Below are 111,890 nucleotides of genomic sequence, written 5' to 3'. Positions count from 1 at the left end.
ACGGTCGGCAATGCCAATAACGGCACGGCCGACGCCAAGCGCCATGCCGTGCGGCTGGCGGCGATGTACTCCGTGGGTGCGTCCGAGTTCCACGCCAACTTCGGCCGCGCCGACAAGGTCAAGCTCGGCGGCAGCAAGCTGGGAGGGACGGCCGCCAACCAGTGGACGCTGGGCTACAACCACAACCTGAGCAAGCGCACCAAGCTCTATGGTTACTTCACCAGGATCGACCACGGCGCGAACATCAACTACCTGGGTGGAACGCCGGGGGCCGACTTCCGCTCGGTGGCGGTGGGGGTGCGGCATAACTTCTAGGCATGGAGCCTGGGCTGCGGCCAATCTTGACCTTCCCGTGCCTGGTGCGGGGAGGTTTTTTTATGGGCTGGGCTGGCAAGCAAAAGGTTTCACTGAATAAATACACAGTAATTGCCAGGCAATGTTTTGTCCGACAGCGTGCCCCTGAGGTCCAGTCCTAGAATGGTCCGCCATCATTCAGAAAGACTGCCTGTATGCCCCAGGGACTGATCCGCATCCGCGGCGCGCGCCAGCACAATCTCCAGAACGTCGACCTCGATATTCGCACCGGCGAGCTGACGGTGGTCACGGGTCCGAGCGGGTCGGGCAAGTCGAGCCTGGTTTTCGACACGCTGTATGCCGAGGGCCAGCGGCGCTATGTCGAGACCTTCAGCGCCTATGCGCGCCAGTTCCTCGACCGCATGGACAAACCGGCCGTGGACCGCATCGAAGGCGTGCCGCCGGCCATCGCCATCGACCAGACCAATCCGGTGCGCAACTCGCGCTCCACGGTCGGCACGATGACCGAGCTCAACGACCACCTCAAGCTGCTCTATGCGCGTGCGGCCCATTTGCACGACCAGGTCACGGCGCTGCCCGTGCGGCACGACACGCCCGAGTCGATCTACGAGGAGCTGGCGCAGCGCAGCGCCGCCGCGGGCGACCCGCGGCTGGCGATCACCTTTGCCGTCGAGCTGCCGGCCAGCACCACGGCCGAGGAGGTGGAGCAGTGGTTGTCCGCCAGCGGCTTCACCAAGGTCCAGGCCGAGCGCGAAGTGGAGCTGGCGGCGCCCGAGGCCGCCAAGGGCAAGGGCAAGAAGGCCGCAGCCGCACCCACGCGCGTCAAGATGCTGGACGTCATTGCCGACCGCTTTCGCTTCAGCCGCACCGAGCGCGCGCGCGTGATCGAAGCCATCGAGGTGGCGCTCAAGCGCGGCACCGGCCACATGACCGTCTACAGCCTGCCCGAGGAGGGCGAGCCCGCGCTGTGGCGTTTCTCGCTGGGCCTGCACTGCCCGGAAAGCGGCCTGTCCTATACCGCGCCCATGCCCTCGCTGTTCTCGTTCAACTCCGCGGTTGGCGCCTGCGAGGCCTGCCGTGGTTTCGGGCGCGTGATCGGCGTGGACTGGGGGCTGGTGATTCCCAACGAAAAGCTCACGCTGCGCACCGGCGCCGTCAAGGCCGTCCAGACGCCGGCATGGAAGGAGATCCAGGACGACCTGATGCGCCATGCCGAGGCCGAGGGCATTCCGCGCGACACCGCCTGGGCCAAGATGAGCCCCGAGCAGCAGGCCTGGGTACTCGACGGCTCGCCGAACTGGAACGGCAAGTGGAACCAGACGTGGTACGGCATCAAGCGCTTCTTCGAGTACCTGGAAAGCAAGGCCTACAAGATGCACATCCGCGTGCTCTTGTCGAAGTACCGCAGCTACACCGAATGCCCGACCTGCCGCGGCGCGCGCCTCAAGACCGAGAGCCTGCTGTGGCGCCTTGGCAGCAAGGAAGGTGCCGATGCCGTGCTGCCGCCGGCGCAGCGCTTCATGCCCGCGGGCGTGTCCTGGAGCCGCGAGCAGCTCGAGGCACTGCCCGGGCTGTGCCTGCACGACCTGATGCGCCTGTCCATCCACCGGCTGCAGGAGTTCTTCGCCACGCTCACGCCCAGCGACCAGCCCCAGGCCTCGGACGGCGAGGCCCAGGCGCTGAAGATGCTGCATGAGGAGATCCACACCCGGCTCAAGTACCTGGTCGACGTGGGCATCGGCTATCTGACGCTGGACCGGCAAAGCCGCACGCTCAGCGGGGGCGAGGTGCAGCGCATCAACCTGACCACGGCGCTGGGCACCTCGCTGGTCAACACGCTGTTCGTGCTGGACGAGCCCAGCATCGGCCTGCACCCGCGCGATATGCAGCGCATCACCGAAGCCATGCAGCGCCTGCGCGACGCGGGCAACACGCTGGTCGTGGTCGAGCACGACCCGGCCGTCATGTTTGCCGCCGACCGCATGATCGACATGGGCCCCGGCCCGGGCGCGCGCGGCGGCCAGATCGTGTTCGACGGCACGCCCGATGCGCTGCGCCAGGCCGACACGCTCACCGGCGCCTACCTGGGCGGGCGCAAGCAGGTGGGTTTCGGCTTCAAGCGCATGGTCACGGAATCCACGCCGCGGCTGATCCTCGAGGGCGCGCGCGAACACAACCTGCGCCATCTGGACATCGACTTCCCGCTGCAGCGCCTGGTCACCGTCACCGGCGTCAGCGGCTCGGGCAAGTCCACGCTGATCCAGGACGTGCTGGCGCCGGCGCTGCTGCGCCACTTCGGCAAGCCCACCGATGCCGCGGGCGCCTTCGAGCGCCTGATGGGTGCGGACCACCTGAGCGACGTGGTGTTCGTCGACCAGTCGCCGATCGGCAAGACCGCGCGCTCGAACCCGGCCAGCTATGTGGGCGCCTGGGACAGCATCCGCGAGCTGTTCGCGGTCGCGCCGCTGGCGCGCCAGCGCGGCTATACCGCCTCCAAGTTCAGCTTCAACAGTGGCGACGGGCGCTGCCCGACCTGCGGCGGCTCGGGCTTCGAGCATGTCGAGATGCAGTTCCTGTCCGACGTCTACCTGCGCTGCCCGGATTGCGACGGCCAGCGCTACCGCCCGGAAATCCTCGAGGTGCATATCGAGCGCCATGCCGTGGGCGAGCTGCAGCCGCGCCGCCTGAGCGTGGCCGACGTGCTCGAGCTCACGGTGAGCGAGGCCGCGACGCTCTTTGCACAGGACCGCGAGGTGCTGCGCGCGCTGCAGCCCATCGTCGAGGTCGGGTTGGAATACGTGAAGCTGGGCCAGCCCGTGCCCACGCTCAGCGGCGGCGAGGCCCAGCGCCTCAAACTTGCAGGCTTCCTGGCCGAGGCGGCGAAGACCGCGTCGAAGTCGCGCCAGGCCGTGGCGCGCAAGGGCACGCTGTTCCTGTTCGACGAGCCCACGACGGGCCTGCATTTCGACGACATCGCCAAGCTGATGCGCGCGCTGCGCAAGCTGCTGGAAGCCGGGCATTCGCTGATCGTCATCGAGCACAACCTCGATGTGATCCGTGCCAGCGACTGGCTCATCGACCTGGGTCCCGAAGGCGGCGAGGGCGGCGGGCTGATCGTCGCCCAGGGCACGCCCGAGGACGTGCGCCAGCATCCGAGCTCGCACACCGCGCAGGCGCTGCGCGAATACGACCTGGCGATGGGCGTGGGCGGCCAGCTGGTCACCGAGGTGGCGCCCATGCTCTACCCGCGGGGCGATCGCAAGGCGCCGCTGGCGTCCGACAAGGACGTGATCGAGATCGTCAACGCGCGCGAGCACAATCTCAAGCAGCTGTCGGTCGAGATTCCACGCGGCAAGTTCAATGTGGTCACCGGCGTCAGCGGCTCGGGCAAGTCGACGCTGGCCTTCGACATCCTGTTCAACGAGGGCCAGCGCCGCTACCTCGAATCGCTCAACGCCTATGCGCGTTCCATCGTCCAGCCCGCAGGCCGGCCCGAGGTGGACGCGGTCTACGGCATTCCGCCCACCGTGGCCATCGAGCAGCGGCTGTCGCGCGGCGGGCGCAAGTCCACCGTGGGCACGACCACCGAGGTCTGGCACTTCCTGCGCCTGCTCTACGTGAAGCTGGGCGTGCAGCACTGCATCCACGATGGCGCGGCCGTGCAGCCGCAGACCCCTGACAGCATTGCCGCGCAGCTGATGACGCAGTTCCGCGGGCAGCACATCGGCCTGCTTTCGCCGCTGGTGGTGAACCGCAAGGGCGTCTATACCGAGCTGGCCGACTGGGCGCGGCCGCGCGGCTATACCCATCTGCGCGTCGATGGCGAGTTCCTGCCGACCACGGGTTTCCCGCGGCTCGACCGCTTCAAGGAGCACAGCATCGACCTGCCGGTGGCCAGCGTCGAGGTCACGCCGCAGAACGAAGCCGAGCTGCGGCTGCATCTGGCGCAGGCGCTGGAGCTGGGCAAGGGCGTGGTGCATGTGCTCAGCGGCATCGACGACCTGGGCGCGGCCATGGCCGGCGGCCGGAGCACGGCCGGCCTGGGCAAGCTGCAGGCCTTTTCGACCCAGCGCGCCTGCCCGGTCTGCGCGGCCAGCTACGCCGAGCTCGATCCGCGGCTGTTCTCGTACAACAGCAAGCACGGCTGGTGCCCCGAGTGCGTGGGTACGGGCGTGCAATTGAGCAAGGAGCAGCGCCAGGTCTATGACGACACCCTGCTGGCCGAGGACAACCGCGGCCGCGAGGTCAAGTTCGAGGGCCAGGAGGTCGAGGACCTGGCCGAGGTCACCTGTCCCTGCTGCTCGGGCACGCGGCTCAATGCCACTGCGCGCGCCGTGCGCTTCCACGACGTGGGCATCACCGACATCGCGCGGCTCTCGGTCACCGATGTGCGCGTCTGGGCCCAGGCGCTCTCTTTGAGCGGCCGCGAGGCCGGCATTGCGCGCGACCTGCTGCCCGAGATCCAGGGCCGGCTCGAATTCCTCGAGGAGGTCGGGCTGGGCTATCTGACGCTGGACCGTGGCGCACCGACACTCAGCGGCGGCGAGGCCCAGCGCATCCGGCTGGCGGCGCAGCTCGGCAGCAACCTGCAGGGCGTGTGCTACGTGCTCGACGAGCCGACCATCGGCCTGCATGCGCGCGACAACCAGATCCTGCTCAACGCGCTGCACAAGCTCGGCGACAAGGGCAACACGCTGGTCGTGGTCGAGCACGACGAGGACACCATCCGCCGCGCCGACCATGTGATCGACATCGGCCCGAGCGCCGGCAAGCGCGGCGGCCGGCTGGTCGCCCAGGGCAGCCCCGAGGACGTTATGCAGGCCGAGGACTCGGTCACGGGCCGCTACCTGCTGCATGCGATGCGCCATCCGTTCCAGCCGCGCCGTCCCGTGGTCTGGCCGCCGGTGGCGCAGGCGGCGGTGGCAGAAGTGACCGAAGCGCCAAAGAAGCGCACCAAGAAGCAGATCGCTGCCGATGCGGCTGCCGCCCTGCAGGCCGACAGCGCCGCTGCCAATGCGGCGCTGACGCAGCCCGTGGTGCGCGGCGGCAGCGGACCGCAGCGCTGGCTCACGGTGCTGGGCGCCGACCTGCACAACCTGCAGCGCGTCGATGCGCATGTGCCGCTCAAGCGCCTGGTGGCGATCACCGGGGTCAGCGGCTCGGGCAAGTCGACGCTGGCGCGCGACGTGCTGTGGACCAATGTTGCGGCCTGGGTCGGCCAGCGCAGCACCCTGGCCGGGCGTGAAGCGATGGATGCGGGCAAGGCGCCGCCGCTGGTCGGCTGCGCGGGCCTGCGCGGCTTCGAGAGCATCGACCGGGTGCTCGAAGTCGACCAGACCCCGATCGGCAAGACGCCACGCTCCTGCCCCGCGACCTACATCGGTTTCTGGGACACGATCCGCAAGCTGTTTGCCGACACGCTCGAGGCGCGCGCGCGCGGCTATGGTCCGGGGCGCTTCTCGTTCAACACCGGCGAGGGCCGCTGCCCGACCTGCGAGGGCCAGGGCCTGCGCACCATCGAGATGAGCTTCCTGCCCGACGTCAAGGTGCCCTGCGACACCTGCCACGGCGCGCGTTTCAACCCCGAAACGCTGGCCGTGACCTGGCGCGGCAAGAGCATCGGCGACGTGCTGCAGATGGAGGTCGACGAGGCGGTCGATTTCTTCGCCAGCATGCCGGCCATCGGCCACCCGCTGCAGCTGCTCAAGGACGTGGGCCTGGGCTATCTGACGCTGGGCCAGCCCTCGCCCACGCTCAGCGGCGGCGAGGCGCAGCGCATCAAGCTGGTGACCGAGCTGACCAAGGTGCGCGATGACATCGCACGCCGCGGCAACAAGGCGCCGCACACGCTGTATGTGCTGGACGAGCCCACGGTGGGCCTGCACATGTCGGACGTGCAGAAGCTTATCGAGGTGCTGCACCGCCTGGTCGATGCCGGGCATTCGGTGGTGGTCATCGAGCACGATCTCGATGTCATCGCCGAGGCTGACTGGGTCATCGACCTGGGCCCCGAGGGCGGCAACGGCGGCGGCCGCATCGTGGCCGCGGGCACGCCCGAGACGCTGGTCGAGCAGGGAACGCATACCGGCAACGCCATCGCTCCCGTACTGGCAAGGCAGTGATGCGGGAATACGCCGTGCTGTGGCACCCCCGGGCGCCGGCCAAGCCGCCGCTGGGCGCGCCCTGCAATGGCTGCGGCCTGTGCTGCCTGGCCGAGCCCTGCCCGATGGGCATGCTGGTCTCGCGCCGGCGCACGGGTGCCTGCAGCGCGTTGCGTTGGGACGATCAGGGCGGGCATTACCGCTGCGGCGTGCTGGAAGATGCCAAGGCCTCGGGCGTGGCGCCCGGGCGCTGGCAGCGATGGCGCGCAAAGGTCTGGCTGCGCATGGCGCGGCGCTGGATCGCGGCAGGCGTGGGCTGCGATGCGGATCTGCGGGTGGATTAGGCATCGTCTGCAAAGGGCCGGCCCGTTGCAGGTCGGCCTTTTTTACTTGCAGCTGCAGCAGGAACCGCTTCACTGCACCGTGGTCACCAACTTGCCGTTGGCATCCTTGACGAGATTCACGGCCATCACCTCGATAGGGCTGCTGTTGCCCATGGGCCCACGTTCCGGGCCAACGTCCACCACCCGGGTCACGGGTTGGCCGCCCTGTGCAAGCGTGACCTGCATGGTGGCCTTTCTGCCGGTGGCATTGCGGTAGTTATTGATGCCGAAGCGGTATATGCCCTCCTTCAGTTGGGCTGGGTTGCACGAGGCGTAGTAATGCTCGGGACCGTTGGCGACAGTGTTGTCGACGTCCAATGCGCCGACCTCTCCGGTCCTGTTCGCGTAGTTGACATATGTCCCTTCAGGTTCGGTGGTGTGCAGATCGACATCGCCAACGCCATCCCAGGTCAGCATGGTGGTGAAGAAACCGCGGTTGCCCGAGGCCGGCGGCGTCACCAGCGAGGCCAGGCCCTGATCGGCCATCTGCCGCACATGCATGCGGCCCGGGCGACTGTCATCCAGATAGGTTCCATCCAAGGTATGGCCGCTCTTGTCAATGCCCGAGGACGGCAGCGCCAGATTGATTCCCGGCACGGCGCTCCAGCCAAAGGCGCGCAAGCCATTGATCACCAGGTCGATATCGGCCAGCAGGTGCGGGCCGCGCACGGTCATCGATGCCGGTGCGATATGCACGGTCGCGACGCTGTCGGTCGTCAATTTGGTCTTGGCGTAATCGTAGGCTGGGTTCATGAACAGATTGCCCTGCGAATGCGCGACCAGCAATATCTTCTGGCCTTCGGTGGTCAGCTTGTCGACGAGCAGGCGGTGCTCGGCATAGTCCATCTCCGTGGGCGGATTGCTCAGCATCCTGGCGAAGCCTGCAACCAGCTTGGTGGAAATGGCGGTGTAGATGGTTTCCGCCATTGCAATGGGCACCTTCAGCACATCGACCAGCCGTGCCCACAAGGGCCGGCGCGGATCGCTTGCTGCGTCCCACAGGTATTCAAAGCGCCGCGCCAGTTCGCCGCTGGAGTCGATCTCGTCGGCGCGCTGAATGAACACCTCGGCGATATCCTGGGCCATGGTGGCGCCATTTTCTTCGCCGGTGGTGTTGTAGAAGTTTTCGTATTCGATAGGTTCGCCGTCGTATTCGCTCCCCAGCATTTCCTCCAGAAAATTTCGCCTATTGATTGCCTGGCGCGTTGTGTTCCAGACACCGTTGAAGAAGCCCACGGTATAGCCACGGGCTTCACAGAGGCTGCTTTCGGCCGCCTGGACAGGCAATGTCACGGCCAGAAGCAGAGCAGCCGACAGGTAAGTGACGCACATCGGTGCGCAGATGCGTTTAATCACAGTTCAACCCCTTTGGTGCACTGATCACCGCGCCATTCATCGCGGAGTTGTATTTCATGTAGGCGTCGTAGCGGCGCCGGGTATTCACGGTCAGCTTTTCGATCTCGTCTCCCAAGGGGGAGGCGACTGCACCCGTGCGATAGGTCTTCCAGATACAGCCTGTCGAAATGTTGATGCTGTTGGTCACATCGCGCAGCGCGTTCTTGTCCTTGGTGTCGACGGTCATAGCCTGGGTCAACGCGCGGCTGAGGGCCTTGAGGCTGTTTTTCTGCGCCTGACTATCAGGTTTGCTGTCGATATGACGCTCGATGTCATCGCGCACCCCATTGGCGTTGACATCCGGGCCAGCAATGCTGTCGCTGCGGTCAAGCACCGGCAATTGCCCCGAAGCCTCGAGCTTGGCAAAAGCCTCTCTGAATGAGTACGGCGTCGGCATACCCCCGGCAGTGCCGCCTCCAGGGCCGTCGCTGCTGTTGCCGCCACAGCCCACGACCATGGCCGTCAACAGCAGGATCGGCACTCCATGTTTCCAAAGTTGTGTCATGTCCATCTCCTTGCGTGAAAAAGTGCCAGGCAATACATATGTACATATGCAAGGGTGGGGAAGTTGCATGCGCAAAAATGGATGCGTCCTCGCCCCGTAGCTGGGAGCTCTGCGCCTGCCAGTTGTCTGGATCTCCGAGGCGCGCGGAGTGTGCGCTTGTTATTCAGTTGCTAGACGCAACCGTTGATGCGCCCCTTCATGCGCTGGAAGAGGCGATGACTTTGCAGGACAACTTGCTGGAGTTCTCCTCGCCGGTCAGGTCTGGGCCGCACTGCTGTGCGCCGATGTCATCGTGAAACTGGCATTCAATATTCCCAAGTCTCTGCCGCGCTTGGCTTACTGCGCAGTGGCAACGAACTTGCCATTGGCGTCCTTGGTGACATTCACGGCCATCACCTCGATAGGGCTGCTGTTGCCCATAGGCCCACGTTCCGGGCCAACGTCCACCACCCGGGTTACGGGTTGGCCGCCCTGTGCAAGCGTGACCTGCATGGTGGCCTTTCTGCCGGTGGCATTGCGGTAGTTATTGATGCCGAAGCGGTATGTGCCCTCCTTCAGTTGGTCCAGGTTGCACGAGGCGTAGTAATGCTCGGGACCGTTGGCGACAGTGTTGTCGACGTCCAGCGCGCCGACCTGTCCGGTCCTGTTCGCGTAGTTGACATATGTCCCTTCAGGTTCGGTGGTGTGCAGATCGACATCGCCAACGCCATCCCAGGTCAGCATGGTGGTGAAGAAACCGCGGTTGCCCGAGGCCGGCGGCGTCACCAGCGAGGCTAGGCCCTGATCGGCCATCTGCCGCACATGCATGCGGCCCGGGCGACTGTCATCCAGATAGGTTCCATCCAAGGTATGGCCGCTCTTGTCAATGCCCGAGGACGGCAGCGCCAGATTGATTCCCGGCACGGCGCTCCAGCCAAAGGCGCGCAAGCCATTGATCACCAGGTCGATATCGGCCAGCAGGTGCGGGCCGCGCACGGTCATCGATGCCGGTGCGATATGCACGGTCGCGACGCTGTCGGTCGTCAATTTGGTCTTGGCGTAATCGTAGGCTGGGTTCATGAACAGATTGCCCTGCGAATGCGCGACCAGCAATATCTTCTGGCCTTCGGTGGTCAGCTTGTCGACGAGCAGGCGGTGCTCGGCATAGTCCATCTCCGTGGGCGGATTGCTCAGCATCCTGGCGAAGCCTGCAACCAGCTTGGTGGAAATGGCGGTGTAGATGGTTTCCGCCATTGCAATGGGCACCTTCAGCACATCGACCAGCCGTGCCCACAAGGGCCTGCGCGGGTCGCTGGCTGCGTCCCAAAGATATTCAAAGCGCCGCGCCAGTTCTCCGCTGGAGTCGATCTCATCGGCACGTTGAATGAATGTCTCGGCAATGTCCTGAGCCATGGTGGCGCCATTTTCTTCGCCGGTGGTGTTGTAGAAGTTTTCGTATTCAACGGACTCGCCGGTGTACTCGATGCCTAGCAAATTCTTCAAAAACACGCGTGCATCGTATGCCATGTACGGGGTGTTCCAGACACCGTTGAAGAAGCCTACCGTGTAGCCGCGGGTATTGCAGAGATTGCTTTCGGCAGCATAGACTGGCAGCGCCCCGGTCAGCAGCAAGACAGCAGTCAGACAAGTGGCGCGCAGCTGCGCGCAAGTGGGGTTAGTCACATTTCACCCCCTTTACGTCGCTCATTACCGTGCCATTCATGGCAGAGTTGAATTTCATATACGCGTCATAGCGTCCCCGGGTGTTTACGGTCAGCTTCTCTATTTCGCGCCCCGCGGGTGATGCCTTTTCCGAAGGGTAGGTCTGATGAATACAGATCACGGAAAGGTTGATGCTATTGGCCACGTCACGGAGCGCGTTGCGATCCTTAGTGTCGACGGTCATCGCTCTGTTGAATGCGCGGTGAAGAGACTTGAGGCTGTTTTTCTGCGGCTGAGTATCCGGTTTGCTATCGATGTATCGATCCATGTCATCGCGCACGCCATTGGCGTTGGCGTCGATGCCGGTAATGCTGTCGCTGCGGTCAAGAACCGGCAATTGCCCCGAAGCCTCGAGCTTTTCAAAAGCCTCCTTGAAAGAGAACGATGTCGGGATGCCCCCGGCAGTGCCGCCTCCAGGTCCGTCGCTGCTGCTACCGCCACAGCCTGCAACCATGGCTGTCAGCAACAGGGCCGGCACTCCAATTTTCCAAAGTTGTGTCATGTTCATCTCCCTGCGTGAAGAAGTGCCAACGCAATGCATCTGTGCATATGCAAGGGTGGGGCAGTGGCAAGGCGCAAAGATGGATGCAACTTCGCCCCGTAGTGGGAGCAGGGCGCCTGCCAGGTTCCTGGCTCTCCGAGGCGCGCGGAGCATGCGCTTGTTGTTCCGGCTGCAGGAAGCAACCGCTGATGCGCCCCTTCATGCGCTGGAAGGGGCGATGACTTTGCAGGACAACTCGATGGAGCTCTCCCCGCCGGTCAGGCCTGGGCCGCATTGCTGTGCCCTGATGGCATTGTGAAACTGATATTCAAAGTCTCCAAATCCATATGGCAGAGATGGAAGTAGCTTCAGTGGCGCATGCTGGAAACTGAAGATGCGGCAATGCCGCGCGCAATAAAAAAGGCCCCGACATGCGGGGCCTTGTATGACATGAGAGGCGAGCGGTCTACTGGAATCCCAGCGAATGCGGCAGCCAGGTCGACAGCTCGGGAATGAAGGTCAGCAGGATCAGGACCACCAGATGCGCAATCAGGAACAGCGGCATCTCGCGCGTCAGGTCGGTGATCGACACGCGGGTTGCCACCGCGGTCACGAACAGCAGGCCGCCGACCGGCGGCGTGATCATGCCCAGCGTCAGGTTGACGATCACCACCATCGCGAAGTGGGTCGGATCGATGCCCAGGCTGAAGGCGATGGGTGCCAGGATCGGCACCAGGATCATGACGCCGGGCAGCGGTTCCATGAAGATGCCGAACACCAGCAGCAGGATGTTGACCGCGATCAGGAACATGGTGGGCGACAGCTCCCAGCTCACGATCAGCTCCGACAGATACTGCGGAATGCCTTCCACCGTGAGCACCCAGGCAAAGGCCGCCGAGGTCGCCATGACCAGCAGCACCGAGGCGGTGAGCATGGCCGAGCGCGCGGTGATGCCGGGAATAGCCTTCCACTCGAGCGTGCGGTAGATCCACTTGCCGCAGACCAGCGCATAGAACACCGCGACCACCGAGGCCTCGGTCGGGGTGAAGATGCCGAAGCGGATGCCGACGACGATCAGCACGATCAGCATCAGCGCCGGAATGGCCTTGAAGCTCGTGACCCACATCTCGCGCGCCGTCGGGCGGGGTGCGCTCGTGAGGTAGTTGCGCTTCCTGCAGACCCACCAGTTGACGCCGGCCATGGCCAGCGCGATCAGGATGCCGGGAATGAAGCCGGCCATGAACAGGCCGCCGACCGAGACGTTCTCGTCCTGCATCGCATAGATGATCATGCTCACCGAGGGCGGAATGATCGGCCCGACGATGGCGGTGCTGGCGGTGAGCGCCGCGGCATAGGGGCGCGCGTAGCCGGCCTTGTCCATCATCTTGACCATCATCGAGCCCGGACCCGCGGCGTCGGCCAGCGCCGAGCCGGAGATGCCCGAGAACAGCGTCAGCGACAGCACGTTGGCATAGCCCAGGCCGCCGCGCAGGTGGCCGACGAACTGCGCCGCGAAGCGCAGCAGCACATGGGTGAGCGCGCCGCCCGACATCAGCTCGGCCGACAGGATGAAGAAGGGCACCGCCATCAGCGGGAAGCTGTCGATGCCGGTGAACATTTCCTTGAACACCACCAGCTGCGGGTAGCGGCCGCCGACGAGCACGGCGAGCGCCGCCGAGATGGCGAGCGCGAAGGCCACCGGAAAGCCCAGCACGAGCAGGACGACGATGGCGATGAAGAGGGTGATACCCATGGTGGACCTTTGGCTCAGATGGACGCTGCGGCGTCCGCATTCATCTCTTCGGACTGGGCGTAGCTGCCAGCCGTGATGTAGTTGCGCGCCACGAACATGAGGTGCACCAGCATCAGCACGAAGCCCACGGGCATCGCCAGATAGATATAGGAGATCGGGATGTCGGTGGCGGCCGTGGTCTGGAAGCGCGTGGCCCAGGCGTAGAGCACCGAGAAATAGGTCATGAAGACGCAGAAGCCGGCAATGCCCAGCACGACGACGGCGCGCAGGAAGCGCGCGGTGCGCGTGCTCACGGCGCGGTGCAGGTTGTCGATCGCGACATGGCCGCCGAAGCGCAGCACCAGGCCGGCGCCCAGGAAGGTGACCCAGATCATCATGTGGCGCGCGACTTCCTCGGCCCAGACGATGGAGTCGCCGGTGGTGTAGCGCAGCACCACGTTGGCAAAGACGATGCAGGCCATGGCCAGCAGCAGCACGATGAGCAGCCAGCGGTTGCAGGCGACCAGAGCGCGTTCGATTCGTTCAAGCATAGGCATGTCGGCTGCGGCAGGGCGCCGGGGAGGGCGCGGGCACAGTCGCTTTCTGAAAAGGAGTCACGGCGCGCGCCGGGGCCGGCCCGGCGCATGCGGTGCGCGGCCTAAAGGCCGCGCGGCAAATCACTTGGTAGCGGAAATGGTGTCGAGCGTCTTCTGGCCGAACTTGGTGGCGTATTGCTTGTACGCGGGCTCGAGCGCCTTGCGGAAGGCAGCCTGATCGACCTTCTCGACCACTTGCATGCCATGCGACTTGGCTTCCTCGACGCCCTTCTTCTCGACCGCGTCGACAAACGCGCGCGAGGCCAGCGCGCCGCTCTTGGCACCTTCGGTGAAGGCGGCCTTCTGCGTGGCGTTCAGGCTGGACCAGAAGCCAGGCGAGACGATCAGCGCCACCGGGGCGTAGACATGCGCACTCAGCGTCAGGTGCTTTTGCACCTGCCACAGCTTGGCTGAGGACAGCACGGAAATCGGATTTTCCTGGCCGTCGATGGTGCCCTGCTGCAGCGCGCCGATCACTTCGGGCCAGGACATGGGCGTGGGCGAGGCGCCCAGCGTGCGGAAGGCGGTGATGTGCACCGGGTTTTCCGTCACGCGGATCTTCAGGCCCTTGAGGTCGGCCACGTTCTGCACCGCGTGCTTGTTGTTGGTGAGGTGGCGAAAGCCCTGCTCGCCCCAGGCCAGCGCGATCAGGCCGCGCTTGTGGAACTTGCCCAGCAGCTCCTGGCCGAAGGCGCCGTCCAGCACCGCGCGCGCATGGGCGGTGTCGCGGAACAGGAAGGGGATGTCGACCACGCCGACGTCGGGCACGAAGTTGCTCAGCGCACCCGTGGAGACGATCACCGCCTCGACGGTGCCCAGCTGCAGGCCCTCGATCAGCTCGCGCTCGCCGCCCAGCGCGGAGGCGGGGAACTGCTTGAACTTGAAGGCGCCGCTGGTGCTCTTTTCCACGGAGTCGGCCCAGGCCTGGGCAGCCGCGCCGTAATGCGAGTTGATTGCCAGCGCGTAGCCGATCTTCACTTCCTTGGACTGGGACAGGGCAGGCATTGCGGCGGCAGCGGCAGCAGCGGCAACGCAGGTGGCAACGAAGGAGCGGCGAATCAGGCGCATGGCAATTGTCTCTTTTGGGTGAGGTATGAGAGGGGAAAACGCTGGCGCATTTTAGGTGCTGTTGCCCTGGAGGAAGAGCCCATTGCATGGGCGTTGTCGGACATTGCCGACATTCGCCCTGGCGGCGCGCGCGATTGGCGATGTGCGTCATCGCCGAATGCGCGCGCGGCCGCCTTCAGACCACCGTTTCGCCCAGGATCGCGCGCGACAGCTCGACAAAGCCGTCGCCGCGCTCGCTGGGCGTGACATAGCGCGGCAGGTGCGTGAGCTGCGGCACGAAGCGCGCGATATTGGCCACGCCGAAGCTGTGGCCGAAGCGCTCGAACATCAGCTGGTCGTTGGTCGAGTCGCCGATGTAGACCCAGCGGTCGAGCTCGGCCGCCAGGTCGCGGTCGAACAGCGTGCGCACGATCCATTGCGCGCCCTGCCACTTGTTGTGCGCGCCGAACCAGCCGTTGATGTGGATCGAGCTCACGGTGGCATTCATGCCGGCCGCACGCATGATCGCCACGCACTGGTCGATCTGTGCCTGGGGCATCTGCGTGAACTCGCTGTGGTCCACGGCAATGTCGCATTCGCGGCCGGCCGAGTCGGTGGCGCGCCGCGCGCCGGGCACGCTGGCCTCGATCTGCTCGAGCACCTGCTGCATGCGCGCATAGTTGGCGGCGCGCGTGGCCGCATCCTGCTGGTAGAGCTTGTCGAGGCCGCCGGCCGCATTGCGGCGCAGCGCCACGGCGCCGTTCTCGGCGACGATCGCGTCGACGGGCCAAACGCTCGCAAAGGGCTCGCTCCAGCCCACGGGCCGGCCGGTGATCGGCACGACCTTGAGGCCGGCGTCGCGCAGCGCGGCAATGGAGGCGACCACATGCTCGGGCACGTGGCCGTCGGTGGTCAGGGTGTCGTCGATGTCGGTGAGCACACCGAGCAGCTGGCCCGCGGCAGGACGGGGCCACTGCCCGAGGGGCAGCAAGTTTTCCAGGGACATTGTCAATTTGGTTCGATGGTGGGGACACCGTTCGGGCTGGGCCTGTCGAAGCCCTTCGACAGGTTCAGGGCTCAGGACTCCGGCCCGAACGCAAGCCGGTCAGCTATTGCTCAGCGACAGCCCCGCGTGCTCGCGCAGCGGGTGGAAGTGGATCTTCGGGAAGCGCTCCTGCGCCAGGCGCACGTCATAGGGCGAAGTGCACAGGAAGGCCAGGGTGCCCGCCGCGTCGTGCGCCATGCGCAGCACATAGGCATTCTCGAACTCGCGCAGCTCGGCCGGGCTGTCGGCCGTGATCCAGCGCGCGCCCGTGTACTGGCAGCCTTCAAGGCGGATGTCGGCGTCGTACTCGGCCTTCAGGCGGTGCTGCACGACCTCGAACTGCAGCTGGCCGATGGCGCCCAGCAGCATGTTGCCGCCGGCATCGGGCTTGAACACCTGGATCGCGCCTTCCTCGCCGAGCTGGGCCAGGCCCTGCTGCAGCTGCTTGGTGCGCAGCGGGTTCTTCAGCACCACGGTCATGAACATTTCCGGGGCAAAGAAGGGCAGGCCGGTGAACTGCAGCGCCGCGCCATCGGTGATGGTGTCGCCCAGCTGCACGCCGCCGTGGATGGTGAAGCCGATGATGTCGCCGGCGTAGGCCTCCTCGACGGCTTCTCGGCGCTGGCTCATGAAGGTCACGACCGAGGTCGGGCGCATGTCCTTGCCGGTGCGCTGCACGCGCAGCTTCATGCCCGGGGTGTAGCGGCCCGAGGCCACGCGCACGAAGGCAATGCGGTCGCGGTGGTTGGCGTCCATGTTCGCCTGGACCTTGAAGACCACGCCGGAGAAACCTTTGTCCTCGGGCTCGATGGTCTTCACCACCGGCTGCTTGTTCACCACCAGCGTGCTGGTGCGCGGGCCCGGCGGCGGCGACATGTCGACCAGCGCGTCGAGCACTTCCATCACGCCGAAGTTGTTCACGCCCGAGCCGAAGAACACCGGCGTGAGCTTGCCCGCCAGGAAGGCCTCGTGGTCCCATTCGGGCGAGGCGCCCACCGCCAGCTCCATGCTTTCCATAGCGGTGTCGAAGGTGTCGCCGAAACGCGCGCGCAGCTTGTCGGCGTCGGACAACGGGATGGTCTCGAAGTCCTGCGGGCGGCGCTCGCTGCCCGACTCGAACACCGTCATGGTGCGGGTGCGCAGGTTGATGATGCCGCCGAAGCTCTTGCCCTGGCCCACGGGCCAGGTCATCGGGCAGCAGGGCATGCCCAGCTCGCGCTCGACCTCGTCCATGATGTCGAGCGGATCGCGCACCTCGCGGTCCATCTTGTTGACGAAGGTGATGATCGGCGTGTCGCGCTGGCGGCAGACCTCGATCAGGCGGCGCGTCTGGGCCTCGACGCCGTTCGCCGCGTCGATCACCATCAGCGCCGAGTCCACGGCGGTGAGCACGCGGTAGGTGTCCTCGGAGAAGTCCTTGTGGCCCGGCGTGTCGAGCAGGTTGACCACATGGTCGCGGTAGGACATCTGCATGACCGACGAGGCCACCGAGATGCCGCGCTGCTTCTCGATTTCCATCCAGTCCGAGGTCGCGTGGCGGCTGGCCTTGCGGCCCTTGACGGCGCCGGCGATCTGGATCGCGCCCGAGAACAGCAGCAGCTTTTCGGTCAGCGTGGTCTTGCCCGCGTCCGGGTGGGAAATGATGGCGAACGTGCGGCGCCGCCGGGTTTCTGAAGCGTAGGACACTGTTTGTACGGGTGCGTGGCCGCTTGCGGTGAGGCGCGCGGCAGGAAGGCGGACGGGCGCGCGCGTGCCGGGCGCTGTGCAGCGCCGGCCGACGGGCCCGGGAAACCGGTGATTTTAGCGGCGCGGCGCTGCAATGGGTGCGGCAGGAATAATCAACCTGCGCCCGCGCTCTTGTGTTGCACCGCACAATCGGGGCTTCGTCCTCTCACCGCTTTGGCCATGTCTTCCCCTTCCAGCGGCGCCGTGCCGCAGCCTTCCTGGGTCGTGCGCGGATCGCCGGCCTACCGCCGCATCAGCCTGGCCCTGTTCCTCGCGGGATTCGCGACCTTCTCGCTGCTGTACTGCGTGCAGCCGCTGCTGCCGGCATTCGTCGCGCATTTCGGCGTGACGCCCGCGGCCAGCGCGCTGTCGCTGTCGCTGACCACGGGCTGCCTGGCGGTGGCGATCGTGCTGGCCGGTGCGCTGTCCGAAGGGCTGGGGCGGCGCGGCCTGATGTTCGTGTCGATGCTGCTGGCCGCGCTGTGCAATCTCGCGGCCAGCCTGGCGCCGGGTTGGGAGGCGCTGCTGGCGGCGCGCGCGCTCGAGGGCCTGCTGCTGGGCGGGGTGCCGGCCGTGGCCATGGCCTATCTGTCCGAGGAGATCGAACCGGCGGGGCTGGGCTTTGCCATGGGCCTGTATGTCGGCGGCTCGGCGCTCGGCGGCATGCTCGGACGCGTGGCGATGGGGGCGATGACCGAATACATCGACTGGCACTGGGCGCTGGCCGCGCTGAGCCTGGTCAACCTGCTGGCCGCCATCGGCTTTTACCTGCTGCTGCCGCCCTCGCGCAACTTCCAGCGCAAGACCGGCCTGGGCGCGGCCTACCACCTGCGCGCCTGGGGCGCGCACCTCGCGCAGCCGGGACTGCTGTGCCTGTTCCTGATCGCCTTCGGGCTGATGGGCGTGTTCGTCAGCATCTACAACTACCTGGGTTTCCTGCTGGCGGGCGAGCCCTACGCGCTGAGCCCGCTGCAGGTCAGCCATGTGTTCTATGCCTATCTGTTCGGCGTGGTGGCATCGCCGGTCGCAGGCGCGCTGGCCGACCGCTTCGGGCGCGCGCCGGTGCTGCTGGGCGGCGTGGCGTTCATGGCGCTGGGCCTGCTGCTGACGCTGGGCGCCGCGCTGGCCTCCATCGTCGCGGGCATCATGCTGATGACCATGGGCTTCTTCACGGCGCACTCGGTGGCCAGTGGCTGGGTGGGGCGGCTCGCGACCCAGTCCAAGGGGCATGCGTCGTCGCTGTACCTGCTGGGCTATTACCTGGGATCCAGCCTGCTGGGGGCGGGTGGGGGGTGGTTCATGCAGCACACGGGCTGGGCGGGACTGGTGGCGAGCATGCTGGTGTTGTTGGCGGGGGTGTTTCTATTGGGGGTGCGGGTGCGGGGGCTGGCGCGGCAGGGGAGGCCCGCTGTGTGACTGGATGGAGGACGTTCACCCTTCGACCAGCTCAGGGCGAACGGATGAAGGAGCAAGCGCTGAGGCTTTTAAGTACAATAGCCGTTTTCCGAGGAGCGTTGCAGCGCACCCCGCACCTTCCACAGGTGCCAGGCAGTGCGTGAGGCTCGGAACCCGCTGAGGCCTTCGGCCCGGCGTTCGCAACGACGCTCACCCACGTTGTCTGTGCGGTGAGTGCCTTCCCCCAGAGCGTGGTTTTGCCATCCGTAACGGAGAAAACCATGAACGCAGCTGTTCCCCTGACCCCCGCCGATTCGGTCATTGCCGACATTTCCCTCGCGCCCTGGGGCCGCAAGGAAATCAAGATCGCCGAGACCGAGATGCCCGGCCTGATGGCCATCCGCGAGGAATTCGCCGCGGCCCAGCCGCTCAAGGGCGCGCGCATCACCGGCTCGCTGCACATGACCATCCAGACGGCCGTGCTGATCGAGACGCTGCAGGCGCTGGGCGCGCAGGTGCGCTGGGCCTCGTGCAACATCTTCTCGACCCAGGACCATGCCGCCGCGGCCATTGCCGCCACCGGCACCCCGGTGTTCGCCATCAAGGGCGAGACCCTGGCCGACTACTGGGACTACACCCACCGCATCTTCGAATTCGGCCCCAAGGGCAGCGAAGGCGAAGGCCCGAACATGATCCTCGACGATGGCGGCGATGCCACCATGCTGATGCACCTGGGCCAGAAGGCCGAGAAGGATCTGTCGGTGCTGGCCAACCCCGGCAGCGAGGAGGAAACCATCCTGTTTGCCGCGATCAAGGCCAAGCTGGCCGAAGACGGCAGCTGGTACACGCGCAAGTCGGCGCAGATCATCGGCGTGACCGAGGAAACCACCACCGGCGTGCACCGCCTCAACGAGATGTCGGCCAAGGGCACGCTGCTGTTCCGCGCCATCAACGTCAACGACTCGGTCACCAAGAGCAAGTTCGACAACCTCTACGGCTGCCGCGAATCGCTGGTCGACGGCATCAAGCGCGCCACCGACGTGATGATCGCCGGCAAGGTCGCCGTGGTCGCTGGCTACGGCGACGTGGGCAAGGGCTGCGCCCAGGCGCTGCGCGCGCTCAGCGCCCAGGTCTGGGTCACGGAAATCGACCCGATCAACGCGCTGCAGGCGGCGATGGAAGGCTACAAGGTCGTGACCATGGAATGGGCGGCGGACAAGGCCGACATCTTCGTGACCACCACCGGCAACCGCGACATCATCCGCCATGAGCACATGCTCGCCATGAAGGACGAGTCCATCGTCTGCAACATCGGCCATTTCGACAACGAGATCGACGTGGCTTCGATCGAGCAGTACGAGTGGGAGGAGATCAAGCCCCAGGTGGACCACATCACCTTCCCCGACGGCAAGAAGATCATCCTGCTGGCCAAGGGCCGCCTGGTGAACCTGGGCTGCGCCACGGGCCACCCGAGCTTCGTGATGAGCGCCTCGTTCGCCAACCAGACGATCGCCCAGATCGAGCTGTTCACCAAGCAGGACGCCTACGAAGTCGGCAAGGTCTACGTGCTGCCCAAGCACCTCGACGAGAAGGTCGCACGCCTGCACCTGAAGAAGGTCGGCGCGATGCTGACCGAGCTGACGGATACCCAGGCGGCCTATATCGGCGTGTCGAAGCAGGGTCCCTACAAGCCCGACACCTACCGCTATTGATGGCGGTCGGGCCATGCCGCGTGACGGCATGGCTTCCAGATATTTCCGCCCCCGAGGCAATGCCAGACAGCCGAACCGTTCGTGGTGAGCCTGCCGAACCATGGACGGCCTGTCCTCGAAACTTGAGCACAGGCCCTTCATCCTTCGACAGGCTCAGGACGAACGGAATCTTCGATCGGCTGGAGTTGCCGCCTGAGGGCCCTTTGCCATCGGCCCACGTGCCGACGGTAGCGATTCCTTTTTTAGACAGATTCCATGCGAGCCGATCAATTGCTTGTAGACCAGGGACTCGCCGCTTCGCGCGCGCAGGCCCAGCGCCTGATTGCCTCGGGCGTCGAATGGCACACCGCGGCCACGGGCCAGTGGCAGGCCATCAAGAAGAACAGCGAAGACCTCGCCGCGGACGCCGAGCTGCGGCTGCTGGACGTGGCCGAGGCGCGCTATGTGTCGCGCGGCGGGCTCAAGCTCGAAGGCGCGCTGGCGGCATTCAAGGTGTCGGCCCAGGGCAAGTGGTGCCTCGACGTGGGGCAATCCACGGGCGGCTTCACCGACTGCCTGCTGCAGCATGGCGCCGCGCGCGTCGTGGGCGTGGACGTGGGCCATGACCAGCTGAACCTGGCGCTGCGCGGCCACGAGAGGATCGTCTGCCTGGAGCGCGTCAATGCGCGCACGCTGGATCTGGACACGCTGCTCGACGCGGGCGCGTTCGAGGGCGCGCCCGATGATTCCCAGCAGTTCGACCTGATCGTTGGCGACCTGTCCTTCATCTCGCAGACGCTGGTGCTGCCGGCCGTGGTGCCCTTTCTGGCGCCCGGAGGCGACCTGCTGATGCTGGTCAAGCCGCAGTTCGAGCTCCAGCCCGAGCATATCGGCAAGGGCGGCCTGGTGCGCGACCCGGCCTCGTACGCGGTGGTGGAAAAGCGCATCCGCGAATGCCTGGCCGAGCTGGGCCTGCAGGTGTGCGGCTGGATCGACAGCCCGATCACCGGCGGCGACGGCAACCGTGAATTCTTTGTGCACGCGCGGAGGAGCGCATGATCCAGGCCAACGCTTTCCCCGTCAGCTATGAATTCTTTCCGCCCAAGACGCCCGAAGGCGTGGAAAAGCTGCGCGCCGTGCGCCAGCAGCTGCGGGTGCGCCCGCCCGAGTTCTGCTCGGTGACCTATGGCGCGGGCGGCTCGACCCAGTCGGGCACCTTCAGCCTGGTGCAGGAGATCCAGCAGGAGGGCATGAGCGCGGCCTCGCATTTCTCCTGCGTGGGCGCGACGCGCGAAAGCGTGCGCACCGAACTGCGCGAGCTGCAGTCCATGGGCATTTCGCGCCTGGTGGCGCTGCGCGGCGACCTGCCCAGCGGCTACGGCCTGGGCGGCGAGTTCCAGTACGCCAGCGATCTGGTGGCCTTCATCCGCGCGGAATTCGGCGACGCCTTCCATATCGAGGTGGCCGCCTATCCCGAGATGCACCCCCAGGCGCGCTCGCCCCAGGCCGACCTGCAGGCTTTTGCGGCCAAGGTCCAGGCCGGCGCCGATTCGTCCATCACCCAGTACTTCTACAACGCCGACGCCTATTTCCGCTTCGTCGACAGCGTGCGCGCGCTGGGGTTGGACATTCCCGTGGTCCCTGGCATCATGCCGATCACGAATTCCACGCAGTTGCTGCGCTTTTCGGATGCCTGCGGTGCGGAGATCCCGCGCTGGATCCGGCTGCAGCTGCAGGGTTATGGCGATGACACCGCATCGATCAAGGCCTTCGGCCTCGATGTCGTGACCGAACTGTGCGAACGCCTGCGCTCCCAAGGGGCGCCGAGCCTGCACTTCTACACCATGAACCAGAGCGCTGCCGTGCTGGCCATCAGCGAGCGCCTGGGCTTGTAAGCATTGCGGACTGGCCGGGCCGGTCCGCAATTCCAGGAAGACCAATGGATGAAAGCAACAGCCGCAGCGCGCGGTGGATCCGCCGGTGCGGCTTGATCAGTCTGTCGTTGTGGCTCGCGGCCTGCGCGCCCCTGCCCGTGGCCCAGACGCCCGAAGACCTGCCGGCCTGCCGCCTGCCCGTCGGCGGCGGCGAGGGCGATATCTCGACCCAGCCCTGCCCCGAGCCGGCCAAGCCGTCCGTGCCGCTGCCGCCGCTGCAGCCGCTGGATCCCCTGGTGGAGCTCGATCCGCCCAAGCCGCGCATGCCGCGCACGCCGCCGCGGCCCGCGGTGGTGATTCCGCCCGTGGGCGAGCCCGCGCCCCCGGCTTCCCCCTATGAACTGTCGCCGCCGCGCGAAAGCGACCAGCAGGGGCTGGCCTCCTGGTATGGCGAGCGTTTCCACGGCCGGCGCACCGCCAGCGGGGAGCGCTTCGACAGCCAGGAGCTCACGGCCGCGCACCGCACGCTGGCCTTCGGCACGCGCGTGTGCGTGCGCAGCGCCGTCACCGGCAAGGTCGTGGTGGTGCGCATCAACGACCGCGGGCCGTTTTCCCATAACCGGGTGATCGACCTGAGCCAGGGCGCGGCCGAGGCGCTGGGCATGGTCGGCCTGGGCATCAAGCCGGTCGAGCTATGGCAGCTGGAGGAAGACGAGGACGAATGCCCGGAGATGCTGGAGGAGGGCGGCCGCAGCTATGCCGGGCGCAAGCTGAAGGCCCCGGCCGAGAAGGCGAACGCCGTGGCGCGCAAGAAGGCGCCGGTGAAGAAGCAGGCGCGCAACAGGCGCTAAAGGTGATTTGTAGGGCAGGCCATCCATGGTTCGACGGGGCCGCCCAGGCAGGCTCACCACGAACGGCGTAATAACCGTTCGTCCTGAGCCTGAGCTTGTCGAAGGATCGAAGGATGAAAGGCCTATGCTCAGGTCTTGAAGACAGGCCGTCCATGGTTCGATCCTTCGACGGGGCCGCCCAGGCAAGCTCAGGACGAACGGCACGGGACCTGCGTTCAACCGCCGGATTCCAATGTGAACGTCGCATTCCCATCCTGCCCCAGCAGCTTGACCAGCTGCGGCATCGCCGGCTTGAGCTGTTCCTTGAGCTGGAAGGGCGGGCTGACGAGGAACATGCCGCTGGCGGGCAGGCCGCCGCGCTCGGAAGTCTTGTTGCTCTTCACGGTGAGCGTGGCATGCAGCCAGCTCTTGCCGGCCTTGACGGCCATGGTCTTGAGGCGGCGCGGCAGGTCGTGGGCCTCGGGGCGCGGGATGATCGGGTACCAGACCGCATAGCAGCCCGTGGGGAAGCGCTTGAGGCTGTCGGCCACCATGTCCAGCACGCGACCATAGTCGGTCTTCAGCTCGTAGCTCGGGTCGCACAGCAGCAGCGCGCGGCGCGAGACCGGCGGCAGGAATTTCTTCACGCCCTCGAAGCCATCTTCATGCAGCACGGCCAGCTGGCGGCCGGCTTCGAGCTGGGCCACGTTGCCGGCCAGCGAGCGCATGTCGGTGGGATGCAGCTCGAACAGCTTGAGCTTGTCGTGCGAGCGCAGCAGCGCCTGGCTGATGAAGGGCGAGCCCGGATAGTTGCGGATACCGCTGCCCTGGTTGAAGGAGCGCACCATGGCCAGGTAGTCCTGAAGGATCGGCGCCAGCTCGGCAACCGGCGCCTGGGCCAGCTTGAGCACGCCCTCGCTGGCCTCGCCGCTCTTGCTGGCGTAGTCGCCGTCCAGGCGGTACAGGCCGGCGCCGGCATGCGTGTCCAGAACGGTCAGCGCCGCGTCTTTCTGCGTGAGGTATTGCAAGGTGGCAATCAGCACCGTGTGCTTGAGCACATCGGCGTGGTTGCCCGCATGGAAGGCGTGGCGGTAACTGAACATGGGGCAATGGTAGCCAGCCACAGCCAGGTGGCAAGCAGCGGGTCTTTGGAATCGGGCAGGTATTTTCACATGCCGGCAAAGGGCATGCAGCACAGGGGTTGCCGCATTTCGTATAATGGTGGGCTTCGCAGCGATTTTTAGGTTCCGCGGCGGAGTGTATGCGGCCACGCAACCGTGCGCCGGCTTCATGCATCGCCACCTAAGAGGCTTCCTTCAGAGAAGCGCCGACCGTGGAAAAGAACCGTCAAACCCTCTTATTGAAAAGAGCAATCTCATGTCTACATTCAGCGCAAAACCCGCTGAGGTGCAACACGAGTGGTTTGTGATTGACGCCACCGACAAGGTGCTCGGCCGGGTAGCCAGCGAAGTTGCCCTCCGTCTGCGCGGCAAACACAAAGCCATTTACACGCCTCACGTTGACACCGGCGACTTCATCGTCGTCATCAACGCAGCCCAGCTCAAAGTGACCGGCACCAAGTCCCTGGACAAGGTGTACTACCGTCATTCCGGTTTCCCCGGCGGCATCACTGCCACGAACTTCCGTGACATGCAGTCGAAGCACCCCGGTCGCGCCCTGGAAAAGGCCGTCAAGGGCATGCTGCCCAAGGGCCCCCTGGGTTACGCCATGATCAAGAAACTCAAGGTGTATGGCGGTGCCGAGCATCCCCACACCGCACAGCAGCCCAAAGCGCTGGAAATCTAAGGAGCCTTGAGATGATTGGTGATTGGAACAATGGCACCGGCCGTCGCAAGTCCAGCGTCGCCCGCGTGTTTCTGAAGAAGGGTTCCGGCAAGATCACTGTGAATGGCAAAGACATTCAGCAGTACTTCGGCCGCGAAACCTCCATCATGATTGCTAAGCAACCGCTGGCACTCACGGAAAACCTCGAAGCTTTCGACGTGCAGGTGAACGTGCACGGCGGCGGTGAATCCGGCCAGGCCGGTGCCACCCGCCACGGCATCACCCGTGCCCTGATCGACTATGACGCAGGCCTGAAGTCCGTCCTGAGCCAAGCCGGCTTCGTGACGCGCGATGCCCGTGAAGTCGAACGCAAGAAGGTCGGCCTGCGCTCCGCTCGCCGCGCCAAGCAGTTCTCCAAGCGTTAAGCCCAAAGCACTGCAGCCTGCCGGAATTCTCTGGCGGGCCTACGGAAAGCCACCTTCGGGTGGCTTTTTGCTTTTCGCAGGAACGCCGGTGAATGGCCCCACTCGCTTCGCCGTCAAGCCGGAGGCGGTCGGAATTCCCGAGCGATCTGCAGTACCATTCCCCTCAAACCTTGAATACCGGAGTACCCACATGAGCGCCGTTGCAGAAAACATCCAGAGCGAAATGCCTTCTCCCATCATCTTCACCGACAGCGCTGCGGCCAAGGTGGCGGACCTGATCGCCGAAGAAGGCAACCCGGAGCTGAAGCTGCGCGTGTTCGTGCAGGGCGGCGGCTGCTCGGGCTTCCAATATGGTTTCACCTTCGATGAAATCACCAACGAAGACGACACCACCATGACCAAGAATGGCGTGTCGCTGCTGATCGACGCCATGAGCTACCAGTACCTGGTCGGCGCCGAGATCGACTACAAGGAAGACCTGCAGGGTGCGCAGTTCGTGATCAAGAATCCGAATGCGACCACGACCTGCGGCTGTGGCTCCAGCTTCTCGGCTTGAACCCGCAGTATTTCCTCCCAACCGCCTGTTCCAGGCGGTTTTTTTACGTCCGCGCGCAGCGCTGATATCTCTCCATGACCTTCGTTCGCTCGAATTCTGTGCTGCTGTGGCTGGTGGCGCTGGGCTTTTTCATGCAGACGCTGGATGCCACCATCGTCAACACCGCCCTGCCCGCAATGGCGCAGGCGCTGGGCGAAAGCCCGCTGCGCATGCAGTCGGTGATCGTGGCGTACTCGCTGACCATGGCCCTGGTCATCCCGGCCTCGGGGTGGGTGGCCGACCGCTTCGGCACGCGCCGCGTGTATCTGACGGCGATTGCGCTGTTCGTGCTCGGTTCGCTGCTGTGCGCGATTGCCGCAAGCCTGAACCAGCTGGTGCTGGCGCGCATCGTCCAGGGCTGCGGCGGCGCGCTGCTGCTGCCCGTCGGGCGCCTGGCGGTGCTGCGCGCCTTTCCACGCGACCAGTTCCTCAAGGCCATGAGCTTCGTCACGCTGCCCGGTCTGCTGGGCCCGCTGATCGGCCCGACGCTGGGCGGCTGGATGGTCGAATATGCCTCCTGGCACTGGATCTTCCTGGTCAATGTGCCGGTGGGGCTGGTGGGGCTTGCCGCCACGCTGCGCTACATGCGCGATGCCGAGCCCATTCCCAGCCGGCGCTTCGATGCCGTCGGCTATGCACTGCTGGCTTTTGCCATGGTCGCGGTGTCGATGGCGCTCGAGGGCCTGGCGCTGCTGGGCGTGGCGGGAGCGATGGCGCTGCTGGGCGCGGGCGCGGGCAGCCTGCTGGTCTATTGGCGGCATGCGCGCCGCCGGCCCGACCCGCTGTTCGCGCCGGCGCTGTTTGCCGTGCGCAGCCTGCGCATCGGGCTGCTGGGCAACCTGTTCTCGCGCCTGGGCGGCTCGTGCATTCCGTTCCTGATTCCGCTGGTGCTGCAGGTGTGCCTGGGCTATTCGCCGATGGAGGCCGGCATGATGATGTTGCCCACGGTGCTGGCCAGCATGACCGTCAAGCGCGTGGCTTCGGCGCTGATCGGGCGCTGGGGCTACCGGCGCACGCTGGTGGGCAATACGCTGCTGCTGTCGCTGATGATCGCCAGCTTCGCCCTGGTCACGCCGGAGCAGCCGCAGTGGCTCAGGATCCTGCAGCTGCTGATCTTCGGCGCCACCAATTCCATGCAGTTCACTGCCATGAACACCGTCACGCTCAAGGACCTGGAGGCGCACCACGCCAGCAGCGGCACCAGCCTGCTGTCGATGGTGCAGATGCTGGCCATGGGGCTGGGCGTGGCCATCGCGGGCGCGGTGCTGGCGGGCTTCCATGCCCTGTGGGGCCAGGCCCGGCCCGAAGCCGTGCTGCATGCCTTCCAGGCGACCTTTGCCTGCATGGGCCTGCTGACGCTTTTTTCGGCGACTATCTTTTCCAGGCTCGAGCGGGGGAGTTGAGACCTACGCCGGGTAGATTGCGCCCAGCACGCGTGGCCCATGCGCGCCGGTCACGCGCGCGAGGTTGCCGGGCAGGCCCCGCAGCGTCTGGCGCGCGAGCCAGGCAAAGGCGGCGGCCTCGACCTGCAGCGGCGGCAGGCCGCTGGCGGTGGTGGACTGTACATGCACCTCCGGCAGCAGCGCGCCGATGCGCGCCATCAGATGCCCATTCAGCGCGCCGCCGCCGCACACCAGCAGCTGCTGCGCGTCGCGCCCCCAGCGCCGCGCGGCATCGGCGCAGGCGCGCGCGGTGAATTCGGTCAGCGTCGCCTGCACATCCTCGGCGCGGGTGCCGGGCGGCAGCGCGGCGAGCTGCTGTTGCAGCCAGCCCAGGCTGAAGAGATCGCGCCCCGTGCTCTTGGGCGGGGGCTGCTGCAGGAAGGGTTCGGCCAGCAGCTGTTCGAGCAGTGCCGGCAGCACGCTGCCGCTGGCCGCCCAGGCGCCGTTGTCGTCATAGGGCTGGCCGGTATGGCGCTGGCACCAGGCATCCATCAGCGCATTGCCCGGGCCGCAATCGAAGCCGCCAACCTCGCCATCGGCGGGCAGCACGCTGAGATTGGAGATGCCGCCGATATTGAGCACCAGCAGCGCCTGCCCGGGGCGGCCGAACACGCTCTGATGGAAGGCCGGTACCAGCGGCGCGCCCTGGCCGCCGGCGGCCACGTCGCGGCTGCGGAAGTCGGCGACGACGCTGATGCCGCAGCGCTCGGCCAGCAGGGCCGGGTTGTTCAGCTGCAGCGTATAGCCGGTGCCATCGAACATCTGCGGCCGATGGCGCACCGTCTGGCCATGGGCACCGATGGCGCGCACGCTGGAGGCGCGCAGCCCGGCCTGCCGCAGCAGCAGCTGCACCACTTCGGCATAGCTTTCAGCCAGCGCATTGGCCGCCAGCGCCGCGCGGTGCAGCTCGTTTTCGCCTGGGGTGTTGAGCTCCAGCAGCTCGGCGCGTAGTCCGACAGCGAAGCGTGTGCTCGCATGCTGCAATACCTTCATGCGGCCTTGGAAATCAACCAGCACCCCATCAATGCCATCGAGCGAGGTGCCCGACATCAGGCCTATGTACAGATCCGGGGTGGAGGTTGAAACGGTCATGGACGCAATGGTAGTGGTGCAGCAATCCGCCAGACGCAAAAAAAGCCGCTGGGCGGCGGCTTTTTCAAAGGCGGGAAGCGACGATTTACTCGGCGCTGGCCAGCGTCTGCTGGGCCGATTCCAGGGCCAGGCGCATCTGCGCGGCCTGGCGGTCGAAGCTCGCACGCACGGCGGCAGAGATCGGACGCGCGGCCTGGGCCTGGCCAATGACGGTCATCGGGTCCTGGGCCTTGCCGTTGACGCGCACTTCGAAGTGCAGGTGCGGACCGGTGGCCCAGCCGGTGGAGCCGACGGCGCCGATATTGCTGCCCTGGGCGACGCTGGCACCCTTGCGCACGTCGATGCGGCTCAGGTGGGCGTAGACCGTGACGTTGTTGTCGGGATGCTTGACGAAGACCACGTTGCCGTAACCGTTCTGCACACCGGCGAATTCCACCACGCCGTCGGCCACGGTGCGTACCGCGGTGCCCGTGGGGGCCGCGAAGTCGGTGCCGTTGTGCGCGCGCCAGGTCTTGTGCACCGGGTGGAAACGCATGGCAAAGCCGCTGCTCACGCGCGAGAAGGCCAGCGGAGCCGAAAGGTAGGAGCGCTCGAGGCTTGAGCCGTCGAGGGCGAAGTACGCGCCCTTGGTGCCGGGTTGCTGGAACCACATGGCCTGGTGCGTCGTGCCGTTGTTGTTGAACTCGGCGCTCAGCAGGCGGCCGCTGCGCAGGGGTTCGCCATCGGCTTCGAGCGTTTCATAGACCAGCGCGAAGCGGTCGTTCTTGCGCAGCGAGCGGCGGAAATCGATCTTGCCGTTGAACACTTCGGCCAATTGCGAAGCCACGGCATCGGGAATGTTGGAGGCGTCGGTCGCGGCAAACAGCGAGCTCTGGATGACACCGCCGGCCAGACGCTGGTTGGCCACCAGATCACCGGTTTCAAGGCGCGTCACGAAGCCCTTGCCCTGGCGCTCGACCACGAGGCGCTGGAACTTGGTGCTTTCGTCGTCGGGTGCCCAGCGTGCCGTCAGGCGCGTCAGCTGGTGGTCGTTCGTGGCTTCGGCGGAAATCAGGCGGCCGCCGCGTGCCAGCAGGTTCTGGCGCACCAGTTCGTTGCTGCGCAGATAGGCGGAAGCTTCGGGGTCGGCCATGCCCAGGCGCTGCAGCAGCGATTCGGCGCTGTCGTTGGCGCGCGACAGGTCGGAGCGGTAGAGGGCGAAGTCCTGCAGTTCGTTCAGCTCGACCAGGGGGGTGTCATCGGCCAGCGAGGCGACCTGCTGGGTCAGCGTGCGCACCGGAAGATCGGACGGGTCGGGACCCAGTGACGCGACGGCAAATGCTCCGCCACCGCCCGTGAGCAACAAGGCTGCCAGCACGCCGGTAACGCGCTTGGGATGACGTTGCAGAGTGTTGCGAACATGGGCCAGCACGGTGTTGCCAGCAATGATCAGACCAGATTTCAAAATGGAGTTCCTGTGTCGGTGCGCGTCTAAGCAAACAAGTCGGGCGAGAAGAGGTGTGGCAGGACGCGCGCTCCAGGGGGTGCAAGTCATTCGGCAGATGCCGTTTTGGGACCCTACTAGAATTCGCCACAGCGATAAGCCACGAATTATAGCGGGGTCGACTTCCCCGGGATCGAAAAAAACCCTTATGAATCAACCTGTTGTTACAACATATCCAATCACTGAGCGTGTAGGACAAGCGCTTGAAACCACGTTGCGCGGTGTCGAAGAGCTGCTTCCAAAGGACGAATGGACGCGCAAGCTGGCGCGTTCCGAAGCCACCGGAGTGCCGCTTCGCGTCAAGCTCGGTCTCGATCCTACAGCACCGGATATTCATATCGGTCACACGGTCGTGCTGAACAAGATGCGCCAGCTGCAGGACCTCGGCCACCAGGTGATTTTTCTCATCGGTGATTTCACGACGCTGATTGGCGACCCGTCGGGGCGCAACTCCACGCGCCCGCCGCTTACCGCCGAGCAGATCAAGGTCAACGCCGAGACCTACTACCGCCAGGCGGCGATGGTGCTCGACCCGGCGCGCACCGAGGTGCGCTACAACAGCGAATGGTGCGACAAGCTGGGCGCGCGCGGCATGATCGAGCTGTCGGCCAAATACACCGTGGCGCGCATGATGGAGCGCGACGATTTCCACAAGCGCTTCCATGGCGGCCAGTCGATCTCGCTGCATGAATTCCTCTACCCGCTGCTGCAGGGCTATGACTCGGTGGCGCTCAAGGCCGATCTCGAGCTCGGCGGCACCGACCAGAAGTTCAACCTGCTGATGGGCCGCCACCTGCAGCAGGAATACGGCCAGGAGCCGCAGTGCGTGCTCACCATGCCGCTGCTGGTGGGGCTCGACGGCGTCGAGAAGATGTCCAAGTCGAAGAACAACTACATCGGCATCACCGAAGACGCCAACACCATGTTCGCCAAGGTGCTGTCCATCTCCGACACGCTGATGTGGGACTGGTACACGCTGCTGTCGTTCAAGAGCCTGGCGCAGATCGCCGCGCTCAAGGCCGAGGTCGAAGGCGGGCGCAATCCCAAGGATGCCAAGGTCATGCTGGCCAAGGAAATCACCGCGCGCTTCCATTCGGCCGCCGCGGCCGATGCCGCCGAGCAGGACTTCATCAACCGCAGCAAGGGGGGCGTGCCCGACGAGATCCCCGAGGTGCAGCTGTCCGGCGCGCCGCTGGGCATTGGCGCGCTGCTCAAGCAGGCGAACCTGGCGCCGTCGAGCAGCGAGGCCAACCGCCTGATCGATGGCGGCGGCGTGCGCATCGATGGCGCGGTGATCAGCGACCGCGGGCTCAAGCTGGATGCGGGAACCTATGTGCTGCAGGTCGGCAAGCGCAAATTCGCCCGGGTGACCCTGGGCTGAATTCAGGGCGGGCCCATGGCCGCGCGTGTCAGCGCGGCCTGTTCTCTGAGCCAGTTGCAGAAGGCCTGCACCTCCGGCCGCGCCGCGCTGCGCGGCCCGGGCAAAAGCCAATAGGCCAGCGGCGAGTCGAGCCGGTGCGCGGGCAGCACCTCGACCAGATCGCCGCTGGCCAGCGCGTCGGCCACCAGCGGCAGGCGCGCAATGGCCAGGCCCTGGCCGGCCAGCGCGGCCTGCACGATCTGGTGGGCGTAATTGAAATACAGCCAGCGCGGCGGCTGCAGCGGCTCGCAGCCATGGGCGTGGAACCAGCGCTGCCACCCCAGCCAGGCCAGCTGCGGCAGGCGCTGGGCATCGCCGGTCTCGATCAGCGTGAAGCGCGCGGCGTCGGCGGGCGTGCGGATGGCCGGCTGGCTGCGCAGCAGCCAGGGGCTGGCGACCACCGCCAGCTGCTCGCCGAACAGATGCTCGGCGGAGGCACTCTCGGGCGTGCCGCTGTAGCGCAGCGCCAGGTCCACGTCGGTGGTCTCCATGTCCATCACCGTGTCCGAGGTATCGATGCGGATGTCGATGTCGGGGAACTCGCGCTGGAAGGCCTCGAGCCGGGGAATCAGCCACATCGCGGCAAAGCTGGCCCAGGTGGTGATGGCCACGCTCTTGCGCCCGGCCGCCCGGCGCAGCTGGCGCACGGCGGCGTCGATGCGCTCGAGGCCGGGCGCCACGGCGCGCAGCAGCTGCACGCCCGCGCCCGTGAGCTCGACGGCGCGCGTGTGGCGCAGGAACAGCGGCACGCCGACCTCGTCCTCCAGCGCCTGGATCTGCCGGCTCACGGCCGAGGGCGTGAGCGCCAGCGCATCGGCCGCGGCGCGGAAGTTCAGGTGCTCGGCCGCGGCCACGAAGGCGCGCAGATGGCCCGCCGCCACGGCGCGCGTGCGCAGCGCCGTGGGGCCGGGCGAAGGGGGAGGCGATGAGGGCATGGGCAGCTCCAGGGCGGGAATACGGCGTCGCGGACACCAGGGTGATGCGCAGGCCTGAAATGTAAAAGATCCCTGCTTGCCGTGGCCTGGCGCTGCGGGCGACAGGCAGGGCCGGATGGGGGCGCGATAATTCCAGCCACTTCCTGTGCCGCGAGGCACAGTCTTCGATCATGACAGGCAATCAAATGACAGCAGCAGTGGATCTCATCATCATGGCCGCGGGCAAGGGCACGCGCATGAAAAGCCGCCTTCCCAAGGTACTGCAGCGCCTGGCGGGGCGGCCGCTGCTGCAGCATGTGCTGGACCAGGCCGCGCATCTGGGCGCGCGCAGCGCGGTGGTCGTGACCGGCCATGGCGCGCAGCAGGTGGAGGATGCGATCACCTCCGCGGCGCAGGCCTCCCCCGCAGCTTTTGCGCTGAAATTCGCGCGCCAGGAGCCGCAGCTGGGCACGGGCCATGCGGTGCAGCAGGCGGTGCCGCTGCTGCCCGACGATGGCGTGGCCGTGGTGCTGTCGGGCGATGTGCCGCTGACCGAAGCCGCGACGCTGCGGGCGCTGGTCGCTGCCGCGGGCAGCGAGCGGCTGGCGCTGTTGACCGTGGCGCTGCCCGATCCCACGGGCTATGGCCGCATCGTGCGCACGCCCGAGGGCGCGGTGCAGGCCATCGTCGAGCACAAGGATGCGAGCGAAGCGCAGCGGCGCATCGGCGAGATCTACAGCGGCATCATGGCCGTGCCCGCGCGGCGGCTTGCCGGCTGGCTGGCGCGCCTGACGAACGACAACGCCCAGGGCGAGTACTACCTGACCGATATCGTGGCCATGGCGGTGGCCGATGGCGTGCCCGTGGTGGCGCATTGCATCGACGACGCGCTGCAGGTGGCGGGTGTCAACAGCCCGCTGCAGCTGGCGCAGCTCGAGCGCGCGCACCAGCTGCGCCAGGCGCAGCGGCTGATGGAGCAGGGCGTGCGGCTGGCCGATCCCGCGCGCTTCGACCTGCGCGACGATGCGCGCAGCGGCGCGCGCGCCGCGCTCGAATGCGGGCAGGACGTGGAGATCGATGCCGGCTGCATCTTCACCGGAGCGGTGGCCATCGGCGAAGGCGCATCGATAGGCGCGCACTGCTGCATTGCCAACGCGTCGATCGGCGCGGGCGCGGTGATCCACCCCTATACCCATATCGACGGCGACAGGCTGGGCGTGTCGGTGGGCGCAGGCGCGCTGATCGGGCCGTTTGCGCGGCTGCGGCCCGGCGCGCAGCTCGGGCGCGAGGTGCATATCGGCAATTTCGTCGAGGTCAAGAACAGCACCCTGGCGGATGGCGCCAAGGCCAACCACCTGGCCTACCTGGGCGATGCCACGGTGGGCGAGCGGGTGAACTACGGCGCCGGCAGCATCACCGCCAATTACGACGGCGCCAACAAGCACCGCACGGTCATCGAGGCCGATGCGCACATCGGCAGCAACTGCGTGCTGGTGGCGCCGGTCACGGTGGGCGCGGGCGCCACCGTCGGCGGCGGCTCGACCATTGCCAAGGACGTGCCCGCGGGCGCGCTGGGCGTGGCGCGCGGCCGCCAGTCCAACATCGGCCACTGGAAACGCCCGGCCAAGCTGCCCAAGCCATGATGCCCGACCCTGCCGGCGGCCTGCCGCCTCCCCGAGACCTGCCGCAGGCGCTGGCGCTGCTGGCCCGGCGCGAGCAGGAACTGGCGGCGCTGCGTGCCAGCCAGGAGGACTGGACACGCGCGCTCTCGCATGACCTGCGCGCGCCGCTGCGCCACATCACTTCCTATGCGCCGCTGCTGCGCGAGACCCTGCATGCGGCGGGCCTGCAGGGGCCGGATGCACAGGATGCCGAGCAGTTCCTCGGTGTGATGGAGCAGGGCGCGCGGCGCATGGGCTGCATGCTGGACGGCGTGCTGGAGCTGGCGCGGATGCAGCGCGCCAGGCCGCAGCTGCAGTCCGTGGACCTGGCGCAGCTGGCCGGCCAGGCGTGGGCGGCACTGATGGCCGCCGAACCCGCGGCGGCGCAGGCGCAGTGGCAGTTGCCGGCATCGCCCGTGCCGCTGCAGGCCGATCCGCAGCTGCTGCGCCCGCTGCTGGCGGCGCTGCTGGACAACGCCTTCAAGTTCTCGCGCGGCCGGCCATTGCCGCGCATCCGCCTGGAGGCCGAGGCCCTGCCCGGCGGCGGGCTGCGCTGGCAGGTCGAGGACAACGGCGTGGGCTGCGACGGCACGCGCGCCCATCAGGCTTTCGGGCTGTTCCAGCGCCTGCACCGCGAAAGCGAATTCGACGGCGTGGGCGTGGGCCTGGCGCTGGCGCAGACCGCGGCGCACCAGCAGGGCGCCGACATCGCGCTGCACAGCGCACCCGGGCAGGGCTGCCGGGTCGAGCTGCGCTGGCCCGCGCCCGCGCCGGCCTAGCGCGGGCGCGCCAGCGGGACCCGGGTCGCGAACTTGGCGCGCTTGGTGGCAAAGAAGGCGCGCACGTTGCGCACATTGCTGTCCTGCGTGAACAGCCGCTGGGTCAGCGCCAGGTACTCGGGCATGTCGCGCGTGTGGGTGGCCAGCATGAAGTCGGGGCCGGGTGAGACGCGCCAGCATTGCTGCACCGCCTCTTCGGCCACGGCGCGCGCCTCGAAGCGGTCGAGCGCCTGGGCGTCCTGGCGGTCCAGCGTGACTTCCACCCAGGCCGTGAGACCGTGCCCGACCAGTGCCGCCAGACGTTCGGGCTGCAGGAAGGCGACCTGGCGCTCGATGATGCCTTCCTCATGCAGCCGCCGCACGCGGCGCAGGCAGGTGGGCGGCGAGACATTCACGCGCTCGGCCAGCGCCTGATTACTCAGACTGGCGTCGTGCTGCAACAGATCCAGAAGTTGAAGGTCGATATCGTCAAGCATTTATTTCATATGGATTGCAAATATGGAACTGGATTTCTTTATTTGACACATAAGAAATAAAATTTCATATAAGCAAATATAACGATCAGTTATTTCCAGGCTGAAAGCATAGCATCGCCTGTCTTTCATCAGGAGCATCCCATGTGTGGCATCGTCGGCGCCGTTTCCCATCGCAATATCGTTCCCGTGCTGGTGCAGGGGCTGCAGCGGCTGGAGTACCGCGGCTATGACTCCTGCGGCGTGGCCGTGCACCGGCTCGATGCTTCGGGCACGCGCAGCACCGGGCTGGACCGCGCGCGCAGCACGGCGCGCGTGGCCGAGCTGCTGGAGCAGGTGCAGATCGAAGGCCTGCAGGGCTTCACCGGCATTGCCCACACCCGCTGGGCCACCCACGGCGAGCCGGCCGTGCGCAACGCCCATCCGCATTTCAGCTACGGTCCGGGCGAGACCCAGCCCGGGCAGCCGGCCCGCGTGGCGCTGGTGCACAACGGCATCATCGAGAACTACGAGGCACTGCGCCGCGCGCTGCAGGCCAAGGGCTATGTGTTCGTGAGCCAGACCGACACCGAGGTCATTGCCCATCTGGTCGACAGCCTCTACGGCGGCGACCTGTTCGAGGCTTTCCGTGCCGCGGTGGCGCAGCTGCATGGGGCCTATGCGCTGGCCGTCATGCACAAGGACGAACCCGGGCGGCTGGTCAGCGCGCGCGCGGGCTCGCCCCTGATCCTGGGCATCGGAGAGGACGGCGAGCATTTCGTGGCCAGCGATGCGATGGCGCTGGCCGGCGTGACCGACCAGATCGTCTATCTGGAGGAAGGCGACATGGTCGACCTGCAGCGCGGCCGCTACTGGCTGCTCGACAGAGCCGGCCAGGCGCTGGATGCCGCGCAGCGCCCGGTGCGCACCGTGCATGCGCACAGCGGCGCGGCCGAGCTCGGCCCCTACCGCCACTACATGCAAAAGGAAATCTTCGAGCAGCCACGCGCCATTGCCGACACCATCGAGGGCGTGCTGGGCATCGTGCCCGAGCTGTTCGACGGCGCGCCAGTGCATGGCAAGACCGGCGCCGCCGCCTGGCGCGTGTTCCAGGAAATCGACAACGTGCTGATCCTGGCCTGCGGCACCAGCTACTACAGCGGCTGCGCGGCCAAGTACTGGCTCGAGGGCATCGCCGGCATTCCCTGCCAGGTGGAAGTGGCCAGCGAATACCGCTACCGCACCAGCGTGCCCAACCCGCGTACGCTGGTCGTCACCATCAGCCAGTCCGGCGAGACCGCCGACACGCTGGCGGCGCTGCGCCACGCGCAGAGCCTGGGCATGCGGCACACGCTGACCATCTGCAATGTCGCCACCAGCGCCATGGTGCGCGAGTGCGAGCTGGCCTACATCACGCGCGCCGGCGTGGAGATCGGCGTGGCTTCGACCAAGGCCTTCACCACCCAACTGGCCGGACTGTTCCTGCTGACGCTGGCGCTGACGCAGGCCAAGGGCCGCCTGAGCGAGGAAATGGAGGCGCGCTGCCTCAAGGCCATGCGCCACCTGCCTGTGGCGCTGCAGGCGGTGCTGGCGCTCGAGCCCCAGCTGATCAGCTGGGCCGAGGAGTTCGCGCAGCGCGAGAACGCGCTGTTCCTGGGCCGCGGCATCCACTACCCGATCGCGCTGGAAGGCGCGCTCAAGCTCAAGGAGATCAGCTACATCCACGCGGAGGCCTACCCCGCGGGCGAGCTCAAGCACGGCCCGCTGGCGCTGGTGACCAGCGCCATGCCGGTGGTGACGGTGGCGCCGAACGACGAGCTGCTGGAAAAGCTCAAGAGCAACATGCAGGAAGTGCGCGCGCGCGGCGGCGTGCTGTACGTGCTGGCCGATGCCGACACGCAGATCGAGAGCGCCGAGGGCCTGCATGTGATCCGCATGCCCGAGAACTACGGCGCGCTGAGCCCGATCCTGCACGTGGTGCCGCTGCAGCTGCTGGCCTATCACACCGCCTGCGCGCGCGGCACCGATGTCGACAAGCCGCGCAACCTGGCGAAGTCGGTGACGGTGGAGTGAGGCTGCGGGGAGCCCGGCACAGTGGTGCTATAACAGCGGCTCCCGGTCCGGGCGCAGGCCAGCCGCCGCGCCGGGCCTGTCCTGTGCTCCCGGAGTTGCCGATGTTCCCACCCTCCCTGATTCCCGGTCTTGCCACGGTGCGCGCCCTGGCCCTGGCGGCCGGCGTCCTGGCCACAGCGCTGCCGGCCGCCGCCCATCCGCATGCCCACACCCATGGCCACATGGACCTGGCTGTGGCCATCGACGCGCAGACCGTCACGCTGGCGCTCGAGGGGCCACTCGATGGCTTCCTGGGCTTCGAGCGTGCGCCGCGCAACGACGCCGAGCGCAAGCGGGTGGCGGACATGGTGGCACGCCTCAAGGCTGCCGATGGCCTGTTCCAGCCCGACGCGGCGGCCGGCTGCAGGCTGCAGAAAGTCGAGCTCGATTCCGCCGTCCTGGGGCTGCGCGGCGCCCACGGCCATGGCCATGACCATGACGGGAAAGCCGAGCATGCCGATATCGCGGTGGACATCGTCTTCACCTGCACCAGGGCCGCGCAAGCGCGCTTCATCGACGCGAAGCCGCTGTTCGAGGCCTACCCACGGCTGCGCAGCATCGATGTCCAGGTCGCCGCGCCGCAAAAGCAGTTCAGGCGCACCCTGGGGCCCCGCGCCGCGCGGCTGGACCTGGCGGGGCGTTGAGCGGCACGATGGCGGGCAGCCTTCTGCAGCTCGAGGACCTGCGCTTCGCCTGGCCGGGTAGTACGCAGGATTGTCTGGACATCGCCGCGCTCGAGGTCGAGGCCGGCGAAAGCGTTTTCCTGCATGGACCGAGCGGCTGCGGCAAGAGCACGCTGCTGTCGCTGCTGGCCGGGGTGCTGCTGCCGCAGGCCGGGCGCGTGGCGCTCGATGGCATCGAATGGAAAGTGCTGCGGCCGAGCGCGCGCGACCGGCACCGCGTCGACCATGTGGGCTACATCTTCCAGCAGTTCAACCTGCTGCCCTATCTCAGCGCGTTGGAGAACGTGCTGCTGCCCTGCCGTTTCTCCGCCCGGCGGCGCGAGGCCGCGCAGCGCCTTGCCGGCTCGCCGCAGGCCGAAGCGCAGCGCTGGCTGGCCGGCATGGGGCTCGATGCCGCGGCCTGGAGCCGGCCCGCGCACGCGCTGTCGGTGGGCCAGCAGCAGCGCGTGGCCGCGGCGCGCGCGCTGGTGGGCCAGCCGGACCTGGTGATTGCCGACGAGCCGACCTCGGCGCTCGACGAGGACCGGCGCGATGTCTTTCTGGACCTGCTGCTGTCGGCCTGCGCTTCGGCCGGCAGCGCGCTGGTGTTCGTGAGCCATGACCGGCGCAGCGCGCAGCGCTTCGCGCGCCAGGTGTCGCTGCCGGGAATCAACCGCGCGGCGCGCGGCGCCGGGGAGGGGGCATGAGCCGGGCCTTCCTGCTGGGCCTGGCCTGGCGCAGTGCCTGGAACCGGCGCTTCACGCTGGCGCTGACGGTGTTCTCGATTGCGCTGTCGACCTTCATGCTGCTGGGCGTGGAGCGCGTGCGCACCGATCTGCGCAGCAGCTTCAGCTCGGCCGTGTCGGGCACCGACCTGATCGTCGGCGCGCGCACCGGCTCCGTGCAGCTGCTGCTGTATTCCGTGTTCCATGTGGGCGCGGCCACCAACAACATCCGCTGGAGCAGCGTCGAGGCGCTGGAGCAGCTGCGCGGCGTGGCGTGGGTGGTGCCGCTGTCGCTGGGCGACTCGCACCGCGGTTTTCCGGTGCTGGGCACCACGCCGGCCTATTTCGCGCATTTCCGCTATGGCGAGCAGCAGCCGCTGCAACTGCGCGAAGGCCAGCGCTTTCGCGATCTCTACGAGGTGGTGATCGGCGCCGAGCTCGCGGACCGGCTCGGCTACCGCATCGGGCAGCGCATCGCGCTGGCGCACGGCACGGGCGAGATCAGCCTGGGCGCGGGCCACGACGACAAGCCCTTCACCATCAGCGGCATCCTGGCGCGCACCGGCACGCCCGTGGACCGCACCGCGCATATCAGCCTCGAGGCCATGGAGGCCCTGCACGTGGACTGGATGGCGGGCGCGCCGCTGCCGGGCAAAAGCATCAGTGCCGAAGAGGCGCGCGCGCTGCAGCTGCAGCCGCGCAGCGTGACCGCGGCGCTGGTGGGCCTGCACAACCGCGCCGCGGTGTTCTCGGTGCAGCGCCAGGTGAACAATTTCGGCGCCGAGCCGCTGATGTCGGTGCTGCCCGGCGTGGCGCTCGACGAGCTCTGGGACGTGGTGGGCGCGGGCGAGCAGGCGCTGCTGCTGATGTCGGGGCTGGTGGCATTGGTCAGCATGGCGGGCCTGATGTCGGTGATCCTGGCGGGGCTGAACGAGCGCCGGCGCGAGCTTGCCGTGCTGCGCACCGTGGGCGCAAGCCCCTGGCAGGTGCTGGCGCTGCTGGCCCTCGAGGGCATCCTGCTGACGCTGGCCGGCATGGCGCTGGGCCTCCTGGCGCTGGTGATCTGCGTGCTGGCCTTCAACCCCTGGCTGCAGGCGCACTTCGGCCTGACGCTGGATCTGCGCCAGGTGACCTCCATGCAGTGGCTGCTGCTGGCAGGGTTGCTGCTCGCGGGCTGGCTCGCGAGCCTGCTGCCGGGCTGGCGCGCCTACCGCCTGTCGCTGGCCGACGGGCTGTCTCCAAGGATCTGACGATGTTTTCTTCCCTATCCCCCGACATGCCGCGGCGGCGCCTGCTGCAGGCGCTGGCCGCCTCCTGCCTGGGTGCGGCGCCCGCGCTGCAGGCCGCGCCCTTTGCCGAGATCGGCTGGGAGGCGCTGGTGCCGCCCGGATGGGACCCGACGAAGTCCTTCGAGGACCTGCAGAAGCTCACCGAGCTGCCGGATTCGGACCCCCGCGTGCAGGCGCTGTACGAGCGCATGCGCAAGGTCTGGGACGAGGCGCCCACGGTGGCCTCGCTCGATGGCCGGGCGGTGAGGATCCCGGGCTTCATCGTGCCGCTCGAAGGCAACGAGAAGGCGCTGCGCGAATTCCTGCTGGTGCCGTACTTCGGTGCCTGCATCCACACGCCGCCGCCGCCGGCCAACCAGATCATCCATGTGAAATCGGACCCGCCGGCGAAGGGTTTCAAGACCATGAGCGCGGTCTGGGTCAGCGGCAAGCTGGGGCGCGCGCGCACAAAATCCGAGCTTGGCGCGAGCGGCTACAGCTTGCAGGCCAGGCGCGTGGAGATGTTCAAGGAAAAGTAGGCGCGCCTCCTACCCGATGGATGGTGCTGCACCGACCCCGGGCAAGTGGCTGCGCGGTCAGGCTTGGCGCATGGGCTGGCCATGTGGGCCATGCCGCAACCGGAGATAGACATGCGTACACCCATCACCCCCGAAGAAGCCGGCAAGCCGCACCTCGACCGCAGCGAGGATGCCAATGCCGACCTGCCCGAAGGCAAGGACATCAACGACTACCTGAGCGCGGAAACCGACGTCGCCGACACGCTGGACGAGGTGTCGGCCCATCGTTTCGACGACCTGCCGCAGGACGGTCCGCTCAATTTCGACGACGGCACCGACATGGGCCATCCACGCGGCAACACGGCGCGCGACGGCGGCACCTGGGAGGCCGAAGGCGGCGACAGCGGCGATCTGAAGCCGCCTTCGGAAGTGCTTTCGGACAGCAACGGCCCGAGCGAGCGCAAGGACGCGCGCTGAAAGGCGCAGGGCGCCCCGAGGCGCCCTGCTTGCCGGCAAAGGAATGCGCCTCAGGGCGCATTTCTCGCGTTCAGGCCATCAGCCTGCGCCGCGGCCGTCGCGGCCGCCGCCGCCGGTGTTCTGGCGCGACTGGTTCTGGTTGCTGCTGCCGACCTGCGATTCGCGGTCGTGGCGGCTTTCGGGGGTGCGCTGGCCCTCGTTCTTCTGCGTGGGCGCCTGGTTGCCCTGGCGGTTGTGGTCGTTCTCGACCTTGCCCGTGCCGGGTTCCTGCTTGTCTGTGGACATTCCGTACTCCTTTTCTGAGGTTGCGGTCCCACTCTAGGCAGGGCGGCGCATGGACCGGGCAGGTCTGGGCGCCGTGCCCGCGTCAGGCCACGCTGACAGGCGCCACAGCCAGCGGGGCAGCCGCCGCCGCGCGCCGATCGCGCTCGTCGGCCTCGTAGAAGCGCAGCTTGTCGGCATACATCGCCTGGTCGGCACGGTGCACGATGCCTTCCATCGATGCGCCTTCCTGCCCCACGGCATGGCCCATGGCCAGATGGATGGTATGGCCCGGATAGAACTGGTTGTTCAGCTCGAGCAGCGACAGGATGCGCTCCTGCATGGCCTGCGCACCGCGCTCATCCGTGGCCGGCAGCAACACCATGAACTCGTCGCCGCCGATGCGCGCCACGCAGGCCGGGTCGTCGACCGCCTTGGCCAACACCTCGCCCAGGCGGCGCAGCATCGCATCGCCGGCGGCATGGCCATGCTCGTCGTTCACGGCCTTGAGGCCGTTCATGTCGATCGCGATGACGGCCAGCGGCCAGGGGCCCTTGCGCGACAGGCGGTTGAGCTCCTCCATGTAGAATGCGCGGTTGCGCAGCTGGGTCAGCACATCGTGCTTGCCCAGGTACTCGAGGTAGGCCTCGGCTTTCTTGCGCGCCGTGATGTCGACCAGCGACAGCAGCACCAGTTCCCAGTTCTGCGCGTGGACGTTGATCGAGAATTCCAGATGGATGTGCAGGATGTCGCCGTTGAGCGAATAGTTGACCACCTCGCGTTGCTGCACCAGCCTGCCGTCCCAGAGGTCCATCAGCTGCTCGGCGAAGGAGTCGTACATCTCCCCGCGAAAGACGCGCGACAGGTTCTGCAGCAGCTCGGGCTTGCTCGGAGCGCCAAACATCTCCAGCGTCTGCCGGTTGACGTCGATCACGCGGATCTCCTTCATGCAGCGCGTGACGAACTCCGGGTGCACCTTGAGGAAGGTGCGGAAGTCGCTGATGCCGCGCGCGCGCACCTCGTCGAGCAGGCGCTTGACCTCGCTGAAATCCTCGACCCACAGAGAGACCGGCGAATGCTCGAAGAGATCGCGCGCATACTGCTCGCTGCGCTTGAGCTTTTCCGTGCTTTGCACCTCGGCGGTCACATCCTCGAGCGAAACCAGCACCCGGCTCCAGTTGTCCTCATAGCCCGGCAGGACGCGGGCGCGCACCTGGACATCCAGCCGGCGGCCGTCGAGCGCGTAGTTCACCGAGCGGGTTTCAAAGCCCTGCTGCCCGTCCCACAGCGCGAGCAGTTCCACCAGGATGCTGTCGAGCATGTCGCCGCGGAACACCTCGTGCAGCCGGCTTTGCAGCGTCTGCTGGTCCGCCGCCTTGAACAGGTCGAGAGTGTATTGATTGACGCGCAGCACCTTGTAGGACTGGCTGCAGCGCCGAAGCCGTTCCGGATCTTCGCGCAGATGGGCCAGAAGATCCGTGACACCGTCGGCACGCCACCGGTCGAACAGTTGCTTGAGCCCGCTGTAATCCTCCATCCACAGGGATACAGGGGCAAGGTCGAACATGTCTTCAAAGTCCAGACCGGTTGCGAGAGAAATGGTCACCAATAACACCTCCGCTGCGGATTATTGCCGACCTCATGAGGATGCGCCATTGCTGCGGGCATGGGGTCGCGTCACAGCGACAGGACTGGTTGAATTCATACCAGATTCAGGACTATATTTTTCCCCTCATGCGGCGCAGGCGGTAGGATGCGCACACGCCCTTTGCACATTGGCTGTCTGCGCTGGAACCACGAGCCGGCGAATCGTTACTAAAAACTAGAAGCTCCTTTACGAGAAGGTCTCCATCGCCGTGACTACTACCGTCCTCGCCATCCCTGTGGATGCGGCCCAGCTGTCGCTTCAATCTTTCCGTGATCTTGCATGCACCGCAGAGGCATTGCAAGTAGGCTGGGACGTTTCCGAATGGAAAGTGACAGCCGCCGGCACGGCAGCCGATGCCGGCACCAGGCACATGGGCTCGGAGGCCGAGGTGGACAGCACCGCGGTGTTCATCGAGGTCCTGGGGCGGTCGTTTCCGCGCGGCATCCAGGAGGCGGTGGTGCGCGAGCTGGCGCTCGAACCACGGCCCGGCAAGCCGCTGCAGTCGCGCCTGGTGCTGCAGGCCATTGCCATGGCCGAGGCCAGCGAACAGGCCCTGCAGGGGGTGGATTTCATGACGCAGATGCAATTCAGCGCCGCGATCCACACGGCGGAGTTCGTCGACGCCTGCCATGCCGCAGGCCTGGCGCCAGAGGACGTGAGCGCGCCCCAGCGGGCGGCCATCGATGCGCGCATGCAGCAGCGCTTTGCCGCGGCAGCACGCCTCAAGCAGATGCCGGTGGCGCCTGAAACCGCACGCCAGTGGTTGCAGGCCGAGCTGCTGGAACGCGACCTGCCCACGCGCTGAAACGCATCTGATTGCTGCGGTATTTGTTACAAATACCCGATTCAAGCGCTTGGTTTCAGGCCGGGCTGGCACACCGGATGCGGTGCAAAAGCACTCTTTGAGCATCATGGATATATAGCCGGCAATCCATTGGTTCACTCCATTGGAGTACTGGTTTCCCCTCTGAAAACCCGTGCAGGCGACACTTTGGGCCAGCTGGCAAAACCGCTGCTGTGGTCGTGCAACGTTGGATTAATGCCAAGGTATACAAACCCAACGCAGCATGTAAGAATTGGTTACGTGGGTAAGCCCATTTTGCTTAATTCAGCCGCGGGTGGTGTCCGATATGAATGATGAATCCATAGGGCAATCGTGGGAAGGCAGTTCCCAGAGTCTCGAAGCGTATGCCGACAGCGAACCCATGCCAGCGATGGACGAACAGTCGTTGGCCCAGCGTGACGCGCTCTTCCAGTCTCTCGTGCAGGCCCATGGCGCACGCCTGCAGCGTTTCATCATCAAGAACATCGGCAATGCAGGCGATGCCCAGGACCTGGCCCAGCAGGCATTCCTGGAAGCCGTGCGTTCCTACAGTTCCTTCAAGGGGCAATCCGAACTGTCGACCTGGCTGTACGGCATTGCCATGAACCTGGTGCGCAACCACCTGTCCCGCGCTCCGCAGCGGCGCCACGAATTCACCGATGAATCGGCGCTGTCCGACATGCCCGCCGATGCGCTGGCACCGGACGAGAGGTTCGAGCAGACCCAGCGCATGCGGCACCTGCAGGCGGCGCTGGAAGACCTGCCCGAAAGCATGCGCTCGATCCTGCTGATGGTGGCCGTGGACGAGATGTCCTATGAGTCGGCCGCGGCGTTGCTGACCATCCCCGTGGGCACGGTGCGCAGCCGGCTCTCGCGCGCACGCGCCGCCCTGCGCGTCAAGTTGCTGGCACGCGGCATCGAACTCGATTTCTGACACCGTATCGTGAAGCCCCGGGGCGTCCCCCGCAGGGCACCCTGGCAGCTTTCAGGGCGCTGGCTCCACGATGGTCGCGGGCGGCCGGGCCTCGAGCGGCGCAGGCACGAGGGCCGACGCTGGCTCGCGCAGCGCCTGCAGGTCTGTCGCGACACCCACGGGCAGGCTCACCAGCCGGGGCTTGATCATGAACAGGCGCTCGCTGGACTGCTGGTTCTCGACCCGATTGGAGAACAGCAGGCCAATGACGGGCAAGGAACCTAGGCCTGGCACCTTGTTGACGTCGCGCGTCGATTGCGTGCTCTTGTAGCCCCCTATCAGCAGCGTCTGGCCCTCGCCGACGATGGCCTGGGTGCTGACCACGCTGCGGCGCACCCGGGGCAGGGTGTCGGTGCGGGTTTCCTGGATCTGGCCATCCTCGATGTCGACATCCAGCTGGATCACCGGCCCGCCGGTGCGCTGCACATAGTGCGGCGTGACGCGCAGCGTGGTGCCGGCGGTGATCGGCGTGACGGTGGCCACGCGCTCGCCGATGGTGCGCACATAGAAGGTTTCGGAGAGGTCGAGCAGCGCGCCGATGTTGTCGATGGTCAGGATCGAGGGACGCGACTGGATGCGCGCCTCGCCCGTGCCTTCGAGCGCCCGGATGCGGTTGATCAGGAAGTTGCCGGAGCTCACCACCAGACTGGTCGGATCGACCGTGGCACCGCGCGCCACCGACCCCAGCACCAGGTCGTTGCCGTCGCCGCTGCTGGTCATCGAGCCGAAGCCGGCCACGATGCCGCCGCGGCGCGCGTTCCAGGCGATGCCCAGCTCGTCCAGGCGCGAGGAGTTGATGTCGACGATCATGGCCTCGATCTCGATCAGCGGCGAAGGAATATCGAGCTGCTCGATCAGGCTGCGGTAGAGCGGCATGCGCTCGGCCGTGTCTTGCACGATGATGGCGTTGAGCCGCGAGTCGGCCTGGATCGAGGGGGTGGCACGCCGCATTCCCATGGCCGCGGCGGCCACCTTCGGGTCGGCGCCGGCGCCGGTCTGCGCGCCGGTGGCGTTCGCCGTGCCGTTGGCCGAGGCAAAGGGGCCGGTGGGCAGGCCGGAGCTGCCGGGGTCGAAATTCAGTCCCGCGACGTTGGCGGCGCCGGCCATGCCCGCCAGGCCGGGCAGGCCCTGGCCGGGGGCCAATGCGGCGGCCAGCGCATTGTTCACGCCCGAGCTGCCCGACTGGCCGCCGATCAGGTTGCGCAGCACCTGGGCCAGGCCCGGGGTGGTGATCTGGCGGTCGCGGTAGAGGATGGTTCGGTCGTCGACCGATGCATGCTTGAGGCGGAACACCGCGACCTGCTGGCCGCCCGCCATCTGCGGCAGCTGGGCCATGGTGCGCTCGATCAGTGCCACATAGGGCGCGGGGCCCGATACCAGCGCCATGCCTTGCTCGGGCAGCTCGCCCCAGCCGAAGCGCGCGTCCAGCACGCCCAGGCTGAGCAGCGCCTGGCGCACGGTGGCGATGCTGCCGCCGCCCGCGCTGATGCTGCGCGTGGCGGCTTCGGTGGTGCGGCCCACGTAGAGCGTCCCGGCATGGGTGAACCAGGTGAGCCCGTAGACGCTGGCCAGCCGGTCGATGAACTCGGTCGGGCTGGCGCTGTTGAACCTGCCCTGCACCTTGCCCGCGACCTGGGGCGAGAGCTCCAGCGACAGGCTGAAGCTGCTGGCGAAGTCGCGCAGCACCTGGGGCAGCGGGGTGTTGTCGGCGTAGTAGCTGTAGGGCGCCTCGGTCCATGGCGGGGGAGCGGCCTGGGCAACGGTCCAGCAGGCGCTGAAGCAGCTGGCGCAGGCCAGTGCCAGCAGCGCCCGGCGGGCCTTGCCGGCAGCGGTGCGCGCAGCGTGGAGGGAGCGCCGGAAAGCGGGCGGAAGCGGGAGCAGGTTCATGGAAGGAAAGCGCCGGCAAGGGCCGCATTCAAAGGGTGGCGCTGGCTTTGGACCAAAAGGCAAGTGAATTGACGAAGGTGCCCACGGCATCGTCGATGTCTTGCAGGCTCTGGGCACGGGCGGGCAACTGCAGCCATACGGCCCGCTCGCGTGCGTCCACGCTGCAGGTCGTGGGCTGCTCTTTCATGGTGCCGCAGGCCATCCGGGCGAAGGCCAGCAGCAGATCGTCGCGCGCCCGGCCGGCCTCGGGCAGGGGCTTGAGGTAGGCACTGACCATGACGCCCTCGCCGGCAAGCGCCTGCAGCCGCAGCTGATAGCGGCGGTCGATGACGAGCTGCAAGGTGGAGGCGCCCGGCGCCATTGGAATGCCGTGGTGCGCTGCATAGCGGCCGAGCAGGGAGGCCGTGGCCTGCGTGGAAATGTGCATGGGCTGCATGGGCGTGGACCTTCAGGTCGGCGGTTGCTGGTCGAGCTGCTGCAGCAGCCGAAGGATTTCGGCCACCGGCTCGATCAGTTCGGTGGGAATGTATTGACCAGCCTCTCCCTGCGCGGTCAATGCGCGTGCCAGCGGGATGTTCTGCATCACCGGAACACCGGCTTCGCGCGCGGCTTGCATCATCCGCTGGGCCAGCGCCCCTTCGCCCTTGGCGAGGATCATCGGCAGCGGCGTTTCCTCCTCGTCATAGCGCAGCGCCACCGCCAGGTGGGTCGGGTTGGTCACCACCACGGTGGCTTCGCGCGCGCTTTGCACCGCGCTTTCGTGCTGCATCTCCTGGTGCAGCTGCTTGCGCTGGTGCTTGATGTGAGGGTCGCCCTCCATCTGCTTGTATTCCTGCTTGATTTCGTCTTTGGACATCATCAGACCCTTGCGGTAGTTCAGGCGCTGCCAGACGAAGTCGGCCAGCGCGATGGCGGAATAGGCCAGGCCGATGTGCACCAGCATGGTCTTGAGCAGGCTGGCCATGATCTGGCCCAGGCCCGCAAGCCCGGCGTCCGGGATGCTGGTCAATATCGGCAGGGCGTCGCGGATCAGGAGGGTCAGCAGGGTGGACAGGAAGCCGATCTTGATGCAGGACTTGAGGAACTCCACCAGGTTCTTCTTCGACACCACGTTCTTGGCGTTCTCCAGCACGTTGAGCTTCTTGCCCGAGGGCTTGATCTTGTCGAAAGCGAACAGGACGCCGACCTGCAAGGCATCCGCCAGGATGCCTATGCCCAGCACGATGCCGACGAAGGGCAGCACCAGCCAGGCGGCGGCGCTCAGCAGTTCGATGAGCAGGGTGTTGGCCGCCTCCTCGAAGTTCAGGCGCAGCAGGGCACTGGGCATCAGGATCATCTGGCCCAGGCGTTCGACGATGTGGCCGCTGTTGCCCAGCAGGTAGCCGAAGATGGCCAGGATCAGCAGCGTCTGGGTGAAGTCCTTGCTGTAGGAGACATCGCCCTTCTTGCGCGAATCGCGCAGGCGCTTGGCCGTGGGTTGCTCGGTTTTCTCGCTCATGGACGTTGCCGGCGTTCAGCCGCCAGGCCCCCACTGGTCGCGCAGCCAGGGAAGGATCCGGCCCACGTCCAGCACCTCGTCGGCGCCGTAGTCGAACAGGAAGGGGGCATACAGCATCAGCACCAGCATGGCCAGGGCGCTCTTGATCGGCATGGCCATGAAGAACACCTGCAGCTGGGGGGCGAAGCGGCTCACCAGGGCCAGGCCGAACTCGGCCAGGAACATGGCCACCAGGGCAGGAGCGGACAGGAGCAGCGCCATGCGTACCAGCCGGTCGAGCTGTCCCAGCAGCAGGGGCACCGACTCGGCGCGCAGCTCGGGTGTCCACTGCAACACGCTCCACAGCGTGAAGCTGTCATAGAGCGTTCCCAGCAGCAGTGCGAAGCCGCCGCTGATCAGGAAAAAGACGATGAAGGCCTGGTTGAACAGGATGCCCAGCGGTGAGGAATCATTGCCGGTGAGCGGGTTGAGCGTGGAGGCAATGCTGGCGCCGCGCTGGTTGTCGACCAGGAAGCCCACGGCCTCGAAGATCCAGAAGGGAATGGCTGCCAGGTAGCCGATCACGAAGCCGAGGAACGCCTCCTTGAGCATGAGCAGCACCAGCGCCATCGGCTTGATCTCGACCGGCATCACCGCGGGATACAGTGCCGGCACCAGCACCAGGCCCAGGGCACCGGCCACGGCAAAACGCAGCATTCCGGGAATGAGCTGGGTGTTGAACAGCGGCAGGACGAGGAACATGGCGAGGATGCGCGGCTGGGTGAGAGCCAGCGTCTTGACGTACGACTGGGCCTGCTCGTAAGTAACCGGAAAATCCATTGGGTTCCTTGGCCGCGCCTGGGCGCTCAGCGCCCGAGCGCAGGCATGGCGTCGAAGATCTGCACGGTGAAATTGAACATTTCCCCGCCGACCCAGCGCGCGGTCAGCAGGATGGTCACGGACACGGCGATCAGCTTGATGCCGAACGACAGGGTCTGCTCCTGGATCTGCGTCAGCGCCTGGAGCAGCGAGAACAGCGTGCCGACAATGGAGCCGACGACGATCGGCGGCAGCGAGAGCCAGAGCACCAGATACAGCGCCTGGGTGAAGTACGAGACGACATCGACGGATTGCATGGCGGGTCCTCGGGTGCGGTTCAGACGTAGGTAAGCACCAGTCCCTGGATCAGGCGCGACCAGCCGTCGACCATCACGAACAGGAACAGCTTGAGCGGCAGCGAGATCGTGACGGGCGAGACCATCATCATCCCCATGGCCAGCAGGATGTTGGAGACGATCAGGTCGATCACCACGAACGGCAGATAGATGAGAAAACCGATCTGGAAGGCGGCCGTCAGCTCCGACACCACGAAGGCCGGCATCAGCACGATGAAATCCCGCTCCGTCATGCCTTCCGACAGCAGCGGCCCCCACAGGCGCCGGGCGGTGCGCACGAAGAAATCACGCTGCTCGACCCGGCTGTTCCCGAGCATGAATTCGCGCAGCGGTTCAGCGCCGTCGCGCACGCCGCTGATCAGCGCGGGAACGCTCTTGAGCGTGTCGGGCTGGGCCGTGAGACGGTCGAACATGTGCATGCCCACGGGCGCCATGACATACACGGACAGGATCAGCGCCATGCCGTACAGGGCCAGGTTCGGGGGCATCTGCTGCACCCCCAGCGCATTGCGCAGCAGCGACATGACCACGGCGATCTTGAGGAACGAGGTGCTCACGACGACCAGGACCGGCATCAGCGCCATCAGCGCCAGCAGAACCGCAAGGGTGATCGGGTCGAAGGTGTTCATGGCGCGGGCTTCGGGGCAAACAGCCGGCTGATGGACACGCCCAGCTGCCCATCGATCTCGACCAGCTCGCCCTCGCCGATCAGCGCGCCGTTGGCGCGGATGCGCACGGCGCTGGCCACCGGGTGCTCCAGGCGTATGGCCTGGCCGGGCTGGAGCGCGCGCACTTCGGCAAGTGCCAGGGAGATCTCGCCGAGGTCGAAGGACAGGCGCACCGGGATGGCATCGAAACCGGCAGCGTCGGCCGGGGGATTCTCAGGAGTGGGCATGGCGGGGGTCCAGGGCTGTACGACGGTGAGAAAGGGGGCTGCGGCGCGCGCTTCCCGCGCGGGCTCCAGGGACTGCGCATCGTCTGGAAACACTTCAGTGGCGGCGGTTTCGGCGGGCATGGCGGGAAGGTGCACGTGCAGGCCGCCGGCGCCAGGCGCCTGCAGCCACAGCACCCGCTCGGCCGACACCAGGCTGCGCTCCATCGGCAGCACATCGCCCAGGCCCAGCTGCTGCAGCTCCTGCACCGAGACGGTGGCGTAGCCGATGTCCAGGCGCAGCGTCAGGGGCAGGGAGTCATTCGCCAATGGGCCCGCATGCGGCGGCAGGGCCGAGGCCAGTCCGGCGATCAGCAGCAAGCCCAGGCTGTCGGTGCGCAGCAGCCCGGCGATGGATTGCGTGCCGTTCACGGCATCGAGCCGCAGGGCAAACGCATGGGGCAGCGCGGCGGCCATCGGTTCGCGCACGATGCCGCGTATCTGCGGCGTGCCGCGGCCCAGCTGCTCCAGGCGGTCCATCAGCTCGCTCAGGGCCGCGCTCAGCGCCGCGGCCTGCATTTCCCCGGGCAGCTGCGCCAGCGCTGCGCCCTCCAGCAAGGCCGACAGCATTTGATCGGCGGCCGCTTCGGGCAGCTGCAGTTGCAGCTGCGCGCCCGCCCATTCGATGTCGGCAACGGTGTCGCCGGCCACCGCTGGCCAGGGGGACTGGATGACGGGACGCAGGCTGGCCAGCCACTGCGTTCCACCACAGCGCACGGGCATCTCCCTGGCGCGCTGGGCAATGGTCGTTCTTGCCTGCGCCTCGTTGCGCGACAGCTGCGGCAATGCCGACAGGAACGGGGCGGAGAGGGAGCTTGACATCGGGAATGGGGGAAAGAGGGAAATCAGCAGTTGGCATCGATCTGCAGCAGGCGGGGATCCCCGGGATCGTTGGTCTGCACCTGCACGCGGCTGTCGCGCTGCAGGCGCTCCACCAGGCTGTCCGCCAGCCAGGGCGCGCCCGAGCACAGGCGTTCGCGCGAGGCTTCATCGCTGCAGGTGAAGCGGGTGACCACACGCCCCTCGTCCTCGAACACATCCACGACCACGCCGGGCAGCTGTTCCTCCGCGATTTCGATCTGCACCCGGCGCTGGCCGTCGCTGCCGTCACTGACCAGCAGACGCGTTGCCATCTGCATCAGGGTGCTTTCCAGCGCAGCCGATACCGCCGTCGGGTCCGCTGTTTCCGCCGGGCGGGCGAGCGGCAGGGAGTGGAACAGATCGAAGGGCTTGACCAGGGCGCTGCTTTCGGAGGAATCGGCGGGCGCCGGTTCCGCGGGCGCCCCGGCATTGCCAGGCTGCGCCGTTTCCTGGGAGCGATCCATGCCCTGCGGCGGGGTGCCGGCCATTGGCGCCGAGGAAAGCATTTCCCAGGGCTTGGGTAGGGCCTTGGCAGCCAGCTCGGCCTGCGCCGTTTCGGACGGGCTGCCTTGAGGCAGGCCGCCATGAAGCAGATCCTGCGGCAGAGCGCCCTGAGCCAGGCTGTTCAGAGACGGCCCTCCCTGGGGCAGGCCATCACCAGGCAGGCCGTCCTGGGGCAGGCCGCCCTGGGACAATGCAATCTGAGGCGTGCCCATTGGAGGCGGGGCCATTCGAGGCAGCACGCCCTCGGCCGGTACGCCCTCGACCGGCATGCCCTCGGCCGGCATGTCTTGGGGCTGTCCAGTCCCGGGCAGCGCACCCTGGAGCGGGGCCAGGTGGGGCAGCGTGCCCTGGGCCAGGCCAGGCCGGGGCTGGGGCCGGCCATCCTCGGCCAGGCGATCCTGGGGCAGGCGATCCTGGGACAGGCGATCCTGGGACAGGCGATCCTGGGGCAGGCGATCCTGGGACAGGCCATCCTGGGACAGGCCATCCTGGAGCAGGCCATCCTGGGGCAGGCCATCCTGGGGCAGGCCATCCTGGACCTGGGCCCCCGGAGACAGGCCGGGTTGCGGCTGCAGTGCAGCAGCGCCAATGGCCTGGGCTTGACCTTCTGCCGGCTTCGGGGTGGGGGATGCGGACGTGTTTTGAAACAGGTCGAACGGACCGGTCATGGCAAGGGTCTCCGCTTCGGGCGCTTCGCCGGGATCGCGCTGCCGGGCACGGGCCTCGCGCCAGGATTTGACCTGAGCCGCGGCCGCTGGAGCGGGCGCAGCATGGCTGGTGGCGCCGCAGGGCGTATCGGGCGCCATGCCGGAGGGCGTGGCGCGGTCCAGGGAAAGAGGGCGTTCACAGGGCATAGGTGCTCTCGGGGCGGGCAGCCAGGGCAAGACGGTGCGGATGGAGGGACTGCGCGGAGCTCATGGGTTGTCTCCATCGCTTGCGCCCCAGTTCTCGCGTTCGCGGCGCACGCTGGCCGCCTCTTCCATCTCGAGGTCTTCGCGGCGCTCGGACGCCAGCGCCCGGGTGGCCGAGAAGCTGCTGGACAGTTCGATGTACTTGGAGGTCTGCCGCGCCGCTTCCTGGTGCCGTGCGCGCGCCTGGTCGAAATACTGTTGCGCTTCTTCCTGTCCGCGCTGTGCCCGGTCCCGTGCATCCTGCTGGCGTTGTTCGCCCTGGCGCAGCGCGGCCACGGCCAGGCGCACGTCTTCGATGTCGCCCAGGTGCACCAGCCGGGTGTACAGGCCGGCGTAGAGCCGCTGTTCGGCCAGCACGCCGTCGGCCAGCAGCCGGGTCAGCAGTTCCTCGGCGGCAACGCGTTCCTGCCGGGCTTGCTCCAGGGCCTGGCGCTGCTGGCGCATGGCGGTTTCCGCCTGCCCCTGCCTGAAGCGCTTGATCGCCAGCAGACTGTCGAGCATGTTCATCGCGCACGGCCTGTCAGTTGTTCCAGCGCCGCCAGCGTTTGCGGCAGGCTGGAGTTTTCATCGGTGCGCTGCCTCAGGAAGCGGCGGATGGCCTCGATCTTGTCGATGGCCTCGTCGGTGGCCGGATCGCCGCCGCGCTTGTACTCGCCGATCTTGACCAGCAGATCGACCTCCTCGTACTTGGCCATGAGCTCGCGCAGGCGGCCGGCCATGTGCCTGTGCTCCGGCGTGACCACGGCGTTCATCACGCGCGAGGTCGAAGCCAGCACGTCGATGGCCGGATAGTGGTTGGACGAAGCCAGCTTGCGCGACAGCACGATGTGGCCGTCCAGGATCGAGCGGGTTTCGTCGGCGATCGGCTCGGTCATGTCGTCGCCCTCGACCAGCACCGTGTAGAGCGCGGTGATCGAGCCCTTGTCGTTCATGCCCACGCGCTCCATCAGCTTGGGCAGCGTGGCGAACACCGAGGGCGGGTAGCCGCGGCGCGTCGGCGGCTCGCCCGCAGCCAGGCCGATTTCGCGCTGGGCGCGCGCGAAGCGGGTCACCGAATCCATCAGGAACAGCACCTTCTTGCCCTGGTCGCGGAAATACTCGGCGATGGCCGTGGCCACGTAGGCCGCCTTGGCGCGTTCCATCGACGACTTGTCGCTGGTGGCGCAGACGATGACGCTTTTCCTGCGGCCTTCCTCGCCCAGCTCGTGCTCCAGGAACTCGCGCACCTCGCGGCCGCGCTCGCCGATCAGCGCCACGACGGTCACATCCACGTCGGCGCCCTTGACCAGCATGCCCATCAGCGTCGACTTGCCGCCGCCGGCGGCCGCGAAAATACCCATGCGCTGGCCTTCGCCGCAGGTCAGCACGGAGTCGAGCGCGCGCACGCCAAGCTCCAGCGGCTGGCTGATGATGCGGCGCCCGAGCGGATCGGGGGCCTCGGCAAACACGGGGTAGAACTTGCTCGCCTCCAGCGGGCCGCGCTCGGCCACGTCCAGCGGCCGGCCCAGGCCGTCGAGCACGCGGCCCAGCAGGCCGAAGCCCACCGGCACCAGGTGCGCGCGGCCCGTGGGAATCACCTCGGTGGCGGCGGAGATGCCGTACATGTCGCCGATGGGCGTGAGCAGGGCCGCGTCGCGCGCGAAGCCCACGACCTCGGCCTTCATCTCGAAATCCTCGCCCGGGTTGCGCAGCAGGCAGACCTCGCCGACCTTCACCGTCGGCACCACGGCCTTGATGATGGTGCCGATCACCTGGGTCACGCGGCCCTTGATCTGCAGCATGGGCGCGTCGTCCAGCGCCAGCTGCATCATCTCGGTGATGTAGTCGAACTGGCGCAACGCGCGCGCGCCGGGCGGGCCGGAGGGGTTCATATGCGGCTGCCCAGCACTTTCTGGAAGGCTCTTTCCAGCGCCGCGAGCTGGCCTTCGATGCTCGCCTCGACCAGGCCGATCTCGCTTTCCACGACGCAGGCATGCAGCCCCAGGCGGGCATCGGCGACGATGTCCAGATAACCCACGCCGGGAAAGGCGGACAGCAGGTAATTGATGCGCGAGCGCACCGTTTCTACCTGCTGCGGATGCAGGCGCAGCGTCATCTGTTTCTGGTTGCGCACCACCGCCAGCGCATTCCTGACGACGGTCACCACCCGGTCGGCATCATCGTAGTCCTCCATGATCTTGCGCACCGCGCCCATGACCAGCGCCACCATGTCGGTCTCCACCTGGGAGAAATATTCGATGGTGCGGCTCGCGGTTTCCATCATCTTCTCGGCCTGGACCATCTGGGCTTCGGCCAGGCCTTCGGCGTAGCCGCGCCGGCATTCCTCGTCATGGGCTGCCTGGGCCGCGCCGACGATTGCCTCGGCCTGGGCACGGGCGGCAGCGACCAGGCCTTCGGCCTGGGTCCAGGCGTCGACGTCCGCGGCGCGCAGCACGCGGGTGCCCGGCGCGATGCGTGCCTGCAGCTTGCGCTGCGGCGTCAGTGGGTCGCGGGAAACGAGGAAAGCCATTCGGGCTCCAGGAAAAGCAGGATCTGCAGGCACATGTGGCGTGCCTGGATGGGTGTCATGCCGCTGGCCTCGCGGGAGGCGGGAGTTTCGGCGTCCATGGGCAGCTTCCAGTCGGCACGCCGGCGCAGGGGCGCGGGTGCGTCATGCCAGCACTGGGCCAGCACGCCCGCGCCCAGCGCGTCGGCGCCTTGGGCCAGTCCCCGGCCCAGCCAGGGCTGCGGGTCATTCAGCCCCGGATGCAAGGCGGCGCCCTGGGCACAGACCCAGCGCAGCGCCGCGGCGCCAATGGCCTGCTCGGCCTCGTGCACCGAGGCGCGCGCAATGCGCCGGCGCAGGTCCTTGCCCAGCAGCAGCGATCCGGCATGGCGCCCCGTGGCGTGCAGCAGCGCCGGGCTGGCCAGCGCCAGCGGCAGCGCGGGATGCGCCAGGTCGCGCACCGGCTCGGCGTCGGCTTGCAGGCGCTCGAGCAGCAGTTGCGACCAGCGCCGGTGCCATTGCCTGTGGCTTGCCGGCTGTGCCAGCCAGGCGGCCGCGTCGGCATGGCCGGGCAGCCAATGCTGCGCACGGCTGGCATGCAGGCCAAGGCTGGGCAGCAGGTTGAAGCGCTGCAGCGGCTGCGACCAGAGGGCGGGGTGCGCGGTGTTCACGGGGCCCTCGTGGTCAACGATGCCAGCGCGGGTCGCAGCATCGCGCGGAAGTGCCAGGCACCATAACCCAGCGCCGCCAGCGCCAGCGCCGCCACGGTGGCCAGCGACCAGATCAGCCAGGACAGGCCAGCGGCCGCGCCTTGCGGCACCTCGAAGCCCCAGACCGATTGCGCCGGCTCGGCGGGCACGGCGCCGGCGCGCGCCTGCGAGGCCACGAACACCACCGACACCCGGTCGGCGCTCAGGCTGGGGATGCTGTTGGTGACCAGGCGGCGGATCTGCGGCTGGATGATTTCCAGGTTGTAGCCGTCCTGGTGCTTGATGAAGACCGCAGCCGTGGAGACGACGCCGGTTTCCCCGGCCGTGCCGCGCTCGGGCAGCACCACATGCACGCGCGCGGCCAGCACGCCGTCGATCTTGGACAGGGTGTTCGACAGCTCCTGCGACAGCGCGTAGACATAGCGCGCGCGCTCCTCGAGCGGCGAGGAGATCAGCCCTTCCTTCTTGAAGACCTGGCCCATGCCGGCAAAGCGCTCGCGCGGCAGCCCGTTGGCGCGCAGCACTTCCAGCGCGCGGCCCACGTCGCTGGCGGCCACGCGCACGCCGACCATGCCATCCTTGCCCGCGACCTTGTCGGTGGGAATCTGCGCCTTGATCAGCGCCGCCACCACTTCGTTGGCCTCTTCCTCGGCAATCGCGCCCATCAGTTCCACACGGCCGACGCAGGCGGCCAGCACCAGGCAGCTTCCCAGGAGCGCCAGCTGCAACCCGCGGCGCAGCCACCGGGGAGAAAAGCGGAAGTTCATTGCACGCGCACCAGTTGGTCGAAATTCTGCGTGGAACGGCTGATGCCCTTGCCCACCAGCTCGAACTGCATCGAAGCCTGCGTCAGGTGCAGCTGCAGGCCGAGCATCTCCTGCATGCTGAGCATCGGGTGGCCCGGGCTCAGCATGTCGGAGACCTTGGTCCAGGCGGAGCGCATCTCGGTGGACACGCCCTGCATGCCCTGGAGAATGCGGTCTCCGACGCTGTGGGAGTCCGGAGCCGCCGGAGCGACGGACGCCGGGGCCAGGGCAGGCGGGGCCGCGGCGACATCGCCAGCGGCAGGCGCCTGCATCAGGGCCGCGAAGCGCTGCGTCGCAGCGGTATCCGGCGGCGGCGCCACCCCCGCGCCCATCAGAGGCTCGGGGCGCGCAGCGGCAAGAAGGGCGGTGATTTCCATGGCAATTCCTGAATCAAGAAGACGGAGGCCGTGCGGACGCGGGCAGCGCTGCGGCGCCCAGGTCTTCGCCCAGCAGGCTGGCGGCAAGCCGCGCACCTTCGGAAGGGGTGTCATTGCCGGCGCGCAGCACGATCTGGCGCAGCAGGTAGGTGCTTTCCCCCGCACGCCCGGCCAGCTGCAGCGCCAGGCCCTGGAAGGCCTGCACCAGGTCCGACTCGGGGCCGGGCGGCAGGCAGGCCGCCTGCAGCTTCTGCACCGCTTCCGGCGCACGCGCCGCATTCATCAGCGCGCAGGCCAGCCCCACGAAGCTGAACGCCTGGCCGGGCCGCAGCAATGCCAGGGCATTGAAGATGCGCAGCGCCCGCGGCACGTCGCCCCGGCCGGCGGCCAGGAAGCCGACCTGGGTCAGCAGGCGGATATCGCTGGCATCAGGCAGCATTGGCATGCGCCAGCAGCGCGTCGATGGCCCGGGCGCGCGCCAGGGTCTTCTCGTGGCCGCTGTTCGCCTCGCAAAATTGCACGACCAGCGCCAGGCTTTCGCGCGCTTCCTGTTTCTTTCCCTGTTGCAGCAGGCATTCGGCAATGCACAGGTGATGCAGTGGCTGCTCGGTTTCGATCAGGGCCATGAAGGCATAGATGCCGGCCGCGGATTCAGGGCGCCCTAGCTTCTTCTCGCAGATTGCCAGCCCGGCCAAGTATTTGATAGTGGTCGGCCGGTAAATGGAAATCATGGAAAAAAGACTGACGGCTTTTTCAAAATTGCCCTGTTGCACCAGCTGATAGGCCTCTGCATAGATGATTTCCGTGTCGTCATCATCCAGCCGCGCGCGCGAGGGCAGGGCCTCGAGATCGGCAATGAATTTTTTGACGATATCTGCATTTGAGGTGTCTGGCATATATTCGGAGATCAATTAAAAGTTTTGAATCATGTCGTGATTGATTGCATGGTTTGCTTGATATGTGCTGTTCATTGCATCGAATACGGCCTTTATAAAATCGGCCGCGTGGGCAAAGTCTTCGCCACCTTCGCTGGATTTGGCATCTTTCTGTTTGGACCAGGCCTCGAATTTGGCCCTCATGGAATCGGCTTCCGCTGCATCCATTTTGAGACCCGCAGTCACCATGCCGCCTATTCCGTCGGCCATGGTGGTGATGCTTTGCGCCAGGCCGTTGATGAAGTCTGCCTTTCCTTTGAACTCGGCAGCGCCGGCTTCATCCTTGGCAGCCATTGCCTTGGCGGATTTCATGGATTGGGTGAATGCAGCGGCGGATGCTCCGATTTGAATGACGCCGCTGAGGATTTTCAATGCGGACGTGATCATCGCGGCTTTGTAGTTCGCCTCGCCGGCCTTCTTGATCTCATCGGCCGCGGCATTGAGCATGTCGACGCTGGCCTGCATATTCGCTGCACGCACCTCCCGCCCATTCTTTCGCATCTCCTGGGCGAACTGGAGCATCAGGCCCATGATGTCTTCCATGTCCATCAATACCGTCTTGGCATCCATGGATTCGATCTTGTCCAAGGTGTTTTTTATTTTGTCTTGGAGCTTGTCTTGGATTTCTTTTTCCGGTTCGGTCAAGGAGAAGTATTCAAAACTTTCACGAAGAGAGGAAAAGTTGTAATGTTCCAGTATGTCCTGAGGGGCGAGGGTGTTTACGGAAGCTTGCTCGGCTAGAACATTGGAATCTGCACGATTCGCAGCCTGGTTTTCCGACGATCCAACCAAGTCATGCCTTGCATGTTGTGCAGCGTTTTGAGTCGAAGAAACGGTCATGGTGTTTTCCTTGTTTCAAGCTCAGGCGGTTTGTGGGGCCATGTTGCCGATGATCTGCGAGTCGGATGCGCCGCGGGCTTGGACTATCTGGGATGCTATTTCCGGAATCTTCTTCGCTCCTTCCAGGAAATTCTTCAAGTCTTCCATCACTTCATCCCGCGATTGACTGGCTTTCATATAGTTGGCAATGACCCTTTTCAGTTGGGCCTGGACTGAAGCGATATCGCGTTCGATTGCTGCGATTTCCCTGTCTTTGAGGCCATCTGCAATGGTCATTGCGCCATCGACAATGCCTGTAAGCGCTGTTCCGATGGCTGCCGCCTGCCCTACGACCTTCAGGATCGACGAAGTCGATATGCCGGCCGTGACGACCGCCGTGGCGACCGCGATGGCAACCGTTGTCGCGATGGCGAAGGTGGTGGAGACAATGGCTGCCTGTGCGTCGCTGGCGCCCAGCTTCTTGGCCAGCGCGCCCATGCCCTTGCCCATTAAGCTGCCGGGGTCCATCCACTGCGTGATATGGTCGAAGCCCTTGCCGCCTCTTGCCTTGTCGATGTCACTGGCGATGTCGAGAGCGGTCGATGCCAGCGAAAGCACCGACAACGCAAGCAAGGGTGCGGCCGCTCCACCTGTGGCTACCGTGGCCGCGACCGCCGCGACCGTCACGAAAACCGCAACCACTGCCTTGAAGATTTTCTTCAGCCAGCCAAAGAAACCTCCCCCACTTGATTTTCTCTTCGCGTTTTCCGCGTTCACCCTGACCTGCTCGGCGCGGTTCTTCTCGAGGGCGGTGAGCCGCTCGTCCGTCAATTTTTTCAACTTCGCGGTGAGCCTGGTGATTTCCTGCTCCATCGTGGCCTGACGATTCTTCTGCAGGTCACTGTCTATCATGGTGATGAACGCGGAAACGCTGTCCACTGCCAGATTGATGATGGCCTTGGATTCCGAAATTACGGGGGCATCGTTATGATCCTTCACGGAACTGCTTTTTTCCGTAGCGGCCGCCGCGAAGCCAAAAATATCTTTTATTGCCTTGGCCAGGGCTTCTTTTTGCGCGCCAGGAGTCGAGGACTCAACTGGATAAATCGGTTGGCTTTGGCGTCCCGGGTTGATCGAGTCCATGAATCTCTCCTATTCGCTTTTTGGGGCGGCAGTGGGTGATGTATCCAAAAGCCCCAGCATTGCTTCGGCCCGGGCCTTGAGTTCGGAATATTGCGGCGCATCGCACCGCTGCAGCACGAAGCCCAGGGCTTCCTTGGCTTCCGTGATGAAATTCAAGGTCAGCAGGCATTCCGCGGTGTAGAAGGTGGGAAAGGGATCGTCCATGTCCAGCATCGAGGAGATCGAGTAGTACTTGATCGCCTCCTTTGCGTCCCCGGTCATCTTCAGGCTGGATGCGTAGGCATTCGTGTAGCGCGGCTCGCGGTGGTTCTGTATCACCAGATAGCCGAAAATCAACTTGGCGTCGTGGTACCGGGTATTCGAATACAGATGGTGGCCCAGGGCGTACAGTGATTCCAGATGGGCCTCACCATGTCCGTGCAGTTCCCCCAGCGTGCCGCCCGCGCTCAGGAACTCGACGATTCTTTCCGAAAGCTGCTCGGTTTCCGAAACGTCCGCCGTGCTTGCCGTCATATTCTTCTCCTGTTGGAAATGCCCTGGATCTGCGCCGTGAAGCCATGCAGCGTCATGGCCCAGTGATTCCTATGCCATGTTTCTGATGATGGCGCTGAGCATGTCGCTGAATTTCTTGATGAAGGTGGTCATCATTTCAAAGGCTTCATTGCGTTTGTTGGAAATGCTTTGTATGCGCAGCATGTCCATTTGCTGCGTATTGCTCAGGTTGTCAATGCTGCTCTTGATGGATGTGACGGCTTTGTCGAGAGCACTTTTGTTCGATTTTTCGACGGAGGTAAATCCGAGCAGTTTCTCAGTTGTCATCTCTGTGGGTGCGAGGGCTTCGTTGAATTGTTTTATCTCGTCTTCTGACATTCCATTAGGAATGCCATCGAGTGGATTGGCATTCTGGGTGTATTTCGTGAGAATGCCGTTCAAGCTGGCCATGAGGGTATTGAGTTTGGCGATCTGCTCGTTTTTCTTCTGCAAGGTCTCCATCTGGTCCTTCAGCAGGTCTTCCAGGAGGCTGGCCCGGTTGGCCTGCACGGCCAGAAGAGAAGTTTCGATACCCACGGTTCTGATTTCCGCGCTCGTCAGTCCTTCAGGGATGGCATTTACAGCGGTGGTGCTCATGAATATTCCTTGTATGGATTGCCCGGGGGGAAGGAATCCATGTCATGGGTTGGCGCCACCGGATGCTTGCAGCCGTAGCGCGGAAAGGGACGCAGGCTGCCAGGCACCGCGTTTCCAGAGGTCTCGCTGCTCAGACCATGAGGCGCGGGCGCCGCACGCCGCGCAGCGGAGCCTCGGCAAAGGAGCGGCGCGTGGCTTCCTCGCGCAGCTCCTGCTCGATGTCCGCCATCTGCTGCCGCAACGCCTTGCGCGCTTGTTCCTTCTCGTGGGGCGTCAACTGGTGCTGCAGGTAATCATGGAATTCCTGCCGGTCCAGGCCAGACGCGCGAAAGAAGGCGTCGCCGTCCGCCAGGTCGCGTTGCACCCGCTCGATGAGTTCCTGGGCCTGGAGCAGGATGGCTTCAGGAGTGTCTTTGCGCATGTCGTTGCCTTCGATGCCGGCATCGAAGCTTCGTAGTTCAGGTACTGGTGAGTAACCGGGCAGGTCAGCCAGTTCCCAGAAATTTTGTAGTCCGGGCGCTGCTAGGTTGGAACCAGCGCGGCCGTGGAGTTACAGACACAGGCGCGCCCCTGCGCGTGCCGCTCCACCTCGAACCCACCATGTCCCGAATAGAACCGTTCAATACCGCTTCCGTCGATGGCACCGGAGTGCAAAGCCGTGCCGGACAGGGGAGCCAATCGTCCGTCGGGCAGTTTTCCGGGCAGCGGATCCAGGTGGATGGCGTCGACACCATGCTGTCCGACGCGGCCGAAGAGATCAGCATGCACCATGCCGAGAAGGCGGAGAGCAAGCATTCCTCCGAGCGCAGGAAGGAAGCCGGCCGGCCCCTGGAGATCATGGGGGCCGAGGCCATCATGGAGTACCTGGATGCGGCCCAGGCCTTCGAGGACCCGGAGCAGCTGGTGCATCTGGCCGAGCGCATGCTGTCCGGGCAGGGCGACCCGGCGCAGCATGCGCGCCGGGCGTCCGACGAGCCCACCGGCCAGTTCATGGCCCTGCAATACGCCCTGCAGCAGGGGATGCGCGAAGGCGTGGCCGGCGACGTGCTGGAGGCCCTGCGCGAATCGCTGCAAGACCTGGAGATGGCCCACGGCCCGGCCATCCGCGCCGACATCAATTCCGTGCGCACCGCCGCCGAGGCCGGCGCAAGCCGCGAGGAAATCGCCCAGTTCCAGGAGACCTACCGCGACGTGGTGCTGGGCGAGTCCTCGCTGGCGGCAACCCTCAAGCTGGCGCTGGAGCGCTTTGGCGACCAGGATTACGCCCAGGGCCTGCGGCAGCTGACCCAGGCCCTGGGCCAGGATCTGGCGGCGGCCCATCCCTCGCGCGATCCGGTGCGGCTGCAGCACCTGCTGCAGGACCTGTATCGCCTGGAGGTGACGGCCACGGTCCTGGATGGCTGCAGCAAGCTGCAGGACCGGCTCGCGCACAGGTACGGCACTGCCTCATCCGTGTCGCCCGCCATGCTGATGCGCAGCCTGGTCGACATCAGCGCCGAAGCCTGGATTTCGGGCCAGCGCTTCACGGACCTGAGCGAAAACTGCGGCGCGGCGCAGGTGCCCGAGGCCCAGATCCAATTCCTGACGACCGTCAGGGGACTGATGCGCGAGATGCCGGTGCAGGTTTTTGTCGACCCTGAGCAGCGCCAGCTGGTGCTGGACGCTGCGCAGGATGCGCTGGATGCAGCAATCGACGGCGAGGTAGCTTGATATGGGCCACATGGAACAGGTATTGGCCGAATTCGGCCAGGACATCGGTCTGGCGGGATTGGCGCCCGGCGCCAGCGGAGAAGTGCAGCTGCGGCTGGAGTCGGATGCCCTGCTGGGCGTTTCGGCGCATGGCGAGGAGGCCGTGGTGCACTATGCCGAGCCCGTGCCCTATGGCGCCGCCGCGCTGACTTTCAAAGCCATGCAAAGGGCCGCACAGACCGATTCCGTCAACGAGCGGATACAGGTCGGCCTGCGCACGACGGCGCAAGGGGACTGGCTGGTGGTGGCCTCGCGCCTGCCGCTGCGCCACCTCGACGCCCGCGAGGTGCATCGCATCGGCATGCACCTGCAGGGCTGGCTGGCCTTTGTGCGCAAAGCCCTCTGAGGCGCCATTGCGCGGCTGCATGGAACGCGCGTCCATGCCTGGTTACTCACCTACGCAAGGAGTGCTTTCGCCTCCTGGCCGGTACCGGAAGTTTCATGTTTAGGACCCGTTCATGCTAGATATCCGCCGCGACCAACCGGGGTTTTTCTCTCAGGGCATCGAGAGCATCTCGCACGCGTCGACCACCCAGGCCTTTTCCCTGCCGGCATCGACGAATGCGCCGCTGTCCGAGGCCGGGGTGCGCTCGCATCTGGAGGCGCTGCTGCAAAAGCCCTCGATGGACAGCCGCCTGGACGCCGCCCTGCGTCCGCCGCTGGCAAACCGCGATCTGCTGCTGCCCGGAAATTTCCGCGCGGCCCTGGGGGCCGCGCGCGAGCTGCTGCGCCAGGCGGCGCTGCAGCGCCAGGCCGCAGCCCGGCGCCGCGACCCGCGCAAGCCGGGCGAGGCCGAGGCTTCGCAGGAGTTCCCGGTACTGAACCGGGCCGCGCGCCTGCTCGATGAAGACGCCGCCGACCGCGATCTCGGGCAGATGTACCGCAGCACGCTCTACCAGGGCTGATGGTGGCAGGCGACAACCCGGCCAGCGCGTCCTCCGATGAACCCCAGGCAGCGCATGCCACCGCGACACCCGCGCAGGCCCTGGAATTCATGGACGTGCTGGCCTACATCTACCTCGAGCACGGGCTGCCCGACAAGGCCGCCGTGCTGCTGTCGGCACGCAACCTGCTGGCACCCGACGATGCGCGCGTGCTGCTGACATGGGCGCTGGCGCTGGTGCGCTCGGGAAAGCCCGAGAAGGCGCTGCAGACCCTCGAACGCCTGGCCATGCTGGGCGCCATGGGGGCCGAATTCCATCTGGTCCGGGCCCAGGCCCTGCAGATGCTGGACCGGCAGGCGGAAGCCGCCAGCGCCATGCGCGCCCATGTGGCCATGGAGCCCCGTGCCACGCCACCCTCGTCCACCTGGCCCGGGCTGCCCGCCTGATTCATAGAACGCCCCGCCCATGTCGCAGTCCGTTGCCTTTTCCCGCTTGCAGCGCGTGGTCCAGCTGGCCACCAGCCGCAACGACCTGATCCTGGCTTTCTTCCTGGTGGCGGTCATCTTCATGATGATCCTGCCGCTGCCGACCTGGCTGGTCGACACGCTGATCGGCATCAACATGACGCTCTCGGCCATCTTGCTGATGGTCGCCATGTACCTGCCCTCGCCGCTGGCCTTTTCCTCCTTTCCCTCGGTGCTGCTGGTGACCACGCTGTTCCGGCTGGGCATCTCGATCGCCACGACGCGGCTGATCCTGCTGCAGGGCGATGCGGGCCACATCATCAACACCTTCGGCAACTTCGTGGTCGGCGGCAATCTGGTGGTGGGCCTGGTGGTGTTCCTGATCCTGACCATCGTGCAGTTCGTCGTCATCACCAAGGGCGCCGAGCGCGTGGCCGAGGTGGCGGCGCGTTTCTCGCTCGATGCCATGCCGGGCAAGCAGATGTCCATCGACGGCGACATGCGCGCCGGCACCATCGACATGGAGGAGGCCAAGCGCCGCCGCGGCATCGTAGAGAAGGAAAGCCAGCTCTACGGCGCCATGGATGGCGCCATGAAGTTCGTCAAGGGCGATGCCATTGCCGGCCTGATCATCGTCGCCGTGAACCTGCTGGGCGGCATCGTGATCGGCACCATGCAGCGCGGCATGAGCGCGGCCGATGCGGCCAGGACCTACTCGATCCTGACCATCGGCGACGGGCTGATCGCGCAGATCCCGGCGCTGTTCATCGCGATCTGCGCCGGCATGATCGTCACGCGCGTGCAGACCGGCGACGGCCCGTCCAACGTCGGCAAGGACATCGGCGCGCAGGTGCTGGCCCAGCCGCGCGCGCTGCTGATCGCCGCGGCCGTGGCGCTGGGCATGGGCATGATCCCGGGCATGCCGCTGTCCGTGTTCCTGGTGCTGGCGCTGGTCATCGGCGGCATCGGGTTCACCATCATGCGCAGCACCCGCCGCGTGGTCGATGCCAAGACCGGCGAGGTCACGGAGGTGCCGGCCATGCAGCCCGCGGGCGACAAGCGGCCCAAGCCGAAGAACGACGGCAGCGATGAATTCGCGCCCACGGTGCCGCTGCTGATGGACGTGGCCTCCGGGCTGGAGGCCAGCTTCGATGCCGACGTGCTCAACGACGAGCTGATCAAGATCCGGCGCGCGCTGTATGTGGATCTGGGCGTGCCCTTCCCCGGCATCCAGCTGCGTTTCAACCCGAACCTGCCGGCCGAAAGCTACAACATCCTGCTGTCGGAAGTGCCGATCTCGCAGGGGCGCCTGCGCCCGGGCTTCCTGCTGCTGCGCGAAACCACGGCCAATCTCGATGCGCTGCAGGTCCATTACGAGAGCGATCGCAATTTCCTGCCGCACATCCCCACCCTGTGGACCGAGGACAGCCTGCGCGACACGCTCAGCCAGGCCGGGATCAGCTTCATGGATACCAGCCAGGTACTGACCTACCACCTGGCCTATGTGCTCAAGAAGTACTCGGCCGATTTCGTCGGCATCCAGGAGACGCGTTTTCTGCTCAGCGCCATGGAAGGGCGTTTTCCCGACCTGGTCAAGGAAGCCACGCGCGTGCTGCCGATCCAGAAGATCGCCGAAATCCTGCAGCGGCTGGTGTCGGAGGATATTTCGGTGCGCAACCTGCGGGCGATCCTCGAGTCGCTGATCGAGTGGGGCCAGAAGGAAAAGGATTCGGTGCTGCTGACCGAGTATGTGCGCTCGACCCTCAAGCGCCATATCAGCAACAAGTACTCCACCAGCCACAACGTGCTGCCCGCCTACCTGCTGGCGCCGAACGTGGAGGACACCGTGCGCGCTGCCATCCGGCAGACCTCGGCGGGCAGCTACCTGGCGCTGGATCCGGCCACCGGCAAGAAGCTGGTGGACAACATCAAGAAGGCCGTGGGCAATGTGGGCGCGAGCCAGCATCGGCCGGTGCTGCTGACGTCCATGGACATCCGCCGCTATCTGCGCAAGATGATCGAGCAGGATCTGTACGAGCTGCCGGTGCTCTCCTACCAGGAGCTCACGCAGGAAGTGAACATCCAGCCGCTGGCGAGGGTGGACCTGTGAGAACCTCCGCCACACCGCGATGGCGCAGAAGAGGGCGGGACCGCGCGCGCGTCCCCGCCTGCGCGTCAGACCCGGGCCAGGCCCTCGTCCAGCGTGTCGGCCACGGCAAACAGGGTCAGGAACCCGCTCATGTCGAAGACTTCGTGCACCATCGGCTGCATGGCCGCCAGCACCATGCGCCCTTTGCTCGCGCGCAGCTTCTTGCCCGCCAGCAAGACCACGCGCAGTCCGGCCGAACTGATGTAGTCCAGGCCGGAGAAATCCAGCGCCAGGCGCTGGATGCCGGCATCGAGCTGCTCGACCAGCAGGCGCTCGAACTCGGGCGAACTGCTGCTGTCCAGGCGCCCACGCGGGCGAAGAATGAGGATGTCGTCGCGACGTTCCTGCTCGATATGCATGGGCAATACCTTTGTCAAATTAATGAGGCTGACTGGATAGGCGGTGCTGATGGATTGTATCGGGCGGGCATGGAACCGGGCGTTTCTCGCCGGGAAAATGTGCGTTTTCTCCGCATCATCGATGGCGCCGCGCGCGCCCGGGCGAAAGCATGACGAACGCCCATGCACAAGACAGGGCGGCGATGACGCCGCCGGCAGCCGGTGCGGACCTTCCGGACCTGGAGCTGCGTGTCCTTTCCGGCTGCCACCAGGGGGCCTCGCTGCCCGTCGAGGCGGGCGAGCCGCTGCGCATCGGCAGTGCCGGGGATTGCGACGTACTGATCGGCGACTGTGGCCTGGAGGCGCCGGTGCGGCTGCATCTGCAGCCCGGCGGCTGGACGCTGGCGGATGCCGATGCAACGGCGGCGCCCGTCCACGCCTTTGGCGCCACGGCATTGCTGGGGCAGGTCGGCGTGACGGTTTGCGCGCCGCATGTGCCGTGGCAGGCATTCGTGCCGCCGCTGCCCACGGACCCGGCGCAGCCGCCGGCCGGGACGGGGCAGGAGGTGCAGGAAATGCCCGGCGCGCAGGAAGTGCAGGAAGTGCATGACGTGCAGGAGGTGCAGGAGGTGCAGGAGGTGCGGATGCGGTCCCCCGCCGCGCCGCGCCCCTCGCGCCGCGGCCAGCTTGCAACCGGTGCCGCACTGGCGCTGGCCCTGCTCGCGGGCAGCTGGATGCTGTGGGGGCGGCTGCCCCCGCCCGCCCTCGCCGAATCGCTGAACGAGAAACCGGCAAAGGCGGCGCTGTCGCCACAAGCCCGCGACGACGCGGTGAAGCAGGCCAGCCTGGCCATCGCACTGGTGGACCCGGCGCTGCGCATGGAGGTCACGCCCAATGCCGAAGGCGGTGTCACCGTGAGTGGCTGGGTGGACGGCGTGGAGCAGTTCGATCGCCTGGCGCAAGGGCTCTCGGGCCTGCGGCCATTGCCGCGCCTGGCGGTGCACACGGCGTCCGAGATGCTCGATGTCCTGCAGGATGCCGCGTCGGCGCATGGAGCACATCTGCAGTTCACGCCGGCCGGCTCCGGCAAGGTGCAGGCCACGGGCCTGGTGGCCACGCCCGCGCAGCACCAGGCGATCCTGGCGCAGCTGCGCGAACGCGCGCCCCAGGGCATCGAGATTGTGGACGGCCTGCGCGTGGCCTCGATGCAGGCGCCCGCAGTGCGCCGCTGGCTGCAGGCGCAGGGGCTGGGCGTCACCGAGGTGGAATGGGATGGCGAGCAGTTGCTGGTGCAGGTCGATGTCAACGCCGCGCAGCGCCCGCTGCTCGAACGCCTGCTGGCCGCGCCGCAGTCGCCTCTGGCCGGAGTGCCCTTCGTGCTGCAGACCCGCTGGCTGCAGCAGGACACGGCACCCGCGAGGGTCGGTGCCGGCGCCAGCGGATTGCCTTTCAGCATCCGCAGTGTGGTCGGTGGCCCGGCGCCTTATGTGGTGCTGGCCGATGGCGAGAAGCTCCAGCCCGGTGGCACGCGTTCCGGCTGGCAACTGGTGGCCGTGGCGCCAGACCATATCGTATGGAATGGCCCCAAACGTCTGGAAGTCGCACGATGAAACTGTTGTTGCCCGCCCCCTTGCCATCTTCGTTTCCCGATGCGCTGAGTCCCCTCGAGGAGGGGCTGCGCGGACCGGACGCCGGGGCGCTGCGCGAACAGACCCAGGCCCAGCTGCAGGCGCTGGCACAGCGCGCGCGCGAGGGCATTTCCGCGGGGGTCTTGCCGGAGCGCTACCGTGAACTGGCAGGGCTGGTCGATGCCTGCCAGGCCGCACTGGATGTCATTGAGAATTGGCCGGCGCCTGCGCCCGGCCGTACCCTTCCGCCGCCCGTCACCGGCAGCGGTTTTTCATTTCCCGACCTTTGAAAGAGGAACTTCCATGGCTGCCATTACTTTCGACGCCATCAATACCAAGCTGGGGGCGGTCACCACTGCGCGCGAAACCGCGCTGAAAACCACCCTGGATGCAATGGACGAGAACCCGACCACGGCCCAGATGCTGAAGATGCAGCACGAGATCCAGCAGTGGAGCATCCTGACGCAGATCCAGAGCACCATCACCAAGGAGCTTGCCGACACCTTGAAAGGCGTGATCCAGAAGGCGGCATGAGGCCCGGGCCGCAGGCGTTGGCGGCGCTCAGCGCGTGCGCGCCACCGGCGCCACGGGAATCACCTCCGCCACGTTCAGCAGCAGCATCGGCGGATACAGCTCCAGTGCCTGTGCCACGGGCAGGTTCACCAGCAGCGAAAAGCGTTGCAGCGTCGATGCCGCAACGGCACTGACCGGTTTCCTTTCGACCAGGATCCGGTGCGCCATCGCGCCCGCGAAGCGGCCGACATTGGTGTCGTTGGAAAACAGCCCGAACAGGCAGCCCGAGCGCCGCACGATGCTTTCCGTCGCGCAGAACGTGGGCAGCCGGTGCTGGCGTGCGGCCTGCGTGACGGCATCGCGGTGGGTGAAGGCCAGGAAGGTGATCGGGCCGACGTAGAGCAGGTCGGCGCCGCGCGCCGCGATGTCGGCCACCAGCGGCGCGATCTGCGCCGGATCGGGTTCCTGGTGGGCATCCAGCCCGAGGCTGGCTTCGATCACCTGCAGGCCCTGGCGCTGCGCATGCGCCTGCAGTCCGCGCAGGATGCCCAGCGAGTTCGGCTCGGCCGGGTTGTGCAGGTAGCCGATGCGGCGGAATGGCCGGTAGGCCTGGATGGCGTTGAACTGCACGTCGAGCGGCGCCACATGGCTCACGCCGGTGATGTTGCGCTCGGGATGCGCCAGGTTCTTGATCAGGCCCGCATTGACCGGGTCCGTGACCTCGGTGAACACGATCGGGGTGCTGCGCAGCGGGTTGTCGGCATTGCTCTGGTCATGGCGGCCGGCCAGCGCCAGCGCCGTGGGCGTGCCCCAGGCATAGACCAGATCGGGCTTGAGCGCCGCGACCTGCTGGCGCAGCGCGGGCGCATCGGACGGGTTGCCGCTGAAGCGCACCTCGGCGTAGCGCGCCGCAACGCCCTCGCGCTCCAGGTAGCTGCGAAAGCCGGCTTCGGTGCTTTGCGGCGCGCGCGGCAGCACCATGGCGATGGTGAAGGGCGGGGCCGCCACCGGCGCAGGGGACTGGGCGATGGCCGAGGCCGCGCAGCCCAGGGCAAGCCCCAGGAGCAATGCCGGCCGCAGCAGGCAGCGAAGCAGGATGTGGGTCTTCATGGCGATCCAGGCAGGGGGTTGAAGGAAACGGCGTCCGCAGCAGGGCGCAGCGCGGCCAGCATGGCCAGCGTGGCAAGGGCCAGCAACAGACCGATGGCCCACAGGGCCCCGGCGTAGCCCAGCGCAGCGACCGCCCAGGCGGTGGCAAATGGCGCCGCAATGCTGCCCAGCCGCTCGAGCAGGCGGAAGGCGGCCAGCGCCTGTTCGGGGCTGGCGTGCTGCGGCCGGCCTGGTTGTGGCTCGAAGAGTTCCGTGACCAGCGCCAGCTGCGGCGAGGACTGCAGCGCCTGCCCGAGCCCGAGCAGCGCGCAGCCGATGGCCATGCCCGGCACGCCGCCCAGTCCGGGCAGCGCCCAGCAGGCCAGCGCGCCGACCAGGCCGCCGGCGATCAGAAAGGGCGTGCGCCGGCCGCTGGCATCGGACCATTGCGCAATCCATGGCGCGCTGATGGCGAACACCAGGAAGTACAGCAGCAGCGCGCGCCCGGTGACGGCCGCGGGCTGCTCCAGCGCGTTCATCTGCAGCGGCACGACCACGGCCAGCAGCATCACCGCCACCAGGCGCGCGGGCAGCCCTGCGCCCAGGATCACGGCCAGCGCGCGCGGGTTGCGCAGCACGGCCGCATAGCCGCGCCAGCCGCCCGTGGCCTGGTCCGCGCCGGCCGTGTGCGGCACGGGCGCCAGGCGCTGGCTGAAGAACGCCGCCAGCAGCAGGCACAGCGCGCAGGCCGCGCATCCGGCGGGCGCACCGGCCTGCGCGGCGACCATGCCGCCAAACGGCGGCCCGACGATGCCTGCGGCCACGATCGCGCCCACGATCTGCGTCATGCCGCGTGCGCGCTGGGCCGGCGGTGTGGTGCGCAGCATGGCGGTCTGCGCCAGGATCAGCGCCAGGCCATAGGCCATGCCCGCGAAGGCGCGCAGAAGCACCAGCGCCTGCGCCGACTGCGCCGCGCCCGTGGCCGCCAGCGCCAGGCTGCCGGCCAGCGCCGACAGCACCAGTCCCCGGCGCAGGTCGATGCGCTGCGCCAGCGCCGGGCCGGCCGGCTGTGCCAGCGCCAGCGTGGCCATGAAGGCGGCAACTGCCAGATTCGCCACCAGCGTCGGGCTCGGTTGCGGATCCGGCGACGGCATGTCGATGGCAAACACCGTTAAAAAGGGGCGCAGCAGCTCCTCGGACATCGCTATCAGGAAAATGACCAGCCGTAGCCGTGTCAGCTGCGCAGTGGTGGCCGGATCCGGCGCGGCGGGAGCGAATGCCGCTGCGCCGGGCGCCGCTGCGCCGGGCGCCGCTGCGCCGGGCGCCGCCGCGCCGCGCCGCCGGAACAGGGATGCGCGCACGGCCGCGCGTGCCGCACGCCGCGCCAGGCGCTGCGCGACCAGCGCGGCCAGGGTGGAGCGCTGCCAGCGCCCACGCGCGCATTCCAGCAGCAGCACCGCGGATACCACCAGTGCCAGCGCCAGATCGAGCAGCATGCCGTCCGTCTGACGATCGACGTAATCGGTCGGGTAGCCGACCACCAGCTGTGCGCCCTGCGGCGTCGCGGGAAACAGGCGCTGCTCCTGCGCGGCCCGCGCATCCGCGTCGCTTGCCAAACCGCGTTGGCGGGTGGCGTGCAACTCCTCGCCCGCGGCGCCGCGCAACGCCACAAAGCCCAGTTCAGGCGCGCGCTGCAGCGCATCATCGAACAGCGCGCGCACGCCCTGCAGTTGCACCAGGGGAATGCCCAGCGCATGCGCGCGTGCGATCTGCTGGCCCAGCGTGCGCGCCATCGCGTCGGCGTTCGCCGCAATCTGCCGCGCCACCAATGGGCGCGCCATGTCGCTCGCACTCCATACCATGGCCAGCGGCGTGGCGGCGCAGACCAGCGTGGCCGACAGCACCAGCGCCGTGGTGGTGCGTTTGTGCCCCGCGCCCTGCCATTGCAGGCCCAGGCGCCAGAGCGCAGCCCAGGCCAGTGCCAGCGCCAGCAGCAAAAGCGGCGCCAACTGGCCCAGGATGCGCAGCCCCGCGGCCCGGGCCTGAGCCTGCGTGGAGCGCAGGTCGATGCTGATCCAGAGCTGAGCGCTGGCCTGTCCACTGGCGTCGGCCAAAGTGCGGCCGATGTGCAGCCGGTTGCTGTCTTGTTTCACCAGCGGCTGCGTGAGCGCAGCTTCTGCCAGCTGGCGGTGCCAGGCGCTGCGCACGGCGCCCGCGTGCTGCGCATCTCCGGCCTGGGCAATGAGTGTGCCGTCCATGGCCTGCAGCTGCAGCCCGAGCAGCTGCGGCTCCTGCCGGTCCAGTTGCTGAAGCCGCGCAAGCCACGCGGTCTGCTCCGGCAACCCCACGCCAAAGCGCAGGCCGCGGTCGGCTTCCAGGCTGACCTGCTGGCTCAGGCGCAGCACGCGCTGCTGCGTCAGGTCGGTCAGCAACTGCTGCACATGCCAGCTGATCAGCACCAGCGACAGGCCGAACAGCACGGTAGCGCAGAGCGTGGAAAACAGCAGGGCTTCGCGCCCGATCCGGCGTGCGGCGCTGTTCATGGGGCGTCTTCCGCGCCATCCCCGGCGCTTGGACTGCCGCAGGCGGGCAGGCGGCGCGCATAGCGCAGCACCGGCCGCGCGCCGCCGCACACCTCTTCCACGCCGGCATAGCCTTCGGCGGCCGCGGCGCACAGCTGCGCGAAGTCGTCGCCGGCAATCAGCCGGGTCTGCGACAGGTCCCAGCGTGGCGCGCCGCGCAGGTCGATCTGCAGCACATGGCGGCGCAGCCCGTCGATCGTGCCGGTCCATTCGATCCACATGCCCTGGGCCAGCAGGTTGTGCCGGCTGGCCGCGTTGTGCAGCGACACCATGGCCAGGCAGCGCGGCCGGTGGCAGGCCTGCGCCATGGCATAGCGCAGCTGCAGCAGCAGGGCCTGCAACTGGTTTCCGCGCCAGGGTGCGCGCACCATGCAGCTGGCCAGATGGGCCACGCCGGCCTGTTCGCGCGGCGCCAGGCCGATGGCCGCGCCCAGGTGGCCGGGCGCGCCGGCCTCGGGCAGGTCCAGCATCGCGTAAGCCGCGAGTTCGTCTCCGAGCCACACGCCGAGGCAGTGGCCGCGGGGCGGCAGGTGCTGCGCGAAGAATGCGGCTTCATCGTCCTCGCGCATATACATGTCGGGGTGCGCGAGCCCCGAGATCACTTCGTTGCGCAGCTGCCGCCAGGCAGCGAAATCCTGCGGCCCCAGTGTGCGCATCTGCGCGCCGGGCAGAAGCGTCGCCAGCGCGGGGGCTTCCCGCCCAGTGGAGGAGGGGCGCCTGCGGCTCATGGCGCATTGCCCCGGTAGGCCAGCGCCATGACGGTGATGTCGTCGGCCTGGGCCGCGCCGGCTTCGAAGCGCCGCACCTCCTCGACGACAAGCGCGGTGAGCTGGCGCGCGGGCCCGCTGCGGTTCGACTGCGCGCTGAAGGACTGCGCCACCTCCAGCAGCCGCGCCTCGCCCAGCAGCGCGCCCTGCGCATCGGTGGCTTCGGTGACGCCGTCGGTATAGAGCAGCAGGCAGTCGCCCGGCATCAGCTGCAGCGTGCCCTCGTGGTATTGCTGGCCCTCCAGCACGGCCAGGCCCATGTTGCGGCCCTTGGGAAAGTATTGGGCGCTGCCCTGGCGCAGCAGGATCGGCGGGTTGTGGCCGGCGTTCACATAGGTCAGCCGGCCCGTGGACAGCTGCAGCACCGCATAGAACACGGTGACGAACATCATCTGGTCGTTCTCCAGGCACAGCTGGTCATTGAGCGCGGCAATGGTCGTGCCCGGCTTGCGCAGGAACAGGCCGCTGCTCTTGAGCAGGGTGCGCGAGATGGCCATGAAGAACGCCGCGGGCACACCCTTGCCCGACACATCGGCAATGACCAGGGCCAGGTGGTCTTCATCCAGCGCGAAATAATCGTAGAAATCGCCGCCGACCTCCTTGGCGGGGATCATCGCCGGGGCGACCTCCACCTCGGGCCGGTCCGGCGTCCGTCGCGGAAGGATCGACAGCTGCATCTCGCGTGCGATTTCCAGCTCCTGCTGCAGGCTGGCCAGCATCGTCTGGGTGTGCACCGAGGCCTGCACTTCGCGCAGCAGCTTGAGCAGCCGGCCCTGCTGGGTGCTGACCAGGGCCGACATCCGCCCCAGGATGCTCGCCAGCTCGGCCAGCACGTTCGGCGCTTCGTCGGCCTTGGCGGCGGCGGGCGCGGACAGGGCCTGCAGGATTTCCTCGCGCGAGCCGGGGTCGAGGCTCTCCGCCAGGCTGCGCAGCTGCTCGCGGATCAGCCGCTCCTGCTGGTGGCGCGCGCGCAGGCGCTCCTGGCGCAGGGTCTCCAGGCTCAGCAGTTCGGCGCGCAGCTGCAGGGCGGCGCGCGCCATCTTGCCCGATTCGTCCTCGGCGTCCTCTTCGCCCGGGTGCGGCGCCACCTCGGTCCGCCCCGCGGCCAGCGACTGCAGCACCTGCACGTTGTGCGCCAGCGGGTCGAGCGCATGCCGCAGGAACATCCACAGGCCTCCCAGGGCAAGTGCCAGCACGGCCGCCAGTTGCGCCGCCGCGCCGCGCAGGAACTCGCGCTGGCGCTGCGGCTCCTCGCCGGCCGCGCGTTTCCAGACCAGGCTGCCCACCACGCTGCCACGTGCGCCGGCCAGCGGCTGGCTGACGAGCTGCAGCGCGGGCTGGCCGGCCAGGCGTGGATCGCCAGCGGGCAGCGTGAGCACGTGCGCGGCGCGCGCCGGCAGCGCGGCCTGGGGCCACAATGCATCGCCGCCCACGCTGCCGGCCACGGGCTTGCCGCGCAGGTTGAGCAGGAAGAACTCCCCGTCCAGGCGCTGGGCCATCAGCGGCAGGGCTGCGCTCGCATCCTGGCCCAGCACCAGTACCTGTGCGCCGATGCGCTGCGGCTGGAGCCAGTGGTAGCCGCGTGCCGTGGCCTGGTACAGGCCCGCCATCGGCTGCGGATGCTGGCGCCAGCGCTGCAGGGCCTGTGCATCGAGCAGCGGCTCGGCATCGGCACCGTCCGCGGTCGTGGCCAGCAGGCTTGCGTCCTCGTCCAGCAGATCGATGCGCAGCCCCGCATGTTCCCTGGCCATTGCCAGCATCCGCAGCTGCAGCGGCGGCTCCGGAGTCCGCGCATGGCTGTCGGCCAGCTGTGCCGCAAGGCGCTGCAGCTGCTGCATCTGCTGCATCTGCAGCTGTTGCCAGGCATGGGCCTGGGCCTGCAGCAGCATCTGCGCCTGCTGCCGCCCGGCATGCGCCTGCGCCTGCCAGACCAGCGCCGCGGCCATCAGGCCCAGGCACAGCGCCGCCAGCGCCGCCGCGCAGAAGATGCGCCATCTAAGAGACATCGGAGCCTTTCGCGCGCGCTGCTGGCAGCGGCCGCGCAAGCACCACGGCCAGAAGCGGCAACCCGTCCAGCAGCCCTGCCGCGCCGGCCATGGCGCTGAGGCCGGCCCCCAGCGCGCAGCCCAGCAGCAGCCGCTGGCTGACCGTTTCCTGCAGCGCCTCGGTGGCTTGCGCCAGCCCCTGCGCCAGCAGCAGGCCCAGCAACAGGAAGACCAGCCCCGAAAGCCACGGCAGCCAGGGCAGGTGCCAGGCAGCGGGGAAAGCCGGCGCGGCCAGCACCAGCAGCTGCAGCGCGATGGCGCCAAGCGCGATGGCGCCCTGTGCCGTGGCCCCCCAGTCCCGCCTGCCCAGGCGCGGCCCGGCGGACCAGCCCAGCGCCAGGCCGATGCCCACTGCGCAGCACTGCGACAGCGTCGCGCTGCCGGATGCCGCCAAGGACAGGATCATCGGACCGGCCACCAGGCCGGCGGCGATGCCCAGCATTGCGCCGCAATGCGCGCGGCGGGCCTGGAATGCCATGGCCGCCGCCGCCATGCGCACGCGCCATGGGCTGTGCGCCACGTCCCAGCGCAGCGCAGACCACAACCCGGAGGCCATGGGCAGCAGCAGTGCCAGCGGCGCCCAGGCAGGAGGCAAGGTGGCCAGCGTGTAGTAGCCCAGCCCGGGCCCGAGCGACAACACCGCGCCCCACCAGGCCAGCAAGGCGGCACCGGGCCGGCGCGGCTGGGCATGGGCGAACCCCGGATACACGTCCGGATGGGTCTGGACGCGCGTGCAGGCCGCCAGCGCAGCACCCGCGAAGCCGCCGTTCCAGGCCGCGAGCACCGCCGGGTGCAGGCTGCTGCCGAGCAGCAGCAGCGCCAACAGCGGCAACGCCAGCGCCGCCAGGCTCAGGATCAGCACACTGAGCATCGCGATAGGCAGCCGCGCGCCCAGCCGCCAGCCCGCGGCCGCCGCCAGCAGCAGCACCCCCAGGCAGGCGGCCGGCAGCGCCTGCTGCCAGAGGCCCGGCTGGTCTGCGTGCACCAGGCGCAGCCCATGGGCCAGGGGGCCGACGGCGCCGAGGCACAGTAGCAGCGCCATCCACAGCGACTGCGACTGCACGGCCACCAGCCGCACGCTGTCCGGATCGGTGCCGGCAAAGCGGTCGCGGCCTTCGGCCTGCTGCAGCACCTGGTCGAGGTAGTCGCGCCGCAGCCGCTGGGGCTCGGTACGCCGCAGCGAGCCCGTCAGCAGCCGCATGCGCGCCATGCGCTCATGGACCTGGCGCATGGCTTGCGCGAGCTCCTGCACGCGCAGGTCGAAGGGCTTGCGCTGCGGCAGGTACAGCAACCGGCGGTAGTCGCCGCGCATGGCCCAGCGCGCCATCAGCCGCACTCCATGGTTGCGCAGCCACGGGCCCTGGGCGCAGGCGAAGTGCGCGCCAAGCCAGGCCAGCACGCTCAGCAGCAATACCGCCGGCGCGAGCTGGCCCAGCATCCGGCCCGGGTCTCGCGCGCCGGCGTCGTGCAGCTGCAGGCGCACGCGTGCCTCCACCGTGCCAGCGGGTGCGACCTCGGCGTTGCCGGTGCCGGCCTCATGCTGCGGGAGGGAATCGCCGGCGGGACCGTGCCAGAGCACGTGCCCCCGGGCATCGTCGACCGCGATCCATGCGATATCGGGATGCAGCGCCTGCCAGTGCGCAAGGAACTGCGGCATCCCCACCAGTTGCTGCAGGGGAATGCCTGCATTCGCCGCATCGGCCAGGCGCTGCGCTATGGACTGGGCCATCAGCTGTGCGCGGGTCTGCGCCGCCTGCGCGCGCAGCGCCTGTGTCTGGCTGCCGTGCACCTGCACCAGGAACGCCGCGACCAGCGCCAGCAGCACGACGGCGGCGCAGCCGAGCGCCGTCGCGGTCCATTCCCGCCGTATCTTGAGCAGGCCGATGCGGATCATTCGATATGCTCCACGGCATCGAGCCGCGCCGCGCCCTCGTCCAGCCGCGCGCACGTGGCCCCGATCCGCGCATGGACCTGGGCGAGCTGGCCCTGCGACTGGGCATGCAGCAGCCGGCGCTGTGGCCATGTTGCCAGCCAGACCACAGCCAAGCCGCCCAGCGCCACCGCCAGCAAAGCGAGCTGCACCTGCACGGTGACCAGGCTGCCGGCGGCATAGCCTGCCGTATGCGATGCGTAGCTGATGCCCACATGGCCCGCGGTCTCGCCAAACGCGTTGTGCAGGCCGAGGCCCATCATGTGCAGGGCGCCGATCTGCGCATGCCAGGGACGGCGCTGTGCCGCGCCCTGGCGTGCCGCTGCCAGCGCGTCCGGTGGCAAGGGCTCGCCCACGCTGGCGCGATCGGTGCTGAAGAGCGTGCGGCCGTCCGGGGCCAACACCTCCAGGGTGTAGATCTGCGGGTCTTTCTCCCGCTGGCGCTGCAGCAGCTCCTCGATGCGCGAATCGTGTTGCAGCTCCATGCCCAGCGCCAGGTCGGCTTCGAGTTTGTCATGCACCTCGCGCAGCGTGAGTTCGAGCTTCGCGCGTTCGATGTCCTGCAACTCCTGCTGGCGCCATTGGTCCAGCACCCCGACGATCAGCGCGGTACCCATCAGCATGATCAGCAGCCACAGACCGCCGGCTTCGACCAAGGGCGCGACCCAGGCCCTTGCAGGGGAGTGGCGCGCGTGAGAGCTCATGTCACAATACTCGCAACAGGATGTAACGCCGGCGTGCCGCTCACGCTGCTCCATGGCCCTTGACTCTCGAGCTGCTCATGAACAAACCAGTTCCCCTGCGGTGTGATTTGCATGGCTCGGTCCAGGAGCTGCCGGCTTTCTTCGAGCGGCTCGAGGCATGGGCCCGGGAGGGCGGACTGCCGGCGGACCTGGTGGCCAAAATCCAGCTGATGCTCGACGAGTGGCTGAGCAATGTGGCGCTCCATGCCTATGGCGGCGCGGGTGGACCGGTCTCGGTGCAGGTGGAATTCGTGCCGCCGTGCACGCTGGCCTGCGTCGTGCGCGACCACGGCCCCGCATTCGACCCCACGGACATGCCGGCGCCAGACCTGGAAGCCGGCCTGGAGGAAAGGAAGATCGGGGGCTTGGGATTGCATTTCGTGCGTCAGCTGGCCGATGCCTTCTCCTACCGCCGCGATGGTGCGTGCAACGAAATCACGCTGAGCTATTCCGGGGCGTGCAAAAGAAGAATTTAAATGTTTCCAATGTTTCAAAGTGTACTTCGTTCAGCTGGGAAATTGAAAGCGGCAATTCCCCTGGACCCGGACCCAGGCCGCAGCGCCCGCACGGCGGCGAAAAACCTATACACCGCCCCGCCACGTGGCGCAGCCGCGCTGCCGTGCGCAGGGATTCGTTAACATGACCGTCCCTTTTCATGCCGCGGCCCGGGGGCCGCGTGCTCCTGCGGCCAGGCGCCTGCAAAGAGGGCCGCCTTGGCGGCCTGTGCGCCGCCCGCGTTGACGATGGCAGACTGAACATGAACTCCACTCCTCCCTCCTTCCTGTCCCGCATTGCGCTTGCCGTGAGCAGCTTCTTCGCGATCCTGGGCGATGCGCGTTTCGCCGGCAATGTCGCGCGGCTGCGCAGCGGCGAGTCCTTCGCGGCCGATGCCGTTACGCCGGGCGCCGCCGCGCCGGGCGCCGCCGCGCCGGGCGCCGCTGCCGCGCCTGCACCCGCCGCACCTGCCGCACCCGCCGCACCTGCCGCACCCGTGGCCCCTTCCGAAACCAGCGCGCTGCAGCTGCTGGGCCTGCTGCAGCGCGAAGCGCGCTTCGTCGACTTCGTGCAGGAAGACACCACCGGCTACAGCGACGCCGACATCGGCGCCGCCACGCGCGTGGTGCATGCCGGCTGCCGCAAGGTGCTGGCCGAGCATTTCACGCTCGAGCCGGTGCGCAGCGAAATGGAAGGCAGCCGCGTGACGCTGCCCGCGGGCTTCGACGCCACGGCCGTGCGCCTCACCGGCAACGTCGTGGGCCAGGCGCCCTTCACCGGCACGCTGGGCCACCGCGGCTGGCGCGTCAGCGCCACGCGCCTGCCCCAGCTCACCGATGCCAAGGCCGCCAGCGTGATCGCCCAGGCCGAGGTGGAACTGTGAGCGGCGCGCGCTACAGCATCGGCATCGACCTGGGCACGACGCACTGCGCGCTGTCCTGGGTCGACCACGAGGCCAGCGATGGCGACCGCGTGGCGCAGGGCGTGCTCGACATTCCGCAGCTGACCGGCCCGGCCGCCGTCGAGGCCAAGCCGCTGCTGCCCTCCTTTCTCTATCTGCCGCACGAAAGCGAACTCGCGCCCGGCGACCTGGCGCTGCCCTGGGGCGCGCAGCAGGACTTCGCCGTCGGCGAGCTGGCGCGCACGCGCGGCGCGGCCACGCCGATCCGCCTGGTGAGCAGCGCCAAGAGCTGGCTGTGCCACCCCGGCGTGGACCGGCGCGCGCCGCTGCTGCCGGCCGATGCACCCGAGGAGGTGCACCGCGTCTCGCCGCTCACCGCCTCGATCCGCTATCTGTCGCACCTGCGCTGGGCCTGGGAGCAGGCGCACCCCGAGGCGCCCTTCGATGCGCAGGACGTCACGGTGACGATCCCCGCGTCCTTTGACCCCGCGGCGCGTGAACTCACGGCCGAGGCCGCGCGCGCCGCGGGCTTCCAGAACCTGACGCTGCTGGAAGAACCCCAGGCAGCGCTCTATAGCTGGATCCAGGGCAGCGCCGGCGGCTGGCGCAAGCAGGTGAAGTCGGGCGATGTGATCCTGGTGGTCGACGTCGGCGGCGGCACCACCGACCTGTCGCTGATGGCGGTGCTGGAAAACGCCGGCGAGCTGAGCCTGCAGCGCGTGGCCGTCGGCGAGCACATCCTGCTGGGCGGCGACAACATGGACCTGGCGCTGGCCTACGGCGTGGCGCGCAAGCTCGCCGCCGAGGGCCGCCAGCTCGATGCCTGGCAGACGCGCGCGCTGTCCCATGCCTGCCGCGCGGCCAAGGAGGCGCTGCTGAGCGACGCCTCGCTGGGCAGCGTGCCGGTGGTCGTGCCCAGCCGTGGCTCGAAGCTGATCGGCGGGTCCATACGCACCGAAGTCACGCGCGCCGAGCTCATGCAGATCCTGATCGACGGCTTCTTCCCGCAGGTGGCGGTGAGCGACAAGCCCTTGACCCGCGCGCGCGCCGCGCTGACCCAGCTGGGCCTGCCCTACGCGCAGGACGCGGCCGTCACGCGCCACCTCGCGGCGTTTCTCTCGCGCCAGGCCGGCGCCACCGAAGCCATCGAGGGCCTGCAGGGCACGCAGCCCGCGGGCGCAAGTTTCCTGCATCCCTCGGCGGTGCTGTTCAACGGCGGCGTGCTCAAGTCGGGCCTGATTGCCGAGCGTCTGCTGTCGGTGCTGAACGGCTGGCTGGCCGCCGAGGGCGCCGCGCCCGCGCGGCTGCTGGACGGTGCCGACCTCGACCTCGCAGTGGCGCGCGGCGCGGCCTATTTCGGCTATGTGCGCCAGGGCCGCGGCGTGCGCATCCGCGGCGGCGCGGCGCAGTCGTACTACGTGGGCGTGGAGTCCAACATGCCGGCCATCCCGGGCATGGAGCCGCCGCTGTCGGCGCTGTGCCTGGCGCCCTTCGGCATGGAGGAGGGCACCGAGGTCACGCTCGACGCGCAGGAATTCGGGCTGGTCGTGGGCGAGCCGGTGCGGCTGCGCTTCTTTGGCTCCTCGACGCGCCGCAACGACCAGGTGGGGACCCTGCTGGAGTTCTGGGGCCCCGAGGAGCTGGTCGAGCTGCAGGAAATCGAGATCCACCTGCCGGCCCAGGGGCGCGCGCCTGGTGAAGTCGTGGCGGTGCAGCTGCATGCGAGCGTGACGGATATCGGCACGCTGGAATTGCATGCCGTGCCGCTGGGCAGCGACGAACGCTGGAAGGTCGAATTCGACGTCCGCTCCGAAGCTGCCGCGGTCTGAGCGCCAGCCCGCCATGGCGCAATACATCGTCGGCATCGACCTGGGCACCAGCCATACGCTGCTGGCCTATGCGCCGGCCGATGGCAGCGCGCCCGTGGCGCTGCTGCCCATCCCCCAGCGCATCTCGGCCGCGGAGATCGCCGCGCAGCCGCTGCTGCCCTCGCTGCGCTACCAGGCGGGCGAAGGCGAGCTGGCGCCGGATACCCTGCATCAGCCCTGGCCGCCGCTGTTTTCCAGTGAAGCGGCGCCGGCGCTGCTCGGTCGCTATGCGCAGGAGCTGGGCGCGCAGGTGCCGGGACGGCTGGTCAGCAGCGCCAAGAGCTGGCTGTCGCATGCCGGCGTGGACCGCAGCGCGCCGATCCTGCCCTGGGGCGCCCCCGAGGGGGTGCAGAAGATTTCGCCGCTGCAGGCCAGCGCCAGCTATCTGGCACATCTGCGCGCGGCCTGGGATGCGCAGTTTCCCGATGCGCCGCTGGCGCAGCAGGCGCTGGTGCTGACGGTGCCCGCATCGTTCGACGAAGGCGCACGCGCGCTGACGCTGCAAGCCGCGCAGCTCGCCGGCCTGCCGCCGCTGCGCCTGCTGGAGGAGCCGCAGGCCGCGCTGCACGACTGGCTGATGCTGCAGTCGGCGCAGGTCGGCCAGGCGCTGCAGGGCAGCGAATGGCTGCTGGTGGTCGACATCGGCGGCGGCACGACCGACCTGAGCCTGGTGCAGGTCACGCAGACCGGCGGCCTGCCCGAGCTGGCGCGCCGCGGCGTGGGCGCGCACCTGATGCTCGGCGGCGACAACATGGACCTGGCGCTGGCCCATGGGCTCGAGGCCGAACTGGCGGCGCCCCAGCCCCGGTTGTCGGCCACGCGCTTCGCGCAGCTGGTGCAGCGCTGCCGCGCGGCCAAGGAGCAGCTGCTGGCGCCCGACGCGCCCGAAGCCGTCAACGTCACGCTGCTGGGCAGCGGCGCGCAGCTGATGGGCGGGGCGCGTTCGGCGCAGCTGCGGCGCGATGCGGTGCGCGAACAGCTGCTGGAAGGCTTCTTTCCGCTGCAGCCCCGCGATGCACGCCCGCGCCAGCGCCAGGGGGGACTGCTTTCCTGGGGCCTGCCCTATCCCGCCGATGCGGCCATCACGCGCCATCTCGCCGCTTTCCTGCAGGCGCATGCGGACCTGCTGGGCGCCGAAGGCGTGCCCGACAGCGTGCTGTTCAATGGCGGCGTGTTCCACGGCACGGCCATCGCCGAGCGCGTGGTCGAGCAACTGGCGCATTGGCGCGGCGCGCCGGTGCGGGTGCTGGTCAATCCACATCCCGACTGGGCGGTGGCGCGTGGCGCCGTGGCCCATGGCTTGGCGCGCATGCAGCCCGCCGCAGGCGCCGTGCGCATTGGCGGCGGCTCGGCGCGCAGCTATTTCCTGCGGCTCGACGAGGGCGAGGGCCTGCGCGCGATCTGCCTGCTGCCGCAGGGCAGCGAGGAGGGCGTGGCGGTGCGCCTCGAAGGCCAGCGCTTCGCGCTGCGGCTGGGCCAGGCGGTGCGTTTCCATCTGCTGGCATCGACGGCGCTGGGCAATGTGCCTGCCGGCGCGGTCCGCGATCTCGCGGGAGAAGATGTGGTGCACCTGCCGCCGTTGAGCGCGGTGCTGCCCGCGCCGCCGGGGCGCGAGCGCGCCCAGGTCGAGGTGCAGCTGCAGGCGACGATGACCGAGGTCGGCACGCTGCAGGTGCAGTGCGTATCCACGCAGGACCCGGACCAGCGCTGGCCGCTGGAATTCGCGCTGCGCGCAGAAGTCGCGCCCGAGGGCAGTGCCCCTTCGCGCGCAGATGCCACGGCCCGCGCCATCGCGCAGATCGAGCGCATTTTCGGCAGCCACGACCAGAGCGTGGCCGCCAAGGAGGTGCGCCAGCTGCGCGCCGCGCTGGAGAAGATGCTCGGCCCGCGCGAGGGCTGGGACCTGGCGCTGCTGCGCACCTTGTTCGACGCCCTGCTGGCGCGCGCGCCGGCGCCGGCGCACGCCCGAGCATGAACGCAGCTGGCTCAATCTCGCGGGCTATTGCCTGCGCCCGGGAGTGGGCGCGGAACTGGACGAATGGCGCATCGCGCAGGTCTGGGCCTTGCATGGCCAGGGCCTCGCCTACACCCAGGACAGCGGCAACTGGTCCGAATGGTGGATCTTCTGGCGCCGCGCGGCCGCGGGCCTCTGCGAGGCGCAGCAGATGCAGTTGCTCGAAGACGTCGCCGGCCACATGCAGCAGGCGGGGCAGCGCGCGCAGGGCAAGGGCTCGGCGCTGGGCAGCTATGACGACATGGTGCGGCTGTTCGCGGTGATGGAGAACGTGCCCTGGGCCTATCGGCTGGAGATGGGGCAGTGGATGCTCGACCGGCTGCGCAAGCCCGGGGAGCCGCCGCAGACCTGGTGGGCGCTGGGGCGGCTGTGTTCGCGCGTGCCGCTGGGGCCGGCGGGGGCGCACCAGATCATTCCGCCGGAGCAGCTCGATCCCTTTCTCGAGGCCGTGCTGGCGCAGGACTGGCGGCACAACGACAGCGCCATGTTCGCCGCGGTGCAGATGGCGCGCATGACGGGAGACCGGGCGCGGGATCTGAGCGATGCGCAGCGGGCGCCGGTTTTGGCGCGGTTGCAGCAGGTGCGGGCGCCGGCCAACTGGCAGGCGATGGTTGCTGAGGTGGTGGAGCTCGATGCGGTGGAGCAGCGCAGGAGTTTTGGGGAGAGTTTGCCGCCGGGACTTGTGCTGATCGCTTAGGCTTTGCAGTGGGCTGATGCAGTGACAGTCGAGGCTTTTCTTTCAGAGGCCGGGTTTCGGCCCAGCAGCCGACTCACTTTTCTTGCTCGCACAAGATTGGGCTGGTTTTCCTCTGCGAGACCTTGTGCATGCGCGGCGTGATTTGCTTACAGCATGCCGTTGCCACGGGCAGGAGCCGGGTTTCGGCCCGGCGGCCGACTTACTTTTCTTGCCCGCACAAGAAAAGTAAGCAAAAGAATCGGCGGGGGCGCCCAGCCCCAGCTGTCTGCGACCCTCCGCTGCGCTCCGGGCAATCTGCCGTGCTCGGTCCCGGGCTGCACCGCGGAACTCGCTATGCGACTACGGCTAGGCGCCCCCGCCGCTCCGCTCGGACAACCGCGGTGAGTCAGTTTACGAAGCCTCCGTGCCCTTTGGCACTCCGGCCAGCCCGAGCCCTGCGCGCGGCAGGGCTCGGCGCCCCCGCGCAGACAGATGGGCGGGGCCCGGGAGCGGGATAGCTTCTTTAGGGCTTAGAGGTTGTTGGGCCATCTCTGTAACGAGCCCTTGCGGATAACACCGTTCGTCCTGAGCTTGTCGAAGGATGAAGGGCCTACGGTCCAATTTTGAGGACGGGCCGTCCATGGTTCGACAGGCTCACCACGAACGGTTTACATCCGTTCGTCCTGAGCTTGTCGAAGGATGAAGGGCCTACGGTCCATTTTGAGGACGGGCCGTCCATGGTTCGACAGGCTCACCACGAACGGTTTTACATCCGTTCGTCCTGAGCTTGTCGAAGGATGAAGGGCCTGTACTCCAGTTCGACTGAGGCTTGTCCAAAGGGCAACGGGTCGTATCAAGCCGCCCGAGGATTGTTCTTAGGATCCAGCCTCCGCGCCTCATGGTTGCGCGCATCCGTATCCTTCTGCCCGCTCACCACATCATCATGCGCCTGGCGCATCTGCGCATCGGGCTCGCCATGGGTCATGTCGACCGATTCGTCGCGCTCGTGGGGCAGCTTGGGCGTTTCCACCGCGGTGTCGTCTTTTTCGCGGTCGGTGGTGTTGACGGTGCGCGGCGACTGGATGGTCGAGCCGGCGCGGTCTTCTGCTGGTGGATCCTGGGTTTCGCGGGGCAGGGGCATGGTTCTTTTCCTGGTGAAAGCAATGACCCCATGCTAGGCCCCATGCCGCGTCCGCGCTGTAGGCGGCGAGGCTACTTGCGCACCGGAATCGGCGTTGCCGCAGGCACCGGCACGGCCGTGACGCTGTTTTGCGGCGAGCCCTCGATCACGCGGTCGGTGTAGGTCATGTAGACCAGCGTGTTGCGCTTCGTGTCGAGCATGCGCACCACGCGCAGGCGCTTGAACAGCAGCGAGGAGCGCTCGCTGAACACCTCCTCCTGCTGTTGCAGCGGCTCGGCAATGGCGATGGCGCCGGTCTGGTGGCAGCTGATCGAGGCCTCGGCGCGGTCCTCGGCCAGGCCCAGGCCGCCCTTGATGCCGCCGGTGCGTGCGCGCGAGACATAGCAGGTCACGCCGCGCACCTTGGGGTCGTCATAGGCATCGACCACGATCTTGTGGTCCGGGCCGATGAGCTTGAACACGGTGTCGACCGAGCCGATGGTCTCGGCCCGGGCCGCGCCGCAGCCGGCGAATGCCAGCAGCAGCAGGGCCTTCGAAAGAAGAGGGCGCGCCATGGCCGTCCGCTCAGGCAGCGGTTTCCGCCGCTGCGGCGTCCACGCGCTGCTGCAGATGCGCCAGCGCCAGCTCGACCTGGTCGATCAGCACCAGGCACAGGTCGCCGGGCTGCAGGCGCTCCAGCGCGTGGTCGATGGCCACGAACTCGCCCTGGATCTCCGCGACATAGCTGGTGCGGGTGGCGCCGGCCAGGCCCTGCTGCAGCAGCTGCAGCACCTCGCCGTCGGCGCGGCCGCGCTGGCAGGCGTCCTGGTAGAGGATGACATCGTCGAAGGCCTGGCCCAGGATCCTGGTCTGCTCGCTGATGTCCTGGTCGCGCCGGTCGCCAGCGCCGCTGATCACCACGCTGCGCTTCTTCGCCGGCATGCCCTCGACGGCCTGCACCAGCGCACGCATCGCATCCGGATTGTGGCCGTAGTCGGCAATGATGGTCGCGCCGCGGTAGTCCATGACATTGAAGCGGCCGGGCGCGTTGTCGCTGTCGTTGACGAAGCCGGACAGGCCGCGGCGGATGGTTTCCCAGGGCAGGTTGGCGCCCCAGGCCGCGGCCGTGGCGGCCATGACGTTCTCGACTTGGAAACCGATGGTGCCGGCGCGCGTGATCGGCACGTCGCGCAGCGGAATGGTCTCGCGCCACGAGCCCTCGGCCGCGACGATCGAGTCGCCATCGACATAGACCACGCGGTTGCCCTGCGCGCGGTGCGTGGCCATGACCGGGTGGTGGCGGTCGGCCGCGAAGTAGATGATCTTGCCGGGGCAGACGGTGGCCATGGCCGAGACATGCGGGTCGATGGCGTTGAGCACGCCATAGCCCGTGGGCGCGACGTTCTGCACGATGACGCGCTTGAGCACTGCCAGGTCCTCGACGGTGGTGATGAAGTTCAGGCCCAGGTGGTCGCCTTCGCCCACATTCGTCACCACGGCAACCTGGCAGCGGTCGAAGCCCAGGCCCTCGCGCAGGATGCCGCCGCGCGCGCATTCCAGCACCGCGGCATCGACCTCGGGGTGCGCCAGCACGTTGCGCGCGCTGCGCGGGCCCGAGCAGTCGCCGCTGTCGATCTGGCGGCCGTTGACATAGACGCCATCGGTGTTGGTCATGCCCACGCGCAGGCCATGCGCCGCGAACAGGTGGCCGATGATGCGCGCCGTCGTGGTCTTGCCATTGGTGCCGGTGACGGCAATGACCGGGATGCGGCCGTCTTGACCATTGGCAAACAACTGGTCGACCATGGGCACGCCGACGTTGCGCGGCTTGCCGAAGGAGGGCGCGAGGTGCATGCGCAGGCCGGGCGCGGCATTGACCTCGACCACGCCGCCGTTCTGCTCCTCGAGCGGGCGCAGCATGGTTTCGCAGACCACGTCCACGCCGCAGATGTGCAGGCCGATGGTCTGCGCCGCCTCGACCGCACGCGCCGCGATCTCGGGGTGCACGTCATCCGTGACGTCGGTGGCGCTGCCGCCGGTCGAGAGGTTGGCGTTGTTGCGCAGCACCACGCGCTGGCCCTGGGCCGGCACCGATTCGGGCGTCAGCCCCTCGGCGGCGATGTGCGCCACCGCGATGTCGTCCAGGCGGATCTTGGTCAGCGCCGTGCCATGGCCCGTGCCGCGGCGCGGGTCCTGGTTGACGATGTCGACCAGCTCGCGCACCGTGTGCTGGCCGTCGCCCAGCACCTGGGGCGGCTCGCGGCGCGCGGCCGCGACCAGCTGGTCGCCGACGACCAGCAGGCGGAAGTCGTGGCCGGGCAGGAAACGCTCGACCATCACCGTGCCGTACTTGGCGGCGGAGGCATAGGCCGAAGCGAGCTGGCTGCGCTCGGTCAGGTTGACCGTCACGCCCTTGCCCTGGTTGCCGTCCTGCGGCTTGACCACGACCGGCAGGCCGACTTCCAGCGCGACCTCCCAGGCTTCGTCCACCGACTCGACCGGGCGGCCCAGCGGCACCGGCACGCCGGCCGAGTGCAGCAGGCGCTTGGTCAGGTCCTTGTCCTGGGCGATGGATTCGGCCACGGCGCTGGTGCTGTCGAGCTCGGCCGCCTGGATGCGGCGCGCCTTCGCGCCCCAGCCCAGCTGCACCAGCGAGCCCGTGGTCAGGCGCCGGAAGGGAATGCCGCGCGCCACGGCGGCATCGACGATGGCGCCCGTCGAGGGGCCGATGCGTTCGTCCTCATCGAGTTCGCGCAGGGCATTGATCGCCGCCGCGGAGTCGAACGCGGTGTCGTTCATCGCGGCCTGCACCAGCTCCAGCCCCTTTTCCATGGCCAGCCGGCCCACGGCTTCCTCGGTGTACTCGACGATCACCTGGAAGGTGCGGTCTTCCAGCGTGGCATGGGTGCGGCTGAAGGTCACGGGGCAGCCGGCCTGGGCCTGCAGCGACAGGGCCGCCACTTCCAGCACATGCGCCAGCGACAGGCGCTGGTCGGCGCCATGCGGCTGCAGCGGGGCGATGGTGGGAAAGCGCGCGCGCAGCTTCTCCTCGAAGCCGGCAATCGCGGTGTAGCACTGCTCGTTGTCTTCGCACTGCACGATGGCTTCGATGGCGGTGCTGCGGGTCCAGAGGTTGGGGCCACGCAGGGCGCGGATGCGGGTGATGTGCATAGTCGGTTCTTCTTTCAGAAGGCGGGCCGGTTCAGGCCGGGGCGCCGGTCGTCGTGGAGTATTCGAAGGTCTTGATGCCGGCACCGATCAGGTCGGGCGAGATGTCCAGCGCCCAGGCGGTGGCGATCGCGGCCAGCAGCGCCGGCGTGTCGGGGCGGCGGCCGCCGGGCAGCGCCAGCGCGTCCAGCGTGCCGAGCACCCGCTCCTGCGCGCCGGTGGCCAGCACCACGTTGCTGCCCTTGACCAGCACCGCGCGCCGGCCGTCATTGTCCTGGCGGTGCGCCGCCACCACGGCGTTGTCCGCGTCCAGCGAATAGAGGATCACCTCGCCGTCGCAGAGCTCGGCCAGCTCGGCCACCTCGGGCAGGTCGGCATTGAGCACGCCCGCGCCATGCGCGAGCACCACGTCGATCTGCGTGCGGATCACGCGGCGCATCTGGCCGGCTTCGTGCACATCGTGGTCGGCCAGCGCCTCGTAGCCGTCCATGTCGGTGACCACGCCGATCAGGCAGCGGTCATAGGCCAGGCCTTCCTCCAGGATCGAGCGCGAGGTGGTCTGGATCACCGCGGCCTCGGCCAGGCGGTTGGTCAGCAGGCGGTGCGCGCCGGCCCAGTTCGCGGTGTCGGTCTTCTGCGTCTGGCGGTTGGCGAGGAACATGCCCTCGCTGCTGGCCACGCCGGTGCGCCTGCCCGACAGCTGCAGCAGCCAGCCGACCAGGCGCGCGATGAATGCGTTCTCGCGCGTGCCGACGATGCCGACGACGGGAATGCGCCCGGCGTCGTTGTCTTCCTCGGTGCGCGGGAACAGGTGGTCGGCAATGGCCATGCCCACGGGGCGCGGCGCGCCATGGGTGGGCTTCAGATGCATGAGCAGGCCCGGGCCGGCGTTGACCTCCAGGATCGCGCCCTGGCCCTGCATCGGCTGCGACACATCCTTGAGGATCATGTCCATGCCGGCGATGTCCAGCCCGACGATCTTCGCCGCCAGCGCCGCGTAGTAGGCGACGTCCGGGTGCACGTCGTCGGTGCAGTCGATGGCCATGTTGCCGTTGCGCTGCAGCAGCACCGCCTGGCCCTTGGGAATGACGGAATCGGGGGTGACGTTCTGGCGCTTGAGCTCGAGCTTCACGGCGCCGGCCTGCAGGTTGATCCAGTCCAGCGGATATTCCTGCTCCGGGCCGCGGCGCGGGTCCTGGTTGAGCACGTCGACCAGTTCGCCCAGCGTGGCCGTGCCGTTGCCGTAGACGCTCACGGTCTCGCCCTTGGTGGCTGCAACGACCTTGCCGCCCACGACCAGGATGCGGTGCTCGATGCCGTCGATGAACTTCTCGACGATCACGTCCGAGCCTTCGGGCTCGGCCAGGGCAAAAGCGGCCTTGATGTCGGCCTCGTCATGCAGCTCCAGCGTCACGCCGCGCGCATGGTTGCCGTCCGAGGGCTTCACCGTGACGGGCGTGCCGATCTCCTGCGCGACCTCCCAGGCCTCATCGGCGCTGGCCACGATCTGGCCCTCGGGCACGGGCACGCCGCAGGCGGCCAGCAGGCGCTTGGTGAAGTCCTTGTCCTGGGCGATGCCTTCGGCGATCGCGCTGGTCTGGTCGGACTCGGCCGTCCAGATGCGGCGCTGCGCCGCGCCGTAGCCCAGCTGCACCAGGTTGCCATCGTTCAGGCGGATGTGCGGGATGCGGCGCTCGGCCGCGGCATCGACGATGCAGCCGGTCGAGGGGCCCAGATAGCGGTCGTTGATCGCCGTCTTGATCGCATGGATCGCCGGCTTGAGATCGAAGGGTTCGTCGTTGATCGCCGCCATCAGCAGCTGATGGCCCTTCTCCAGCGCCACGCGCGCCACCGCTTCCTCGGGGCAGCGGAACACCATGCGGTAGACGCCGCGCCGCGAGATCTCGCGTGTCTGGCCGAACTCGGCGGGCAGGCCGGCGAGGTTGAGCAGCTCGATGATCACATGCTCGAGCACATGGCCCATCCAGGTGCCGCCCTCGAGCCGCTGGATGAAGCCGCCGCGCTCGCCCACGCCGCAGGTGTGCTCGATCAGGTCGGGCAGCCAACTGGTCAGGCGTTCGTTGAGTCCGGGAATCTTGTTGGATGGAAAGTCTTCGAGCTCCCCCAGGTCCAGCCACACCTCGAGTACGGGGCGATAGGTCCAGACACTGGGGCCTCGCAGGAAGGTGGTGCGCAAGAGTTGGATGTCGTTGAGTTTCGCCATGTCATTCAGCGGATAGAAAGGGGAGGCAGCAGGATGACATATCCTGCCCGGAAATGAGAGGCATTGTGACGGTTGTCAGCCTGATCGCGGGCTCGCGCGTTGAGCAATGGGTAACAAGTATCGGGCGTTGCCGCGTTTACCATGCCGCCACGGTGGTCCGTATGAGTCTTGGAGCCGCCAGCGGCAGAGGAAAATAATTCAACATGCAACATCACCATACTGTGGACGCTTCGGCAGTCTTTGCCGGCCCCCTGGGGGACGAACTGCGAGCGAAGCTCGCTTCTGATGAGAACGTCCTGGCCATCGTCCCGGTTGACCTGAGCACGGATCTGCAGTTTGGCAACGGCCTATTGGCCCTGACGCAGAAAAGGTTGCTGGCCTGCGATCCGCAGTCCCACCAGTGGTGCGAATGGCCGCTGGCCGTCGATCAGAACCTGCGCCTGCAGGACCATGGCGGGGTCGGGCATCTGGCGCTGCACGACCACGACGCGCGCCTGGCGCACTGGTACATCACGCTCACCCACCAGGCTGCCATGGTGCTGCTGCAGCAGCAGTTCGACCGCCAGCGCGAGCGCATCGCGCGCCAGCAGGCCTATAGCGCGGTGGAGGACGAGGAGACCGCGCACTGCCCGGCCTGCCACGCCACGCTGCCGCCCGACACCGACGAATGCCCGGCCTGCGCGCGCCAGCAGGCGCCCCAGACCTCGACCTGGGTGCTGCTGCGCCTGTGGCGCTTCGCCAAGCCCTACCAGGGCCAACTGCTGCTGGGCTTCCTACTGACGCTGGCCACCACCTGCGCGCAGTTGGTCGCACCGTATCTGACCATTCCGCTGATGGACAAGATCCTGATCCCGTTCCAGAACGGCGAGCAGATCGATCCGGGGCTAGTGACTTTCTACCTGGGCGCGCTGCTGGTCTCGGCGCTCGCGGCCTGGGCGCTGGGCTGGGCGCGCACCTTCGTGCTGGCCAAGGTCTCCGAGCGCATCGGCGCCAACCTGCGCACCACGACCTACAACCACCTGCTGACGCTGTCCGTCGACTACTACGGCAGCAAGCGCACCGGCGACCTGATGGCACGCATCGGCGCCGAAACCGACCGCATCAACCTGTTTCTGTCGCTCAACGCGCTGGATTTCGCCACCGACGTGCTGATGATCATCATGACCTCGGTCATCCTGTTCTCGATCAATCCCTGGCTGGCGCTGGTCACGCTGGTGCCGCTGCCCTTCATTGCCTGGATGATCCACCTGGTGCGCGACCGCCTGCGCACCGGCTTCGAGAAGATCGACCGCGTGTGGTCCGAAGTCACCAACGTGCTGGCCGACACCATTCCCGGCATCCGCGTCGTCAAGGCCTTCGCCCAGGAGCGGCGCGAGGCCGCGCGTTTCGAGGAGGCCAACCAGATCAACCTCGAAGCCAACGACAAGGTCAACAGGACCTGGTCGCTGTTCACCCCCACGGTGACGCTGCTGACCGAGATCGGCCTGCTCGTGGTGTGGGCCTTCGGCATCTACCTCGTGGCCGGCGGCTCGATCACCGTCGGCGTGCTCACGGCTTTCATTGCCTACATCGGCCGCTTCTACACCCGGCTGGACTCGATGAGCCGCATCGTGTCGGTGACGCAGAAGGCCGCGGCCGGCGCCAAGCGCATCTTCGACATCCTGGACCACGTGAGCAACGTGCCCCAGCCCGCCAACCCGGTGAAGATGGAGCGCGTGCAGGGCGCGATCACCATGCAGGACGTGGGCTTTCGCTACGGCAGCCGCAGCGTGATCAAGCACCTGGACCTGCACATCCAGCCCGGCGAGATGATCGGCCTGGTGGGCCACAGCGGCTCGGGCAAGAGCACGCTGGTCAATCTGATCTGCCGCTTCTTCGACGTCTCGGGCGGCTCCATCCAGCTCGACGGCGTGGACGTGCGCCGCATCGCGGTCTCCGACTACCGGCGCAACATCGGCCTGGTGCTGCAGGAACCCTTCCTGTTCTTCGGCACCATTGCCGAGAACATCGCCTATGGCAAACCGGACGCGACGCGCGCCGAGATCGTGGCCGCGGCGCGCGCCGCGCACGCGCATGAATTCATCCTGCGCCTGCCCCAGGGCTACGACTCGCTGGTCGGCGAGCGCGGCCAGAGCCTGTCGGGCGGCGAGCGCCAGCGCATCAGCATCGCGCGCGCGCTGCTGATCGACCCGCGCATCCTGATCCTCGACGAAGCGACCTCGGCCGTGGACACCGAGACCGAAAAGGAAATCCAGAAGGCGCTGGACAACCTGGTGCAGGGCCGCACCACGATCGCCATCGCCCACCGCCTGTCGACGCTGCGCAAGGCCGACCGCCTGGTGGTCATGGACCGCGGCGAGATCGTCGAGGTCGGCCCGCACGACGAGCTGATCGCGCAGCGCGGCGCCTACTGGCGCCTGTACGAAGCCCAGGCGCGCCGCGCCGAAGAAGATGCGCAGGCCGCGGGCCTGGTGCTGCAAACCCCGGTGATCAAGGACCAGAGCCATGCGTGAAACATCCATTCAAACCCCGCTGGACCTGCAGCGCGACGCCCATGGCTGCCTGGTGCTGACGCTGGCCGACGGCACGCGCCATGTGGGCGTGGTGCCGGTGCGCGCCTTCCCGATGGCGGCGCCCGAGGAGGGCCTGTCGCTGATGCGCAGCGACGGCAAGGAGGCGCTGTGGATCGCGCACATGGGCCAGCTGCAGCCGGCCGTGCGGGCGCTGATCGAGCAGGAGCTGGCGGCGCGCGAATTCGTGCCGACCATCCTGAGGATCCGCAGCGTCTCGGGCTTTTCCACGCCCAGCACCTGGGATGTCGATACCGATCGGGGGCCCACCCAACTGGTACTCAAGGCCGAGGAAGACATCCGCAAGCTGCACGGCCGCACCCGGCTGCGCATTGCCGGCAGCGACGGCCTGCAGTTCGCGGTGCCCGACACCGGCGCGCTGGACCGCGCCTCGCAGCGCCTGCTGGAACGATTTCTATAGCATCCGTCCCAGGCCTGGCATGGGCTGCGCCGGGGCGGTGAAATTTCTGCAAATGGATACAAGTTTTGCTGCAGAAATTGCTTTATTTTTTGCCGGTGCTGCCGATAAGGTTACGAAGGCGGGAAGTTATCGCCGTTTGCCACCATTTTTGAGCCACCGAAGGATGCACCATGTCAATCAACCCCATCGATCGATCGTCTGCCTGGCGACCTCAGGGCGCTGATTTGTACTCGACCGGCGCCTCGGGCGCGGTCCCGGTGCGTCCCGTCAACCCCGTGACCCCGGTGGAATCCGTGGACCGCCTGGGCGAAGGCGCGATTCCGCGCGAGCCCGGCCAGCCCGAAGTGACCGACCAGTCCAACCGCGACTGGACCGTTGTCGAGGAGAAAAAGCAGGTCGAGGAAGTGGAGGAGCCGCCCAAGGAGCCGATCCACAAGCAGCTCATCGAGCATCTGCAGTCGATGTGGCGCGCCAGCGCAATGGTGGTCGAGCAGGCGGAACAGGTCAACAAGGCCGACGAGGTCGAACGCAACAAACTGCTGGTGAAGGAGGAGCCGTTGACCTATTCGGAGCCGAAGATCAAGAGGACGCAGGGGCTTTGAGGCGCGAATAAACTTCTCCGTAGGGCCGGGCCGTTCATGGTTCGACAGGCTTACCACGAACGGTTTTAATCGATCGCCCTGAGCCTGACGAAACCGTTCGTCCTGAGCCTGTCGAAGGATGAAGGGCCCCCGTACAAACGCGCCTACTTCTTCCCCGCCGCTTCCTGCTCAGCCGCCTTTGCCGCAGCCCGCTCCGCCCGGTACTGCACCGCGAACACCTCCACCTCCGCAAACGACACGAAGCCATCCTTGTCGGTATCCGCGGTATCGAAGGCCGCGGCCAGGCGCGGGAACAGCGCGACTTCGGCGCGGCTGAGCTTGCCGTCCTTGTTGAAATCCAGCATCTGGAAATCGCGCCGCGCCTTGATCTCGCCCTTGGTCAGGGGCGCATGGGCGGCCGCGTCGGCCGCCGCTGCGGCTTCCTCCGGCACCCCGGGCTGTGCCAGGCTCAGGCCGCAGGCGGTCAGCAGGACCAACCCGCCGAGCAAGCCGGCCATGCGTTGCGAAAGCAATGAAGAGGTAGAGATATTTGCCATACGGGCCATATTGCCACGGCTCGCCAGGCCATGGGCACGCAATGCGCAATCACCTCGATTCACGCTGCTTGCGGTTCGTTGCAGATGTTTCGAGGTGCGATGCGTGCCGATAGCGGACCCATGGCCCGGATGCCTACTTGACGAACTGGTTCAGCTCGATGATCGGCATCAGCACCGCCAGCACGATCAGCATGACCACCAGCCCCATCACCACGATCAGCAGCGGCTCGAGGATCGTCGCCAGATGCATGGCGCGGCGCTGCACCTCGGTGGACAGCTGGTTGGCCGCACGCTGCAGCATGACCGGCAGCTGCCCGGTCTGCTCGCCCAGGCGCGCAAACATCGCCAGCAGCCCGGGAAAGCGTTTCTTGGCCAGGGCCGAGGCCAGCGGCGCGCCTTCGCGCACCAGCACCAGCGCGTCCAGCGCGTCCGCGCGCAACGCGCGGTTGCCCAGGGTTTCGGCGGCGGCCTGCAGCGCGCGCAGGATCGGCACGCCCGCGCCGGCGAGCATCGCCAGCGTGCTGGCAAAGCGCGCGGCGTTGTAGCTGCGCGCCAGCCGCCCGATCAGCGGCAGCCGCAGCCAGGCCGCATCGAAGCGCTCGCGCGTGGCCGGAATGCGCAGCAGATGGCGCACGATCAGCGCCGCGGCCACCAGCGCGCCCAGCATGAACCAGCCGTACTGGCGCACGAAATCGCTGATGGCCAGCAGCCCCACGGTGAGCATCGGCAGCGCGCGCTTGGTGCCGACGAACACGCCCGCCACCTGCGGCACGACATAGCTCACCAGGAACAGCACGATCACGATGGCCACCAGCGAGACGATGGCCGGATAGAGCGAGGCGCCGATCAGCTTGGACTGCAGCGCCTGGCGCGCCTCGAGGTCGTCGGCCAGGCTGGCGAGCACCAGGCCCAGGCTGCCGCTCGATTCGCCCGCGCCAATCACTGCGCAATAGATTTCGGAGAACTCGCGCGGATGCTGCTGCAGCGCACGCGAAAAGGTCGAACCGGCATTGACTTCGGCGCGAAGGGTTGCCAGCAGGTGATGCTGGCGCTGGTCCTCGGCTTCGTCGGCCAGGGCGCTCAGCGCACGCTCCAGCGGCAGGCCCGAGGTCACCAGCCCGGAGAGCTGGCGCGTCCAGACCGAGAGCGCGGCGGCATTGAATACCGGCCGCGTGAACCAGCGCTCCTGCCAGCCCATTTCCGTGCCAGGCGCGGCGCCCGAGCCCAGCGGCAGCACGGCGATGGGCACCAGTGCCTGGGCACGCAGCAGGTTGCGTGCGGATTTGGGCGTATCGGCCTCGAGCGTTCCCTTGCGGGAGGCGCCCTGGGCGTCGATGGCTTCATACGAAAAGGCTGGCATGGGAAAAGGCGCGCTGAAGGAATCCGGCAATGTTAGCCGTTGCCGATGACATTCCCGATACGCGTGGACCCCAGTGCCGGGCCATGCCTTCAGCCGGCCATGGCCTGGGCGGCGATCTCCAGCGAACGCAGACGAAGTTCCGGGTCGTAGACATCGCTGACCAGCATGAATTCATCGGCCTGGGTGGACTGCGCCACGGCCTGGAAATGCTCGCGCACGGTCTCGCGGCTGCCCACGACGCCCATGCGCAGGAAGTCGTGGATCGCCGCGCTTTCCGAGGGCGACAGCTGCGCCGCGTAGTTCTCGGTCGGCGGCTGCAGCCGCGTGCGCTGGCCGGTCAGGATGCCCAGGATGCGCTGGTAGGTGCTGCTGGCCAGGAACTCGGCTTCCTCGTCGGTGGGCGCGGCCACGACCGGGATGCCGACGATCGCATAGGGCTTGGCCAGCGTGGCCGAGGGGCGGAAGAGCTCGCGGTACAGGTCCAGCGCCTGGTGCAGCATGCGCGGCGCGAAGTGCGAGGCAAAGGCATAGGGCAGGCCCATGTGCGCGGCCAGCTGCGCCGAGAACAGGCTCGAGCCCAGCAGCCAGATGGGCACATTGGTGCCCGCGCCCGGCATGGCGATGATGCGCTGGCCGGGCGTGGCCGGGCCCAGCAGCTGCTGCAGCTCGGCCACGTCGCGCGGGAAGTCCTGTTCGGTTTCCACGCGGTCGCGGCGCAGCGCGCGCATCGTCGGCCCATCGGTGCCGGGGGCGCGGCCCAGGCCCAGGTCGATGCGGCCGGGATAGAGTTCGGCCAGCGTGCCGAAGGCTTCGGCCACGACCAGCGGTGCATGGTTGGGCAGCATGATGCCGCCCGAACCCACGCGGATGCTTTTGGTGCCGCCCGCGATATGGCCGATCAGCACGGCGGTGGCCGAACTGGCGATGCCCGGCATGTTGTGGTGCTCGGCCAGCCAGTAGCGGGTGAAACCCAGCTCCTCGGCCTTCTGCGCGGTGCGCAGCGCGGTGTCCAGCGCCTGGCCGACGCTGGCGCCTTCGCGCACGGCGACGAGATCGAGCAGGGAAAGGCGGATGTCTTGGAGGTTCTTCAGCATGCGGCCCATTCTGTCAGTTATTCATCGAGGCCGCATGGGCCGGCAAAGCCGACATTCCTCGGATCAGGGCCGGACGCAGCCGCTCAACGGCTGCCTGCGATCCTTCGCGTGATCTCGTTCTTGCAGGTGATGCCCACGACAATGCACCAGACAAAGGACAGCACCGCGATGCCCCAGTTCTGGCTGCCCATCTCCATCGCGATGAACGACAGCGGCAGCGCCACCAGCGCCGCCAGCCGGATGCTGCGGCGCAGCTGGCTTTCCGTCAGCCGCGCCTTGTAATGCAACAGCAGCCCATAGCTGGCGATTGCCAGCACCATCAAAAGCAGCAGCGCCGCGCCGCCGTAGGGCGCGCTCCAGGTGAGAAGGTTTTCCATCATGGCAGCCATTGTCGCTGCAGGCGCATGACCCTTCAGTTGCGGCCCCGTGCTCCGCGCGCCCGCACGCTTCAGGGAATATTGAGCACCGCCTTCATGGCATCCCAGGCCGTGCCATTGATCGACTGCTTCATGCGCAGCGGCTTGCCAAAGGCGGCCAGCGCAGAGGCCGGCCTGGGCAGGTCATTGCCGCGCGGGCAGCGCAGCGCAGCATGGAACTCGGCGGCGCTTTGCTCCACCCCCGCCTTGGCGAAGTGGGTCTGCAGCTGGACATGGAAACGCGACCCCGCAGGGAAGGTGGCCACGCCCAGTGCCTGCGGATCCAGCGTGAACAGGCTTTGATGTACCAGGGAATCGGGCTCGCGCTCGCGCGCCTGCACCTCCCGAACGAAATCCGCCATCGGCCGATGGGAGATGTCCGTGATTTCCAGCGTGATCTCGAACAGCGCGGCCAGAGGCTCGGGCGGCTGCGTCATGCCCAGCAGCAGTCGCAGCCGGGGTGCGATCTTGTTTCTCGAGGCAATTTCAATGCGTGCAGGATTGCCCCGGCTGCGCAGATATTCCTCGCGCCCGGTGTAGCGGAACCCGTTCACCGCCTCATAGCACAGCGCAGCATCATCGGGAGTTCTCGGATTGCCTTGGATCAAGCCGCCATAGACCGGGTCCCAAAGCAGCTGGCCGGCGGCGTTGGCCACGCCATCGGTGCGCTCCAGGTAGAAGTCGTAGTTGGCCGCATCCTGGAAGTTGAGCGCCACCAGCCGCGGGGATTCCTCCAGCACTTCGGCGCCCACGCGCAGCAGCGGCGCGGCGCCGCGTTTGAGGCCCTGCTCCAGCAGTGCGGCGGCAGTGCGCGCGTTGTCTGCAATGCCCTCGAGGCCGGTGAAGGCGGGAGGGGGCTGATGCAGCCCGGCGCTGCTGGCCGCGCAGGGGGACAGCGCCAGCAAAAGAAGCAGCGTCGCCAGGGAGCGCCGGCCGGGACGTGAGCGTCTGGCGTCTGTCATGGACCCCATTTTTTGCGCCCAGGACAGTTCTCGAAAGCCGGCTGCAGCCCGCGGCAGGATAGGAAATCCTGCCGCGCTCATGCAGACGTTCAGTCCCGCGTCACGCGCAACACCTCCTCGGGCGTGGTGATGCCCGAGCGCACCAGCCGCTCGCCGTCGTCGCGCATCAGCGTCATGCCGCTGGCCAGCGCCGCGGCGCGGATGTCGGCCTCGCTGGCCTGGGCGTGGATCTGGCTGCGGATCGCGTCGTCCACCACCAGCAGCTCGAAGACGCCGGTGCGGCCCTTGTAGCCGCTGGGCTCCGTCGTGTCGATCTTGCGCACCAGCCGCTGCGCCAGCACGCCCAGCAGCGAACTGCTCAGCAGGAAGGGCTCGACGCCCATGTCGATCAGCCGCGTGACGGCGCTGGGCGCGTCGTTGGTGTGCAGCGTGGCCAGCACCAGGTGGCCCGTCAGCGAGGCCTGGATGGCGATCTGCGCGGTCTCGAAGTCGCGGATCTCGCCGATCATGATCACGTCCGGGTCCTGGCGCAGGATGGCGCGCAGGGCCTTGGCAAAGGTCAGGTCGATTTTCGAGTTGACCTGCGTCTGGCCGATGCCCGGCAGCTCGTATTCGATCGGGTCCTCGACGGTCATGATGTTGCCGCTGGTCGCATCGAGCCGCTGCAGCGCCGCGTACAGCGTCGTGGTCTTGCCAGAGCCCGTGGGCCCGGTGACCAGGATGATGCCGTGCGGCTGGCGGATCAGCGATTCGATGCGCTCGAGCGTCTCGCCCTGCATGCCCACGGCCTCGAGCGTCAGCTTCGAGCCGCTCTTGTCGAGCAGGCGCAGCACCGCGCGCTCGCCATGGGCGCTGGGCAGCGTCGAGACGCGCACGTCGATGGCGCGCGTGCCCAGGCGCAGGCTGATGCGCCCGTCCTGCGGCAGGCGCTTTTCCGAGATGTCCAGGTCGGCCATGATCTTCAGCCGCGAGATCAGCGCCGCGTGCAGCGCGCGGTTCGGCTGCACGACCTCGCGCAGGTCGCCGTCCACGCGGAAGCGCACGCTCGAATGGCGCTCGTAGGGCTCGATGTGGATGTCGCTGGCGCCGTCGCGCGCGGCCTGGGTCAGCAGCGCGTTGAGCATGCGGATGATGGGCGCGTCGTCGGCGGTCTCCAGCAGGTCCTCGACGGCCGGCAGCTCCTGCATCATGCGCGAGAGGTCGGCGTCGGACTCGACCTCGCTGACGATGCGCGCGGCATTCGACTCGCCCTGGGCATAGGCGGCGCTGATGCGCTGCGCCAGCAGCGCGGCGTCGATCACCTGCCAATGCGGCACGGCGAACTTGCGCTGCACTTCGGACAGCGCCTGGAAGTCGGGCGCGGGCCCGTGCCAGAGCACGGGCTGCTGGCCGTCGTCTTCGATCAGCAGCTGCGCGCTGCGGGCATAGGCGTAGGGCAGGGGATAGCGCATGGCGGGGCTCAGGGGGCGCTGTAGGCTTCGTCGGTCACGGTGAGCGGCTGGATGCGCGGGCGCGCGGGTTTGGGCACCTCGGGCGCGAAGGGCACGGTGGCCAGCGGCTGGGCCGGGCCGCCCGGCTGCAGCGTCGGCAGCACCGGTGCCCCGGTCACGTTGTCGAGCACGATGCTCGGCTGCGGCTGCAGGCCCTGCTGCGCCGCGCGGATGACGTCGTAGCGGTCCGTCATCAGCGCATCGGCGGCGGCGGCGTCGCGCACCACCACCGGGCGCAGGAACACCATCAGATTGGTCTTGTTGCGCGTGCGCTTCTCGCTGCGGAACAGGTTGCCCACGCCCGGCAGATCGCCGAACAGCGGCACCTTGTCCTCGCCCTGCGAATAGCTGTCCTCGAGCAGGCCGCCGAGCACGATGATGCTGCCATCCTCGACCAGCACGTTGGATTCGATCGAGCGCTTGCTGGTCGTGGGGCCGTTGACGGCATTGAGCGTGTTGCCGTCGATCTTCGAGACCTCCTGGTAGACCGACATCTTCACCGTGCCGTTCTCGTTGATCTGCGGGCGCACGCGCAGCATCAGGCCCACGTCCTTGCGCTCGACGGTGGTGAACGGGCTCACGCCCGCGGTGCCGGTGGTGCTGGCATACGAGCCGGTCACGAAGGGCACGTTGTTGCCGATGATGATCCGGGCTTCCTCGTTGTCGAGCGTCATCAGGTTGGGGGTCGACAGCACGTTGGCGTCGCCGCTGTTTTGCAGGAAGTTCGCCAGCGCGCCGAGGTAGTAGCGGCCGTTGATGCGCGGTGCGATGCCGATGTTCAGCCCCGCGCCCAGGCTGCCCAGCGCTTGCGCCTGGGCCGTGGCTGCGCCCGCGATGCCGGCGGTGATGCCCAGGATATTGCCGCCGCTGATGGCCGAGTTGTTGCCGATCACGGCGCGGGTGCTGCCGTCGTTGCCCAGCAGCGATTGCCACTGCACGCCGAACTGCGCCAGCTTGTTGGCCGAGACCTCGACGATCAGGCTCTCGATCAGCACCTGCGCGCGGCGCCCGTCGAGCTGGTCGATGACCGCGCGCAGCTGGCGGTACAGCGGCGGCGGCGCGCTGATGATCAGCGAATTGGTCGATGGATCGGCCTGGATCTGGCCGCCGGTCGATGGCTGGTTGGTGCTGCCGAAGTTGCCGCTGCCGCTGTCGCTGCCCAGGCCGCCGCCCACGCCGCTGCTGCTGCCCGAGAGGCCGCCGGAATTGCCCAGCGTGCTGCCGGTATTGGTGGTGGCCGAGGCGCGCGTGGCGGTGGTGCCGCCGCCGCTGGAGGCCGCGATGCCGGTATTGCCCGTGCCCACGCCCGGGTCGCTGGCCATGGCCGCGCGCAGCGTGGTCGCCAGCGTCGTGGCATCGGCGTTCTTCAGGTACACCACGTGGATGTTGCCGCTGGCGGCCGCCGAAGTCGCATAGGCCGGCTGGTCCAGGCGCGCGATCAGCGAGCGCACCTGCGCCAGGCGCGCCGGGTTGGCGGCGCGCACCACCAGCGCGTTGCTGCGCGGCTCGGCCATCAGCGTGGTCTTGAAGGAGGTGTCGCTCTGGCCCTGGGCCACGGCGCCGGGCGCCGCGCCCGCGCTGCCGCCCTCGATCAGCCGGCCCACGAGCACCGCCATCTCGGAGGCCACCGCGTGCTGCAGCGGGATGACCTCGACGTCGGTGGCGTTCGACACGTCCATCGCGGCGACGATGCGCGACAGGCGCTGCACGTTGTCGGCGTAATCGGTGATGACCAGCGAGTTGTTGCCGGGATTTACGTTGATGGTGTTGTTCGGGCTGATCAGCGGCCGCAGCACCGGCACCAGATTGGCCGCGTTCTCGAAGTTGAGCTTGAAGATCTGCGTCACGATCTGGCCGCCGGCAGGAGCGCTGCCGCGACCGCCCTGGGACACGGCCACGCTGCCGGTCTGCAGCTTGGCATCGGCCTCGGGAATCACCTTGTACAGGCCCGCGGCCTCGACCACGGTGAAGCCCTGCAGGCGCAGCGCCGCCAGGAACTGCTGGAAGGCCTGCGCCGGCGCCAGCGGCTTCTCGCTGATCAGGGTCATGGTGCCCTTGACGCGCGGATCGACCACGACGTTGCGCCCGGTGATGGTGGCCATGGTGCGCGCCACGGCTTCGATTTCGGCGCCGGCGAAGTTCAGCGTCACCGGCTCGTTGCTGCGCACGGCGGTCTGGGCCGAGACGCCGCCACAGGCCAGCAGGGCCGCGGCGGCAAGGGTGTGGAGGGCGACGCGCAGGCCGCGTGCAGAGAGGAACGTCATGGAATTAGCCCAGGGTGATGATGGAGCGCGCGCCGCTGCGCCGCCCGATGATGTTGAGAAAGTTGGTCAGCGCCGCCTCGCGCTCGGGCGTGGCCGTGGCCTCGCCGGTGAAGCGCAGGCGCTGCCCGACCCATTGGCCCGAGCCGCTGAGCCGCAGATGGCCTTCGAGCGTGCTCAGCGTGAGCCGCGGCGCATCGCCGCCGTCGAAGACAAGCCGGTAGCTGCCCATGGGGCGCAGCGTCGACAGCCGTGTGGAGAGGTCCAGCGCATCCAGTTGCACCTGGCCCTCGCTGCGCCAGCGGCCCGCCACATACTCCAGGCGCAGCCCCTGGGTGCGCAACTGGAGCTGGCCCTGGATCTGCGCCGTGTTCCAGGGCGTGCCCAGTCCCGTCAGCAGCCCCGCGGGCCACTGGCTCTGCTGGTCTTGCACCTGCGCCTCGACGCCCTGCCAGTGCAGCAGCAGGCGCGCCTGCAGCGGCTGCGGCGTGCAGCAGCCGGTCTCGAGCCGCAGGCGCAGGCCGCGCCAGGCCGGGCGCAGCTGCCACTGCACGCGCGAAGGCAGCCCCAGCGCATCGCGGCTTCCCGCGCCACCGCTGAGCACCAGGCGTGCCGAGCCGGTCCAGACCGTGCCGCGCGCCTCGCGCAATTGCAGCTGGCCTTCGGTCGCGCGCTCGATCCCCACGGCCAGCCAGTGCGCGGGCGCGCACAGCACCAGCGTCAGCGCGCCGCCGAGCAGCGCGCCGGCAACGGCCCAGCGCACCGGCGCGCCCGCGGGCGCCGCCGCGCGGCTGGGCCGGGAGAAGCGAAAGCCCTTCATGGCGCGGCTTCCGCGGGCGGCAGGCCCAGCACCAGGCTGCCGTCCCATTGCTGGTCATTGGCGCCGGGGGCCACCCCGGCAGCGGCCGTGAGGCGCATCTCCAGCGTGCCGACGCGCAGGTTCTGGCGCGCCTGGCCCAGCCAGGCGGCCAGCGCCGGCGCCGGCACGCTCTTGAGCGTGAGTTGCGCGCGTTCGCCCTGCAGCACCAGCCGCGCGCCCGCGCCCAGCTGCGCAGTGACCGATTCCTGCAGGGCGCGCTGCAGGTCGGGACGCGGCGCGGGCAGCGCATTCGGACTTTCGATGGCGGGCGGCGGCAGGTCGGCCTGCAGGCGCAGGGCCTCGGCTTCCAGGCGCTGCATGCGCTGCAGCTGCTGGTCCAGCAGCGCGTGCTGGGCCGGCGCCGCGCGCAGCGTCTGCAGGGCCGGCGCCAGCAGCACCCACCACAGCAGGGCCAGGCCGACGGTGCCCGCGGCCAGCGCCAGCGCCTGGCGCTCGCGCGGCGCCAGGGCGGACCAGCGCGCGCGCAAGGCATCGAGGCGCACTTTGCGGGGCGTATTCATGGTTGTTCCTTTGCATTCAGCACCACGCCCTGCGCGTCGACGCGCGCGGCGTAGCCCTGCGCCGCCAGCTTCGACTGCAGCTGCTGCTGCGTGCCGGCATCGAGGTTGAGGCCGCGCAGGCGCAGTTCCTGGTCGAGATAGTCGATGGCCTGGGGCCGCATGCCCCTGGGCAGCGCCTGGCCGGCGGCCGACAGCATCGGTTCGAGCGATTGCGCCGACAGGCTGCCGGTGCGCTGGCGCAGCTGCGCGACCTCACGCTCCATCTGCGCCGGCGCATCGACCACCAGCGGGATCTTGGGAAAGGCCTGCAGCAGGCTGGCGCGCACCGCCGCCTGCTTGGCCGCCAGCGCCTGGCGCTCCTTCCAGGCCCAGGCGTTGAGCCCGGCCACCTGCGCCACCACCAGCACCCCCAGCGCCCAGCGCGCGGCGCGCCACTGCGGCGCGCGCGCGAAAGACTGCACGGCGTTGGCCAGGCGCCGCAGCGCATGGCTGCGCCCGCCCACGGCCAGATCGAACTGCGCCAGGTCCCAGGGGCCGCGGCTGGCCTCGAGCAGGCGCTCGGCCGTGGCTGCCAGACGCACCGGCCGCTGCAGGCGCTCGGCCAGCGCCGAGACCGCGGGCGCCGCATCGACGGGAAGGTCGTCCGGCACGCCCAGCAGCGCCAGCCCCTCGCTGCCCAGCGGCACGCACGCCACGCCCTGGTCGGGGCCGGTGCCGGTCGCCAGCAGCCACGCCGACTCGGGCGTGCCCACGGCCCACAGCTGCGGTGCCGCCCCTTCTTCCGCGGGCGCCACCTGGGGCACGATGCGGTCCACGCGCCGGTCCACGCCCTCGAGCGCCTGCAGGTGCGAGCGCAGCCAGGCACGGTCGCACACCGCGACCCAGGCCTCCTGGCCGGCGCGCGCGCCCGGCTGCAGCGCGAAGTGCAGCTCCTCCGGTTCGTCGAGCAGGTGCTCCTCGACCAGGCCTTCCACCACCGAGCGCAGCCGCGCGGTGGCATTGCGCGTGCCCACGGCAATGCCCGCAGGCAGGGTGACGCGGTGCCATGACAGCGCCTGGGGCGGCACGGCGGCCACCACCTCCACCGCGCGTCCCGCGGGCGGCAGCTCGGCGGCCAGCGCTGCCGCATGGCGCGCAATCGCCTGGCCGTCGAGGCTCAGCGCAAAGGCGTATTGCCCTTCCGGGCCCGCGGGCGCCAGCGGCAGTTGGATGATCAGAAGGCTCATAGGGGAGAGTTGCGTGCTGCGGCCGGTTCGGGCAGCGGCAGATTCGGGGAGGTCCAATGGCCGCGTTCGCGCCACAGGGTAACGACATTCATGCCCTGGCGCCGCACCAGCGAGCGTTCGCTGACCAGCGTTTCACCCAGCCGCAGGCGGCCGCGGATCTCGAAGTATGACGTGGAGATCGCCAGCAGGCCGGTACCGGTGCTGGTGGGCATGTTCATGCGCTGCAGCGCCTCGGGCACGGTGCGCACCGGGCTGGCCTCGCGCGCCTGGACGAACTGGTTGGCCTTGGCCCAGTCCAGGCCCTCGACGCAGGCCCAGATCACCTCCGGCGTTGCGGTATTGAGGTTGATGGGCGTGGCGATCGGCAGCATCGTCACGTGCGGTTCGAGCCGGGCGATGATCTCGGGCGAAACGCCCAGCCAGCCCAGCTGGGCCAGCGTGCGCGGCATCAGCGGCGCGGTGCTGTCGTCGTTGCTGCCGGCGTTCTGGGCCATGCGCAGGTCAATGGAAATCTGCTGCAACGCCGAGGCCGGCAGGCCCAGGCGCTCGAACAGGCGCGAGAACGCCAGATCGATGGTTTCATTCTTCTGCAGCAGGTTGCGCAGGTTCATGCGCGACTGCAGGTCGACGATCTCGCCCGACAGGAAGGCATTGGAGGTCTCGCTCGAGGCGTCGTCGACCTGACTCACATTGCCCTGCGCGGCCAGGAAGGTCGAGAGCTTGGCTTCCTGCAGCGGCACCGCCCAGGGTTCGGCCAGATGGTCGGCGCCGCCCGTGCGCCCGTCCTCGCGCAGCACGACACGCGACCAGTCCAGCGCGCCCAGCAGGATCCAGCCGGCCTGGCTGCGCGCGCGTTCGGCGGTTTCGATCTCCACCGCGCGCCACTGCTGCCACAGCGCGGTCGCGGCAAAGGTCGCGACCAATGTGACGGTCAGCATGGCCGTGAGCAGCGCGGCGCCGCGCGCCGGGCGGCGCGCTGCACGGGAAAGGGGGCGCAGCGCGATCATGAGCGGATGTTCTGGCGCAGCGGGTTGACCCAGTCGCGCGTCAGGCGCCCCGACAGGCCGGCGCCCGGGGCGAGATCGAGTTCGATGCGCACGCCGTTGGGGATCTCGGCCTCGGCCGAGCGCGCGGCAGTGCCGGCGGCGGCACTGGCAGCGGCGCCGGCGGCGGTTCCGGCGACGGTGCCGGTGCCTGCGGTACCGGCAGTCGCCGTTGCCGCGGTTGCCGCTGCATTGGCCGCTTCCGCGGTGGCGCTGCTGGAGGCACCGCTGGACTGCGGATTGCTCCAGGCGCCGTCCCGGTAGAAATAGATGGACCAGCTGCCCAGCGGAAACAGCGCCGTTTCGCCCCCGCGCTGCTCCTGGCTGGGGTTGCGCGCCCATTGCGCCGCCTGGTTCCAGGCGCGGCTCCATTCGGCGCGGGTTCTCACCGGCGGCGACTGCCAGCGCAGCCACTGGCTGCGGCCCTGGCTGGTGCCCAGCGCCCAGGCAACGACCAGCGCGCCGGCCTCGGGCGCGGCGTTGTTGCGCCGCGTCATGCGCAGCACCAGCCCGTCCCAGGCGATGGCCTGGGTATTTTCCAGCGCCATCAGTCCGTCGAGATCGGCGCTCCACTGCGCCAGCGCGGTCTGCAGCACCGCATGCGCATCGCTGTGGGCCTGAGTGTACTGCTGCGAGCGCATCATGCTGTCCAGCCCGCGCCAGCCCATCAGCGCCATCAGCGCCATGGCGACGAGGGCCACCAGCAGCTCCACCAATGTGAACCCGGCGGACCTGGGCAGAAAGAGGCTCGTGCGGGGCTGCATATCAATAACGTCCAACGATCGACGTGATGCTCATGACCGCATAGCCGCCTTCGCTGACCTGCACGTCCGCGCGGCGAAAGCTCGGGTTGGGCGTGGGCCGCACGATCATGGTCACGTTGAACAGCTTGCCGGCCTGCTCGCAGGTCGCGCTGCTGTCGCCGACGGGGGGCATCTGCTGCGACAGGCGCATGCGCACCAGGGCATTCTCGGCGCACAGCTGGCCGAGCAGCATGTCGGTCTGGCGCTGGGCATTGCGCGTCAGCGCCGAAGTGGCCTGGGTGCCGGCCATCAGCGCGATGGCCACGATGCCCAGCGCCACCAGCACCTCGATCAGCGTGAACCCGCGCGCCGCCCGGGCGCGGCGGGGGAGGGCGGGTCTCATTGCCGGCCCTCGAGCGCAAAGGGCCGCAGCCCGTCGGTCGCTACGGACAGGCGCAGTTCGGGAGTGTCGACATGCGTCAGCAGCGTGCGCTGCGGCGCCAGCAGCGGCTCGGGCCCGAGAACCAGCACGGCGCCATCGGCGACGCGCGTGCCGGGGTCGAGCCACTGCGTCGGCAGCGTGCTGCCCACGGGCAGGCCCTCGAAGCGAAAGCCCGGGCCCAGCGCACGCCAGCGCACCAGCGTGCCGCTGGCGCGCGCCTGCGCCCGGCCGGCCTCGAGCAGCACCGCGAGCCGCTGGGCCTCGCGCTCGAGCCGGGTCTGGCCGGTGTCGCGCAGGGACAGGGCCACGCCGGCGGTCGCCAGGGCCATGATGCTGATCACCACCAGCAACTCCAACAGGGAAAAACCGCGTGCGCGTGTCATCACCGGATCCGGTCTAGCAAGGCAGGCAAGCCACGGCGCGTGGCGCCCGCACACCTACTGCCAGCTGCCAATGTCGGCGTTGTTGCCTTCGCCGCCGGGCTGGCCGTCGGCACCCAGGGACATGACATCGACCTCACCCTTGATGCCAGGGTTCAGATACTGGTAGGGGTTGCCCCAGGGGTCGTTGGGCAGCTTCTCGATATAGGGCTTCCAGTTGTTCGGCTGCGGGCCGGACGTGGGACGCGCCACCAGCGATTGCAGGCCCTGTTCGGTCGTGGGGTAGCGCTGGTTGTCCAGGCGGTAGAGCTTGAGCGCCTGCATGATGTTGGTGATGTCCGTACGCGCGGCCGTGCGGCGGGCATCGTCGGCCCTATCCAGCAGGTTGGGCACGATCAGCGCGCCCAGCACGCCGATGATGACAAGCACGACCATCAGCTCGATCAGGGTGAAACCGCGTTGCGTGGCCTGGCGCAGGCGACGCGGAACTGTAATGAAATTCATTTGCTGTAACGTCATATGAGTTCATGATAATGGGTCATGGTGACAAATTCGCTTCAAATCTGGCGCGTGCGGGTAAGCACGCTGGTTCTGTGGGCCGCGGCAGCCGCATGCCTGGTCTTCTGGACCCTGCGCCTGGCGACCCCTGCGGGAGCTGCGGCCGCTGCGGTTGCCGCGCCTGCACCCGTCTCGGTGGACCTGCAGGCGCTGGCCCAGGTGCTGGGCGCGGGTCCGGCGCTGCCGGTGGCCCAGGCCCCGGCGGCACCCAGCCGCTATACCCTGCAGGGACTGTTGGCCGGGCGCTACAGTGGGCGCGGCGCGGCGGTCATCGGCGTCAACGGCCAGCCGGCCAAGGTCTTTCCCGTCGGTGCCCAGGTGGACGAAGGGCTGGTGCTGCAATCGGTCGGCGCGCAGCAGGCGCGTCTGGGCCCGTCGCTGCAAGGTGACACTACCGTGACGCTGGATCTTCCCATCGAGCGATGGTCCATTGGCCCGGCGCCGGCGCAGCCTGGGTCCACTGCGCCGCAGTAGCCGTCTTTTGCGGATGCGCGCGCAGCCAGTGCACGCAGCGCGCCACGCCGGCATGGGTGATCCACACCACATCGGCTTCTTCCCCTTCGCCAGAGGCGTCAAGTGCGCCGGCGATGCGCGCCAGCATCGCCGCCAGCGGCTCGCCGCCGCCCGGTGCATAGCCATGCAGATCCCCGGCCCAGGCATCGAGCTCGGCGCGCGGCACTGCCTCCCAGGGCTGGCCCTCCCAGGCGCCGAAATCCATTTCCTGCAGACGCGCGTCGGGCTGGCTGCGCAGCTCCGGGCGCAGCGCCTGCAGGGCTTCGGCCAGCTGCACGCAGCGCCGCAGCGGCGAGTGCCGTACGGCTGCGCGCGCCGGCAGTGCCTCGGCCAGCGCCTGCGCCGCCTGCCGTGTGGCCTGCGCATCGGCGGCCAGGTCCAGCCGCCCATAGCAGATGCCGGGTGCCACCAGCGGCGCGGCATGGCGCACCAGCCACAGGCGCCTCGTCATGCCGCGCCGCGCAGCACGGCAACCGCCGCGCCCAGGTAGAAGGCAATCTCGCAGACCTGCTGGGTCGCGCCCAGGCAGTCGCCGGTGAAGCCCTGCAGGCGCCGCGCGAACCAGCGCGCCATCCACAGCGCGGCGAGCGCACTGCACAGCAGGCCCAGGGCCAAAGCCGCCACCGGTTGAATCCATGCATACAGCGCCAGCGGCGCCAGGCACCACAGGGCGGCGGCGCCCAGGGCCTGCAGGCTGATGCGGTCCGCCAGCGGCTTGCTCTTGGAACGCGCGGTATCGCCCACGTGCGCCAGCGCGCGCACCAGGCACAGCGGCCAGAAGCGCGAGACCACATGCGCCAGCGCCACGGCCGCTGCGCCGGCCAGCAGGCTGTGGCTGCCCAGCACCGCGACCAGGCTGACCTTCGCCAGCAGTGCCAGCACCAGCGCCAGCGCGCCATAGGCGCCCAGACGCGAATCCTTCATGATGTCCAGCGCGCGTTCGCGGTCGGCACTGCCGCCCAGGCCGTCGGCCACGTCGGCCAGCCCGTCCTCATGGAAGGCGCCCGTCAGCCAGGCCGTGGCCACGCAGCACAGCACGGCGGCGGCCAGCGGAGCAAACAGGCTCGGGGCAAGCGCCGCATGCGCCGCCGCATAGGCCGCGGCGCCCGCCGCGCCCGCGATCCAGCCGATGCCCGGAAAATGCGCGGCGCTGGCGCGCAGCATGGCCGGGCTGAAGCCCACCCATTCGGCAAGCCGCCCGGTCACCGGAATGCGCGTGAAGAACTGCAGGGCCAGCAGGAAATGGCGCAGGGCTTGCATGCCACGCGCCGGTTATTGCAGGAAAAGCCTGTAGGCCGGATTGTGGGTTTCCTCGACCCAGGGGTAGCCCACCGAGGCCAGGAAGGCATCGAAGGCCTGCGCGTCATCTGCCGGCACCTGCATGCCGACCAGGATGCGGCCGTAGTCCGCGCCCTGGTTGCGGTAGTGGAACAGCGAGATGTTCCAGGTCGGCTCCATCATGCTCAGGAACTTGAACAGCGCCCCCGGGCGCTCGGGAAACACGAAGCGCAGCAGCCGCTCCTCCTGCGCCAGCGGCGAGTGGCCGCCCACCATGTGGCGCAGGTGCTCCTTGGCCATCTCGTCGAAGGTCAGGTCCAGCGCCTCGAAGCCGTGCTTCTGGAAGTTCTTCGCGATCTTTTCCGACTCGCCCCTGCCTGCTGTGGTCAGGCCGACGAACACATGCGCGCGCTGCTGGTGGCTGATGCGGTAGTTGAACTCGGTCACGTTGCGCTGGCCGCCGGGCAGCCGGCCCACGACCTCGCAGAAGCGCTTGAAGCTGCCGCGCTCCTCGGGAATCGTCACCGCCAGCAGCGCCTCGCGCTCCTCGCCGACTTCGGCGCGCTCGGCCACGAAGCGCAGCCGGTCGAAATTCATGTTGGCGCCGCACAGGATCGCGGCATAGGTCTCGCCGCGCGTCTTGTGCGTGGCCACATACTGCTTGATGGCCGCCACGGCCATCGCCCCCGAGGGCTCGACGATGGCGCGGGTGTCGACGAACACGTCCTTGATGGCGGCGCAGACCGCATCCGTGTCGACCACCACGTATTCGTCGACCAGCTCGCGCGCGATGCGGAAAGTCTCCTCACCCACGAGCTTCACCGCCGTGCCGTCGGAAAACAGCCCGACATCGCTGAGCTCGACACGCCCGCCGCTTTGCACCGACTGCGCCATCGCATCGGAGTCGCGCATCTGCACGCCGATCACCTTGATGTCCGGGCGCACGGCCTTGAGGTAATTGGCCACGCCCGAGATCAGGCCGCCGCCGCCGATCGCCACGAACACCGCATCCAGGCGCTGGCTGCCGAGCTTTTGCAGCTGGCTCAGCATCTCCATGGCAATCGTGCCCTGGCCGGCAATCACATCCGGGTCGTCGAAGGGGTGCACGAAGGTCAGTCCCTGCTCCTGCTGCAGCCGCACCGAGTGCTTGTAGGCGTCGGAATAGCTTTCGCCGGCCAGCACCACCTCGCCGCCGAGCGCCTGCACGGCATCGACCTTGAGCTGGGGCGTGGTGGTCGGCATGACGATCACCGCGCGGCAGCCGAGCTTGCGCGCGCTCATGGCCACGCCCTGGGCGTGGTTGCCGGCGGAGGCGCAGATCACGCCGCGCTGCAGCTGCTCCTGGCCCAGGTGCGCCATCTTGTTGTAGGCCCCGCGCAGCTTGAAGCTGAACACCGGCTGCTGGTCCTCGCGCTTGAACAGCACCTTGTTGTGCAGCCGGCGGCTCAGGTTCTTGGCGGGCTGCAGATCCGACTCCACCGCCACGTCGTAGACGCGCGCGGTCAGGATGCGGGTGAGGTAGTCGGCGGGGGTGAGGTGTTGTGTCATGGTCGGCAAAAAGGCATGCCCGCGGAAAGGCTGGGCCGCCATCATAGGCGCTCGGTCGCTGGCGGGCATGCTGCGCGCGCAGCCACCCGCGGCGCCAAGCGGCCAAAAAAAAGCCCCAGGCGGTAAGGCCTGGGGCTGAATCCACCATTAGAGGAGGTGGAGGAGACAAAGGGTGCGATGCAAGGATTTGTGTCCTGCGGTCCGCCTGAAAAATACAATCCATCAGGTAACGCTTGGTGCAATTGTAGCGCAAATGATGCTGCGTTGCAGCAAAATTCAGGGTTTACCGGGATGGCGATGCCATTTAGCAACAGTTAAAGCAGAGGAAACAGTATGGAATGCACAGTGAGTTGGACCGGGGCCAGCGGCACCCGCTCGGGAATGGGATTCATCGCGGAGACCAGCAGCGGCCATGTGCTGGCGATGGATGGCGCTCCCGATGAGCGCAATCCCGACAACGGCGGCCGCAATCTGGCTCCGCGCCCGATGGAGGCACTGCTGGCCGGCACCGGCGGTTGCACCGCCTATGACGTGGTGCTGATCCTCAAGCGCGGCCGTCATGATGTGCGCGGCTGCAGCGTCAAGCTCAGTTCGGAGCGTGCCGAGACCGAACCCAAGGTGTTCACCAAGATCCACATGCAGTTCACCGTGACCGGCAAAGGTGTGCCCGCCAGTGCCGTGGAGCGCGCCATCGCCATGAGCCACGAGAAATACTGCTCGGCCAGCATCATGCTGGGCAAGACTGCCGAGATCACGACCGGCTTCGAAATTCTGGAAGCTTGAAAGAAGCGCTCCTGAGCGGCTGACGCCCTGGGCGGGCCCCGCTCCCTCTCTCATCCTTCGGTGGGGGGCGCCCGGCTAGGGACGGCAGCCTCGGTGTGGGGCCCTGCCCAGGGGCGGCCCTTCCGCGCTGCCTCCGACATGTGTTGCGCCAGTTTCCGGGTGATTAAATGTAATGTGCCGTAGTCGTCATCACCTTGGCCGCCGCGCGCATCAGCTGCTGGACCGGCGCGGGCAGCGGCGTGGCGCCCGACTCCAGCGCCTCGGCCGCATGGCGCTCCTCGTCCTCCTTCATGCGCTGCACCACGGCACGCGTGGCCAGGTCCTGCGCGGGCAGGCGGTCGAGGTGGCTGCCCAGGTGCGCCGAGACCTGGTTCTCGGTCTCCACCACGAAGCCCAGGCTCACGCGGTCGCTGATCTTCGCCGCGGCCAGCCCGATGGCAAAGGCCCCGGCAAACCA

106 protein-coding genes, 1 pseudogene and 1 riboswitch (2 of these 108 running past the window's edge) are annotated in these 111,890 nt (G+C 67.8%); of the genes and pseudogenes, 40 read left to right on the top strand and 67 right to left on the bottom strand.

Going from position 1 to position 111,890, the window contains the following annotated elements; translation table 11 throughout:
- The 3 genes from M9799_RS06365 to M9799_RS06355 form a co-directional block, all read left to right on the top strand.
- A protein-coding gene (locus M9799_RS06365; RefSeq protein WP_231043280.1) for a porin crosses the window boundary here: on the top strand, window positions 1-315 show its 3' end. Its footprint begins 699 nt before the window's first position; the window shows 315 of its 1,014 coding nt (coding positions 700-1,014); its start codon lies off the left edge, out of view; its stop codon occupies window positions 313-315.
- A gap of 194 nt (window positions 316-509) precedes the next feature.
- Window positions 510-6,437, top strand: coding sequence for an excinuclease ABC subunit UvrA (uvrA, locus tag M9799_RS06360; protein ID WP_231043281.1), 5,928 nt, complete (start codon window positions 510-512; stop codon window positions 6,435-6,437).
- Window positions 6,437-6,760, top strand: coding sequence for a hypothetical protein (locus M9799_RS06355; protein ID WP_231043282.1), 324 nt, complete (start codon window positions 6,437-6,439; stop codon window positions 6,758-6,760). The genes uvrA and M9799_RS06355 overlap by 1 nt, the downstream gene beginning before the upstream one ends.
- A 69-nt stretch (window positions 6,761-6,829) precedes the next feature.
- On the opposite strand, the gene M9799_RS06350 is transcribed toward M9799_RS06355, so the two are convergent.
- The 9 genes from M9799_RS06350 to M9799_RS06310 form a co-directional block, all read right to left on the bottom strand.
- Entirely contained in the window at window positions 6,830-8,155 is a 1,326-nt protein-coding gene (locus tag M9799_RS06350; RefSeq protein ID WP_231043283.1) for a hypothetical protein, read from the bottom strand.
- Entirely contained in the window at window positions 8,148-8,699 is a 552-nt protein-coding gene (locus tag M9799_RS06345) for a hypothetical protein (RefSeq protein ID WP_231043284.1), read from the bottom strand. The genes M9799_RS06350 and M9799_RS06345 overlap by 8 nt, the downstream gene beginning before the upstream one ends.
- 336 nt (window positions 8,700-9,035) lie before the next feature.
- Entirely contained in the window at window positions 9,036-10,310 is a 1,275-nt protein-coding gene (locus M9799_RS06340) for a hypothetical protein (protein WP_231043285.1), read from the bottom strand.
- A gap of 43 nt (window positions 10,311-10,353) precedes the next feature.
- A complete protein-coding gene (locus tag M9799_RS06335; protein ID WP_231043286.1) occupies window positions 10,354-10,902 on the bottom strand; it encodes a hypothetical protein in 549 nt (182 codons plus the stop codon).
- A 445-nt stretch (window positions 10,903-11,347) separates the two neighbouring features.
- On the bottom strand, window positions 11,348-12,634 hold the full coding sequence (locus M9799_RS06330) for a TRAP transporter large permease (protein ID WP_231043287.1): 1,287 nt from the start codon (window positions 12,632-12,634) through the stop codon (window positions 11,348-11,350).
- 14 nt (window positions 12,635-12,648) lie between these two features.
- Entirely contained in the window at window positions 12,649-13,164 is a 516-nt protein-coding gene (locus tag M9799_RS06325; protein ID WP_231043288.1) for a TRAP transporter small permease, read from the bottom strand.
- 126 nt (window positions 13,165-13,290) lie between these two features.
- On the bottom strand, window positions 13,291-14,277 hold the full coding sequence (locus M9799_RS06320) for a TRAP transporter substrate-binding protein (protein WP_231043289.1): 987 nt from the start codon (window positions 14,275-14,277) through the stop codon (window positions 13,291-13,293).
- 175 nt (window positions 14,278-14,452) lie between these two features.
- Entirely contained in the window at window positions 14,453-15,262 is an 810-nt protein-coding gene (locus M9799_RS06315; protein ID WP_231043290.1) for an HAD-IIB family hydrolase, read from the bottom strand.
- Between the two features lie 99 nt (window positions 15,263-15,361).
- The gene (locus M9799_RS06310; protein ID WP_231043291.1) at window positions 15,362-16,987 is read right to left on the bottom strand and encodes a peptide chain release factor 3; all 1,626 of its coding nucleotides are present in this window, start codon (window positions 16,985-16,987) and stop codon (window positions 15,362-15,364) included.
- Between the two features lie 219 nt (window positions 16,988-17,206).
- Between M9799_RS06310 and M9799_RS06305 the strand changes: the two genes are divergently transcribed.
- From M9799_RS06305 to M9799_RS06285, 5 genes are all read left to right on the top strand, one after another.
- Complete coding sequence (locus tag M9799_RS06305) at window positions 17,207-18,442, top strand: MFS transporter (protein WP_231043292.1); 1,236 nt, start codon at window positions 17,207-17,209, stop codon at window positions 18,440-18,442.
- 84 nt (window positions 18,443-18,526) lie between these two features.
- Window positions 18,527-18,640, top strand: a riboswitch (S-adenosyl-L-homocysteine riboswitch).
- Window positions 18,641-18,702: 62 nt separating this feature from the next.
- Window positions 18,703-20,133, top strand: a complete 1,431-nt coding sequence (gene ahcY / locus M9799_RS06300) for an adenosylhomocysteinase (protein ID WP_231043293.1) — start codon at window positions 18,703-18,705, stop codon at window positions 20,131-20,133.
- Between the two features lie 255 nt (window positions 20,134-20,388).
- Window positions 20,389-21,171: a TlyA family RNA methyltransferase gene (locus M9799_RS06295; RefSeq protein ID WP_231043294.1), complete on the top strand. Its 783-nt coding sequence runs from the start codon at window positions 20,389-20,391 to the stop codon at window positions 21,169-21,171.
- Window positions 21,168-22,007 (top strand): methylenetetrahydrofolate reductase [NAD(P)H], encoded by an 840-nt coding sequence (metF, locus tag M9799_RS06290; RefSeq protein WP_231043295.1) that lies wholly within the window; start codon window positions 21,168-21,170, stop codon window positions 22,005-22,007. Before M9799_RS06295 ends, metF begins: the two co-directional genes overlap by 4 nt.
- Before the next feature lie 44 nt (window positions 22,008-22,051).
- Window positions 22,052-22,837 (top strand): septal ring lytic transglycosylase RlpA family protein, encoded by a 786-nt coding sequence (locus M9799_RS06285; protein ID WP_422688969.1) that lies wholly within the window; start codon window positions 22,052-22,054, stop codon window positions 22,835-22,837.
- A 215-nt stretch (window positions 22,838-23,052) separates the two neighbouring features.
- Here the strand turns inward: M9799_RS06285 and M9799_RS06280 are convergent, their stop codons facing one another.
- A complete protein-coding gene (locus M9799_RS06280; protein ID WP_231043296.1) occupies window positions 23,053-23,919 on the bottom strand; it encodes a 23S rRNA (adenine(2030)-N(6))-methyltransferase RlmJ in 867 nt (288 codons plus the stop codon).
- 274 nt (window positions 23,920-24,193) lie between these two features.
- Between M9799_RS06280 and rplM the strand changes: the two genes are divergently transcribed.
- From rplM to mdtD, 4 genes are all read left to right on the top strand, one after another.
- Window positions 24,194-24,622 (top strand): 50S ribosomal protein L13, encoded by a 429-nt coding sequence (gene rplM, locus M9799_RS06275; RefSeq protein WP_231043297.1) that lies wholly within the window; start codon window positions 24,194-24,196, stop codon window positions 24,620-24,622.
- 11 nt (window positions 24,623-24,633) lie between these two features.
- Window positions 24,634-25,026, top strand: coding sequence for a 30S ribosomal protein S9 (rpsI, locus tag M9799_RS06270; RefSeq protein ID WP_231043298.1), 393 nt, complete (start codon window positions 24,634-24,636; stop codon window positions 25,024-25,026).
- A 190-nt stretch (window positions 25,027-25,216) separates the two neighbouring features.
- Window positions 25,217-25,582, top strand: coding sequence for an iron-sulfur cluster insertion protein ErpA (gene erpA / locus M9799_RS06265; protein ID WP_175505227.1), 366 nt, complete (start codon window positions 25,217-25,219; stop codon window positions 25,580-25,582).
- 74 nt (window positions 25,583-25,656) lie between these two features.
- On the top strand, window positions 25,657-27,024 hold the full coding sequence (gene mdtD / locus M9799_RS06260) for a multidrug transporter subunit MdtD (RefSeq protein ID WP_231043299.1): 1,368 nt from the start codon (window positions 25,657-25,659) through the stop codon (window positions 27,022-27,024).
- 3 nt (window positions 27,025-27,027) lie between these two features.
- Here the strand turns inward: mdtD and M9799_RS06255 are convergent, their stop codons facing one another.
- Both M9799_RS06255 and M9799_RS06250 read right to left on the bottom strand, forming a co-directional pair.
- The gene (locus M9799_RS06255; protein WP_231043300.1) at window positions 27,028-28,155 is read right to left on the bottom strand and encodes an anhydro-N-acetylmuramic acid kinase; all 1,128 of its coding nucleotides are present in this window, start codon (window positions 28,153-28,155) and stop codon (window positions 27,028-27,030) included.
- Window positions 28,156-28,240: 85 nt separating this feature from the next.
- Window positions 28,241-29,599: a M23 family metallopeptidase gene (locus tag M9799_RS06250; protein WP_231043301.1), complete on the bottom strand. Its 1,359-nt coding sequence runs from the start codon at window positions 29,597-29,599 to the stop codon at window positions 28,241-28,243.
- Between the two features lie 187 nt (window positions 29,600-29,786).
- Between M9799_RS06250 and tyrS the strand changes: the two genes are divergently transcribed.
- Window positions 29,787-31,019 (top strand): tyrosine--tRNA ligase, encoded by a 1,233-nt coding sequence (gene tyrS / locus M9799_RS06245; protein ID WP_231043302.1) that lies wholly within the window; start codon window positions 29,787-29,789, stop codon window positions 31,017-31,019.
- A 2-nt stretch (window positions 31,020-31,021) separates the two neighbouring features.
- Here tyrS and M9799_RS06240 read toward each other — a convergent pair whose 3' ends face one another.
- Window positions 31,022-31,993: a LysR substrate-binding domain-containing protein gene (locus M9799_RS06240; protein WP_231043303.1), complete on the bottom strand. Its 972-nt coding sequence runs from the start codon at window positions 31,991-31,993 to the stop codon at window positions 31,022-31,024.
- A gap of 185 nt (window positions 31,994-32,178) precedes the next feature.
- Here M9799_RS06240 and glmU point away from each other — a divergent pair, with 185 nt between their 5' ends.
- Entirely contained in the window at window positions 32,179-33,615 is a 1,437-nt protein-coding gene (glmU, locus tag M9799_RS06235; protein ID WP_231043304.1) for a bifunctional UDP-N-acetylglucosamine diphosphorylase/glucosamine-1-phosphate N-acetyltransferase GlmU, read from the top strand.
- Complete coding sequence (locus M9799_RS06230; protein WP_231043305.1) at window positions 33,612-34,412, top strand: sensor histidine kinase; 801 nt, start codon at window positions 33,612-33,614, stop codon at window positions 34,410-34,412. The genes glmU and M9799_RS06230 overlap by 4 nt, the downstream gene beginning before the upstream one ends.
- Here M9799_RS06230 and M9799_RS06225 read toward each other — a convergent pair.
- The gene (locus M9799_RS06225) at window positions 34,409-34,888 is read right to left on the bottom strand and encodes an Lrp/AsnC family transcriptional regulator (RefSeq protein ID WP_231043306.1); all 480 of its coding nucleotides are present in this window, start codon (window positions 34,886-34,888) and stop codon (window positions 34,409-34,411) included. The genes M9799_RS06230 and M9799_RS06225 overlap by 4 nt on opposite strands.
- A gap of 141 nt (window positions 34,889-35,029) precedes the next feature.
- On the opposite strand from M9799_RS06225, the gene glmS reads away from it, so the two are divergent.
- The 6 genes from glmS to M9799_RS06195 all read left to right on the top strand — a co-directional run bounded on the left by glmS (window position 35,030) and on the right by M9799_RS06195 (window position 40,626).
- On the top strand, window positions 35,030-36,937 hold the full coding sequence (glmS, locus tag M9799_RS06220) for a glutamine--fructose-6-phosphate transaminase (isomerizing) (RefSeq protein WP_231043307.1): 1,908 nt from the start codon (window positions 35,030-35,032) through the stop codon (window positions 36,935-36,937).
- A 101-nt stretch (window positions 36,938-37,038) separates the two neighbouring features.
- Window positions 37,039-37,620: a DUF2796 domain-containing protein gene (locus tag M9799_RS06215; protein WP_231043308.1), complete on the top strand. Its 582-nt coding sequence runs from the start codon at window positions 37,039-37,041 to the stop codon at window positions 37,618-37,620.
- Between the two features lie 8 nt (window positions 37,621-37,628).
- Window positions 37,629-38,345 (top strand): ATP-binding cassette domain-containing protein, encoded by a 717-nt coding sequence (locus M9799_RS06210; RefSeq protein ID WP_231043309.1) that lies wholly within the window; start codon window positions 37,629-37,631, stop codon window positions 38,343-38,345.
- A complete protein-coding gene (locus M9799_RS06205; RefSeq protein ID WP_231043310.1) occupies window positions 38,342-39,613 on the top strand; it encodes an ABC transporter permease in 1,272 nt (423 codons plus the stop codon). The genes M9799_RS06210 and M9799_RS06205 overlap by 4 nt, the downstream gene beginning before the upstream one ends.
- Before the next feature lie 2 nt (window positions 39,614-39,615).
- Window positions 39,616-40,170, top strand: coding sequence for a DUF3299 domain-containing protein (locus M9799_RS06200; RefSeq protein WP_231043311.1), 555 nt, complete (start codon window positions 39,616-39,618; stop codon window positions 40,168-40,170).
- Between the two features lie 111 nt (window positions 40,171-40,281).
- Complete coding sequence (locus M9799_RS06195) at window positions 40,282-40,626, top strand: serine/threonine protein kinase (RefSeq protein ID WP_231043312.1); 345 nt, start codon at window positions 40,282-40,284, stop codon at window positions 40,624-40,626.
- A 78-nt stretch (window positions 40,627-40,704) separates the two neighbouring features.
- On the opposite strand, the gene M9799_RS06190 is transcribed toward M9799_RS06195, so the two are convergent.
- Both M9799_RS06190 and M9799_RS06185 read right to left on the bottom strand, forming a co-directional pair.
- A complete protein-coding gene (locus M9799_RS06190) occupies window positions 40,705-40,911 on the bottom strand; it encodes a hypothetical protein (protein ID WP_231043313.1) in 207 nt (68 codons plus the stop codon).
- Between the two features lie 82 nt (window positions 40,912-40,993).
- On the bottom strand, window positions 40,994-42,454 hold the full coding sequence (locus M9799_RS06185) for a sensor domain-containing diguanylate cyclase (protein ID WP_231043314.1): 1,461 nt from the start codon (window positions 42,452-42,454) through the stop codon (window positions 40,994-40,996).
- A 289-nt stretch (window positions 42,455-42,743) separates the two neighbouring features.
- Between M9799_RS06185 and M9799_RS06180 the strand changes: the two genes are divergently transcribed.
- Both M9799_RS06180 and M9799_RS06175 read left to right on the top strand, forming a co-directional pair.
- Window positions 42,744-43,340: a BspR family type III secretion system anti-sigma factor gene (locus M9799_RS06180; protein WP_465252526.1), complete on the top strand. Its 597-nt coding sequence runs from the start codon at window positions 42,744-42,746 to the stop codon at window positions 43,338-43,340.
- A gap of 400 nt (window positions 43,341-43,740) precedes the next feature.
- A complete protein-coding gene (locus tag M9799_RS06175) occupies window positions 43,741-44,292 on the top strand; it encodes an RNA polymerase sigma factor (protein WP_231043316.1) in 552 nt (183 codons plus the stop codon).
- 51 nt (window positions 44,293-44,343) lie between these two features.
- On the opposite strand, the gene sctC is transcribed toward M9799_RS06175, so the two are convergent.
- From sctC to M9799_RS06070, 21 genes are all read right to left on the bottom strand, one after another.
- Complete coding sequence (gene sctC, locus M9799_RS06170; RefSeq protein WP_231043317.1) at window positions 44,344-46,218, bottom strand: type III secretion system outer membrane ring subunit SctC; 1,875 nt, start codon at window positions 46,216-46,218, stop codon at window positions 44,344-44,346.
- 28 nt (window positions 46,219-46,246) lie between these two features.
- On the bottom strand, window positions 46,247-46,654 hold the full coding sequence (locus M9799_RS06165) for a type III secretion system chaperone family protein (RefSeq protein WP_231043318.1): 408 nt from the start codon (window positions 46,652-46,654) through the stop codon (window positions 46,247-46,249).
- A gap of 12 nt (window positions 46,655-46,666) precedes the next feature.
- Window positions 46,667-47,716, bottom strand: coding sequence for a type III secretion system export apparatus subunit SctU (gene sctU, locus M9799_RS06160; protein ID WP_231043319.1), 1,050 nt, complete (start codon window positions 47,714-47,716; stop codon window positions 46,667-46,669).
- Window positions 47,717-47,731: 15 nt separating this feature from the next.
- Complete coding sequence (gene sctT / locus M9799_RS06155; protein ID WP_231043320.1) at window positions 47,732-48,535, bottom strand: type III secretion system export apparatus subunit SctT; 804 nt, start codon at window positions 48,533-48,535, stop codon at window positions 47,732-47,734.
- A gap of 26 nt (window positions 48,536-48,561) precedes the next feature.
- Complete coding sequence (gene sctS, locus M9799_RS06150; RefSeq protein WP_231043321.1) at window positions 48,562-48,831, bottom strand: type III secretion system export apparatus subunit SctS; 270 nt, start codon at window positions 48,829-48,831, stop codon at window positions 48,562-48,564.
- 20 nt (window positions 48,832-48,851) lie between these two features.
- Window positions 48,852-49,499 (bottom strand): type III secretion system export apparatus subunit SctR, encoded by a 648-nt coding sequence (sctR, locus tag M9799_RS06145; protein ID WP_231043322.1) that lies wholly within the window; start codon window positions 49,497-49,499, stop codon window positions 48,852-48,854.
- The gene (gene sctQ, locus M9799_RS06140) at window positions 49,496-50,623 is read right to left on the bottom strand and encodes a type III secretion system cytoplasmic ring protein SctQ (protein WP_231043323.1); all 1,128 of its coding nucleotides are present in this window, start codon (window positions 50,621-50,623) and stop codon (window positions 49,496-49,498) included. The genes sctR and sctQ overlap by 4 nt, the downstream gene beginning before the upstream one ends.
- Before the next feature lie 23 nt (window positions 50,624-50,646).
- On the bottom strand, window positions 50,647-52,020 hold the full coding sequence (locus tag M9799_RS06135) for a hypothetical protein (RefSeq protein WP_231043324.1): 1,374 nt from the start codon (window positions 52,018-52,020) through the stop codon (window positions 50,647-50,649).
- Window positions 52,021-52,080: 60 nt separating this feature from the next.
- Window positions 52,081-52,584 carry a type III secretion system stalk subunit SctO gene (gene sctO, locus M9799_RS06130; RefSeq protein ID WP_231043325.1) on the bottom strand — a complete coding sequence of 168 codons (504 nt, stop codon included), beginning with the start codon at window positions 52,582-52,584 and terminating at the stop codon, window positions 52,081-52,083.
- Window positions 52,581-53,915, bottom strand: coding sequence for a type III secretion system ATPase SctN (sctN, locus tag M9799_RS06125; RefSeq protein WP_231043608.1), 1,335 nt, complete (start codon window positions 53,913-53,915; stop codon window positions 52,581-52,583). The genes sctO and sctN overlap by 4 nt, the downstream gene beginning before the upstream one ends.
- Before the next feature lie 29 nt (window positions 53,916-53,944).
- The gene (locus M9799_RS06120; protein WP_231043326.1) at window positions 53,945-54,586 is read right to left on the bottom strand and encodes an HrpE/YscL family type III secretion apparatus protein; all 642 of its coding nucleotides are present in this window, start codon (window positions 54,584-54,586) and stop codon (window positions 53,945-53,947) included.
- Entirely contained in the window at window positions 54,556-55,233 is a 678-nt protein-coding gene (locus tag M9799_RS06115) for a hypothetical protein (protein WP_231043327.1), read from the bottom strand. The genes M9799_RS06120 and M9799_RS06115 overlap by 31 nt, the downstream gene beginning before the upstream one ends.
- Complete coding sequence (sctJ, locus tag M9799_RS06110) at window positions 55,230-56,039, bottom strand: type III secretion system inner membrane ring lipoprotein SctJ (RefSeq protein ID WP_304505205.1); 810 nt, start codon at window positions 56,037-56,039, stop codon at window positions 55,230-55,232. Before sctJ ends, M9799_RS06115 begins: the two co-directional genes overlap by 4 nt.
- A complete protein-coding gene (locus M9799_RS06105) occupies window positions 56,036-56,455 on the bottom strand; it encodes an EscI/YscI/HrpB family type III secretion system inner rod protein (RefSeq protein ID WP_231043328.1) in 420 nt (139 codons plus the stop codon). The genes sctJ and M9799_RS06105 overlap by 4 nt, the downstream gene beginning before the upstream one ends.
- A 13-nt stretch (window positions 56,456-56,468) precedes the next feature.
- Window positions 56,469-56,900, bottom strand: a complete 432-nt coding sequence (locus M9799_RS06100; protein WP_231043329.1) for a hypothetical protein — start codon at window positions 56,898-56,900, stop codon at window positions 56,469-56,471.
- Complete coding sequence (locus M9799_RS06095; protein ID WP_231043330.1) at window positions 56,884-57,366, bottom strand: CesD/SycD/LcrH family type III secretion system chaperone; 483 nt, start codon at window positions 57,364-57,366, stop codon at window positions 56,884-56,886. Before M9799_RS06095 ends, M9799_RS06100 begins: the two co-directional genes overlap by 17 nt.
- Window positions 57,367-58,230, bottom strand: a complete 864-nt coding sequence (locus M9799_RS06090; RefSeq protein WP_231043331.1) for a hypothetical protein — start codon at window positions 58,228-58,230, stop codon at window positions 57,367-57,369.
- A gap of 21 nt (window positions 58,231-58,251) precedes the next feature.
- Window positions 58,252-59,352, bottom strand: a complete 1,101-nt coding sequence (gene sctE, locus M9799_RS06085) for a type III secretion system translocon subunit SseC family protein (RefSeq protein WP_231043332.1) — start codon at window positions 59,350-59,352, stop codon at window positions 58,252-58,254.
- Between the two features lie 9 nt (window positions 59,353-59,361).
- Window positions 59,362-59,865 carry a SycD/LcrH family type III secretion system chaperone gene (locus M9799_RS06080; protein WP_231043333.1) on the bottom strand — a complete coding sequence of 168 codons (504 nt, stop codon included), beginning with the start codon at window positions 59,863-59,865 and terminating at the stop codon, window positions 59,362-59,364.
- A 69-nt stretch (window positions 59,866-59,934) separates the two neighbouring features.
- Window positions 59,935-60,480 carry a hypothetical protein gene (locus tag M9799_RS06075; protein ID WP_231043334.1) on the bottom strand — a complete coding sequence of 182 codons (546 nt, stop codon included), beginning with the start codon at window positions 60,478-60,480 and terminating at the stop codon, window positions 59,935-59,937.
- 130 nt (window positions 60,481-60,610) lie between these two features.
- Entirely contained in the window at window positions 60,611-60,901 is a 291-nt protein-coding gene (locus M9799_RS06070) for a hypothetical protein (RefSeq protein WP_231043335.1), read from the bottom strand.
- A 179-nt stretch (window positions 60,902-61,080) separates the two neighbouring features.
- Here M9799_RS06070 and sctW point away from each other — a divergent pair, with 179 nt between their 5' ends.
- The 5 genes from sctW to sctV all read left to right on the top strand — a co-directional run bounded on the left by sctW (window position 61,081) and on the right by sctV (window position 65,687).
- A complete protein-coding gene (sctW, locus tag M9799_RS06065; protein ID WP_231043336.1) occupies window positions 61,081-62,190 on the top strand; it encodes a type III secretion system gatekeeper subunit SctW in 1,110 nt (369 codons plus the stop codon).
- 10 nt (window positions 62,191-62,200) lie between these two features.
- Window positions 62,201-62,575: a type III secretion system chaperone family protein gene (locus M9799_RS06060; RefSeq protein WP_231043337.1), complete on the top strand. Its 375-nt coding sequence runs from the start codon at window positions 62,201-62,203 to the stop codon at window positions 62,573-62,575.
- A 112-nt stretch (window positions 62,576-62,687) separates the two neighbouring features.
- Entirely contained in the window at window positions 62,688-63,134 is a 447-nt protein-coding gene (gene sctX, locus M9799_RS06055; RefSeq protein WP_231043338.1) for a type III secretion apparatus assembly protein SctX, read from the top strand.
- Entirely contained in the window at window positions 63,134-63,559 is a 426-nt protein-coding gene (gene sctY / locus M9799_RS06050; protein WP_263725631.1) for a type III secretion apparatus assembly chaperone SctY, read from the top strand. The genes sctX and sctY overlap by 1 nt, the downstream gene beginning before the upstream one ends.
- A gap of 19 nt (window positions 63,560-63,578) precedes the next feature.
- Entirely contained in the window at window positions 63,579-65,687 is a 2,109-nt protein-coding gene (sctV, locus tag M9799_RS06045; RefSeq protein ID WP_231043340.1) for a type III secretion system export apparatus subunit SctV, read from the top strand.
- A 65-nt stretch (window positions 65,688-65,752) separates the two neighbouring features.
- Here sctV and M9799_RS06040 read toward each other — a convergent pair whose 3' ends face one another.
- Window positions 65,753-66,085 carry an STAS domain-containing protein gene (locus M9799_RS06040; protein WP_231043341.1) on the bottom strand — a complete coding sequence of 111 codons (333 nt, stop codon included), beginning with the start codon at window positions 66,083-66,085 and terminating at the stop codon, window positions 65,753-65,755.
- Between the two features lie 149 nt (window positions 66,086-66,234).
- Between M9799_RS06040 and sctD the strand changes: the two genes are divergently transcribed.
- Genes sctD through M9799_RS06025 form a run of 3 tightly spaced genes read left to right on the top strand, consistent with a single transcriptional unit; the run spans window position 66,235 to window position 68,226 of the window.
- Window positions 66,235-67,674 (top strand): type III secretion system inner membrane ring subunit SctD, encoded by a 1,440-nt coding sequence (gene sctD, locus M9799_RS06035; protein WP_231043342.1) that lies wholly within the window; start codon window positions 66,235-66,237, stop codon window positions 67,672-67,674.
- Entirely contained in the window at window positions 67,671-67,982 is a 312-nt protein-coding gene (locus M9799_RS06030; protein WP_231043343.1) for an EscE/YscE/SsaE family type III secretion system needle protein co-chaperone, read from the top strand. Before sctD ends, M9799_RS06030 begins: the two co-directional genes overlap by 4 nt.
- 13 nt (window positions 67,983-67,995) lie before the next feature.
- Window positions 67,996-68,226: an EscF/YscF/HrpA family type III secretion system needle major subunit gene (locus M9799_RS06025; protein WP_231043344.1), complete on the top strand. Its 231-nt coding sequence runs from the start codon at window positions 67,996-67,998 to the stop codon at window positions 68,224-68,226.
- A gap of 27 nt (window positions 68,227-68,253) precedes the next feature.
- Here the strand turns inward: M9799_RS06025 and M9799_RS06020 are convergent, their stop codons facing one another.
- From M9799_RS06020 to M9799_RS05995, 6 genes are read right to left on the bottom strand one after another with little or no spacing between them, the layout of a single operon-like run.
- On the bottom strand, window positions 68,254-69,315 hold the full coding sequence (locus M9799_RS06020; RefSeq protein ID WP_231043345.1) for an ABC transporter substrate-binding protein: 1,062 nt from the start codon (window positions 69,313-69,315) through the stop codon (window positions 68,254-68,256).
- Entirely contained in the window at window positions 69,312-71,837 is a 2,526-nt protein-coding gene (locus M9799_RS06015; RefSeq protein WP_231043346.1) for an MFS transporter, read from the bottom strand. The genes M9799_RS06020 and M9799_RS06015 overlap by 4 nt, the downstream gene beginning before the upstream one ends.
- Window positions 71,834-72,604, bottom strand: a complete 771-nt coding sequence (locus M9799_RS06010) for a hypothetical protein (RefSeq protein ID WP_231043347.1) — start codon at window positions 72,602-72,604, stop codon at window positions 71,834-71,836. Before M9799_RS06010 ends, M9799_RS06015 begins: the two co-directional genes overlap by 4 nt.
- Window positions 72,601-74,649 (bottom strand): PP2C family protein-serine/threonine phosphatase, encoded by a 2,049-nt coding sequence (locus M9799_RS06005; RefSeq protein ID WP_231043348.1) that lies wholly within the window; start codon window positions 74,647-74,649, stop codon window positions 72,601-72,603. Before M9799_RS06005 ends, M9799_RS06010 begins: the two co-directional genes overlap by 4 nt.
- A complete protein-coding gene (locus tag M9799_RS06000; RefSeq protein WP_231043349.1) occupies window positions 74,639-76,582 on the bottom strand; it encodes a hypothetical protein in 1,944 nt (647 codons plus the stop codon). Before M9799_RS06000 ends, M9799_RS06005 begins: the two co-directional genes overlap by 11 nt.
- Window positions 76,579-77,322 (bottom strand): hypothetical protein, encoded by a 744-nt coding sequence (locus M9799_RS05995; protein WP_231043350.1) that lies wholly within the window; start codon window positions 77,320-77,322, stop codon window positions 76,579-76,581. Before M9799_RS05995 ends, M9799_RS06000 begins: the two co-directional genes overlap by 4 nt.
- A 77-nt stretch (window positions 77,323-77,399) precedes the next feature.
- Between M9799_RS05995 and M9799_RS05990 the strand changes: the two genes are divergently transcribed.
- From M9799_RS05990 to M9799_RS05975, 4 genes and pseudogenes are all read left to right on the top strand, one after another.
- Window positions 77,400-77,837 (top strand): ATP-binding protein, encoded by a 438-nt coding sequence (locus M9799_RS05990; RefSeq protein ID WP_231043351.1) that lies wholly within the window; start codon window positions 77,400-77,402, stop codon window positions 77,835-77,837.
- Between the two features lie 281 nt (window positions 77,838-78,118).
- Window positions 78,119-78,739, top strand: coding sequence for a DUF2760 domain-containing protein (locus M9799_RS05985; RefSeq protein WP_231043352.1), 621 nt, complete (start codon window positions 78,119-78,121; stop codon window positions 78,737-78,739).
- Window positions 78,736-80,586 (top strand): Hsp70 family protein, encoded by a 1,851-nt coding sequence (locus M9799_RS05980; protein ID WP_231043353.1) that lies wholly within the window; start codon window positions 78,736-78,738, stop codon window positions 80,584-80,586. The genes M9799_RS05985 and M9799_RS05980 overlap by 4 nt, the downstream gene beginning before the upstream one ends.
- Before the next feature lie 13 nt (window positions 80,587-80,599).
- Window positions 80,600-83,336: pseudogene (locus M9799_RS05975) on the top strand (Hsp70 family protein).
- An 832-nt stretch (window positions 83,337-84,168) separates the two neighbouring features.
- Here the strand turns inward: M9799_RS05975 and M9799_RS05970 are convergent.
- From M9799_RS05970 to M9799_RS05955, 4 genes are all read right to left on the bottom strand, one after another.
- Complete coding sequence (locus tag M9799_RS05970) at window positions 84,169-84,456, bottom strand: hypothetical protein (RefSeq protein ID WP_231043355.1); 288 nt, start codon at window positions 84,454-84,456, stop codon at window positions 84,169-84,171.
- A 71-nt stretch (window positions 84,457-84,527) separates the two neighbouring features.
- On the bottom strand, window positions 84,528-85,010 hold the full coding sequence (locus M9799_RS05965; protein WP_231043356.1) for a CreA family protein: 483 nt from the start codon (window positions 85,008-85,010) through the stop codon (window positions 84,528-84,530).
- Between the two features lie 10 nt (window positions 85,011-85,020).
- Window positions 85,021-87,606, bottom strand: a complete 2,586-nt coding sequence (gene cphA / locus M9799_RS05960; RefSeq protein ID WP_231043357.1) for a cyanophycin synthetase — start codon at window positions 87,604-87,606, stop codon at window positions 85,021-85,023.
- 31 nt (window positions 87,607-87,637) lie between these two features.
- The gene (locus M9799_RS05955) at window positions 87,638-89,827 is read right to left on the bottom strand and encodes a cyanophycin synthetase (protein WP_231043358.1); all 2,190 of its coding nucleotides are present in this window, start codon (window positions 89,825-89,827) and stop codon (window positions 87,638-87,640) included.
- Between the two features lie 203 nt (window positions 89,828-90,030).
- On the opposite strand from M9799_RS05955, the gene M9799_RS05950 reads away from it, so the two are divergent.
- From M9799_RS05950 to M9799_RS05940, 3 genes are all read left to right on the top strand, one after another.
- Window positions 90,031-92,340: a cyanophycin metabolism-associated ABC transporter gene (locus M9799_RS05950; protein ID WP_231043359.1), complete on the top strand. Its 2,310-nt coding sequence runs from the start codon at window positions 90,031-90,033 to the stop codon at window positions 92,338-92,340.
- The gene (locus M9799_RS05945) at window positions 92,333-92,818 is read left to right on the top strand and encodes a cyanophycin metabolism-associated DUF1854 family protein (protein ID WP_231043360.1); all 486 of its coding nucleotides are present in this window, start codon (window positions 92,333-92,335) and stop codon (window positions 92,816-92,818) included. Before M9799_RS05950 ends, M9799_RS05945 begins: the two co-directional genes overlap by 8 nt.
- Window positions 92,819-92,988: 170 nt before the next feature.
- Window positions 92,989-93,420 carry a hypothetical protein gene (locus tag M9799_RS05940; RefSeq protein ID WP_231043361.1) on the top strand — a complete coding sequence of 144 codons (432 nt, stop codon included), beginning with the start codon at window positions 92,989-92,991 and terminating at the stop codon, window positions 93,418-93,420.
- 143 nt (window positions 93,421-93,563) lie between these two features.
- Here the strand turns inward: M9799_RS05940 and M9799_RS05935 are convergent, their stop codons facing one another.
- From M9799_RS05935 to gspG, 15 genes are all read right to left on the bottom strand, one after another.
- Window positions 93,564-93,956 (bottom strand): EF-hand domain-containing protein, encoded by a 393-nt coding sequence (locus tag M9799_RS05935; protein ID WP_377008628.1) that lies wholly within the window; start codon window positions 93,954-93,956, stop codon window positions 93,564-93,566.
- Between the two features lie 133 nt (window positions 93,957-94,089).
- A complete protein-coding gene (gspF, locus tag M9799_RS05930) occupies window positions 94,090-95,316 on the bottom strand; it encodes a type II secretion system inner membrane protein GspF (RefSeq protein ID WP_231043363.1) in 1,227 nt (408 codons plus the stop codon).
- A gap of 89 nt (window positions 95,317-95,405) precedes the next feature.
- Window positions 95,406-96,410, bottom strand: a complete 1,005-nt coding sequence (locus M9799_RS05925) for an LLM class flavin-dependent oxidoreductase (RefSeq protein ID WP_377007487.1) — start codon at window positions 96,408-96,410, stop codon at window positions 95,406-95,408.
- An 83-nt stretch (window positions 96,411-96,493) separates the two neighbouring features.
- The gene (locus M9799_RS05920; RefSeq protein WP_263725619.1) at window positions 96,494-96,790 is read right to left on the bottom strand and encodes a hypothetical protein; all 297 of its coding nucleotides are present in this window, start codon (window positions 96,788-96,790) and stop codon (window positions 96,494-96,496) included.
- 68 nt (window positions 96,791-96,858) lie between these two features.
- Window positions 96,859-97,788, bottom strand: coding sequence for a hypothetical protein (locus M9799_RS05915; RefSeq protein ID WP_231043366.1), 930 nt, complete (start codon window positions 97,786-97,788; stop codon window positions 96,859-96,861).
- A gap of 89 nt (window positions 97,789-97,877) precedes the next feature.
- On the bottom strand, window positions 97,878-99,239 hold the full coding sequence (locus M9799_RS05910; RefSeq protein ID WP_231043367.1) for a GspE/PulE family protein: 1,362 nt from the start codon (window positions 99,237-99,239) through the stop codon (window positions 97,878-97,880).
- 8 nt (window positions 99,240-99,247) lie between these two features.
- Entirely contained in the window at window positions 99,248-101,542 is a 2,295-nt protein-coding gene (gene gspD, locus M9799_RS05905; RefSeq protein ID WP_231043368.1) for a type II secretion system secretin GspD, read from the bottom strand.
- Window positions 101,543-101,546: 4 nt separating this feature from the next.
- A complete protein-coding gene (gene gspN, locus M9799_RS05900) occupies window positions 101,547-102,359 on the bottom strand; it encodes a type II secretion system protein N (protein WP_231043369.1) in 813 nt (270 codons plus the stop codon).
- Window positions 102,356-102,919, bottom strand: coding sequence for a type II secretion system protein GspM (gspM, locus tag M9799_RS05895; RefSeq protein WP_231043370.1), 564 nt, complete (start codon window positions 102,917-102,919; stop codon window positions 102,356-102,358). Before gspM ends, gspN begins: the two co-directional genes overlap by 4 nt.
- Window positions 102,916-104,145, bottom strand: a complete 1,230-nt coding sequence (gspL, locus tag M9799_RS05890; protein ID WP_231043371.1) for a type II secretion system protein GspL — start codon at window positions 104,143-104,145, stop codon at window positions 102,916-102,918. The genes gspM and gspL overlap by 4 nt, the downstream gene beginning before the upstream one ends.
- Complete coding sequence (gene gspK, locus M9799_RS05885; RefSeq protein ID WP_422689052.1) at window positions 104,142-105,149, bottom strand: type II secretion system minor pseudopilin GspK; 1,008 nt, start codon at window positions 105,147-105,149, stop codon at window positions 104,142-104,144. The genes gspL and gspK overlap by 4 nt, the downstream gene beginning before the upstream one ends.
- Entirely contained in the window at window positions 105,149-105,952 is an 804-nt protein-coding gene (locus M9799_RS05880) for a PulJ/GspJ family protein (RefSeq protein ID WP_231043373.1), read from the bottom strand. The genes gspK and M9799_RS05880 overlap by 1 nt, the downstream gene beginning before the upstream one ends.
- Before the next feature lies 1 nt (window position 105,953).
- On the bottom strand, window positions 105,954-106,334 hold the full coding sequence (gene gspI, locus M9799_RS05875; protein ID WP_231043374.1) for a type II secretion system minor pseudopilin GspI: 381 nt from the start codon (window positions 106,332-106,334) through the stop codon (window positions 105,954-105,956).
- Window positions 106,331-106,756: a prepilin-type N-terminal cleavage/methylation domain-containing protein gene (locus tag M9799_RS05870; RefSeq protein WP_231043375.1), complete on the bottom strand. Its 426-nt coding sequence runs from the start codon at window positions 106,754-106,756 to the stop codon at window positions 106,331-106,333. The genes gspI and M9799_RS05870 overlap by 4 nt, the downstream gene beginning before the upstream one ends.
- Window positions 106,757-106,810: 54 nt before the next feature.
- Window positions 106,811-107,257, bottom strand: a complete 447-nt coding sequence (gene gspG / locus M9799_RS05865) for a type II secretion system major pseudopilin GspG (protein ID WP_231043376.1) — start codon at window positions 107,255-107,257, stop codon at window positions 106,811-106,813.
- Window positions 107,258-107,293: 36 nt separating this feature from the next.
- On the opposite strand from gspG, the gene M9799_RS05860 reads away from it, so the two are divergent.
- Window positions 107,294-107,785 (top strand): type II secretion system protein N, encoded by a 492-nt coding sequence (locus M9799_RS05860; protein ID WP_231043377.1) that lies wholly within the window; start codon window positions 107,294-107,296, stop codon window positions 107,783-107,785.
- On the opposite strand, the gene M9799_RS05855 is transcribed toward M9799_RS05860, so the two are convergent.
- From M9799_RS05855 to ilvA, 3 genes are read right to left on the bottom strand one after another with little or no spacing between them, the layout of a single operon-like run.
- Window positions 107,703-108,275, bottom strand: coding sequence for a histidine phosphatase family protein (locus tag M9799_RS05855; protein WP_231043378.1), 573 nt, complete (start codon window positions 108,273-108,275; stop codon window positions 107,703-107,705). The two genes, M9799_RS05860 and M9799_RS05855, sit on opposite strands and share 83 nt — an antisense overlap.
- The gene (locus tag M9799_RS05850) at window positions 108,272-109,084 is read right to left on the bottom strand and encodes an adenosylcobinamide-GDP ribazoletransferase (RefSeq protein WP_231043379.1); all 813 of its coding nucleotides are present in this window, start codon (window positions 109,082-109,084) and stop codon (window positions 108,272-108,274) included. Before M9799_RS05850 ends, M9799_RS05855 begins: the two co-directional genes overlap by 4 nt.
- A gap of 12 nt (window positions 109,085-109,096) precedes the next feature.
- Window positions 109,097-110,650, bottom strand: coding sequence for a threonine ammonia-lyase, biosynthetic (gene ilvA, locus M9799_RS05845; RefSeq protein WP_231043380.1), 1,554 nt, complete (start codon window positions 110,648-110,650; stop codon window positions 109,097-109,099).
- Between the two features lie 333 nt (window positions 110,651-110,983).
- On the opposite strand from ilvA, the gene M9799_RS05840 reads away from it, so the two are divergent.
- On the top strand, window positions 110,984-111,433 hold the full coding sequence (locus M9799_RS05840) for an OsmC family protein (protein ID WP_231043381.1): 450 nt from the start codon (window positions 110,984-110,986) through the stop codon (window positions 111,431-111,433).
- A gap of 163 nt (window positions 111,434-111,596) precedes the next feature.
- Here the strand turns inward: M9799_RS05840 and coq7 are convergent, their stop codons facing one another.
- Window positions 111,597-111,890, bottom strand: partial view of a 2-polyprenyl-3-methyl-6-methoxy-1,4-benzoquinone monooxygenase gene (gene coq7, locus M9799_RS05835; RefSeq protein WP_231043382.1) — the 3' end only. It continues 324 nt past the right edge of the window; only the last 294 of its 618 coding nucleotides appear in the window; the start codon falls outside the window, past its right edge — the gene reads right to left on this strand; the stop codon is at window positions 111,597-111,599.

The sequence above is a fragment of the Comamonas endophytica genome (genome assembly GCF_023634805.2).
In the GTDB taxonomy this organism is placed as follows: domain Bacteria; phylum Pseudomonadota; class Gammaproteobacteria; order Burkholderiales; family Burkholderiaceae_C; genus Comamonas; species Comamonas endophytica.
This window is presented reverse-complemented; position numbering and strand designations above follow the sequence as displayed.

Excerpts from the sequence above, each read along its gene's own strand:
- M9799_RS06010 (WP_231043347.1), bottom strand. The coding sequence starts at position 72,604 with ATGAGCCGCAGGCGCCCCTCCTCCACTGGGCGGGAAGCCCCCGCGCTG.
- M9799_RS06030 (WP_231043343.1), top strand. The coding sequence starts at position 67,671 with ATGAAACTGTTGTTGCCCGCCCCCTTGCCATCTTCGTTTCCCGATGCG.
- M9799_RS06215 (WP_231043308.1), top strand. The coding sequence starts at position 37,039 with ATGTTCCCACCCTCCCTGATTCCCGGTCTTGCCACGGTGCGCGCCCTG.
- M9799_RS05920 (WP_263725619.1), bottom strand. The coding sequence starts at position 96,790 with ATGATGGAAAACCTTCTCACCTGGAGCGCGCCCTACGGCGGCGCGGCG.
- M9799_RS05915 (WP_231043366.1), bottom strand. The coding sequence starts at position 97,788 with ATGACAGACGCCAGACGCTCACGTCCCGGCCGGCGCTCCCTGGCGACG.
- M9799_RS06210 (WP_231043309.1), top strand. The coding sequence starts at position 37,629 with ATGGCGGGCAGCCTTCTGCAGCTCGAGGACCTGCGCTTCGCCTGGCCG.
- uvrA (WP_231043281.1), top strand. The coding sequence starts at position 510 with ATGCCCCAGGGACTGATCCGCATCCGCGGCGCGCGCCAGCACAATCTC.
- M9799_RS06345 (WP_231043284.1), bottom strand. The coding sequence starts at position 8,699 with ATGACACAACTTTGGAAACATGGAGTGCCGATCCTGCTGTTGACGGCC.
- gspD (WP_231043368.1), bottom strand. The coding sequence starts at position 101,542 with ATGACGTTCCTCTCTGCACGCGGCCTGCGCGTCGCCCTCCACACCCTT.
- M9799_RS06090 (WP_231043331.1), bottom strand. The coding sequence starts at position 58,230 with ATGACCGTTTCTTCGACTCAAAACGCTGCACAACATGCAAGGCATGAC.
- sctS (WP_231043321.1), bottom strand. The coding sequence starts at position 48,831 with ATGCAATCCGTCGATGTCGTCTCGTACTTCACCCAGGCGCTGTATCTG.
- M9799_RS05880 (WP_231043373.1), bottom strand. The coding sequence starts at position 105,952 with ATGCAGCCCCGCACGAGCCTCTTTCTGCCCAGGTCCGCCGGGTTCACA.
- glmU (WP_231043304.1), top strand. The coding sequence starts at position 32,179 with ATGACAGCAGCAGTGGATCTCATCATCATGGCCGCGGGCAAGGGCACG.
- M9799_RS06175 (WP_231043316.1), top strand. The coding sequence starts at position 43,741 with ATGCCAGCGATGGACGAACAGTCGTTGGCCCAGCGTGACGCGCTCTTC.
- gspL (WP_231043371.1), bottom strand. The coding sequence starts at position 104,145 with ATGAGCCTTCTGATCATCCAACTGCCGCTGGCGCCCGCGGGCCCGGAA.
- sctO (WP_231043325.1), bottom strand. The coding sequence starts at position 52,584 with ATGAACATGCTCGACAGTCTGCTGGCGATCAAGCGCTTCAGGCAGGGG.
- rplM (WP_231043297.1), top strand. The coding sequence starts at position 24,194 with ATGTCTACATTCAGCGCAAAACCCGCTGAGGTGCAACACGAGTGGTTT.
- gspF (WP_231043363.1), bottom strand. The coding sequence starts at position 95,316 with ATGCCAGCCTTTTCGTATGAAGCCATCGACGCCCAGGGCGCCTCCCGC.
- M9799_RS06070 (WP_231043335.1), bottom strand. The coding sequence starts at position 60,901 with ATGCGCAAAGACACTCCTGAAGCCATCCTGCTCCAGGCCCAGGAACTC.
- M9799_RS05940 (WP_231043361.1), top strand. The coding sequence starts at position 92,989 with ATGTCAATCAACCCCATCGATCGATCGTCTGCCTGGCGACCTCAGGGC.
- M9799_RS05985 (WP_231043352.1), top strand. The coding sequence starts at position 78,119 with ATGAACTCCACTCCTCCCTCCTTCCTGTCCCGCATTGCGCTTGCCGTG.
- M9799_RS05840 (WP_231043381.1), top strand. The coding sequence starts at position 110,984 with ATGGAATGCACAGTGAGTTGGACCGGGGCCAGCGGCACCCGCTCGGGA.
- sctQ (WP_231043323.1), bottom strand. The coding sequence starts at position 50,623 with ATGTCAAGCTCCCTCTCCGCCCCGTTCCTGTCGGCATTGCCGCAGCTG.
- M9799_RS06105 (WP_231043328.1), bottom strand. The coding sequence starts at position 56,455 with ATGGAAATCACCGCCCTTCTTGCCGCTGCGCGCCCCGAGCCTCTGATG.
- sctU (WP_231043319.1), bottom strand. The coding sequence starts at position 47,716 with ATGAGCGAGAAAACCGAGCAACCCACGGCCAAGCGCCTGCGCGATTCG.
- M9799_RS06165 (WP_231043318.1), bottom strand. The coding sequence starts at position 46,654 with ATGCAGCCCATGCACATTTCCACGCAGGCCACGGCCTCCCTGCTCGGC.
- sctD (WP_231043342.1), top strand. The coding sequence starts at position 66,235 with ATGACGAACGCCCATGCACAAGACAGGGCGGCGATGACGCCGCCGGCA.
- gspI (WP_231043374.1), bottom strand. The coding sequence starts at position 106,334 with ATGAGACCCGCCCTCCCCCGCCGCGCCCGGGCGGCGCGCGGGTTCACG.
- M9799_RS06230 (WP_231043305.1), top strand. The coding sequence starts at position 33,612 with ATGATGCCCGACCCTGCCGGCGGCCTGCCGCCTCCCCGAGACCTGCCG.
- glmS (WP_231043307.1), top strand. The coding sequence starts at position 35,030 with ATGTGTGGCATCGTCGGCGCCGTTTCCCATCGCAATATCGTTCCCGTG.
- M9799_RS06135 (WP_231043324.1), bottom strand. The coding sequence starts at position 52,020 with ATGCCCTGTGAACGCCCTCTTTCCCTGGACCGCGCCACGCCCTCCGGC.
- ilvA (WP_231043380.1), bottom strand. The coding sequence starts at position 110,650 with ATGACACAACACCTCACCCCCGCCGACTACCTCACCCGCATCCTGACC.
- M9799_RS05860 (WP_231043377.1), top strand. The coding sequence starts at position 107,294 with ATGGTGACAAATTCGCTTCAAATCTGGCGCGTGCGGGTAAGCACGCTG.
- M9799_RS06305 (WP_231043292.1), top strand. The coding sequence starts at position 17,207 with ATGTCTTCCCCTTCCAGCGGCGCCGTGCCGCAGCCTTCCTGGGTCGTG.
- sctR (WP_231043322.1), bottom strand. The coding sequence starts at position 49,499 with ATGAACACCTTCGACCCGATCACCCTTGCGGTTCTGCTGGCGCTGATG.
- M9799_RS06000 (WP_231043349.1), bottom strand. The coding sequence starts at position 76,582 with ATGATCCGCATCGGCCTGCTCAAGATACGGCGGGAATGGACCGCGACG.
- M9799_RS06080 (WP_231043333.1), bottom strand. The coding sequence starts at position 59,865 with ATGACGGCAAGCACGGCGGACGTTTCGGAAACCGAGCAGCTTTCGGAA.
- M9799_RS06280 (WP_231043296.1), bottom strand. The coding sequence starts at position 23,919 with ATGTTCAGTTACCGCCACGCCTTCCATGCGGGCAACCACGCCGATGTG.
- M9799_RS06120 (WP_231043326.1), bottom strand. The coding sequence starts at position 54,586 with ATGGCTTTCCTCGTTTCCCGCGACCCACTGACGCCGCAGCGCAAGCTG.
- mdtD (WP_231043299.1), top strand. The coding sequence starts at position 25,657 with ATGACCTTCGTTCGCTCGAATTCTGTGCTGCTGTGGCTGGTGGCGCTG.
- ahcY (WP_231043293.1), top strand. The coding sequence starts at position 18,703 with ATGAACGCAGCTGTTCCCCTGACCCCCGCCGATTCGGTCATTGCCGAC.
- M9799_RS06335 (WP_231043286.1), bottom strand. The coding sequence starts at position 10,902 with ATGACACAACTTTGGAAAATTGGAGTGCCGGCCCTGTTGCTGACAGCC.
- M9799_RS06205 (WP_231043310.1), top strand. The coding sequence starts at position 38,342 with ATGAGCCGGGCCTTCCTGCTGGGCCTGGCCTGGCGCAGTGCCTGGAAC.
- M9799_RS05850 (WP_231043379.1), bottom strand. The coding sequence starts at position 109,084 with ATGCAAGCCCTGCGCCATTTCCTGCTGGCCCTGCAGTTCTTCACGCGC.
- M9799_RS06325 (WP_231043288.1), bottom strand. The coding sequence starts at position 13,164 with ATGCTTGAACGAATCGAACGCGCTCTGGTCGCCTGCAACCGCTGGCTG.
- M9799_RS05995 (WP_231043350.1), bottom strand. The coding sequence starts at position 77,322 with ATGAGCTCTCACGCGCGCCACTCCCCTGCAAGGGCCTGGGTCGCGCCC.
- M9799_RS05870 (WP_231043375.1), bottom strand. The coding sequence starts at position 106,756 with ATGACACGCGCACGCGGTTTTTCCCTGTTGGAGTTGCTGGTGGTGATC.
- M9799_RS05935 (WP_377008628.1), bottom strand. The coding sequence starts at position 93,956 with ATGGCAAATATCTCTACCTCTTCATTGCTTTCGCAACGCATGGCCGGC.
- M9799_RS06040 (WP_231043341.1), bottom strand. The coding sequence starts at position 66,085 with ATGCATATCGAGCAGGAACGTCGCGACGACATCCTCATTCTTCGCCCG.
- M9799_RS06020 (WP_231043345.1), bottom strand. The coding sequence starts at position 69,315 with ATGAAGACCCACATCCTGCTTCGCTGCCTGCTGCGGCCGGCATTGCTC.
- M9799_RS05965 (WP_231043356.1), bottom strand. The coding sequence starts at position 85,010 with ATGGCGCGCCCTCTTCTTTCGAAGGCCCTGCTGCTGCTGGCATTCGCC.
- M9799_RS06005 (WP_231043348.1), bottom strand. The coding sequence starts at position 74,649 with ATGTCTCTTAGATGGCGCATCTTCTGCGCGGCGGCGCTGGCGGCGCTG.
- M9799_RS05970 (WP_231043355.1), bottom strand. The coding sequence starts at position 84,456 with ATGCCCCTGCCCCGCGAAACCCAGGATCCACCAGCAGAAGACCGCGCC.
- M9799_RS06060 (WP_231043337.1), top strand. The coding sequence starts at position 62,201 with ATGGAACAGGTATTGGCCGAATTCGGCCAGGACATCGGTCTGGCGGGA.
- M9799_RS06320 (WP_231043289.1), bottom strand. The coding sequence starts at position 14,277 with ATGCGCCTGATTCGCCGCTCCTTCGTTGCCACCTGCGTTGCCGCTGCT.
- gspM (WP_231043370.1), bottom strand. The coding sequence starts at position 102,919 with ATGAATACGCCCCGCAAAGTGCGCCTCGATGCCTTGCGCGCGCGCTGG.
- sctJ (WP_304505205.1), bottom strand. The coding sequence starts at position 56,039 with ATGAACTTCCGCTTTTCTCCCCGGTGGCTGCGCCGCGGGTTGCAGCTG.
- M9799_RS06025 (WP_231043344.1), top strand. The coding sequence starts at position 67,996 with ATGGCTGCCATTACTTTCGACGCCATCAATACCAAGCTGGGGGCGGTC.
- M9799_RS06315 (WP_231043290.1), bottom strand. The coding sequence starts at position 15,262 with ATGTCCCTGGAAAACTTGCTGCCCCTCGGGCAGTGGCCCCGTCCTGCC.
- M9799_RS05925 (WP_377007487.1), bottom strand. The coding sequence starts at position 96,410 with ATGCTGAAGAACCTCCAAGACATCCGCCTTTCCCTGCTCGATCTCGTC.
- M9799_RS06255 (WP_231043300.1), bottom strand. The coding sequence starts at position 28,155 with ATGACCGTTTCAACCTCCACCCCGGATCTGTACATAGGCCTGATGTCG.
- erpA (WP_175505227.1), top strand. The coding sequence starts at position 25,217 with ATGAGCGCCGTTGCAGAAAACATCCAGAGCGAAATGCCTTCTCCCATC.
- sctW (WP_231043336.1), top strand. The coding sequence starts at position 61,081 with ATGTCCCGAATAGAACCGTTCAATACCGCTTCCGTCGATGGCACCGGA.
- gspN (WP_231043369.1), bottom strand. The coding sequence starts at position 102,359 with ATGAAGGGCTTTCGCTTCTCCCGGCCCAGCCGCGCGGCGGCGCCCGCG.
- M9799_RS05990 (WP_231043351.1), top strand. The coding sequence starts at position 77,400 with ATGAACAAACCAGTTCCCCTGCGGTGTGATTTGCATGGCTCGGTCCAG.
- M9799_RS06195 (WP_231043312.1), top strand. The coding sequence starts at position 40,282 with ATGCGTACACCCATCACCCCCGAAGAAGCCGGCAAGCCGCACCTCGAC.
- sctX (WP_231043338.1), top strand. The coding sequence starts at position 62,688 with ATGCTAGATATCCGCCGCGACCAACCGGGGTTTTTCTCTCAGGGCATC.
- M9799_RS06330 (WP_231043287.1), bottom strand. The coding sequence starts at position 12,634 with ATGGGTATCACCCTCTTCATCGCCATCGTCGTCCTGCTCGTGCTGGGC.
- M9799_RS06355 (WP_231043282.1), top strand. The coding sequence starts at position 6,437 with ATGCGGGAATACGCCGTGCTGTGGCACCCCCGGGCGCCGGCCAAGCCG.
- M9799_RS05950 (WP_231043359.1), top strand. The coding sequence starts at position 90,031 with ATGCAACATCACCATACTGTGGACGCTTCGGCAGTCTTTGCCGGCCCC.
- M9799_RS06225 (WP_231043306.1), bottom strand. The coding sequence starts at position 34,888 with ATGCTTGACGATATCGACCTTCAACTTCTGGATCTGTTGCAGCACGAC.
- M9799_RS06295 (WP_231043294.1), top strand. The coding sequence starts at position 20,389 with ATGCGAGCCGATCAATTGCTTGTAGACCAGGGACTCGCCGCTTCGCGC.
- M9799_RS06015 (WP_231043346.1), bottom strand. The coding sequence starts at position 71,837 with ATGAACAGCGCCGCACGCCGGATCGGGCGCGAAGCCCTGCTGTTTTCC.
- sctC (WP_231043317.1), bottom strand. The coding sequence starts at position 46,218 with ATGAACCTGCTCCCGCTTCCGCCCGCTTTCCGGCGCTCCCTCCACGCT.
- rpsI (WP_231043298.1), top strand. The coding sequence starts at position 24,634 with ATGATTGGTGATTGGAACAATGGCACCGGCCGTCGCAAGTCCAGCGTC.
- M9799_RS06190 (WP_231043313.1), bottom strand. The coding sequence starts at position 40,911 with ATGTCCACAGACAAGCAGGAACCCGGCACGGGCAAGGTCGAGAACGAC.
- M9799_RS06200 (WP_231043311.1), top strand. The coding sequence starts at position 39,616 with ATGTTTTCTTCCCTATCCCCCGACATGCCGCGGCGGCGCCTGCTGCAG.
- M9799_RS06285 (WP_422688969.1), top strand. The coding sequence starts at position 22,052 with ATGGATGAAAGCAACAGCCGCAGCGCGCGGTGGATCCGCCGGTGCGGC.
- M9799_RS06185 (WP_231043314.1), bottom strand. The coding sequence starts at position 42,454 with ATGTTCGACCTTGCCCCTGTATCCCTGTGGATGGAGGATTACAGCGGG.
- tyrS (WP_231043302.1), top strand. The coding sequence starts at position 29,787 with ATGAATCAACCTGTTGTTACAACATATCCAATCACTGAGCGTGTAGGA.
- M9799_RS05955 (WP_231043358.1), bottom strand. The coding sequence starts at position 89,827 with ATGGCGAAACTCAACGACATCCAACTCTTGCGCACCACCTTCCTGCGA.
- sctY (WP_263725631.1), top strand. The coding sequence starts at position 63,134 with ATGGTGGCAGGCGACAACCCGGCCAGCGCGTCCTCCGATGAACCCCAG.
- M9799_RS05945 (WP_231043360.1), top strand. The coding sequence starts at position 92,333 with ATGCGTGAAACATCCATTCAAACCCCGCTGGACCTGCAGCGCGACGCC.
- gspG (WP_231043376.1), bottom strand. The coding sequence starts at position 107,257 with ATGAATTTCATTACAGTTCCGCGTCGCCTGCGCCAGGCCACGCAACGC.
- M9799_RS06100 (WP_231043329.1), bottom strand. The coding sequence starts at position 56,900 with ATGCCAATGCTGCCTGATGCCAGCGATATCCGCCTGCTGACCCAGGTC.
- M9799_RS06240 (WP_231043303.1), bottom strand. The coding sequence starts at position 31,993 with ATGCCCTCATCGCCTCCCCCTTCGCCCGGCCCCACGGCGCTGCGCACG.
- metF (WP_231043295.1), top strand. The coding sequence starts at position 21,168 with ATGATCCAGGCCAACGCTTTCCCCGTCAGCTATGAATTCTTTCCGCCC.
- M9799_RS05855 (WP_231043378.1), bottom strand. The coding sequence starts at position 108,275 with ATGACGAGGCGCCTGTGGCTGGTGCGCCATGCCGCGCCGCTGGTGGCA.
- M9799_RS05910 (WP_231043367.1), bottom strand. The coding sequence starts at position 99,239 with ATGCGCTATCCCCTGCCCTACGCCTATGCCCGCAGCGCGCAGCTGCTG.
- sctE (WP_231043332.1), bottom strand. The coding sequence starts at position 59,352 with ATGGACTCGATCAACCCGGGACGCCAAAGCCAACCGATTTATCCAGTT.
- M9799_RS06075 (WP_231043334.1), bottom strand. The coding sequence starts at position 60,480 with ATGAGCACCACCGCTGTAAATGCCATCCCTGAAGGACTGACGAGCGCG.
- cphA (WP_231043357.1), bottom strand. The coding sequence starts at position 87,606 with ATGCACATCACCCGCATCCGCGCCCTGCGTGGCCCCAACCTCTGGACC.
- sctV (WP_231043340.1), top strand. The coding sequence starts at position 63,579 with ATGTCGCAGTCCGTTGCCTTTTCCCGCTTGCAGCGCGTGGTCCAGCTG.
- sctT (WP_231043320.1), bottom strand. The coding sequence starts at position 48,535 with ATGGATTTTCCGGTTACTTACGAGCAGGCCCAGTCGTACGTCAAGACG.